This is a genomic window from Flavobacterium polysaccharolyticum, assembly GCF_038739875.1.
GTDB classification, from domain to species: Bacteria; Bacteroidota; Bacteroidia; order Flavobacteriales; family Flavobacteriaceae; genus Flavobacterium; species Flavobacterium polysaccharolyticum.
Genome location: NZ_JBCGDP010000005.1, coordinates 1 through 115343, shown reverse-complemented (window position 1 = coordinate 115343; position 115343 = coordinate 1). Strand labels below are relative to the sequence as shown.

98 protein-coding genes and 2 tRNA genes (1 of these 100 running past the window's edge) are annotated in these 115343 nt (G+C 35.6%); 49 read left to right on the top strand and 51 right to left on the bottom strand.

Annotation, left to right across the window (positions count from 1 at the left end):
- Positions 1 to 975, top strand: partial view of an amidophosphoribosyltransferase gene (locus WFZ86_RS06945; protein WP_342691265.1) — the 3' portion only. It extends 924 nt beyond the left edge of the window; 975 of the gene's 1899 nt are visible here — the last part of the coding sequence; its start codon lies off the left edge, out of view; the stop codon is at positions 973 to 975.
- Positions 976 to 1287: 312 nt separating this feature from the next.
- Here the strand turns inward: WFZ86_RS06945 and thiL are convergent, their stop codons facing one another.
- Positions 1288 to 2334, bottom strand: coding sequence for a thiamine-phosphate kinase (gene thiL / locus WFZ86_RS06940; protein WP_342691264.1), 1047 nt, complete (start codon positions 2332 to 2334; stop codon positions 1288 to 1290).
- A 105-nt stretch (positions 2335 to 2439) separates the two neighbouring features.
- Between thiL and WFZ86_RS06935 the strand changes: the two genes are divergently transcribed.
- Complete coding sequence (locus WFZ86_RS06935; protein ID WP_342691263.1) at positions 2440 to 3372, top strand: 1-phosphofructokinase family hexose kinase; 933 nt, start codon at positions 2440 to 2442, stop codon at positions 3370 to 3372.
- An 82-nt stretch (positions 3373 to 3454) separates the two neighbouring features.
- Here WFZ86_RS06935 and WFZ86_RS06930 read toward each other — a convergent pair whose 3' ends face one another.
- The 4 genes from WFZ86_RS06930 to lepA all read right to left on the bottom strand — a co-directional run bounded on the left by WFZ86_RS06930 (position 3455) and on the right by lepA (position 7297).
- Positions 3455 to 3676, bottom strand: coding sequence for an addiction module protein (locus WFZ86_RS06930; RefSeq protein WP_342691262.1), 222 nt, complete (start codon positions 3674 to 3676; stop codon positions 3455 to 3457).
- Between the two features lie 224 nt (positions 3677 to 3900).
- Positions 3901 to 4770 (bottom strand): YARHG domain-containing protein, encoded by an 870-nt coding sequence (locus WFZ86_RS06925; RefSeq protein ID WP_342691261.1) that lies wholly within the window; start codon positions 4768 to 4770, stop codon positions 3901 to 3903.
- The gene (locus WFZ86_RS06920; protein WP_342691260.1) at positions 4767 to 5396 is read right to left on the bottom strand and encodes a DUF2306 domain-containing protein; all 630 of its coding nucleotides are present in this window, start codon (positions 5394 to 5396) and stop codon (positions 4767 to 4769) included. Before WFZ86_RS06920 ends, WFZ86_RS06925 begins: the two co-directional genes overlap by 4 nt.
- A 104-nt stretch (positions 5397 to 5500) precedes the next feature.
- A complete protein-coding gene (gene lepA / locus WFZ86_RS06915) occupies positions 5501 to 7297 on the bottom strand; it encodes a translation elongation factor 4 (protein WP_342691259.1) in 1797 nt (598 codons plus the stop codon).
- Positions 7298 to 7747: 450 nt separating this feature from the next.
- Between lepA and dusB the strand changes: the two genes are divergently transcribed.
- Entirely contained in the window at positions 7748 to 8740 is a 993-nt protein-coding gene (gene dusB, locus WFZ86_RS06910) for a tRNA dihydrouridine synthase DusB (protein ID WP_342691258.1), read from the top strand.
- Positions 8741 to 8896: 156 nt separating this feature from the next.
- On the opposite strand, the gene WFZ86_RS06905 is transcribed toward dusB, so the two are convergent.
- From WFZ86_RS06905 to rbfA, 3 genes are all read right to left on the bottom strand, one after another.
- On the bottom strand, positions 8897 to 9949 hold the full coding sequence (locus WFZ86_RS06905; RefSeq protein WP_342691257.1) for a glycoside hydrolase family 53 protein: 1053 nt from the start codon (positions 9947 to 9949) through the stop codon (positions 8897 to 8899).
- Between the two features lie 530 nt (positions 9950 to 10479).
- A complete protein-coding gene (locus WFZ86_RS06900; protein WP_342691256.1) occupies positions 10480 to 11679 on the bottom strand; it encodes an ABC transporter permease in 1200 nt (399 codons plus the stop codon).
- Between the two features lies 1 nt (position 11680).
- On the bottom strand, positions 11681 to 12073 hold the full coding sequence (rbfA, locus tag WFZ86_RS06895) for a 30S ribosome-binding factor RbfA (RefSeq protein WP_064715752.1): 393 nt from the start codon (positions 12071 to 12073) through the stop codon (positions 11681 to 11683).
- Positions 12074 to 12332: 259 nt separating this feature from the next.
- Here rbfA and WFZ86_RS06890 point away from each other — a divergent pair, with 259 nt between their 5' ends.
- From WFZ86_RS06890 to WFZ86_RS06870, 5 genes are all read left to right on the top strand, one after another.
- On the top strand, positions 12333 to 15491 hold the full coding sequence (locus tag WFZ86_RS06890) for a UvrD-helicase domain-containing protein (protein WP_342691255.1): 3159 nt from the start codon (positions 12333 to 12335) through the stop codon (positions 15489 to 15491).
- Positions 15492 to 15523: 32 nt separating this feature from the next.
- The gene (kbl, locus tag WFZ86_RS06885; protein WP_342691254.1) at positions 15524 to 16714 is read left to right on the top strand and encodes a glycine C-acetyltransferase; all 1191 of its coding nucleotides are present in this window, start codon (positions 15524 to 15526) and stop codon (positions 16712 to 16714) included.
- A gap of 109 nt (positions 16715 to 16823) precedes the next feature.
- Positions 16824 to 18281, top strand: a complete 1458-nt coding sequence (locus WFZ86_RS06880) for an OmpA family protein (RefSeq protein ID WP_342691253.1) — start codon at positions 16824 to 16826, stop codon at positions 18279 to 18281.
- 68 nt (positions 18282 to 18349) lie between these two features.
- Positions 18350 to 21112 carry a PD-(D/E)XK nuclease family protein gene (locus WFZ86_RS06875; protein WP_342691252.1) on the top strand — a complete coding sequence of 921 codons (2763 nt, stop codon included), beginning with the start codon at positions 18350 to 18352 and terminating at the stop codon, positions 21110 to 21112.
- A gap of 304 nt (positions 21113 to 21416) precedes the next feature.
- A complete protein-coding gene (locus tag WFZ86_RS06870; protein WP_342691251.1) occupies positions 21417 to 22076 on the top strand; it encodes an ATP-binding cassette domain-containing protein in 660 nt (219 codons plus the stop codon).
- A gap of 5 nt (positions 22077 to 22081) precedes the next feature.
- Here WFZ86_RS06870 and WFZ86_RS06865 read toward each other — a convergent pair whose 3' ends face one another.
- Positions 22082 to 22864, bottom strand: a complete 783-nt coding sequence (locus WFZ86_RS06865) for an alpha/beta fold hydrolase (protein WP_342691250.1) — start codon at positions 22862 to 22864, stop codon at positions 22082 to 22084.
- 57 nt (positions 22865 to 22921) lie between these two features.
- On the opposite strand from WFZ86_RS06865, the gene WFZ86_RS06860 reads away from it, so the two are divergent.
- On the top strand, positions 22922 to 24142 hold the full coding sequence (locus WFZ86_RS06860) for an AbiH family protein (protein WP_342691249.1): 1221 nt from the start codon (positions 22922 to 22924) through the stop codon (positions 24140 to 24142).
- 259 nt (positions 24143 to 24401) lie between these two features.
- Here the strand turns inward: WFZ86_RS06860 and WFZ86_RS06855 are convergent, their stop codons facing one another.
- Entirely contained in the window at positions 24402 to 25202 is an 801-nt protein-coding gene (locus tag WFZ86_RS06855; RefSeq protein WP_315144450.1) for a TIGR00266 family protein, read from the bottom strand.
- A 156-nt stretch (positions 25203 to 25358) separates the two neighbouring features.
- Positions 25359 to 26651: an aminopeptidase P family protein gene (locus WFZ86_RS06850; protein WP_342691248.1), complete on the bottom strand. Its 1293-nt coding sequence runs from the start codon at positions 26649 to 26651 to the stop codon at positions 25359 to 25361.
- Between the two features lie 212 nt (positions 26652 to 26863).
- Here WFZ86_RS06850 and WFZ86_RS06845 point away from each other — a divergent pair, with 212 nt between their 5' ends.
- A complete protein-coding gene (locus WFZ86_RS06845; RefSeq protein ID WP_342691247.1) occupies positions 26864 to 29488 on the top strand; it encodes a VPS10 domain-containing protein in 2625 nt (874 codons plus the stop codon).
- A gap of 391 nt (positions 29489 to 29879) precedes the next feature.
- On the opposite strand, the gene aceA is transcribed toward WFZ86_RS06845, so the two are convergent.
- Entirely contained in the window at positions 29880 to 31160 is a 1281-nt protein-coding gene (aceA, locus tag WFZ86_RS06840) for an isocitrate lyase (protein WP_298294673.1), read from the bottom strand.
- Positions 31161 to 31534: 374 nt separating this feature from the next.
- On the bottom strand, positions 31535 to 33136 hold the full coding sequence (gene aceB, locus WFZ86_RS06835) for a malate synthase A (protein ID WP_342691246.1): 1602 nt from the start codon (positions 33134 to 33136) through the stop codon (positions 31535 to 31537).
- 208 nt (positions 33137 to 33344) lie between these two features.
- Between aceB and WFZ86_RS06830 the strand changes: the two genes are divergently transcribed.
- The gene (locus WFZ86_RS06830) at positions 33345 to 34826 is read left to right on the top strand and encodes a helix-turn-helix domain-containing protein (RefSeq protein ID WP_342691245.1); all 1482 of its coding nucleotides are present in this window, start codon (positions 33345 to 33347) and stop codon (positions 34824 to 34826) included.
- A 103-nt stretch (positions 34827 to 34929) separates the two neighbouring features.
- Here WFZ86_RS06830 and WFZ86_RS06825 read toward each other — a convergent pair whose 3' ends face one another.
- Positions 34930 to 36291: a hydroxymethylglutaryl-CoA synthase family protein gene (locus tag WFZ86_RS06825; protein WP_342691244.1), complete on the bottom strand. Its 1362-nt coding sequence runs from the start codon at positions 36289 to 36291 to the stop codon at positions 34930 to 34932.
- Positions 36292 to 36639: 348 nt separating this feature from the next.
- On the opposite strand from WFZ86_RS06825, the gene WFZ86_RS06820 reads away from it, so the two are divergent.
- From WFZ86_RS06820 to WFZ86_RS06805, 4 genes are all read left to right on the top strand, one after another.
- The gene (locus WFZ86_RS06820; protein ID WP_342691243.1) at positions 36640 to 37305 is read left to right on the top strand and encodes a succinate dehydrogenase cytochrome b subunit; all 666 of its coding nucleotides are present in this window, start codon (positions 36640 to 36642) and stop codon (positions 37303 to 37305) included.
- Between the two features lie 99 nt (positions 37306 to 37404).
- Positions 37405 to 39414, top strand: a complete 2010-nt coding sequence (locus WFZ86_RS06815) for a fumarate reductase/succinate dehydrogenase flavoprotein subunit (RefSeq protein WP_342691242.1) — start codon at positions 37405 to 37407, stop codon at positions 39412 to 39414.
- Between the two features lie 6 nt (positions 39415 to 39420).
- Positions 39421 to 40182, top strand: coding sequence for a succinate dehydrogenase/fumarate reductase iron-sulfur subunit (locus WFZ86_RS06810; protein ID WP_342691241.1), 762 nt, complete (start codon positions 39421 to 39423; stop codon positions 40180 to 40182).
- Positions 40183 to 40375: 193 nt separating this feature from the next.
- A complete protein-coding gene (locus tag WFZ86_RS06805; RefSeq protein WP_425402871.1) occupies positions 40376 to 42118 on the top strand; it encodes an alkaline phosphatase D family protein in 1743 nt (580 codons plus the stop codon).
- A gap of 95 nt (positions 42119 to 42213) precedes the next feature.
- Here the strand turns inward: WFZ86_RS06805 and WFZ86_RS06800 are convergent, their stop codons facing one another.
- Together WFZ86_RS06800 and WFZ86_RS06795 are read right to left on the bottom strand one after the other, a co-directional pair.
- Positions 42214 to 42846, bottom strand: a complete 633-nt coding sequence (locus tag WFZ86_RS06800; RefSeq protein WP_342691240.1) for a response regulator — start codon at positions 42844 to 42846, stop codon at positions 42214 to 42216.
- The gene (locus WFZ86_RS06795) at positions 42843 to 44198 is read right to left on the bottom strand and encodes a sensor histidine kinase (protein ID WP_342691239.1); all 1356 of its coding nucleotides are present in this window, start codon (positions 44196 to 44198) and stop codon (positions 42843 to 42845) included. The genes WFZ86_RS06800 and WFZ86_RS06795 overlap by 4 nt, the downstream gene beginning before the upstream one ends.
- A 183-nt stretch (positions 44199 to 44381) precedes the next feature.
- Here WFZ86_RS06795 and WFZ86_RS06790 point away from each other — a divergent pair, with 183 nt between their 5' ends.
- A complete protein-coding gene (locus tag WFZ86_RS06790) occupies positions 44382 to 44513 on the top strand; it encodes a hypothetical protein (protein WP_342691238.1) in 132 nt (43 codons plus the stop codon).
- Between the two features lie 156 nt (positions 44514 to 44669).
- Here WFZ86_RS06790 and WFZ86_RS06785 read toward each other — a convergent pair whose 3' ends face one another.
- The 3 genes from WFZ86_RS06785 to WFZ86_RS06775 all read right to left on the bottom strand — a co-directional run bounded on the left by WFZ86_RS06785 (position 44670) and on the right by WFZ86_RS06775 (position 48553).
- Positions 44670 to 46526, bottom strand: a complete 1857-nt coding sequence (locus WFZ86_RS06785) for a thiol-activated cytolysin family protein (RefSeq protein WP_342691237.1) — start codon at positions 46524 to 46526, stop codon at positions 44670 to 44672.
- A gap of 15 nt (positions 46527 to 46541) precedes the next feature.
- A complete protein-coding gene (locus WFZ86_RS06780) occupies positions 46542 to 47249 on the bottom strand; it encodes a hypothetical protein (protein WP_342691236.1) in 708 nt (235 codons plus the stop codon).
- Positions 47250 to 47407: 158 nt separating this feature from the next.
- Positions 47408 to 48553, bottom strand: coding sequence for a hypothetical protein (locus tag WFZ86_RS06775; protein ID WP_342691235.1), 1146 nt, complete (start codon positions 48551 to 48553; stop codon positions 47408 to 47410).
- Between the two features lie 215 nt (positions 48554 to 48768).
- On the opposite strand from WFZ86_RS06775, the gene WFZ86_RS06770 reads away from it, so the two are divergent.
- A complete protein-coding gene (locus tag WFZ86_RS06770; protein ID WP_342691234.1) occupies positions 48769 to 49533 on the top strand; it encodes an amidohydrolase in 765 nt (254 codons plus the stop codon).
- Between the two features lie 18 nt (positions 49534 to 49551).
- Here the strand turns inward: WFZ86_RS06770 and WFZ86_RS06765 are convergent, their stop codons facing one another.
- On the bottom strand, positions 49552 to 49983 hold the full coding sequence (locus WFZ86_RS06765) for a cytochrome c oxidase assembly factor Coa1 family protein (protein WP_342691233.1): 432 nt from the start codon (positions 49981 to 49983) through the stop codon (positions 49552 to 49554).
- A 5-nt stretch (positions 49984 to 49988) separates the two neighbouring features.
- A complete protein-coding gene (locus WFZ86_RS06760; RefSeq protein ID WP_342691232.1) occupies positions 49989 to 51653 on the bottom strand; it encodes an Ig-like domain-containing domain in 1665 nt (554 codons plus the stop codon).
- Between the two features lie 160 nt (positions 51654 to 51813).
- Between WFZ86_RS06760 and WFZ86_RS06755 the strand changes: the two genes are divergently transcribed.
- From WFZ86_RS06755 to WFZ86_RS06740, 4 genes are all read left to right on the top strand, one after another.
- Entirely contained in the window at positions 51814 to 52818 is a 1005-nt protein-coding gene (locus WFZ86_RS06755) for a hypothetical protein (RefSeq protein WP_342691231.1), read from the top strand.
- Entirely contained in the window at positions 52778 to 55084 is a 2307-nt protein-coding gene (locus tag WFZ86_RS06750; RefSeq protein WP_342691230.1) for a hypothetical protein, read from the top strand. Before WFZ86_RS06755 ends, WFZ86_RS06750 begins: the two co-directional genes overlap by 41 nt.
- 32 nt (positions 55085 to 55116) lie before the next feature.
- Positions 55117 to 55518: a methylmalonyl-CoA epimerase gene (gene mce / locus WFZ86_RS06745; protein WP_342691229.1), complete on the top strand. Its 402-nt coding sequence runs from the start codon at positions 55117 to 55119 to the stop codon at positions 55516 to 55518.
- Positions 55519 to 55655: 137 nt separating this feature from the next.
- Positions 55656 to 55729, top strand: a tRNA-Ile gene (locus tag WFZ86_RS06740).
- Between the two features lie 819 nt (positions 55730 to 56548).
- On the opposite strand, the gene WFZ86_RS06735 is transcribed toward WFZ86_RS06740, so the two are convergent.
- A complete protein-coding gene (locus tag WFZ86_RS06735; protein ID WP_342691228.1) occupies positions 56549 to 57136 on the bottom strand; it encodes a riboflavin synthase in 588 nt (195 codons plus the stop codon).
- Between the two features lie 57 nt (positions 57137 to 57193).
- Here WFZ86_RS06735 and pdxA point away from each other — a divergent pair, with 57 nt between their 5' ends.
- The 6 genes from pdxA (at position 57194) to accC (ending at position 62212) form a co-directional block, all read left to right on the top strand.
- The gene (gene pdxA, locus WFZ86_RS06730) at positions 57194 to 58243 is read left to right on the top strand and encodes a 4-hydroxythreonine-4-phosphate dehydrogenase PdxA (RefSeq protein WP_342691227.1); all 1050 of its coding nucleotides are present in this window, start codon (positions 57194 to 57196) and stop codon (positions 58241 to 58243) included.
- A gap of 95 nt (positions 58244 to 58338) precedes the next feature.
- Complete coding sequence (locus WFZ86_RS06725; RefSeq protein ID WP_342691226.1) at positions 58339 to 58902, top strand: YceD family protein; 564 nt, start codon at positions 58339 to 58341, stop codon at positions 58900 to 58902.
- Positions 58903 to 58911: 9 nt separating this feature from the next.
- On the top strand, positions 58912 to 59106 hold the full coding sequence (gene rpmF / locus WFZ86_RS06720) for a 50S ribosomal protein L32 (protein ID WP_159689777.1): 195 nt from the start codon (positions 58912 to 58914) through the stop codon (positions 59104 to 59106).
- Between the two features lie 173 nt (positions 59107 to 59279).
- Positions 59280 to 60278 carry a beta-ketoacyl-ACP synthase III gene (locus WFZ86_RS06715; RefSeq protein WP_064715721.1) on the top strand — a complete coding sequence of 333 codons (999 nt, stop codon included), beginning with the start codon at positions 59280 to 59282 and terminating at the stop codon, positions 60276 to 60278.
- Positions 60279 to 60301: 23 nt separating this feature from the next.
- Positions 60302 to 60781 carry an acetyl-CoA carboxylase biotin carboxyl carrier protein gene (accB, locus tag WFZ86_RS06710; protein WP_342691225.1) on the top strand — a complete coding sequence of 160 codons (480 nt, stop codon included), beginning with the start codon at positions 60302 to 60304 and terminating at the stop codon, positions 60779 to 60781.
- A gap of 84 nt (positions 60782 to 60865) precedes the next feature.
- Positions 60866 to 62212, top strand: a complete 1347-nt coding sequence (gene accC, locus WFZ86_RS06705) for an acetyl-CoA carboxylase biotin carboxylase subunit (RefSeq protein WP_315172836.1) — start codon at positions 60866 to 60868, stop codon at positions 62210 to 62212.
- A gap of 57 nt (positions 62213 to 62269) precedes the next feature.
- Here the strand turns inward: accC and WFZ86_RS06700 are convergent, their stop codons facing one another.
- Complete coding sequence (locus WFZ86_RS06700) at positions 62270 to 64171, bottom strand: S9 family peptidase (protein ID WP_342691224.1); 1902 nt, start codon at positions 64169 to 64171, stop codon at positions 62270 to 62272.
- Positions 64172 to 64696: 525 nt separating this feature from the next.
- On the opposite strand from WFZ86_RS06700, the gene WFZ86_RS06695 reads away from it, so the two are divergent.
- The 3 genes from WFZ86_RS06695 to WFZ86_RS06685 are packed head-to-tail and all read left to right on the top strand — an operon-like array spanning position 64697 to position 67499.
- On the top strand, positions 64697 to 65809 hold the full coding sequence (locus tag WFZ86_RS06695; protein ID WP_342691223.1) for an NAD(P)/FAD-dependent oxidoreductase: 1113 nt from the start codon (positions 64697 to 64699) through the stop codon (positions 65807 to 65809).
- Complete coding sequence (gene mtgA / locus WFZ86_RS06690; RefSeq protein WP_342691222.1) at positions 65809 to 66558, top strand: monofunctional biosynthetic peptidoglycan transglycosylase; 750 nt, start codon at positions 65809 to 65811, stop codon at positions 66556 to 66558. Before WFZ86_RS06695 ends, mtgA begins: the two co-directional genes overlap by 1 nt.
- On the top strand, positions 66555 to 67499 hold the full coding sequence (locus WFZ86_RS06685; protein WP_342691221.1) for a lipid A deacylase LpxR family protein: 945 nt from the start codon (positions 66555 to 66557) through the stop codon (positions 67497 to 67499). Before mtgA ends, WFZ86_RS06685 begins: the two co-directional genes overlap by 4 nt.
- Positions 67500 to 67764: 265 nt before the next feature.
- On the opposite strand, the gene WFZ86_RS06680 is transcribed toward WFZ86_RS06685, so the two are convergent.
- The gene (locus WFZ86_RS06680; protein WP_342691220.1) at positions 67765 to 68418 is read right to left on the bottom strand and encodes a carbonic anhydrase; all 654 of its coding nucleotides are present in this window, start codon (positions 68416 to 68418) and stop codon (positions 67765 to 67767) included.
- 512 nt (positions 68419 to 68930) lie between these two features.
- On the opposite strand from WFZ86_RS06680, the gene WFZ86_RS06675 reads away from it, so the two are divergent.
- The 4 genes from WFZ86_RS06675 to WFZ86_RS06660 all read left to right on the top strand — a co-directional run bounded on the left by WFZ86_RS06675 (position 68931) and on the right by WFZ86_RS06660 (position 72039).
- Complete coding sequence (locus WFZ86_RS06675; protein WP_342691219.1) at positions 68931 to 69965, top strand: Kelch repeat-containing protein; 1035 nt, start codon at positions 68931 to 68933, stop codon at positions 69963 to 69965.
- A gap of 84 nt (positions 69966 to 70049) precedes the next feature.
- The gene (locus tag WFZ86_RS06670; protein WP_342691218.1) at positions 70050 to 70601 is read left to right on the top strand and encodes an RNA polymerase sigma factor; all 552 of its coding nucleotides are present in this window, start codon (positions 70050 to 70052) and stop codon (positions 70599 to 70601) included.
- Positions 70591 to 71022, top strand: a complete 432-nt coding sequence (locus WFZ86_RS06665) for a hypothetical protein (protein ID WP_342691217.1) — start codon at positions 70591 to 70593, stop codon at positions 71020 to 71022. Before WFZ86_RS06670 ends, WFZ86_RS06665 begins: the two co-directional genes overlap by 11 nt.
- A gap of 102 nt (positions 71023 to 71124) precedes the next feature.
- Complete coding sequence (locus tag WFZ86_RS06660) at positions 71125 to 72039, top strand: porin family protein (RefSeq protein WP_342691216.1); 915 nt, start codon at positions 71125 to 71127, stop codon at positions 72037 to 72039.
- A gap of 137 nt (positions 72040 to 72176) precedes the next feature.
- Here WFZ86_RS06660 and WFZ86_RS06655 read toward each other — a convergent pair.
- A tRNA-Ala gene (locus WFZ86_RS06655) sits at positions 72177 to 72250 on the bottom strand.
- Positions 72251 to 72378: 128 nt separating this feature from the next.
- On the opposite strand from WFZ86_RS06655, the gene WFZ86_RS06650 reads away from it, so the two are divergent.
- From WFZ86_RS06650 to WFZ86_RS06630, 5 genes are read left to right on the top strand one after another with little or no spacing between them, the layout of a single operon-like run.
- Positions 72379 to 73146 carry an enoyl-CoA hydratase/isomerase family protein gene (locus WFZ86_RS06650; protein WP_342691215.1) on the top strand — a complete coding sequence of 256 codons (768 nt, stop codon included), beginning with the start codon at positions 72379 to 72381 and terminating at the stop codon, positions 73144 to 73146.
- A gap of 5 nt (positions 73147 to 73151) precedes the next feature.
- Positions 73152 to 73325, top strand: a complete 174-nt coding sequence (locus WFZ86_RS06645; protein ID WP_342691214.1) for a hypothetical protein — start codon at positions 73152 to 73154, stop codon at positions 73323 to 73325.
- A gap of 33 nt (positions 73326 to 73358) precedes the next feature.
- On the top strand, positions 73359 to 73811 hold the full coding sequence (locus tag WFZ86_RS06640; protein ID WP_315172855.1) for a 6-pyruvoyl trahydropterin synthase family protein: 453 nt from the start codon (positions 73359 to 73361) through the stop codon (positions 73809 to 73811).
- Between the two features lie 60 nt (positions 73812 to 73871).
- On the top strand, positions 73872 to 74624 hold the full coding sequence (locus tag WFZ86_RS06635) for a UDP-2,3-diacylglucosamine diphosphatase (RefSeq protein WP_342691213.1): 753 nt from the start codon (positions 73872 to 73874) through the stop codon (positions 74622 to 74624).
- Between the two features lie 10 nt (positions 74625 to 74634).
- Entirely contained in the window at positions 74635 to 75318 is a 684-nt protein-coding gene (locus WFZ86_RS06630; protein WP_342691212.1) for a GNAT family N-acetyltransferase, read from the top strand.
- 10 nt (positions 75319 to 75328) lie between these two features.
- Here WFZ86_RS06630 and WFZ86_RS06625 read toward each other — a convergent pair whose 3' ends face one another.
- The 6 genes from WFZ86_RS06625 to WFZ86_RS06600 all read right to left on the bottom strand — a co-directional run bounded on the left by WFZ86_RS06625 (position 75329) and on the right by WFZ86_RS06600 (position 81694).
- The gene (locus WFZ86_RS06625) at positions 75329 to 76597 is read right to left on the bottom strand and encodes an MFS transporter (RefSeq protein ID WP_342691211.1); all 1269 of its coding nucleotides are present in this window, start codon (positions 76595 to 76597) and stop codon (positions 75329 to 75331) included.
- Between the two features lie 2 nt (positions 76598 to 76599).
- On the bottom strand, positions 76600 to 78291 hold the full coding sequence (recJ, locus tag WFZ86_RS06620) for a single-stranded-DNA-specific exonuclease RecJ (protein ID WP_342691210.1): 1692 nt from the start codon (positions 78289 to 78291) through the stop codon (positions 76600 to 76602).
- A 273-nt stretch (positions 78292 to 78564) separates the two neighbouring features.
- The gene (locus WFZ86_RS06615) at positions 78565 to 78915 is read right to left on the bottom strand and encodes a HopJ type III effector protein (RefSeq protein WP_342691209.1); all 351 of its coding nucleotides are present in this window, start codon (positions 78913 to 78915) and stop codon (positions 78565 to 78567) included.
- 18 nt (positions 78916 to 78933) lie between these two features.
- Positions 78934 to 79986: a flavin monoamine oxidase family protein gene (locus WFZ86_RS06610; protein ID WP_342691208.1), complete on the bottom strand. Its 1053-nt coding sequence runs from the start codon at positions 79984 to 79986 to the stop codon at positions 78934 to 78936.
- Positions 79987 to 80706: a 16S rRNA (cytidine(1402)-2'-O)-methyltransferase gene (gene rsmI / locus WFZ86_RS06605; RefSeq protein ID WP_342691207.1), complete on the bottom strand. Its 720-nt coding sequence runs from the start codon at positions 80704 to 80706 to the stop codon at positions 79987 to 79989.
- A gap of 88 nt (positions 80707 to 80794) precedes the next feature.
- The gene (locus WFZ86_RS06600) at positions 80795 to 81694 is read right to left on the bottom strand and encodes a hypothetical protein (protein ID WP_342691206.1); all 900 of its coding nucleotides are present in this window, start codon (positions 81692 to 81694) and stop codon (positions 80795 to 80797) included.
- 102 nt (positions 81695 to 81796) lie between these two features.
- On the opposite strand from WFZ86_RS06600, the gene WFZ86_RS06595 reads away from it, so the two are divergent.
- Positions 81797 to 82390 carry a thymidine kinase gene (locus WFZ86_RS06595; protein WP_342691205.1) on the top strand — a complete coding sequence of 198 codons (594 nt, stop codon included), beginning with the start codon at positions 81797 to 81799 and terminating at the stop codon, positions 82388 to 82390.
- A gap of 44 nt (positions 82391 to 82434) precedes the next feature.
- On the opposite strand, the gene rpoN is transcribed toward WFZ86_RS06595, so the two are convergent.
- From rpoN to WFZ86_RS06575, 4 genes are all read right to left on the bottom strand, one after another.
- Positions 82435 to 83898 carry an RNA polymerase factor sigma-54 gene (gene rpoN, locus WFZ86_RS06590; RefSeq protein WP_315172878.1) on the bottom strand — a complete coding sequence of 488 codons (1464 nt, stop codon included), beginning with the start codon at positions 83896 to 83898 and terminating at the stop codon, positions 82435 to 82437.
- A 95-nt stretch (positions 83899 to 83993) separates the two neighbouring features.
- Positions 83994 to 85439, bottom strand: coding sequence for an asparagine--tRNA ligase (gene asnS / locus WFZ86_RS06585; protein ID WP_342691204.1), 1446 nt, complete (start codon positions 85437 to 85439; stop codon positions 83994 to 83996).
- Between the two features lie 269 nt (positions 85440 to 85708).
- Positions 85709 to 86191 (bottom strand): SixA phosphatase family protein, encoded by a 483-nt coding sequence (locus WFZ86_RS06580; RefSeq protein ID WP_342691203.1) that lies wholly within the window; start codon positions 86189 to 86191, stop codon positions 85709 to 85711.
- 10 nt (positions 86192 to 86201) lie between these two features.
- Positions 86202 to 88622 (bottom strand): efflux RND transporter permease subunit, encoded by a 2421-nt coding sequence (locus tag WFZ86_RS06575; protein WP_342691202.1) that lies wholly within the window; start codon positions 88620 to 88622, stop codon positions 86202 to 86204.
- 199 nt (positions 88623 to 88821) lie between these two features.
- Between WFZ86_RS06575 and WFZ86_RS06570 the strand changes: the two genes are divergently transcribed.
- The gene (locus WFZ86_RS06570; RefSeq protein WP_342691201.1) at positions 88822 to 91089 is read left to right on the top strand and encodes a cation:proton antiporter domain-containing protein; all 2268 of its coding nucleotides are present in this window, start codon (positions 88822 to 88824) and stop codon (positions 91087 to 91089) included.
- A gap of 1 nt (position 91090) precedes the next feature.
- A complete protein-coding gene (locus tag WFZ86_RS06565) occupies positions 91091 to 91420 on the top strand; it encodes a DMT family transporter (protein ID WP_342691200.1) in 330 nt (109 codons plus the stop codon).
- Between the two features lie 431 nt (positions 91421 to 91851).
- Here the strand turns inward: WFZ86_RS06565 and WFZ86_RS06560 are convergent, their stop codons facing one another.
- The 4 genes from WFZ86_RS06560 to WFZ86_RS06545 form a co-directional block, all read right to left on the bottom strand.
- Positions 91852 to 94350 carry a DUF5686 family protein gene (locus WFZ86_RS06560; RefSeq protein WP_342691199.1) on the bottom strand — a complete coding sequence of 833 codons (2499 nt, stop codon included), beginning with the start codon at positions 94348 to 94350 and terminating at the stop codon, positions 91852 to 91854.
- Between the two features lie 114 nt (positions 94351 to 94464).
- Complete coding sequence (gene frr, locus WFZ86_RS06555) at positions 94465 to 95028, bottom strand: ribosome recycling factor (RefSeq protein WP_064715693.1); 564 nt, start codon at positions 95026 to 95028, stop codon at positions 94465 to 94467.
- Between the two features lie 70 nt (positions 95029 to 95098).
- Positions 95099 to 95806 (bottom strand): UMP kinase, encoded by a 708-nt coding sequence (gene pyrH / locus WFZ86_RS06550; protein ID WP_342691198.1) that lies wholly within the window; start codon positions 95804 to 95806, stop codon positions 95099 to 95101.
- Positions 95807 to 95868: 62 nt separating this feature from the next.
- On the bottom strand, positions 95869 to 96654 hold the full coding sequence (locus tag WFZ86_RS06545) for a patatin-like phospholipase family protein (protein WP_342691197.1): 786 nt from the start codon (positions 96652 to 96654) through the stop codon (positions 95869 to 95871).
- Positions 96655 to 96743: 89 nt separating this feature from the next.
- Between WFZ86_RS06545 and WFZ86_RS06540 the strand changes: the two genes are divergently transcribed.
- Positions 96744 to 97358, top strand: coding sequence for a thioredoxin family protein (locus WFZ86_RS06540; RefSeq protein WP_342691196.1), 615 nt, complete (start codon positions 96744 to 96746; stop codon positions 97356 to 97358).
- Positions 97359 to 97713: 355 nt separating this feature from the next.
- Here the strand turns inward: WFZ86_RS06540 and truB are convergent, their stop codons facing one another.
- Genes truB through WFZ86_RS06520 form a run of 4 tightly spaced genes read right to left on the bottom strand, consistent with a single transcriptional unit; the run spans position 97714 to position 100424 of the window.
- Entirely contained in the window at positions 97714 to 98409 is a 696-nt protein-coding gene (gene truB / locus WFZ86_RS06535) for a tRNA pseudouridine(55) synthase TruB (RefSeq protein ID WP_342691195.1), read from the bottom strand.
- Positions 98409 to 99203: an undecaprenyl-diphosphate phosphatase gene (locus WFZ86_RS06530; RefSeq protein ID WP_342691194.1), complete on the bottom strand. Its 795-nt coding sequence runs from the start codon at positions 99201 to 99203 to the stop codon at positions 98409 to 98411. Before WFZ86_RS06530 ends, truB begins: the two co-directional genes overlap by 1 nt.
- A 53-nt stretch (positions 99204 to 99256) precedes the next feature.
- Entirely contained in the window at positions 99257 to 99496 is a 240-nt protein-coding gene (locus WFZ86_RS06525) for a DUF3098 domain-containing protein (RefSeq protein ID WP_342691193.1), read from the bottom strand.
- Positions 99497 to 99548: 52 nt separating this feature from the next.
- The gene (locus WFZ86_RS06520) at positions 99549 to 100424 is read right to left on the bottom strand and encodes a cell division protein FtsX (protein ID WP_064715686.1); all 876 of its coding nucleotides are present in this window, start codon (positions 100422 to 100424) and stop codon (positions 99549 to 99551) included.
- A gap of 162 nt (positions 100425 to 100586) precedes the next feature.
- Between WFZ86_RS06520 and leuS the strand changes: the two genes are divergently transcribed.
- Positions 100587 to 103496 (top strand): leucine--tRNA ligase, encoded by a 2910-nt coding sequence (leuS, locus tag WFZ86_RS06515; RefSeq protein ID WP_342691192.1) that lies wholly within the window; start codon positions 100587 to 100589, stop codon positions 103494 to 103496.
- Between the two features lie 165 nt (positions 103497 to 103661).
- Complete coding sequence (locus WFZ86_RS06510) at positions 103662 to 104348, top strand: zinc metallopeptidase (protein WP_342691191.1); 687 nt, start codon at positions 103662 to 103664, stop codon at positions 104346 to 104348.
- An 86-nt stretch (positions 104349 to 104434) separates the two neighbouring features.
- Here WFZ86_RS06510 and WFZ86_RS06505 read toward each other — a convergent pair whose 3' ends face one another.
- The 3 genes from WFZ86_RS06505 to WFZ86_RS06495 all read right to left on the bottom strand — a co-directional run bounded on the left by WFZ86_RS06505 (position 104435) and on the right by WFZ86_RS06495 (position 106469).
- Positions 104435 to 104905, bottom strand: a complete 471-nt coding sequence (locus tag WFZ86_RS06505) for an Lrp/AsnC family transcriptional regulator (RefSeq protein WP_300977672.1) — start codon at positions 104903 to 104905, stop codon at positions 104435 to 104437.
- 130 nt (positions 104906 to 105035) lie between these two features.
- Complete coding sequence (locus WFZ86_RS06500) at positions 105036 to 105785, bottom strand: uroporphyrinogen-III synthase (protein ID WP_342691190.1); 750 nt, start codon at positions 105783 to 105785, stop codon at positions 105036 to 105038.
- A gap of 12 nt (positions 105786 to 105797) precedes the next feature.
- Positions 105798 to 106469, bottom strand: a complete 672-nt coding sequence (locus WFZ86_RS06495) for a DUF4271 domain-containing protein (protein WP_425402869.1) — start codon at positions 106467 to 106469, stop codon at positions 105798 to 105800.
- A gap of 103 nt (positions 106470 to 106572) precedes the next feature.
- Here WFZ86_RS06495 and WFZ86_RS06490 point away from each other — a divergent pair, with 103 nt between their 5' ends.
- Genes WFZ86_RS06490 through WFZ86_RS06480 form a run of 3 tightly spaced genes read left to right on the top strand, consistent with a single transcriptional unit; the run spans position 106573 to position 109071 of the window.
- A complete protein-coding gene (locus tag WFZ86_RS06490; protein WP_342691189.1) occupies positions 106573 to 107298 on the top strand; it encodes a polyprenol monophosphomannose synthase in 726 nt (241 codons plus the stop codon).
- Positions 107299 to 107309: 11 nt separating this feature from the next.
- The gene (locus WFZ86_RS06485) at positions 107310 to 108650 is read left to right on the top strand and encodes a dihydroorotase (protein WP_342691188.1); all 1341 of its coding nucleotides are present in this window, start codon (positions 107310 to 107312) and stop codon (positions 108648 to 108650) included.
- 4 nt (positions 108651 to 108654) lie between these two features.
- Entirely contained in the window at positions 108655 to 109071 is a 417-nt protein-coding gene (locus WFZ86_RS06480; protein WP_342691187.1) for a DUF4296 domain-containing protein, read from the top strand.
- Position 109072: 1 nt separating this feature from the next.
- Here WFZ86_RS06480 and WFZ86_RS06475 read toward each other — a convergent pair whose 3' ends face one another.
- Positions 109073 to 110065: an NAD-dependent epimerase/dehydratase family protein gene (locus WFZ86_RS06475; RefSeq protein WP_342691186.1), complete on the bottom strand. Its 993-nt coding sequence runs from the start codon at positions 110063 to 110065 to the stop codon at positions 109073 to 109075.
- A gap of 174 nt (positions 110066 to 110239) precedes the next feature.
- Here WFZ86_RS06475 and tyrS point away from each other — a divergent pair, with 174 nt between their 5' ends.
- Complete coding sequence (tyrS, locus tag WFZ86_RS06470) at positions 110240 to 111535, top strand: tyrosine--tRNA ligase (RefSeq protein WP_342691185.1); 1296 nt, start codon at positions 110240 to 110242, stop codon at positions 111533 to 111535.
- 50 nt (positions 111536 to 111585) lie between these two features.
- Here the strand turns inward: tyrS and WFZ86_RS06465 are convergent, their stop codons facing one another.
- The 4 genes from WFZ86_RS06465 to WFZ86_RS06450 all read right to left on the bottom strand — a co-directional run bounded on the left by WFZ86_RS06465 (position 111586) and on the right by WFZ86_RS06450 (position 115038).
- Positions 111586 to 112305 carry a hypothetical protein gene (locus WFZ86_RS06465; protein ID WP_342691184.1) on the bottom strand — a complete coding sequence of 240 codons (720 nt, stop codon included), beginning with the start codon at positions 112303 to 112305 and terminating at the stop codon, positions 111586 to 111588.
- A gap of 10 nt (positions 112306 to 112315) precedes the next feature.
- Positions 112316 to 113296 carry a LuxE/PaaK family acyltransferase gene (locus WFZ86_RS06460; protein WP_342691365.1) on the bottom strand — a complete coding sequence of 327 codons (981 nt, stop codon included), beginning with the start codon at positions 113294 to 113296 and terminating at the stop codon, positions 112316 to 112318.
- A 121-nt stretch (positions 113297 to 113417) separates the two neighbouring features.
- On the bottom strand, positions 113418 to 113756 hold the full coding sequence (locus WFZ86_RS06455; RefSeq protein WP_342691183.1) for a T9SS type A sorting domain-containing protein: 339 nt from the start codon (positions 113754 to 113756) through the stop codon (positions 113418 to 113420).
- A 100-nt stretch (positions 113757 to 113856) separates the two neighbouring features.
- Positions 113857 to 115038 carry a hypothetical protein gene (locus WFZ86_RS06450; protein WP_342691182.1) on the bottom strand — a complete coding sequence of 394 codons (1182 nt, stop codon included), beginning with the start codon at positions 115036 to 115038 and terminating at the stop codon, positions 113857 to 113859.
- Positions 115039 to 115343 lie beyond the last annotated feature (305 nt).

Below are 115343 nucleotides of genomic sequence, written 5' to 3'. Positions count from 1 at the left end.
CAAGAAATTCTTCCTGCAATTACAAAAAAGGCGTGTTCTTTTGAGCGAATTTATTTTTCAAGAGGTAGTGATGCTGAGATTTATAAAGAGCGCAAAATGTTAGGTAAACTGGTATTGCCAGCTGTTTTGGAAACAATAGATTATGATACTGATAACTCTGTGTTTTCTTATATACCTAATACAGCAGAGACCTCTTTCTTTGGAATGGTTGAGGCTGCTCAGGATTTTTTAAACCAACGTAAAAACAATTACATTTTAGCCAATAGAAATACTTTAACTACTGAGAGTTTACAAGAGTTGTTGGCTGTTAAAATTCGAACCGAAAAAGTAGCCATTAAGGATGCTAAATTGCGAACATTTATAACAGAAGACAGCAGTCGAGATGATTTGGTGGCTCACGTGTATGATGTAACTTATGGAGTGGTTCAGCCTAACGATAATTTAGTGATTATTGACGATAGTATTGTTCGTGGAACTACACTAAAGAAAAGTATCATCAAAATGATGGATCGTTTGAATCCTAAACGTATAGTTGTGGTTTCTTCGGCACCTCAGATTCGTTATCCAGATTGTTACGGAATTGACATGGCTAAGTTGGAGGGTTTAATTGCTTTTAGAGCGGCTTTGGAATTACTTAAAGAAAAAAATCTGTATCATATAGTCGATGAAGTATATGCTAAGTGTAAGGCACAGGAAAACTTTAAAGATGTTGAAGTGGTAAATTATGTGACTGCGATTTATGATCCATTTACCCCACAAGAGATTTCAGATAAGATTGCTGAAATGTTAAGCTCTTCTGAAATTAATGCAGAAGTAAAAATTATTTTTCAAACAGTTGAAAATTTGCATATAGCTTGTCCTAAAAATTTAGGTGATTGGTATTTTACGGGTGATTATCCTACCCCAGGAGGCAACCGTGTTGTTAATCGAGCTTTCATGAATTTTTACGAAGGGAAAGACGCTAGGGCTTATTAAAGAAATCATAAAATATGTATTTAATCGGATTTTTATGCATTTCATCGGAAAAGATTGTTAGTAATATAGCTTTGCAGTAAGTTTACTACACCATAATATTAGTAGGTTAAGTTTATGGTAGATTTGGGGCAAAAAGGGTGGAAGAAATTCCACCTTTTTTATTTTAATTGTTAAATTATTTTACTTCTTATAATTATGTTATTCTTGTTTTAATTTTTTGTAATTATTTTAAGAATATTTTTTTAAATATGTTATATAAAAAAGAGTCGTTTTCAATTGAGAAAACGACTCTTTTTTTTTTGGTCAATATGGTTACTCACTCAATGCATTCCAGCCTCTGGCTTTTAATGGAATTTTAGTATTCGCTCGAGTGATTAAATGTGTTCCTTCACTTGGTTCGGTCATATGTCCAATAACTGTAAAGTTGGGATTTCCTTTTATTTTATCAAAATCAGTAATGGCTATTGTAAATAATAATTCATAGTCTTCTCCGCCATTGATCGCAATAGTGGTGCTGTCGATATTAAATTCTTCACAAACCGAAATGAATTGAGGGTCTAATGGCAATTTGTCTTCATATAAATTACACCCCGTATTAGATTGTTTGCACAAATGCATGATTTCAGAAGAGATACCGTCAGAAACATCAATCATAGCAGTTGGTTGTATCTCTAAGGCATGTAATAAGGTACGAATATCTGTTCTTGCTTCTGGTTTTAGCTGTCTTTCAATTAAATAGGTGTAGGTGTCTAAATCAGGCTGTGAATTAGGATTTACTTGAAAGACTTGTTTTTCTCTTTCTAAAACTTGAAGCCCCATGTAAGCAGCACCAATATCACCTGTTACAACTAATAAATCAGTGGCTTTTGCTCCGTTTCGATAGACGATTTCGTTTTCATCTGCTTCACCTAAAGCGGTAATGCTAATAATCATTCCTTTTTGAGAAGAAGTGGTATCGCCACCTATTACATCAACTTTGTATGCTTTGGCAGCTCGAGTAATTCCTTCATACAATTCTTCTAAAGCCTCTAACGGGAATCGATTAGAAACGGCTATTGAAACAGTGATTTGTGTAGGTTTTGCATTCATAGCACAAATATCTGAAAGGTTAACCACAACTGCTTTGTAGCCCAAATGTTTCAGAGGCATATAGGCCAAATCAAAATGTACCCCTTCAATTAGTAAATCGGTTGAAACTACTGTTTTTCTTGTGCCAAAATCCAAAACAGCTGCATCGTCTCCAATTCCTTTTAATGTTGACTCTTGATTAATTTCAAAGTTTTTTGTCAAATGGTCGATTAACCCAAATTCACCTAATTGAGCAATACTAGTACGTTGAGGGTTTTTATCTTCAATCATGTTTTTTTATGGTTTTAAAAAAGCAAAGGTACAAAGAATTAATTGCCAAGAATGCTTCGATTTTCATCGAAAATATGCATCTTTATGTAATTAAAAATTGAAACTATGGAAGCATTCGATATAGTGACCCTAACGGTCAACCCAGCAGTTGATAAAAGTACTAGTTTTAAAGGATTAGTAGCGGAACAAAAAATTCGTTGCGAAGTGCCAAGATACGATGCTGGTGGCGGTGGAATCAATGTCTCTAAAGCTATCGCTCGTTTGGGAGGTAATTCTATGGCGGTATTTACTTCAGGTGGAGCAATGGGACAATTGTTAGAAGAATTAGTAGCTAAAGAAAATATTGCCAGTGAGGCTGTTGCTGTGGAGAGTTGGACAAGAGAAAGTTTTGTGGCGGTAGATACGAATACCAACTCCCAATACCGATTTGGATTTACGGGAGGTTCGTTAAGGGAAGAAGAAAGTAAGCTATTTTTAGCTAAAATTGGGGAGTTCAAACCTAATTTTTTGGTTGCTAGCGGTAGTTTAAATGAAGGTTTAAATTCCGATTTTTATCAAAAAGTAGCGCATATTGCTAAAGAGAACAACTCAAAATTAATTATAGATACCTCAGGAGAAGCTTTAGAAAAAGTCCTTGAAGTTGGCGCTTATTTAATCAAGCCGAATGTTGGTGAACTAGCCAAATTAATTGGAGAAGAGCGACTAGAAATGGAAGAAGTAAACGAAGCAGCCAAGAAAATTATAGCTAAAGGAGGTGCAGAAATAGTAGTGGTATCTCTTGGTCCACAAGGCGCTATTTTGGTTACCAAAGACCATTATGAGTTTGTTCCTGCTCCCAATGTCGCCAAAAAGAGTACGGTAGGTGCTGGTGATAGTATGGTAGGAGGAATGGTTTGGGCGCTATCTCAAAATAAACCGTTAAAAGAAGTTATTCGATGGGGAGTGGCTTGCGGTTCAGCCGCCACGATGAACGAAGGCACACAATTATTCAAAGGCTCCGATGCACAGCGATTGTTTGATTGGTTGAAGGATAAATAAGCCCCCTAGCCCCCAGAAGGGGGAATAAAAAAAAGCCTGACAATTTTAAAATCGTCAGGTTGTTTAATACTATTTTCTGAGTTTATAGACTGTTAGATACTTTGTTCCAATCCAAAAGGCGTTCAGGATTAGTTTTAGCTTTAGCGATTCGATCTAAAACAATTTTTTGATGTTCTATAGGAATTTCAACATCTTCATTCCAAAGCGCATCATTGATTTTCAATCGATCTTTTGGGGATAATTGTTTAACCGCTTCAAGTAATTGACTTACACTTAAATCAATGTTTAATTTTATTGTTTCCATAAAAACAAAGTTAATGAAAAAAGGTTTTGTTACCTGTTAGCCTTATACTATTTTCTAAGTATAAATAGTCTTAATTATTAGTTTGAAAATAAATATGATTTTTAATCTAAACAAAAAAACCTGACAGTTTTTACATCGTCAGGTTTTTTGTTGCATATTTTAGTATTTTGGTGCAGAAGTATTTTAATATAAACTGTTTTTCTGCGCAAAAAATATCTTATTTTTCACCTTCCAAAACTGTCGTAATTGTCTTCGGCATATTGTTCAAAACGCTCTAATAATTTAATATTAGCTTTTTCTAGAGCGGTTAATTTTGCATCTACATTTTCTGAAACAGGAATGTACCATTCAACAGAGTCAAAAAATTGACGATAACTTTTTTTCTTAAAAGTATATCCGTGTCGAGCATAAATAGTATTTCGTAAAATTTCTAATTCTAATTTTTTAAGATTTTTGAGATCGTTTTCTGTTAGTTTTTTAGTAGAAGAATTTATTTTTGTGATGACGTCGCCTGCTGAACGATAGGTTTCTTGATAATAGGTTTCGGGCACTGTAGTACTATCTGTTTGAGTTTCTACTATAGTGTCGATTTTTTCGCTATAATAATCGATATAAGCTTCATCTTCAGGAAGCATAAGATTTGGATTGTATTCAAAGCTTTGTTTTTTTAGTTTAAATGTTCTTTGTGTAACGGCTTGTTTTTTGTTGTTTGAAAACCAGGTTCCATTTAATACATTGTTTTTAATAGAAAATTCGAATTTTCCATCATCTTTTTTGTCGCCAGGTTCTTTCATAGTAAATATTAAACTATCAGCTACTTGCTTGAATTCGCCTGCAATAGGTCTACTATTACCTGCAACGATACTTTGCCCGAATACTTTGTTCCCTTCTATTTTCTTGATTACTATATTTATTTTGTTAACATAGACAAAATTAGATGTGGTATCATAAACTTTGGCCACAAAATCGCCGACCCAGTTGCCATATAACTCTGTATTTAAATCTTCATTGGTATTTAGAGTCGCGATTTCAGATTTTTCCTTTTTACAAGAAATAACTAGAATAACCAGTACAAGAGCAAGTGCTTTTTTCATTCGTTTCTATGTTTAAAAATATAATATTCGATAATTAAAAGATTTGGTATCCAGCCTAGCCAAGCTATAATTTGATAAACGTCCATAGGAGATGGATGGAATAAATATACAATAATTACTTTCCAAAGGCGTAAAGTAACTGCTGAAAAGGCTAAAGCAAAACTCCTCAGCATATTCGTACGATGATCTTTCTTGTTCTTTCTTTTTATTGCCAAAAGGCCTTTTAGTGTGAACCAAAACCATAGTATAGCTAAAGTCACAAATGAAATTTTAGAATACAAACCTCCATTTGCAAAGCATCCGATAAAAAGCCCAGAAGGAGAGGCCAGAAGTAAAACTACATATACATATAGTTTGCCAAACCAGCGATGGATTCTAGGATGTGATTTTAATAGGGAAGTATTGAATTGAGTAAAACCAGCAATTAATGTAAAAATAGAAGCACAAACGTGAATGTAGAAAATAAAGAAATATGGTTTTATTTCTAGAATTTCAGTTTGCTTTATTTGCAGAAATCCAGCATTAGAATTTACAGGAAAATATTTTAATGTTATTTGCAGCATTAAAATGAAAAAATAGAGAAGTCCAGCCAACCCAATTGATTTTAGAATAGTCTTTTGCATCATTTATAATTATAATACAAGTGTCAAATCTAAACAAAAAAACCTGACAATTTTTACATCATCAGGTTTCTCAATATTGTAATTCCCCCTTCGGGGGTTAGGGGGCTCTAGTCGTTCAACTTCAAAACAGCCATAAACGCTTCTTGCGGAATCTCTACATTTCCTACTTGGCGCATACGTTTTTTACCTTTTTTCTGTTTTTCCAATAGTTTACGTTTACGAGAAATATCTCCACCGTAACATTTGGCGGTAACGTCTTTACGCAAGGCTTTTATGGTTTCACGAGCAATGATTTTAGCTCCAATTGCGGCTTGAATTGGAATATCAAATTGTTGTCTCGGAATCAACTCGCGCAATTTTTCGGTCATTTTTTTACCAATTGTATAAGCGTTGCTTTCGTGAATCAACGCAGAAAGCGCATCCACTTGATTAGCATTTAATAATACATCCAATTTAACCAATTTTGAAGCACGCATTCCAATAGGAGAGTAGTCAAACGATGCATAACCTTTAGAAACTGTTTTTAATCGGTCGTAAAAGTCGAATACTATTTCAGCCAATGGCATATCAAAATTTAATTCCACACGTTCAGTGGTCAAATAGGTTTGATTCGTGATAATACCACGTTTTTCAATACACAAACTCATTACGTTACCCACGAAATCAGACTTGGTAATGATAGTCGCTTTGATATAAGGTTCCTCTACACGATCCAATTTTGATGGTTCCGGCAAATCTGATGGATTGTTAACGATAATAGCTGTTTCAGGCTCTTTTTTGGTATACGCTAAATACGAAACGTTCGGAACCGTAGTAATTACAGTCATATCGAACTCGCGCTCTAATCGCTCCTGAATAATCTCCATATGTAGCATTCCTAAGAATCCACAACGGAAACCAAATCCTAAAGCCGCCGAACTTTCAGCCGTAAATACAAGAGAAGCATCGTTCAATTGCAGTTTTTCCATCGAAGCTCTTAGTTCTTCAAAATCTTCTGTATCGACAGGGTAAATTCCAGCAAAAACCATCGGTTTTACGTCCTCAAAACCTGTAATCATATTGGTGGTAGGAGTTTTGGCGTCTGTGATAGTATCACCTACTTTTACTTCTTTGGCTTCTTTAATTCCAGAAATCAAATACCCAACATCCCCAGTTGAGATGATGCTTTTTGGAACTTGATTCAGTTTTAAAGTACCTACTTCATCGGCAAAATATTCATTGCCAGTAGCCATAAATTTTATCTTTTGACCTTTTTTGATTTCTCCATTTACCACACGGAAAATAACTTCAATCCCGCGGAATGGGTTATAATGTGAATCAAAAATTAAAGCTTGTAACGGTTCTTCTTTGTTACCTTTTGGAGGTGGAATTTTTTCAATAATGGCTGCCAAAATATTTTCGACACCAAAACCTGTTTTTCCTGACGCGTGAATAATATCTTCTAATTCACAGCCCAATAAATCGATAATGTCATCGCTTACCTCTTCAGGATTAGCACTTGGCAAATCGACTTTGTTTAAAACTGGAATGATTTCTAAGTCATTTTCTAAAGCCAAGTATAAGTTAGAAATCGTTTGTGCTTGTATACTTTGAGCCGCATCTACAATCAAAAGTGCGCCTTCGCAAGCGGCGATTGAACGAGAAACTTCATAGGAGAAATCCACGTGACCCGGAGTGTCAATCAAGTTTAAGATATAATCCTCACCTTTGTATTTGTACTCCATTTGTATGGCGTGACTCTTAATGGTGATGCCACGTTCGCGCTCCAAGTCCATATTGTCCAACAATTGGGCTTTTTCTTCGCGAGCGGTAACCGTCTGCGTAGCGCCTAATAATCGGTCGGCAAGGGTGCTTTTTCCGTGGTCAATGTGTGCAATAATGCAAAAATTTCTTATATGTTTCATTTTCAATAAATATCAAATTTTATGTCATGCTGAGCGCAGTCGAAGTAGGGCGTGACCACAAGGGTCGGGCTATCTGTTCCCGCTTTTTTTGTTTTCTCTAGTCAAGGACTTGAACCCTTGGCTAGAGAAAACAAAAAAGAGCTCCACTACTATCCCTCACGCACAATGTCATTAAGTTAAGGGGAAAAAGAAAAAATAGGACGCAGATTCATCAGATTTTCACTCATTTTTCTGCATAAATCTGCGAAATCTGCGTGAAAACAAAAAGAGCAATTCCTTAACTTAATGACATTGCCCTCACGCAAACCCTGCTAAACGACAAATAATCTGCAAATATACGCTAAATTCAATAGCTTCAAAGCCAACAACAACCATATCTAAAAAGTCTTTCAAAATAACCTTTTTATCCTTTCGCTTAAAAACCGTAATTTTGCAAAAAATTACCTCAAGATGGTCAAAATTGGCAACATAGAACTTCCAGATTTTCCTTTACTTCTTGCACCTATGGAAGATGTGAGCGATCCGCCTTTTCGCAGATTGTGCAAAATGCACGGTGCCGACTTAATGTATTCCGAGTTTATTTCTTCTGAAGGATTGATTCGCGATGCCATCAAGAGCCGAATGAAGTTGGATATTTTCGATTACGAACGTCCCGTTGGAATACAAATCTTTGGTGGCGATGAAGAAGCGATGGCTTTGTCTTCAAAAATCGTTTCTACCGTAAATCCAGATTTAATTGATATTAATTTTGGTTGTCCCGTAAAGAAAGTCGTTTGTAAAGGCGCTGGAGCAGGAGTTCTAAAAGACGTCGATTTGATGATTCGTTTGACCAAAGCAGTAATTGATAGCACCCATTTGCCCGTAACCGTAAAAACCCGTTTGGGTTGGGACGATAATTCTATCAACATCGATGAGGTGGCCGAGCGTTTGCAAGATATTGGTGTTGCGGCATTGAGCATTCACGCTAGGACTCGTGCTCAAATGTACAAAGGCCACTCCGATTGGTCTCACATTGCTCGTGTCAAAAACAATCCAAGAATCACCATGCCGATTTTTGGAAACGGCGATATCGATTCACCTGAAAAGGCTTTGGAATATAAAAACAAGTATGGTATCGACGGTATTATGATTGGTCGTGCCGCTATTGGTTATCCTTGGATTTTTAACGAAATCAAACATTTCTTTAAGACGGGAGAACATCTGGCTAAACCCACGGTGGCTGATAGAGTAGAAGCGGTTCGCAACCATTTGACTTGGGCTATGGATTGGAAAGGCGAACGTCACGGAATTGTAGAAACAAGACCACATTATACCAATTATTTCAAAGGAATTCATTCGTTTAAAACCTACAAACAACAATTGGTTACACTTGATAAGCCTGAAGAATTATTTGCTGTACTAGATGAGATTATGCTTAATTATTCTGATTATCAGTTGATTTAGTTTGGGATCTTAATAACGCAAAGGGTTATTACTTTTCATTTCTGCTAGAAACGACTTGGTTATTCTTAATTGATTGCTTCCGATTGTTAATTAAAATTCCCTAAACCAGTTTATGAAAGTTGGTTTAGGGAATTGAAGTACTACGAAAATTACTTCTTAATTTAATAAAAATCCATCTAAGGCTATGGTTGGTCTGCCATTACTACCCCATGCGCCTTTAGTATAATTCTGGAAATTATGGCATTGAGGCTCCCAGTAAAAAACACCTAATCCTTTGCCTCCTGTTACTGAACTGGTTTTGTTGAGGATATCTTCAATAAATAATTTACTAGTTTCAGGTGAGCCAACAGACATTCCAATCTCACAAAGCATAACTAATTTTCCATATCGGGAAGCCATATCATTCATGTTGCTTAAACATTGATTGTTTAGGGATTGCCAATTTGTTGTTTCTGGATAAAGTGACATACCAATTACATCATAGCTTGCGCCATTTGCTTTTAGACCATCAAACATCCAACGGAATAGTGCATTATCATAGCCATTTGATAAATGCACAATTGTTTTTGCATTTGGAAAAACAGATTTTACACCATTGTGACCACTAGTTATTAATTGAGCAAAATTTTTCATATTAACAGAAGCCTTTCCTTCATTCCATAACATTCCATTATTGGTCTCATTACCCACTTGAACCCACTCTGGAGTAATTCCTGCTGATTTTATGGCTGTCAATACTGTAACAGTATGATTCCAAACGTCTGTGTACAACTGACTAATGTTGTGAGATGACCATGCGGCCGGCTTAGTTTGATTTGCTGGGTCTGCCCAAGTATCACTATAATGGAAATCAATCATAATTCGCATTCCGGCAGCTTTAGCTCTTTTTGCTTTTGCTATTACATCTGCTTGATTGTTCCATCCGCCAGATGGATTTACCCATACTCTTAATCTAATGGAGTTCATGCCTTTTCCTTTTAATATGGTAAAAAGATCTTGCTGTGTGCCAGCTGAATTGTAAAACTTGCTGCCAGCTTTTTCCATTTGCGTTAGCCAACTTACATCAGCGCCTTTAGCAAAACCTGAAATTAATTTACTGCTAATTGTTGTTTTAGGTGCTGTTGATTGAATAGCGATGTCCTCTTGTTTGTCACAGCTGATTATAAATAATGACAAAAGTAGTAAGCTGCTGTGTATTATTTTTTTCATAAAAAAAGATGTTATAAATTAAAGAATGTGTTTTTTTAGACAAAAATAATTGCACAATACATATATTTATGGTTTTGTATACCAGTTTTTAATTTCTAAGTTTAATTGTTTTCAATAAACCATTGAAAAATCTCTCCAAACGTTCATTGTAAAAAAAAGTTATAGGATTACAAATCATAACTGGTAGGTAGTGGTGGCTATTTTTATCATAACAGCAAACTGCACTTCTATTAGGTAGTCGATAATTTTGATAAAAATTTTAAACCCAGAATCCGCATTAGACTTCGTAGCCAAACTGAATTATTCAATAAAAGCAAGTGCTCACGTACTATTTTTGAAGAAGCAATACCTTTGTGTTTTGAATTTAAAAATGGGATTAAGTTCTTGGTTTTGAAGAAGACATCGAAGATTACATTTGACCAAAACAACAATATTAAAAACAAATGAAATTCATTCACTGTACTCCGCTAAAAAATATAAAAATGATGAAGTAATTTAGTTGTAGTAGATTTATAATGTGGAATCTGGGTTTAATCCAATAACTTTTTACTCACACGACTACTTGCAATTAACGAAGCCAAAAAGCCAAGCGTGATAATGGTAGCCATTACGATTGCGATGTTTTCAAAACTAAAAACGACTGGATAAGCCAATGTTGGGGTAATCATAATCCACTCGAATTGTTGTTGCAATAACACAATTACGATACCCAAAACCAATCCGATGATTCCTCCATAAACACTCAATAAAGTGCCTTGTAGCAAGAAAATGTTGCGAAGACTCTTGATTTCTGTTCCAAGATTGAACAAGGTTTTTAGATTGCCTTTTTTGTCCAAAATCATCATAATCAAAGCGCCAATCAAGTTAAAAAGTGCAACAACAATAACCAAGGTGAAAATTAAATACACCGCGATGTTTTCGGTGTTTAACATTTTATAAAGCGACTCGTTCAACTGTGCTCTATTTTTTAGCGTGATTTTATTTTTGAAAATCGTTTGTAGTTGCTCAATTATAGCCGCTTCATCGGCATTTGGGCGGAGTTTAAATTCTATCCCAGAAATTTGATTGGGTTGGTATTCTAGTAATTCTTGTGCCAATCCTAAGTCGGTAAAAACGTATTTTGAGTCCAAATCTTCGCTAATCGAATAAATCCCAATCGGAATCAAATCGGTTTGATTAAAGGCTTCTGATGGAATGGTAATCGTTCCTTTACCCACCCTTGGAACCATAACTTCTAGCGCCGTATTGTAATCAAACAAACCCATCGAGAATTTTTGCGCCATTCCGTATCCTACCACAACTTGATAGGTGTTGGGTTGCAGCCATTGTCCGTTGTATAGTTTTTTTTCAATGGCGTTTACTTTGGTGAATTGCGTGTCCACTCCTTTCAAATAAGTCACTTCTTGCTTATCTGCAAAAGTAAAAAGTACCCGTTCTTCAATAATCTTGGAGAACGAAGCAATTCCAGCTATTTTTTTGATTGCTTGACCTTGTTGGGGAGTAACAAAAAACGATTTGCCAAGGGTAGGAGACGCTTTTAAATCGGGGTCAATTTCGTTGGTAAACGAAAGACTAAATTCTTTCAAACCGCTAAATACCGAAAGCACCACAAAAAGAGCCATAGCCCCCACAATGATGCCCAAACTAGCAATACGATTAATGATGTTAATAGCGCTGTTTTTGCTATTACTTCTTAGGTATCTGTGCGCGATGTAAAGCGGAAAATTCAATTTAAAACTGTCTGCGTTTTTCTAATAAATCTCTGTTTTCAATAGGATTTTCTTGATTTTTCAAGGCATTGTCAATTTTCTCGATATAATCCAACGAGTCATCAATAAAGAAAACCAAATTAGGAACTCTACGCAATTGCAAACGAACACGTTGCGACAAATCGTGTTTAATCAAGTTGGTATTCGTTTTTATGGCTTCTAATGTTTCTTTTGCCTTCTCTTGAGGAAAAATACTTAAATGCACCGTAGCTACCGATAAATCAGAGGTTACCACTACTTTGGATACTGAAATTACTAAATTAGTAACGCCATTTTTTCTCACTTCACCTTGCAAAATGTCCACCAAATCTTTTTGGATGACACCGCCTATTTTTTTCTGTCTATTTGTTTCCATACTGCAAAAATACTACTTTTAAGCTTTATTCGAACAAATTTTCAACGGAACAATCCTGATTCTAAAATATTCCGATCGGTAATCAGGAGCTATTTCCTGCTGTACGCTATATCTTTGCTGCCGAATCCCGGCAGCAAAGGATGCCGCTTCCATCAGGGCTAGGGTTTAGGATAATCGAGAGATTTTATTTTTATTGTTCACTATTATCCTTTCAGGGTTTTGACAGGATAAGACGAAAGGTTTACAAACAATCACAACTATGCAAAGTACTTCCTTTTCAATATATGACGCATCTGCTGGCTCGGGGAAGACCTATGCATTGGTTAAAGAGTATCTTAAAATTATTTTGGTTGCCCCAAAAAACGATGCCTATCGTCATATTCTAGCCATCACTTTTACCAACAAAGCGGTGCAAGAAATGAAAAGCAGGATTGTAGGTAGTCTATCTGAATTTGCCAAAGACGAACCCAATGCCAAAGCGCTTGAATTAATGCAGGATTTGGCTATTGATACTCAGTTGTCTTTGATTCAAATCAAAACCAAAGCGCAACAAATCATCAAGCATATTATTCATAATTATGCGGCTTTTGATATATCTACCATCGATAAATTTACGCATAAAGTTATTCGTGCTTTTGCGCTTGATTTGAATCTCCCAATGACTTTTGAAGTGACCTTGGATACCGAAAATTTATTAGTCGAAACCGTAGATGCCATTATTGCTCAAGCTGGCGAAGATGCAACCCTAACGCAACTACTCATCGATTTCACTATGGAGAAAACCGATGATGATAAATCTTGGGATATTTCAAGGGAAATTTTAGAAACCGGTCGACTAGTGCTTAATGAGAATAATCGCAATGAAATTGCTCAATTTCAAGACACTACGATTGGTGAATTTGTAAAAATAAAAGAGAAATTGCTGCAACTTAATCGCGATTTAGAACAAGAGACGATGACTGCGGCAGCTGTAATTTTAGAACAAATAGACTCAAATGGCATTGATCCAAAATCTTTTTCTGGGGCTTATTTTCCAAAGCATCTTTTAAGTATTCAGGAAGGAAAATTTAACCCTAAGAACAAAACCTATCACGAATTTGACGATATAAAAATCAACAAAACAGCCAAAGACAGAGCGATTATTGAGGCCTTAATTCCTGAATTTTTGAGTCAGTTAGCTGCTATTTATAAAGTTTTTGAAAAGATTAATTTTTATAAAGCTTTTCTAAAAAACATTACACCTTTGTCCTTATTGAATACGGTCAGCAACGAGTTGGCCAAAATTCAAGCAGAACAAAATGTACTTTCAATTGCGGAGTTCAATGCTATTATTCATCGAGAGATTCAAAATCAACCTGCACCTTTTATTTATGAGCGCTTAGGAGAGCGGTACCGCCATTTTTTTATCGATGAGTTTCAAGATACTTCCGAAATGCAATGGCAAAATCTCATTCCGTTAATTGATAATGCCTTGGCGGGTCAAGATGATTATGGCGTAAAAGGAACTTTGATGATTGTGGGTGACCCAAAACAATCGATTTATCGTTGGAGAGGCGGGAAAGCAGAGCAATTTATAGCCTTGAGCAAAGACCATAATCCGTTTAGCAATCCAGATAAAAAACTGATTCATTTGGATAAAAATTACCGAAGTTATTCAGAAGTAATTGACTTTAATAATGCTTTTTTCAAGATGTTATCGTCTGAATTTACCAATGAAGATTACAAAGATTTATACGAAAATCACAGCCACCAAAAAGCGAATGATAAAACAGGCGGTTATGTAAATATCTCTTTTATTCCTCAGTCAGCCACTAATGAGGAAGATGAGGAAACACTTGATAAAACAGAATTGTATGTTTTGGCGACATTGCAAACAATTCAAAAAGTAACTGCTCAAGGATTTGAATACAAAGACATCGTTATTCTTACCCGAAAACGAGAACAAGGAATTGCTATAGCAAATTATTTAACGGAGCAAAATATTCCTTTGTTGTCTTCAGAAACTTTGATGATTCAAAATGCCACCGAAGTCCGTTTTTTGATTCATTTGTTGAGATATTTAAATAATAGTAATGACTTAGAAGCCAAGGTGAATTTTTTGTATTTCATTGCCAAAAACAAACAAAATCTATTAGCTGTCCCTGATTGTATTGCGCAAGGAATGGCATTGTCAAACGAAGCTGATTTTGAGACTTGGTTGCAACAGCAATTTGGGGTGCAATTCTCATTTCAGGACATCCGAAAAAAAGCTTTGTATGAGGCGGTTGAGATTAGTATTGCTAAGTTTTTGACTGCAGAAAATAGCAATTCTTATGTGCAATATTTTTTAGATATTGTTTTAGAGCGAGACATTCGCAATCAAGCTGGAATAGCAGATTTTTTATTTTTTTGGGAGAAAAGTGGTTCCAAATTCAGTATTCCTTCTCCAGAAGGTAGCAATGCAGTTCGAATAATGACCATTCATAAATCCAAAGGATTGGAGTTTCCAGTAGTAATCATGCCTTTTGCAGAGGAAGATTATTCACGCAAACCCAAAGATAAATTATGGCTTGATGCTGAAAAGGAAGAACTTGGATTAGATAAAGTATTGATCGACAATAGTAGTGCCGTTGAGGGTTTCGGAGCAGAAGCATCAGAAGTTTACCATCAAAAAAAGCAAGAAGAATTGTTGGATAATATTAACGTTTTGTATGTAGCATTGACTAGGGCAGAGGAACAATTGTATATTATTTCTAATATGAACTTGTCCAGTAAAGGTGATGTTCCAAAGAACAATATGTGCACTTTCTTTATCCAATATCTAGAGAGTCAAAATCAATTTGATAGCGAAAAATTAACCTATGATTTTGGTCTAGCTACTAAGCTTTCAAAGTCAGTTAAGTACATTGATGCTACCAAGCCAATTCCTGTGATGGATGCTTTTTTAGATCCTAAAAATATAAAAATTGCTCAAAAAGAAGCCTTAATGTGGGGTACACAACAGCAAGAGGCCATTGCTTACGGAAACGTCGTACACGAAATCTTATCACTGGTAAAATATAAAACGGATATTACAAAGGCAATTGAGGTGGCTTTGGAGAATGGATGGATTCATTTCGAACAAACAGAAACGGTGACTCAAACGATTCAAGCCATTGTTTCACATCCTGAGTTGGTGGGCTATTTTGAGGAAGAAAATCAGGTTTTTAATGAGCAAGCCATTATTCAAAACGAAGGAACAACAATGAAACCAGATCGAATGGTTTTGAAAGACGCTAATGAAATGCTGTTGTTGGATTATAAAACAGGAGTTCATAATGTTAAATATCAGCAGCAATTGGAGAATTATCAAGAAGCTATTGAGAAAATGGGATATAAAGTAGTTAAAAAGGTATTGGTATATATCGGATTAGCAATCGATATAGTAAATTTGTCATAAAAACTAAATTTAGAATATAAAAAACACATACTATGTACGGTAAGATACAAGAATACTTGCAAAACGAATTGCAAACCATCGAAGCTAATGGCCTTTTTAAAAAAGAAAGAATCATAACTTCAGCTCAAGGGGCTGAAATTACAGTGAATGGTGAAACGGTACTTAATTTTTGTGCCAATAATTATTTGGGGCTTTCTTCGCATCCAGAAGTTATACAAGCCGCAAAAGACACCTTAGATTCTCACGGCTTCGGGATGTCATCCGTTCGTTTTATATGTGGGACACAGGATATTCACAAAACTTTAGAAAAAAAGATTGCAGATTTTTATGGTACAGAAGACACTATATTGTATGCAGCAGCTTTTGATGCTAACGGAGGTGTTTTTGAACCTTTATTAGGAGAGCAGGACTGTATCATTTCAGATAGTTTGAACCATGCTTCTATAATAGATGGAGTGCGTTTGTGTAAAGCGGCTCGTTATCGCTATGAAAATAGCAATATGGAAGATTTGGAGCAGCAACTAATCAAAGCGACAGAAGTAGGTACACGTTTTAAGTTAATTGTTACTGATGGTGTTTTCTCAATGGATGGACTTGTAGCGCCTTTAGATAAGATTTGCGACTTAGCGGATAAATACGATGCAATGGTGATGGTAGATGAATGTCACGCGGCAGGTTTTATTGGAGCCACAGGAAAAGGAACATTGGAAGCTAAAGGAGTAATGGGACGTGTTGATATAATTACAGGTACCCTTGGGAAAGCTTTAGGAGGGGCTATGGGTGGCTATACTACAGCCAAAAAAGAGATTATTGAAATTTTACGTCAACGTTCAAGACCTTATTTGTTTTCAAATTCATTGGCTCCAGCTATTGTTGGGGCATCAATTAAGGTATTCGAGTTGTTAGAAAAAGACACGTCTCTTAGAGACCAATTAGAGTGGAATACCAACTATTTCAAACAAGGGATGCTTAAAGCTGGTTTTGATATTATTGATGGAGATTCAGCTATTGTGCCTGTTATGTTATATGATGCTAAATTAGCTCAAACAATGGCCAACGAGTTGTTAAAAAATGGGGTGTATGTTATTGGTTTCTTTTTTCCAGTAGTTCCAAAAGAAAAAGCAAGAATCAGAGTTCAGTTGTCTGCCAGTCATACTAAAGCACATTTAGATAAGGCTTTAGCTGCGTTTGAAAAGGTAGGTAAATCGCTAGAAGTGATTTAATATAAGTGTTTTGACTTTTTTTTGTAGGTTTTTTTTATCTTTTAATTTTGTCACTAAAAAATAAGTTGCTACTTTTGTTTATAATTAACTAAATTTTAATAGAATCATTATGAAACATCTTAACAAACTTTTAGTTGCTGTATTGATGGCTGCGGGTTTATCGACCCAAGCTCAGGATAGTAACAATCCGTGGGCAATTACCATTGGTGTAAATGCTATTGACTCAAGGCCTAGTGTGAAACAAGATCACGTAAATTGGTTTCCACAACACTTTTCTCAGCCAGTTGCTGTAAAAGACAATTGGAACATTCTTCCATCAGTATCTTATATTAGCGTGTCTAGACACATTAATGGAGGATTCTCTTTTGGATTGTCTGGTTCTGTAAATAAGATTGATAAATTCGTTTCATTTGATCCTACAAATGCAGCTGCTGATAGTAGAGGAATGGTAGTTGTAAATCCTGGAGATTTGATGTACTACGGAATCGATGGTACTGTTAAATACAGTTTCATGGAAATGATCGGTACAAAATGGTTTGATCCAAGTTTACAAGCAGGTGGAGGATATACTTTCTTAGGAAAAGATAGTTTCGGAACTGTTAATGTAGGATTAGGATTGACTTTCTGGTTTACTGAAAATGTAGGTTTAGCATTGTCATCTACATACAAAAAATCTTTTGGAGATAGAAATGATGGTTTAAATCCTGAATCTCCATCTTTAGCTCAACACACTGCTGGTATCGTATTTAAATTTGGAGGTAAAGATACTGATGGTGACGGAATCTACGATAAAGATGACGCTTGTCCAGAAGTTGCTGGTTTAAAACAATTCAACGGTTGTCCTGATACTGACGGTGACGGAATCGTTGACGGAAGCGATGCTTGTCCAGATGTTGCTGGTTTAGCAGCTTTCAACGGATGTCCTGATACTGATGGAGACGGAATCGCTGACAAAGATGATTCTTGTCCAGATGTAGCTGGTCCTGCTTCAACTAAAGGTTGTCCTGATACTGACGGTGATGGTCTTGCTGATAAAGATGACAAATGTCCTAAAGAAGTTGGCCCAAGAGATAACAAAGGTTGTCCAGTTCCTGTAGTATTAGACGCTGATAAAGATGGTGTGCCAGATGGAGAAGATGCTTGTCCACTCGTAGCTGGTCCTGCTAGTAACAAAGGTTGTCCTGAAGTAACTGAAGAAGTAGTTAAACAGTTAAAAGTAGAAGCTAGATCTATTTTCTTCCTAAGTGGTAAATCTACTTTAGATACTGCTAAACCTGCAACTGCAACTAGTTTAGACGCTATTAAAGAAATTATGAAAAACTATCCATTTGCTAAATTTGAAGTTAATGGTCATACTGACAACGTTGGTAAGCCAGAATTGAACAAAAAACTTTCTTTAGCTAGAGCTAAAGCTGTAGTTGATGCATTAGTAGCAAGAGGTGTTAATGCAGACAACTTAACAGCTCAAGGATTTGGAGATACCAAACCAGTTGCTTCTAACAAAACTCCTAAAGGTAAAGCAGAAAACAGAAGAACTGAAATCATTTATGTTGGTTCAGGTAAGTAAACAAATAATATAAATAGTATTTTTTTAAAAGCCGTTCTTAACTGAACGGCTTTTTTTATATTTATAAAATGATAAATCACTCTTTTTTAGATCAAATTGCGACTCAATTAATCACTAATTATTCGGGAAATTTTTCGAATATTGTTGTGGTGCTACCTAATAAGAGAGCTAAAATTTTTTTAATAGAAGCCTTAAAGAAACAAATTACAGGAACTGTTTTTTGTCCAGAAATAACTAGTATTGAAGATTTTGTACAGGAGGTTTCTGGAATTCGCGCTATAGATTCTATAGCCTTGTTATTTGAATTTTATGAAGTGTATTTGTCAATCACTTCCAAACAAAACCAGCAATCCTTTGAATTATTTGCTAATTGGGCGAAAATGTTATTGCAGGATTTTAATGAAATCGATCGCTATTTGTTGGATCCTAATTACGTTTTGTCTTATTTAAAAGATATAGAAGACATTAAAAAATGGGGAATAGCTGTTGAAGACAAAACACAATTACTTGAAAATTATATTGATTTTTGGAAATTGCTACCTCATTATTACCAATCATTATATCACTATTTGTTAGAAAAAAAAATAGGGTATCAAGGTTTAATTTACAGAGAAGCGGTAAATAACTTGCCAGAATTTTCAAAAACGATTCGGAGTAAATATCATGTATTTGCTGGCTTTAACGCCTTAAATGCTGCAGAAGAAAAAATCATTCAGCATTTAATAGCTAATGATAATGCTACTATTTTTTGGGATGCTGATCAAACATTTTTGAATGATCCTTATCACGATGCTGGATTATTTCTTAGAAGATTTAAAGAAAGTTGGAAGCACTACAAATCCCACCCTTTTGAATGGATACAGGATGATTTCTCTAAGTCTAAAAACATTCATATAATTGGTACTCCAAAAACCATTGGGCAAGCCAAAATTGTAGGTAGTCTTATTGAAAAGACCATTTCAGAACAAGAAGCACAAAATCTCGATAAAGTAGCAGTAGTTTTAGGTGAGGAAAACCTTTTGATACCGTTGTTGTATTCTCTTCCTGCTTCCGTTGGTGCGTTAAATATTACTATGGGGTATTCTAGTAAAAATAACCCAGCGCAATTGTTAGTGGCGAAATTGTTTAAAATGCATACCAATGCTTTAAAAAGGAATCCTTCTCAATATGTGTTTTATTATAAAGATGTACTCGATATTCTTACGCATCCGTTAGTAGAATCTTTTGCTAATGCGAACCACTTGGTTCGGATTATAAAAGAGAATAATTACACTTTTATTACACTTAAGAAAATATTAGAACTCCAAAACCAAACGAATTCATTATTCGATTTGTTGTTTCAAAAATGGGACAGCGGTTCTATGGCAGTTTTAGATGTTATTTCTAGTTTGTTGTTGCTCTTACGCAACAATTTGAGTAACGATAATGAAGAAGAGAAATTAACCAAAGCTTTTGTGTTTTCAATCTTTACGGTGATTAACAAGTTGAAGAGTTATTATGCTCAACACTTGCATATTGATCAAATACCGACTCTTTTTGCCATTTACAAACAGATAATTGATTTGGCTGAGGTTTCCTTCGAAGGAGAGCCGTTGAATGGTTTACAAATTATGGGAGTTTTGGAAAGCAGGGTGTTGGATTTTGATACCGTCATAGTGACTTCAATGAATGAAGGAAAATTTCCTGCGGGTAAATCAATGAATTCTTTTATTCCTTATGATGTCAAGAGAGAATTAGGATTGCCCACTTTTAAAGAAAAAGATGCGATTTATACCTATCATTTTTATCATTTATTGCAACGTGCCAAAAATGTGTATTTGATTTACAATACCGAAAATGAAGGATTAGATGGTGGTGAAAAAAGTCGTTTCATCACACAACTCGAAGTGGAGCAACGTCCGAATCATACACTTACTCACGAAATTTATAATGCCACTGTTCCTGATTCGGCTTACTTGCCGATGAGTGTTGAAAAATCGCCATTGGTTATGGAGCGTTTGAAAGAGATTGCAGAGAAAGGATTTTCACCTTCGGCGTTGACTAGTTATATTCGTAATCCTATCGATTTTTATTTCAAGAAAATAGTGCGTATTCGCGATACAGAAGAAGTTGAAGAGAATATAGCTTTGAATACTTTAGGTACAATTATTCACAAAACTTTGGAGGAATTGTACACGCCTTTTATCGATAATTTTATTTCGGAACAAGATATCGAGCAGGCTATTCAAAAAATTGATTCCGAGGTGTTGAAACAATTTAAATTGGTGTATAAAGAAGGCGAAATTTCCAAAGGGCGAAATTTATTAGCTTTTGAAGTAGCGAAACGCAACGTCTTTAACTTCTTGAAATCCGAATTGCAATCCATAAAAGGCGGTGATGCTGTTAAAATTTTGGCTTTGGAAGCGACTTTTGAGCGTGCTTTGGAACATCCGAGTTTGCCTTTTCCAGTAAAAATTGCGGGGAACGTTGACCGAATTGAAATCCGAAACGGTACCATCCGAATTATTGATTATAAAACAGGTAAAGTTGAAAAAAGCAATGTTACCTTAAAAGCTTGGAATGGATTAGTGGATGACATTAAAAATGACAAAATCATTCAAATTTTGGCGTATGCCTTTATGTATGAAACCCTAGCGAAAGAACAACCGATGCAAGCGGGTATTATCTCCTTTAAAAATAGTAAAGCTGGATTTTTACCTTTTACTTTAAAAGAAGAAAAAGTAGAAGAATCTACTATCAATGCAGCTATTTTGACAGCTTACTTGGAGCAATTAGTTGGCTTGTTGCAAGAAATTTTAGATCCAGCAATTCCATTTAAGGAGAAAGTATAATTGGATATGAGTTGGGTAAAAATCATCACTATTTTTCAGTTTTTTAAATCTACAATTTTGCTTAATTGTACGGTTTGTTTATTGCCTTTATTGTTTGGAGGGACTGAGTTTTTTAATAGTTGTTTTTTGAGCATAGGTTTTTTTTGTAGTCTTTTGTTTAAAGAGATTAATCGTAAAAATGAGTATTTGTTTTACTATAATAATCAAATTTCTAAGTCTGTTTTGTTTTTGATTTCTTGGATGATGACCTTTGTATTGCTTGTATTACTGAATTTAGTGTATCATTTTATTATAAAATTTTAAGATGAAACACGTTTTAGAAATAGATAGTATCCAGAAGAAATTTGATTTAAAAACAATTCTTTCCGATGTTTATTTGAAATGTGAAACGGGAGAAATCGTAGGACTTTTAGGGAGAAATGGTTCTGGTAAATCCACTTTATTGCAGATTGTTTTTGGTGTTTTAAAAGCTGATTTTAAATTTATTCGAGTGGACGGTGTGGTAAAGTCCAAAACAAGTGAGTTGTTTAATGAAATAAGTTATTTATCACAAGATAATTTTCTGCCCAAAAATTTTAGTGTAGCCAAAGTAATAGATTTATCCATAAAGAAGGATAAAATCAATGACTTTTATAGTGATGAAACGATAACAACTCTAAAGAATAAAAGTATTGGTGAATTGTCTTCGGGAGAGTTAAGGTATTTAGAGATTAAGTTGGTGCTAAACAATCCTTCTAAGTTTGTTCTGCTTGATGAACCCTACAATGGATTGTCGCCCTTATTAATTGAAAAAATTAATGATTTAATTCTTAAAAGTTATGCTCAAAAAGGAATAATTATAACGGATCATAATTATGAAAGTATAATTGGTATATCCACACGATTGACCTTATTAAAAGAAGGTAAATTACACCACATCAAAAATAAAGGAGAGTTGGTTGAAAAAGGATATTTATCCCGATGAATATTTTAAATCTTCTTCAAAAACTGTACTAATTCTTTAGTCAAGTCGGATTCATTTTCGATGTGGCTCATATGCCCGTCTGGAAAAGTTACCAACTCAACGGTAGTTCCTTGAATTTGAGAGACGGTTTCTTCGTAGTTTAAAACGGGGTCTTTTTTTCCTAGAATTAGTACTTTAGGAAAAGCAGTAGTGTGGAGCAAGACTTCTCGGTCTTTGCGGATTTTCATCCCTTCGAGAGAGGCGACGATGCCTTGAAGGGGCGTTTGTAAAGCTTCTTTTTTTACTTTTTCGATGCGGTCGTTCAAACGGTCGCGGTTGTCTTCGCTGAATAAATTGGCGATAGAAAGACGAATAAAGGTTTCGTAATCTTTTTTTACTGCTATAATGGCGCGTTCTCGGTTGGTTTTGCGTTCGGGACTGTCTTCTTTGGCGGTGGAGTTGAGTAACACTAATCCTTTTACGCTTTCAGGATACAACTCGGCGAAGGCTAAAGCTACGTAACCGCCCATTGAATGCCCGATGAAAACCGCTTTTCGCAGACGCAAATTAGAAAGTACTTCGTGTACTGCATCGGCATTGTCTTCCATAGTTTGGATGTAACCCATAGGTTCGGTTTGGCCGTGGCCTAACAAATCGATGGTGATGACGCGGTATTTTTGACTCAAAACGGGTACTAAAGCATTCCACATCGATTGGTTTTCAAGGAAGCCATGCAATAAAACAATAGCGGTTCCTTTTCCCGTGTCGGTGAATGCGATAGTGGTGTTTTTGTAGTGAAGGGTTTTCAAAGTTTACGGATATAAATGAAGGTCAAAATTAAAGTTTAAAAATCAAAAACCCTATATTTGAGAAACGCATTTTTTTTTATGAGTAAAATTTTGATCATTGGTAACGGTTTTGACTTGTATAATGGATTGCCTACTAAGTATGGGCATTTTATGTCAGTTATGAAAACAATAGAAACTTCTAAATTTTCTTCAGAAGTTCAATTTGACAACTTATTTGGTTCATATTTCCAAAATAATTTTAAGGCAGATTTTGAATCAATTGAAAGGAGTTACAATATCGAATTAATTAAATTTAATTCAGATAGAATCAATGAGTTAAATGTTCTTTTGGAAAATAGTTTATGGTATAAATATTTCAAAAATGTTTTAGAAATTGATACTTGGATTGATTTTGAATGTGAAGTTGAAAACGTTTTAAAACAATTGTCAATATTGTTTGAGGCTGAAACTGAACAGTCAAAAAAAGTAAATTACTTTCGCGATATTTCAATTAATTATTCTGACTTTAATTTGTTTGAGATAATTGAACACCCAATAGATGATAAAGAATTGTTTAGTGTTTCAAAAAAATATATAAATGTAAGAAATGGTTCTATTGATGTAAAGAGAATACTTTCAGATTTGATTTTATCATTTGAAGAATTCATCATAATTTTTAACCGTTATCTTAAAGATGTTGTGATGAGTTTTTATGATGCTACAAATAGTAAAAGAAAACTTCCTTTTCATTTATTGGATCATATTTATACTTTTAATTATACTCCTTCTTTAGAGAGATTATTCAATATAGCCACCTCAAAAATTACTTATCTGCACGGTAAATTAGGAGATGACACTACTCAAAACCTTGTACTAGGAGTAAGCGACTTGCCAGAAAGGATGAAAAATAGTAGAATGTTTGATTTTACTAAATATTATCAAAAAGTAATTAAAAGTTCAAATTTAAAATTCATTGATTTATCAAAAGTTTCTAAAAGCCATTTTAGTGAAAAGGTTTTCTATATTATAGGGCATTCTTTAGATGAATCGGATAAGGAATATATATTTGATTTATTTGAGTATTTGAAACTTGATAAGCAACAATGGTCAAAGATTTGTGTTTTTTGTTATAATGAACAAGATGAAGAGAGTAAACTGAGAAATTTATTCAATATAATAGACAAGGATATTATTCTTGAAATGAATAAAACAGGTAGATTATATTTTAGTTCGCTGACAGATGATAATATATCTAAAGAATTTGAAAAAGAACTTAGAGTCAATAATTTTACTTTTTAAGGAAACAATTCTCATTCAGGAATTTTTGTTAAGTCGTTTTTTTTACACTTTTTAAATTCAAAATGTAACCTAAAAAAGCCAAATGTTATTTTTTAGCCCCGATAGTAGCGAAAATCCTCTAGTGCCGGGGTTCGGTACTAGAGATTGCAGCGGATAGCGGGACGGTGCATACAAAAAATTCCTGTGTTTACTGCTCCTAAAAAAAAATACCCCAAAATTTGTTGTTTTGGGGTAGGGTGTTTTTGAAACTTTTCTGTTGTTAAAAGCGGTTATCGCCGTCTAAAAGATTGCCGAGTCCGCCCAAAAGGCTGCCTTCTTCACGGCTACTTCCGCCAGCTCTTGGGGCTGAAGCAATGATACGGTCGGCCAATCTAGAGAACGGAAGCGACTGAATGTATACTGTTCCAGGGCCACGCAAAGTCGCGTAAAACAAGCCTTCGCCACCGAAAAGAGAGTTTTTGATGCCGCCAATGAACTCGATATCATAATCGACATCTTGAGTGAAACCTACGATACAGCCGGTGTCAACTTTTAGGATTTCGCCAGGTTGTAATTCTTTTTTGGCTAAAGTTCCGCCTGAATGTACAAAAGCCATACCATCGCCTTCTAGTTTTTGCATGATGAAACCTTCTCCACCAAAAAGTCCTGTGCCTAATTTTTTGGAGAATTCAATACCCACGGCTACGCCTTTGGCAGCGCAAAGGAAAGCGTTCTTTTGACAAATGAATTTTCCGCGAAATTGTCTCAAATCAATTGGAATGATTTTTCCGGGATAGGGCGAGGCAAAGGAGACTTTGCTTTTGTTGTAATTTTGATTGATAAAGGCCGTCATGAACAGACTTTCTCCTGTTAGAACTCTTTTTCCAGCGCTCAATAATTTACCGAACAAACCCGTTTGTTGTTGGGAACCGTCTCCGAAAATGGTTTCCATTTGGATGCCATTGTCCATCATCATAAAACTTCCCGCCTCGGCAATAACAATTTCTTGTGGGTCGAGTTCTATTTCTACATATTGCATTTCTTCGCCATAAATATGGTAGTCTATTTCGTGTGCTATCATGATTTTGTGTTTTAAGGTTTAAGAAATTAGTAAGTGGTTAAATGGAAATGTTACATTATTTAGGCATAAAAAAACGGCATCCAAAATAGATGCCGTTTGTTGTTTAGGTTTTTTGATGTACAATTTCGCTTCAATTTGCGAATTTGCGGTTGAACTTTATGCGTTCATTAAACTCTCAATTTCATCCGCTTCAATCGGAATGTTGCGCATTAAATTGAACGGTTCTCCTGATTTTTGAATTACCACATCGTCTTCAATTCGGATACCAAAACCTTCGGCAGGAATATAAATTCCAGGTTCTACGGTGAAAACCATATTGGCTTCCATTGGTTCGTGGAGCAATCCATAATCGTGCGTGTCGAGTCCCATATGGTGCGAAGTGCCGTGCATAAAATATTTTTTGTACGCAGGCCAATCAGGATTTTCGTTTTGAACGTCCGCTTTGTCAATCAGACCTAAACCTAATAATTCGGAAGTCATAATTTTACCAACTTCTACGTGGTATTGTTTCCAAAGTGTCCCTGTAGTAAGCATTTTGGTAGCTTCGTTTTTCACACGAAGTACTGCGTTGTACACGGCTTTTTGTCTTTCAGAATAGCGACCAGAAACTGGAATAGTACGGGTTAAATCGCTTGAATAATTGGCGTACTCTGCCGCTACATCAAGCAACAATAAATCGCCTGCTTTGCATTGTTGGTTGTTTTCGATGTAGTGCAATACATTGGCATTATTTCCAGATGCGATAATGGGCGTGTAGGCAAACCCTTTGGAGCGGTTGCGAACGAACTCGTGAATCAATTCGGCTTCTACTTCATATTCCATTACGTTGGGTTTCACAAACGAAAGCAAACGACGGAACCCTTTTTCGGTGATGTTACACGCTTGTTGGATCAAATCGATTTCTTCGGTTTCTTTTATAGAGCGAATGTGTTGTAAAATTGGGTTGCTTTTGGCTACGGTATGCGCTGGATATTGTGCTTTCCATTTTTTGATAAAACGGTCTTCACGGGTTTCGGTTTCTACTGCTGAACGATAGTGTTCGTTGGTGTTGATGTACATTACTTCGGCATACATCATAATTTCTTTCAAGGTTTTGTCAAAATCTTGTAGCCAGAAAACTGTTTTGATTCCTGATACCTGAAACGCACGTTCTTTGGTTAGTTTTTCGCCTTCCCAAATCGCAATGTGCTCATTGGTTTCTCTCAAGAAAAGGATTTCTTTCAAGTGTTCGTATGGCGCATCTGGGAATAACAACAAAATGCTTTCTTCTTGATCTACACCGGATAAATAGAAAATATCTCTATGTTGTGCAAAAGGTAAAGTGCTATCGGCAGAAACAGGATATATGTCGTTTGAATTAAAAACCGCAACGCTTTTCGGTTTCATTTGAGCAGTGAATTTTTCTCTGTTTTTTACAAAAAGCCCACTGTTTATTTGATGATATTTCATAACAACCAATTATTTATTAGTAATACTCAAAAATAGTAACTTTAGTAGAAACGGGTGTTAATTTGGGTATAAAATTTTTGAGTCTCTATTTTAATGCTTAATTTTCGTTCAAAATTGATGCAAATGAAAGTCGCAAGGCCTAAAATTAGTTCAAAGAGAGATTAATTTTTGTGCGACTTCCTTATTCCTCTAAAAACAAATAGTTTTTACATATGAAAAAAATTGCCTTCTTAATCAGTGCCTTGACCTTTAGTGTTTCCTGGGGCCAAAATGGTACTACTACCACAACGCCAACTTTGTTTCAAGAGTTGACTTTGCAAAATGTTGGACCCACAGTAATGAGTGGACGCGTAGTAGATGTAGCTGTAAATCCTGAGAATCCTATCGAATTTTATGTAGCTTATGCCTCAGGTGGGTTGTGGTATTCGAATACGAATGGTTTGCGAATGGAACCTGTTATGGATACAGCGCCTACACTAAATTGTGGTTCTGTCTTTGTGGACTGGAAATCAGGAATGATTCTGGTAGGTACAGGAGAAATCAATTCTTCGAGATCTTCTTATGCAGGGATAGGTTTGTTGCAATCATTTGACAAAGGAAAAACCTGGAAAAATATTGGATTGACCGACAGTCATCACATCAGTAAAATTTTGGTGAACCCAAAAAACAGCAATGAAATTGTTGTTGGAGTGGCGGGACATTTGTATACCAAAAACAAGGAAAGAGGTGTTTTTAAAACGACCGATGGTGGAAAATCGTGGCAACAAGTGTTGTTTGTAAATGATGAAACCGGAGTGATTGATATGGCTGTGGCCGAAAATAATTTTGAAGTACTATACGCCAGTGCCTGGCAGAAAGATAGAAAAGCACACAATTTCAATGGAAACGGAAAAGCTTCTGGTATTTATAAAAGCACTGATGCGGGATCGACTTGGCAGTTGATTTCTACTCCAGAAAGTGGCTTTCCTTCGGATGAATTCGTCGGGCGTATTGGATTATCAGCTTTTACTTCAGATAGTATTTATGCGGTGATGGACAATCAAAAAATGCGTCCATCGGCTAAAAAAGAAAAAGATCCCAACGATGAAGATCCAGAGGTAATTGGTGCCGAAGTTTTCAAATCCATCAACGGAGGGAAAACGTGGGTAAAAACCAATACGAGTTTTATTGACGATTTTTATTCAAGCTATGGGTATTATTTTGGCGATATCACGGTAGACCCAAAAAATCAAGAACGAATTTATATTACAGGGGTTCCGTTGTTGTTTTCTGATAATGGAGGTAAAACATTTCAATCTATTGATGGTGACAATGTGCACTCCGATCATCACGTAGTTTGGATCAATCCTAATAATCCGAATCATTTGGTTAACGGAAATGACGGTGGTTTGAATATTACCTATGATAATGGAAAATCGTGGCAGTTATGCAACAGTATTCCAGTGGGACAGTTTTATGCCGTGAATGTCGACGAACAAGAACCGTATAATATTTATGGTGGTTTGCAGGATAATGGCGTTTGGGTTGGTGCGAGTAATTACAATGCTTCTATTGGCTGGCAACAAGAAGGAAAATATCCTTATGCGAGATTAATGGGTGGCGATGGGATGCAAATCCAAATCGATAAGCGCAATCCAAATATCGTTTTTACAGGCTACCAATACGGAAGTTACTACCGCATCAATCGCGCGGATGAATCTAAAAGTAAATTCATCGCTCCAAAAGCCAAAAAAGGAGATAAACCTTATCGATACAATTGGCAATCGCCTATTTTATTGTCTTCTCACAATCAAGACATTTTGTATTTAGGGTCTAATTTTTTACACCGTTCTATGAATCAAGGTGATACTTGGACGGCTATTTCACTGGATTTGACTCAAGGAGGTAAACAGGGAAATGTGGCTTTTGGAACGTTGACCACCATCAGTGAAAGTCCTTTCGAGTTTGGAGTGTTGTATACGGGTAGCGATGATGGTTTAGTGCAATTCAGTAATAACGGTGGAGCGAATTGGAAAGTCATTTCTACTACTTTACCACAAAACCTTTGGGTAAGTAGAGTAGTGGCTTCTGCGCACAAAAAAGAGCGTGTTTATGTAACGCTCAATGGGTACCGAAATGACGATTTTACAAGTTATGTATATGTTTCAGAAGATGCAGGGCAAACTTGGAAAAGTATAGCGAACAATCTTCCTGCAAGTCCTGTAAATGTGATTTTAGAAGACAGTATTTTGGATAGTGTGTTGTATGTAGGAACTGATAATGGTTTGTACATTTCTGTAGATGGCGGAGCTTCTTGGCAAGATTTTTCAAACGGAATGCCTCCTGTAGCAGTGCACGATTTGGTGATTCAAAAGAAAGCCAAAGATTTAATTGTGGGCACACACGGTCGTTCTGTGTATAAAGTGAGTTTGAAACAAGTACAAGAATTGAAAAAGGAGGTTTTAGACAAAACTCTTTATGTGTATGAAGTCAAAAGCACAACCAAATCCGAAAGATGGGGTTCGAAACGTGGCGCTTGGGGTGACGAATTTATTCCAAAAAATGAGCTTTGGTTTTATTCAAATTCCGCTGGAAATGTAAGTGTTCAATTAGAAAATCTTTCCAAAGAAATCGTGTATACAACTACTGTTGCCGCTCAAAAAGGATTGAACAAAGTGGTTTATGATTTAGTCATCGACAAAGCTGCAGCCGACAAATGGATGGCAAAAGATAAAAAGCTAAAAATTACTCCTGCTAAAAACGGAAAGTATTATCTGCCTGCGGCCAAATATACTTGGAGTGTTGCTAAAGACAAAGATAAAGCGACAACACCTTTCGAAATTGTTGCGCCTAAATAAAGAGGTCTGTTTGAAAAATCAACCATAATTTCCGATGGTTTTACGTTGAAAGGTTATGATAACTAACTTGTTTTTGAACCATATAAGGCATTTAAGGTCATTGAAGTTAGGTAAAAAGTAGTAACTCTAATTTGTGTATACTTTTTATCCTTTTACTAAAACCAAAAGAGGGCTTTTGAGTCATATTTACAACTCTTATATGGCCTTAAATGCCTTATATGGTTAAAAATTTTGCGAACCTAGCGTAAACCTTTGCGAACCTTGCGGTTAAATTTCAACAAAGATTTTTCGCATTGACACGATTAAGAACAAAAACAAAAGGCACGATTCCAAGTTGGTTTCGTGCCTTTTTTTGGCAAACATCTTTAACAATTAAACTTCTAAAATATTTTTAAAATTGTGCCACTTCTGTTGAGTCTTTCATTGCTGTTGTAGAGGCTTTTCCAGTAGTAACCGTATTTTGAACAGCATCAAAATAGCTAGTCCCCACAAAACCTTGGTGTTTTACGGCTCTAAAACCGTGTTGTTGCAAAGCAAATTCTCTTTCTTGTAATTCAGAGTAGCCCGCCATACCTCTTTCTTTGTAAGCTTTAGATAATTCAAACATACTCGTGTTCAAAGCGTGGAATCCAGCCAAAGTAATGAATTGGAATTTATACCCCATAGCCGCCAAGTCTTCTCTAAAAGTTTCCATTTCAGCAACTGAAAGTTTCGCCGCCCAGTTGAACGAAGGCGAACAGTTGTAAGCTAACATTTTTCCTGGGTATTTCGCGTGAATCGCATCAGCAAATTGTTTTGCGTAAGCCAAATCAGGATTACTCGTTTCCATCCAAATCAAGTCCGCATACGGTGCATAACTCAGCCCACGGTCAATACCTTGCTCCACGCCACAGTTTACGTAAAAGAAGCCTTCGTCTGTTTTTTCTCCTGTGATGAATTTTGCATCCCTTGGGTCTATATCGCTAGTTAATAAGTTCGCCGCATCTGCATCCGTTCTTGCTACAATCAGGGTTGGCGTTCCCATCACGTCGGCAGCCAAACGTGCAGCGATTAATTTATTGATGGCTTCTTGCGTAGGAACCAAAACTTTTCCCCCCAAGTGTCCGCATTTTTTAGCAGAACTCAATTGGTCCTCAAAGTGTACACCCGCTGCTCCCGCTTCAATCATCGATTTCATCAATTCAAAAGCGTTCAAGTTTCCTCCAAAACCTGCTTCAGCATCGGCTACAATCGGAACCAAATAGTCTTTTTTATCTGCAGTTTTGTTCACCACTTGAATTTGGTCAGCGCGCAACAAAGCGTTGTTGATTCTTTTTACAACCAACGGAACACTGTTGGCAGGATACAACGATTGGTCAGGATACATTTCGCCCGCCACATTCGCATCGGCTGCTACTTGCCAGCCGCTTAAGTAAATCGCTTCTAGTCCAGCCTCCACTTCTTGAATGGCTTGATTACCGGTCAATGCGCCTAATCCGGCAACAAAATCCTGCGATTTCAATCTGTTCCAAAGTTTCGTAGCGCCCATTCTAGCGATACTGTGTTCAATTTGGTAGGAACCTTGCAATTGCACCACTTCTTCTGCGGTATAAGGACGTTCGATGCCTTCCCATCTTGGGTTCGTTAACCAATCAGTTACTAATTCTTGAATGCGTGTTTCGGTGGTTTTCATAATTTTTGATTTAAGTTTTTTGGTTTTTTATTTTGGTTTGTTTTGATTTCAATAATTGAAAAAGGTATTTTCAGGAGCGGCAATCAAAGGGCTTTTTCAGTGAATATGGGTCCCGCTCTCCGTTATATCTCTGTCCTCGCTCGTTCGCGAGTCCAGAGGATGCCACTGCTATCGGGGCTAAAAGCCAGCATAGTGAATTCTTGTTAGTAATAGCCAATCACGAAGTACTAGAAACGTACACCCAACGGCTAAGAACGATGCACTAAGTTCTAAGGACTATTGACTAATCACTAGAAACAAAAAGCTAACGACTAAGGACTATCCACTAATTACTAATGACTAATCACTAAGTACTACTCACTAAGTACTACTCACTACAAATACTTATACCCCGGTATCGTCAAGAACTCTACAAATTTTTTGTTCACTACCAGTTGGTCTAGTAATTTTTCTGCCAAGATGTAGTTTTCCTCCTCGTGTGCTTGGTCACCCACTTGCTTTCTGATTTTTTCATATTCTTCCAAAGCAATGCGGTGGTACAATTTGGTCGTTAATTTTTCTCCCGAATCCAACGTCACCTCATTTTGAAGCCATTGCCACAATTGCGACCTTGAGATTTCGGCAGTGGCAGCATCTTCCATCAAGTGGTGAATCGCTGCAGCGCCTTGTCCGTTTAGCCAAGAAGTGATGTACAGCACGGCCACATTTACGTTTTTGCGAATCCCTTCTTCGGTAATGGTACCCACTGGAATTTGCAACAAATCCGCTTCGGTAATGTGCAAATCCGCTCTCTTGATGTGAATATGATTTTTGGTCATCATATTTTCATTAAACACTTTCATCGCTATCGGAACCAAATCAGGATGCGCTACCCAAGTTCCGTCGTGTCCGTTTCTGGCTTCTCTTTCTTTGTCTGCAATCACTTTTTTGAAGGCAATTTCGTTGGCTTCAGGGTCATTCTTAATCGGAATTTGTGCTGCCATTCCGCCCATAGCGTGGATGTTGCGTTTATGACAACGCTGAATCACCAATTTAGAATACGCGTCCATAAAAGGCGATGTCATTGTTACTTGGTCGCGGTTCGGAACGATAAAGGCAGGATTATTTCTGAATTTTTTGATGTATGAAAAAATGTAATCCCAACGCCCGCAATTCAAGCCTACAATATGGTCTCTTAATTCGTAGATGATTTCGTCCAACTGAAAACTAGCGGTTATGGTCTCAATCAAAACCGTTGCTTTAAACGTACCGTGTTGTTCTCCAAGGTATTCTTGTGCAAATTCAAACACTTCGTTCCACCATCGGGCTTCCAAATAATGCTCTAGTTTGGGTAAGTAAAAATAAGGAGCCGAACCGTTTCTGGCCAATTGGTCGTGATTATGAAAAGCATACAGCCCAAAGTCAATCAAAGAGCCAGAAGCTTCTTCGTCTTCTATCAAGATGTGCTTTTCGTTCAAGTGCAATCCTCTTGGACGTACAATCAAAACGGCTGTTTTTTCTTTTAGTTCATATTTTTTATTCCGTAAAGGGTCGTCAAGTGTTATGGTTTTATTTACGGCATCTTTTAGGTTTCGTTGCCCTTCCATTATGTTGTCCCAAGTAGGCGAAGTGCTGTCTTCAAAATCGGCCATAAAAGTTTTGGCACCCGAGTTCAACGCGTTAATTACCATTTTTCTATCTACTGGTCCAGTGATTTCCACTCGTCTATCGATTAAATCTTTTGGGATAGGAGCCGCTTGCCAGTTGCTTTCTCTGATGCTTTTGGTCTCCAAAGGAAAGATGGGTAACACACCATTATCAAATTGGACTTGTTGTGCTTTACGGGCTTCTAAAAGTTCCAATCGTTTAGCATTGAAATTTTCGTGCAAAGCCGTCAAAAAATCGATGGCTTCCTCAGTTAAAATGTTCTCGTGTTGTGCAATTTCTTCATTCAAAAATTGCCATTTTTTTTCGGTGGTTTCGGTTAGTGTTTTCATATGTTGATATTTCATTTTTTATCGGTCATATGTAATTCGCATATTGTTTTTGGTGGTTATTAGCCATTTAGTGCTATGCTCATTTCATAACTAGTTCATTTTGATATTGCAATACTACAAAAAGTTTTTTACAAAACAAGCGAACGTTCGCAAAAAATCAAAAAAATGTTTTTTGCGTATTTTGGTTTTTTAATTTATCTTTGATTTTATGAACATAGAGAAAGATTATATTAAGTTGATTTTTGGGCTTAAACTCAAGCAGGCTCGAATGAATAAGGATTTGTCTTTATTCGGTTTGGCAAAGATTACGGAGTTGTCCAAATCGTATTTGAACGAAATCGAAAAAGGAAAAAAATATCCCAAAACGGATAAAATTATTCTGTTGGCCGAAAAACTAGAGGTTTCTTATGACCAAATGGTGTCTTTGAAACTCGATAATAATCTGGCTCCCATTGGCGAAATTTTAAAATCGGGAGTGTTGAAAGAAATTCCGTTGGAATTGTTTGGCATCCAAGAAGCCGATTTGATTGATATTATCGCCAATGCCCCCGCAAAAGTCACGGCCTTTATTAGTACGATTATCGAAATCGCACAACATTATAACCTTACACGTGAAAGTTTCTTTTTGGCGTCTTTGCGTTCTTATCAAGAAGCACACAATAACTATTTTGAAGATTTAGAAGAAAAGGTGTTGATGTTTTGCAAAGCCTTTCACGTAGATGTAACCACAAATATTTCTATCGAGGAGTTAAAGGCGATTCTAAAAGAGGAATACGGCTACATCATCAAAGAATTGGTGTTTTCTGAGCAAGAAGAAATGGGAGATTTACGCTCAATTTATGTGCCTACGAGCAAAACCTTATTGCTTTCGGACGAAATTGATGAAGGGCAAAAGGCTTTTGTGTTGGCCAAAGAAATCGCTTATAATTTTATGGAAATCAAAGAGCGTTTGTATACGTTCAGTTGGATTAAATTCGACAATTTTGACCAAGTCTTGAATAATTTTTATGCGTCTTATTTTGCGGGTGCATTATTGTTGCCGAGACAAAATCTGATTGATGAATTGAATTTGTTTTTGGCTAAAGAAAATCCAAAACCACAAGAGATGGTGCAATTGATGACGCAATTCAACGTCTCGCCAGAGTCCTTCTATCAGCGATTGACGAATATTTTACCAAAGGATTTCAATTTGAAAAACTTATTTTTCTTGCGTTTGTCTCACAAAATAGGCGCTGATACCTACCAAATCAAAAAGGAACTACATATTACCAATCAGCAAGAGCCACACGCCAACGAAATGAACGAGCACTACTGTCGCAGATGGGTGTCGATTAAAACTATTGAACAATTGTTAGAACAAGGCAAGACGCATTTTTTTGATGCGCAAGTATCGCGTTATGAAAACAGCAGCAATGAATATTTAGTATTTTCCTCGGCTACTCCCGATCCGTTTAAGAAAGATTGTTTGCGAAGTATTTCGGTGGGGATTTTAATCACGCCATCGGTAAAGAAAAAGTTCAAATTTTTAGAAGGCGATGTGGTGCCCAAGCAATTGGTAGGCGTAACCTGCGAAACTTGTGCGGTGAAAGATTGCCAAGAGCGCGCCTCCGAGCCCATTCATCTCAATCAAAAAATACGCAACGAAAACACCGAAGCCATCGTTCAGAAGTATATGGCGAAGTTTAGTTAAAGCTTAGTCTATCTGTTTGTTGTAAGTTGAATGGGCGTTTTATAAGACAGATTTCATTGATTATATTAGAAATCAATGAAATCTGTTTTTTATAATTTAGTTTCTACTCCACCCATTTGTAATAACGAGCGCCCAGTAAGTTGGGATTTTCGTTTTCAATACGATCCAAAATCCATTCGTTTTGTGGGGTGCGAATGGGTTGTTTTTGTTCTTTTTTGTGGAGTTTCTCGTAGGTTTCAAAATCAATAGCGACACTTTTTTCTAAAGTTTCAAATAGTGCTACAGGTTGTAATGCTTTTTTCCAATCCGCTTGAATCGTTCCCTCGAAAACTTTCGATTTTGAACCGCTTCCGTAGGCTAAAAAGCCCATTTTTTCGTTAGCAATTTCAGTATTGTTTTCTGAAAAATGTGCCAAAGTCGATAACAATCCCATGAAAATGGAACCAGTATATAAGTTTCCAATTAAAGAGGAAGCGATTTCTGCAGGCTGTAATTTTTGACTCACAAAATCTTGATAAGCGGGTGTCTTGCTGATTTCTTTGAGTTTGTTTTGGTATTCTTCTGGGGTTTCGTTTCCAGTAATAACTGCTTCGGTTGCATCTAAGGCATAAATTTCCGTCAACATACGTCGTCCTTGAAAGGCATACGGTAAATGCATCACAATGCTTTTCCAGTTGTTGTAAATCGTTTCAGAAGTGTTTTTTTCTTTTTTGAAAGCAAAGTAGGCGTCTTTGGTACGATCCATATAACATTGGTTCGAATATTGTCCGTCAAACACTGGTTGGTCTTTGTGAATTTCAATTTCACCTTCTAAGTTATCAAACCAAGCCTCGTTGTTGTTATTGCCTGTGATTTCTTGTTTTGAGATAGTTCTGTAAGGTTTAAAAAAGTCAAATACACCTTTCGTGCTTACACCCCAATGATTCTCAAAAGCAATAATTCTTGGATTAGCAGAGATGAGTATGGCTACAGCTCCTGCGCCTTGGGTATATTCTCCGGTGGAGTTTAGGTCGTATTTGGCAAAATCTGTAGTGATAACAATGGCTTTTTTGGTGGGATTTAATTTTATAAAATCCAAACAGTTTTGCATCGCATCCACTCCGCCAATGCAGGCAAAAGTAAAATCAACTGCATCGCAATGCGTTAAACAGTTTTCTCCAAATTTTTGTTCCATCAAGGCTACCAAAAACGAAGCGATGGGCTTGGAGCTGTCGATTGCGCTTTCGGTTCCAATGTAAATTCTAGAAATATCGTCTAAAGCTATATTTTGATCTTGGATGAGTTTTGTTAAAGCATTGGCTCCAAAAACTACAGTGTCTTGATGGGCATCGGCGAGTGTCATATTCGTCAATCCTAGTCCTTTTTGCAATTTTGCGGGTTCTATATTTCGAGCTTCGGCTAAGGTTTGTATGGGTAAGTGTATTTTGGCTACGTCAAAGGATAGGGCGTCAATTCCGATTTTCATGGTATAAATTTTTGAACTGCAAAGGTAAAATGACAGCGGGCAAATACAAGGTTTTTGGGGGATTATTGTGTTTTTGGATTGCATTTTTTTTGATTAAAAGCAAAACAAAAAGCTTTGTTAGCAAATCTGTAATTTTAGTTTCTTTTTGGTCGAAAATACTGTAGATATGGTAATTGTATTTTTTTTCTTTTTTTAAGTTTTGTTTAGACTATAACGTCATAAAACACCTGAAAAACAGTAGGATATTAAACACTTTAAAATCATTATAAATAATGCAAAAAAGGTTGTGGTTCATGAGTAATTCGCTTATTTTTGTGTGAAATTTTTAATAATCTATATAAAAAAATTATGGCACAAACTGCATTGTTAAAGTCTTCCATAGCCAGAAAAGTGGCGATGGCACTTTCGGGACTTTTCTTAATTACTTTCTTGTCATTGCATTTTTTCATTAATATGATATCGGTTTTTAGTGCGGATACTTTTAATGCAATGTCTCACTTTATGGGCTATAACCCAGTAATCCAATTTGTTATGCAACCTATTCTAATTGCTGGAGTGATTTTTCACTTTGTTATGGGGATAGTTTTAGAGCTACAAAATAAAAAAGCGCGACCTATAGGGTATGCTAAATATGATGGAGCAGCAAATGCTTCATGGGCGTCTAGAAACATGATTATTTCTGGATTGGTGGTTTTAGCATTTTTAGGATTGCACTTTTATGATTTTTGGGTTCACGAAATCACTTACAAATATGTAGAAGTAGGTGCAATTAACGAAACTCGTTATTTTGAAGAATTGGTTCATAAATTCGAGAGCCCAGTACGTACAGGTATTTACGTAGGTGCTTTTGTTTTGTTGGCCCTGCATTTGTGGCATGGTTTCAGTTCTTCTTTTCAATCAGTAGGATTCAATAATAAGTTTTCTTCTACTATTCAAAAATTAGGATATGCGTTCGCAATTGTGGTTCCTTTCGGATTCATTTTTATTGCTTTATTTCATCATTTTAATCATTAATATCAATCGATAATGAAATGAGCATAGTTGTTAATTGATTGGTTTAAATTAATAATGATTGCGAATTACATAAGACCGATAAAAAAATAAATGTCACATATGAAACTAGATTCTAAAATACCAGAAGGTCACATTTCTCAAAAATGGACGGATTATAAAGATCACTTAAAATTAGTTGCTCCCAACAATCGCCCTAAGATTGATATTATTGTTGTTGGAACAGGACTTGCAGGAGCTTCTGCTGCGGCTTCATTTGCAGAAATGGGGTACAATGTAAAAGCATTTTGTTATCAAGATTCTCCTCGTCGTGCACACTCTATTGCTGCACAAGGAGGAATTAATGCTGCCAAAAACTACCAAAATGACGGAGATAGTACATTCCGATTGTTTTACGATACCATTAAAGGAGGAGATTATAGAGCACGTGAAGCTAACGTTCACCGTTTAGCAGAAGTGTCAAGCAATATTATTGATCAATGTGTGGCTCAAGGAGTTCCTTTTGCACGTGATTATGGAGGATTGCTTGATAACCGTTCTTTTGGAGGAACTCAAGTACAACGTACGTTTTACGCAGCAGGACAAACTGGGCAACAATTGTTATTGGGCGCTTATTCGGCATTATCAAGACAAATTGGTTTAGGACGTGTTGACATGTACAACCGTCACGAAATGTTGGAATTAGTAAAAGTAAATGGTAAAGCTCGTGGAATTATAGCTAGAAATTTGGTTACAGGTGAGATCGAAAGACATTCTGCTCATGCGGTAATTATTGCAACTGGAGGATACGGAAATGTGTATTTCCTTTCTACCAATGCAATGGGGTCTAACGTAAGTGCAGGTTGGAAAGTACACAAACAAGGCGCCTTGTTTGCGAATCCTTGCTATGTACAAATTCACCCAACTTGTATTCCAGTACACGGAACTAATCAATCGAAATTAACGTTGATGTCTGAGTCATTAAGAAACTCAGGACGTATTTGGGTACCAAAGAAAAAAGAAGATGCTGAAGCGATTCGTGCAGGTAAAATGAAACCTACACAAATTGCCGAAGAAGATAGAGATTATTACTTAGAAAGAAAATACCCTGCATTTGGTAACTTAGTTCCTCGCGACGTAGCTTCTAGAGCAGCCAAAGAAGTTTGTGATGCTGGTCATGGAATTGAAGCTAATGATACTAATGAAGGGGTTTATTTGGATTTCTCTTCTGAAATTCAATCCAAAGGAAAGCAAGTAGCTTACGCCAAAGGAAATCACAATCCATCTCAAGAAGAAATTACTACCTTAGGGAAAAAATGGTTAGAGGAGAAATATGGTAACTTGTTTACTATGTATCAAAAAATCACCGACGAAAATCCATATGAAACGCCAATGAAGATTTATCCAGCGGTTCACTACACGATGGGTGGTGTATGGGTAGATTATAACTTACAATCTACTATCCCTGGTTGTTTCGTAGCTGGAGAGGCTAATTTCTCTGATCACGGAGCGAATCGTTTAGGAGCTTCTGCTTTGATGCAAGGTTTGGCAGATGGTTATTTTGTATTGCCTTACACGGTTTCGGATTATTTAGCTGATGATATTCGTACTGGAAAAATCTCTACTGATTTACCAGAATTCGTAGAAGCGGAGAAAAATGTAAAAGAAAGCATCGAAAAATTCTTAAGCAATAACGGAACAAAAACCGTAGACCACTTTCACAAACGTTTAGGCTTAATTATGTGGAATAAGGTTGGAATGGGACGTAACGAAAAAGGATTGCAAGAGGCTATTAAAGATCTAGCAACTTTAAAAGAAGAGTTCTACAAAGATGTTTTTGTACCTGGAAGTGCAGATGAATTGAATCCTGAGTTAGAAAAAGCATTACGTGTTGCTGATTTTATAGAATTAGGACAATTGATGGCAATTGATGCTTTACAACGTAAAGAATCTTGTGGAGGTCACTTCCGTGAGGAGTATCAAGATGCTGAAGGTGAAACTCTTCGTGATGACGAAAACTTTAAGTTTGTTGGCGCATGGGAATATATGGGCTATGACATTAATCAAGAGGTACTTCACAAAGAAGAATTGAAATACGAGTTTATTAAAATAGCAGCTAGAAATTACAAATAGAAAATCATGAGCGCAGCAAAAAATATCAATATAAACCTTAAAATTTGGCGTCAAAAGAATGCTAAATCAAAAGGAAGCATGGAAAGTTATAAATTAGATAACGTTTCTACTGCCAGTTCGTTTTTGGAAATGTTAGACCAATTAAACGAGCAATTAGTTAGCGAAAGAAAAGAACCTATTGCTTTTGACCATGACTGTCGTGAGGGAATTTGCGGAATGTGTTCTTTGTACATTAACGGACGTGCTCACGGACCAGATACAGGAATCACTACTTGTCAATTACACATGAGAATGTTCAACGATGGAGATACAATTTTCATTGAACCATGGAGAAGTGCTGCTTTTCCAGTGATCAAAGATTTAGTTGTAGATCGTTCTTCATTTGATAGAATACAACAAGCGGGAGGTTTCGTTTCTGTAAATACTTCTGGTAGAACAATGGATGCGAATGCTATTCCAATCCCAAAACACGATGCAGATAGAGCTTTTGAAGCAGCAGCTTGTATTGGTTGTGGAGCTTGTGTAGCTACTTGTAAAAATGGTTCAGCGATGTTGTTCGTTGGAGCCAAAGTTTCACAGTACGCACTTTTACCACAAGGAAAAGTAGAGGCTACAAATCGTGTATTGAATATGGTTCGTCAGATGGATGAAGAAGGATTCGGAAACTGTACCAACACTGGAGCTTGCGAAATAGAATGTCCAAAAGGAATTTCTTTAGAGAATATTGCTCGTATGAACAGAGAATATTTGACAGCAAGTTTGAAATAATTGCCTTAAGCAAATACAAAAAGTAAAAAACGCATCCAAATAAATGGATGCGTTTTTTTTGATATATAAACTTAAGCTTTAGTTAATATTGATAACGTTCCCTGTACAAAACAGTAATGAATTGTTAAATATTTGCAAATACTATGCACGCACAGCAATTGTATATTTGTTAAAATTATACAATTTTTGAATTATGAAATCCAATTTTAGCCGCCGTTCCTTTCTTAAAAACTCTTTGTTGTTTTCAGGAGGAGTTTTATTAGCTCCCAATTTTATTAGTTGTTCCAAAGATGATGAGCCAATCAATCAAGCACCGACTGATTTAAAACTATCTAATTTTAATGAGGGGGTGGCCAGTTTTGATCCAACAGCTACAAGTATTATTCTTTGGACTCGTTATGCTGCTTCCAAAAATGGTAGTGTAAATTTGTCTTGGGAAATAAGTGCTGATGCTAAATTTAGTCAAGTTTTGCGTCAAGGGAAAGTTGTAACCGATGAATCAAGAGATTTTACAATTGCTGTTGATGTCCAAGGATTACCTTCTAATAAAGCTTTTTATTATAGATTTTATAATGTAGCAACCAAGGAAGTTTCTGTAATTGGAGAGACTATTACTTTACCCTCTATTTCAGATAGTATATCTCAAGTAAAAATGGCGGTTTGTTCGTGTGCTAACTTTGCTGCAGGATTATTTACGGTTTATGAGGCCATGGCAAAATCTGATGTTGATGTAATCGTTCATTTAGGAGATTATATTTATGAATATGGTGCTGGTGAATACGGAACCAATGCCTATACAGCAAGTTTGGGAAGAACGCATGTTCCAGCTAATGAAATAGTTACGTTAGAAGATTATAGAGCTCGATATAAACAATATAGAAGAGATGAAAAATTAAAATTAGCACATCAAAAAAAGCCATTTATAGCAGTTTGGGATGATCATGAAATTACCAATGATACTTATAAAGATGGCGCAGAAAACCATCAGCCCAAAGAAGGCGATTTTTCAGTTAGAAAGTTAGCTGCATTAAAAGCGTATAGCGAATACATTCCTCTTAAAACCGGAAATGATAGTAGAATTTACAGAGATTTTCATTTTGGAAATTTACTGTCTTTGTATATGTTAGATACGCGAGTAATTGCTAGGGATAAACAATTAGAATATGCTACATACTTTTCTTCTAATGGTTCTTTTAATGCAACTGCATTCCAAGCAGATTTATTGAACCCTAACCGTCAGCTTTTAGGTTCCGAACAAATGAGTTGGTTGGGTTCAAAAATAGCTTCAAGTACCTCAACCTGGCAAGTACTTGGGCAACAGGTTTTGATGACCAAAATGATGCTACCCTCAGAGCTATTACTGTTAATGGCTCAAATTAATGGAGAAATAGATGCTTTAGGAAGTGCGCAACCAGCAACTTTACAGGCTTTTCAGACCTCGGTAAGTGGATTAGTTACCATAAAATCTAGAATATTAGCTAATGATCCTACGGTAACTGCTGCTGATAAATTAAGATTGTCTACTGTTTTGCCTTATAATTTGGATGCTTGGGATGGTTATCCGATAGAGAGAGAGAAATTGTATGCATTGTTGAATGGTAAAAAAGTAGTTACCCTAGCCGGAGATACACACAATGCTTGGCAAGGTGAATTAAAATCATCTTCTAATAAAGTGGTTGGTATTGAAATAGCTACTTCTTCTGTTTCTTCTCCGGGTTTAGAAACTTATTTAGGAATTGGTGGTACCCAGCTGGTACAATTTGAGCAAGCTTTGAATTTGTTGATTGATGATTTAGAATATTCTAATTTATCCAAAAGAGGATATTTAAAAGCTACTTTCTCAGCAACAGATGTAAAAGCCGAATGGTTTTTTGCAACTACTGTTTTTGAAGCTGGAGCTGCTGTAAACCTTGAAAAAACAATTACTAAGAGCTAATATTTTTTTAATATAGTGCAAAGCTAGGAACAATTTATAATGGAATTGTTCCTGGCTTTTGGTTTCTTCGATTTGTGTTTTAAAAGTCGTGTTTTTTACCTATTTAATCCTTTTTCAAAAGCAACTCGAACCAGACCAGCAGTGTTTTTTACCCCTAATTTTTGAATCAAATTACTTCGGTGGGACTCCACTGTTTTAGCACTTACAAAAAGTTTTGTTGCCATCTCTTCTGTAGTGAATTCTTGGATAATGAGATTTAAAATCTCTTTTTCTCTTGCGGTGAGTTTTGGGATAAAATAACTAGAGGTTTCTAAGCCTATCGAATCATTTAATAAAATTTCACTTATTCGTTTAGGGAGATATCTTTTACCATCCATCGCTTCTTTAATCGCTTCTATTACTTCTGTTTTACTGGTGTTTTTCAACAAATAACCGGAAGCACCATTTTTTAAAATCTGTTTGATAAGCAAACTGTCTTCAAAATTTGTGAGGGCTATAATTTTTAGATTTGGATGTTTTGTTAATAGCTCTTTGCAGGCATTGATTCCATTTCCGTCAGGAAGATTTATGTCTAAAAGTAAAACAGCAATGGAGTCGTCTAGTTGCTCAAAGGTATCTTTTAGGTTTTCAAAAGATTGTACAATTTCAACTTCTTTATTGGATTTTAGCATTGTTTTGATGCCTTCGATTACAATCGTGTGGTCGTCTGTGATGGCTACTGGGATCATTTCGTTTTGTTTAAGTCGATTGAAAGCGTATAGGAAGTTCCTAAATTCGAACTGTTACTGTCTAATTGTGCATTCAAAAAGGCAACTCTAGTTTTGATGTTTTTATGGCCAATTCCTTCTGTAATTGAACTTTTGTCAAAACCAATACCGTTATCTTCAACGGTGATAAAAAGTTCCTCTTCTCTATAATTGAATTGGATCATCGCTTCAGTTGCTTTGGAATGTTTTAAAATATTAGTAACCAATTCTTGAATAATCCTGTAAATAACAGTTTCTGATTTCTTTGAGAGTTCGATGTAGTTTCCAAAACACTGAAAATCTATTTTGAAAGTATCAGAAGTATTTATTTTTATACAATATTCCCTAGCAGTTTCGATTAACCCATAATCTAAAATGGATGAAGGCATCAAATTATGTGAAATGCTTCTTACATGTGCACACGATTCGTCAACCATATCTATGATTTTGGTTAGATTTTCAGAGTCAGTAGTACTTAAATTCGATTCTTCAAGTGTTGATAATCTATATTTAATTGCTGATAAATCACCATTTAAACCATCGTGCAATTCTTGTGCAATTCTTCGTCTTTCCTTTTCTTCACCATCAATCAAGGCTTCTAATTTTGAAAGTTCTTGTTGTTGTTTTTCTAACAAAATAGCTGCTTTATTTTGTTGATTTTCTTCATTAACTAATTTTATTTTATAGGCTAAACCAAATGCAAAACAAAAATTTTCTATAATAATTCCAATTAAAAAAACCTTTATCCCACCAAGTTTCATATAAACAGACATATAGAAACTAACTAATGCAAAAAAAATATAAAAGAACAAACCTGTTAAAAAAAAATATTTGTGTTTTCCTGAGTGCTTTATCGCTTTTGGCACTAAATAGAGAAATAAAATTAAAACAGTAGGCAGATATAAAAATTGAAAAAAATTAAAAAAAATGTGGAAGGTCTTGAGTTTAAAAGAGACTAAAAAAATAATTGAAAAAAAAGCCCATAAAAAAGACAGAATTTTAATAACCTTTATTGATATGATATTGAATAGTCTATCCAAATCAAGAAAATATATTGAAAAAATAAAATAAAAATTATAAAATACTACTTGGACATACCAGTTTAGATGATTAAAAAAAAGATTTGCATCTGAAGAGTTGAAAACATTTTGCAAAACATCTAATAAATAATAATAAATAGGTTCTTTTTTTGTTAAAAGATAAAATAGAATTGTAATGTTGTAATAGGCATAATATTTAAAACTTTTTTCTTTCGTATATATATGTAAGCAAATACTTAGCACTAAAAAAAGCACTAAATAAGAGATTGCAATATTCCAAATAAAATCAGCCATAGTTAAATATAATAAAGGTATTTTCACTTTCAAAAGAAAACAAATACTAAGCTATTTTTTGTGTGTTAAAATAAAAAACATATAGTTTCTTGTAATGATTTAATCGAATAAATCGGAAAATAAGATTGAAATTTTTCCTTTCATTATTATTTGTATTTTTGAAAAACTTTAAAACTTTTAATTATGAAAACATTAGACCAATTTAAAAAATCTTCTGAAACTATTGTTTTAGAAAAAAAACAATTAAACAAAATTGTTGGAGGAACACAAGTTATGGATGAAACCGCAAAAAAATCTATTAATGCTATTCGTTAATTTCTAAATAAATCCCATTATCAATATGGTTTTTGGGTTTTTTGTTCCCCTTGCATTTTTAATTTCCCCCTTAAAATTATAAATATAAAGTAGTTGCAAATTACCATTAAAAAGTAATTTGCAACTATTTTAATTTTTGAACTAACAATTCAATAATTATTTTGCAGTAACCTCAATTGACCAATAGGTTTTAATATGGGAACTATTTTTATCTCCATTTTCAAAAAAATTCAATTCAAAAAAGGAATCATCACCTATTTTTAACTTTTTGGTTTCATTTGGAAGTAATGCATTTATTTGGTTGGCATATGCACTAAGATTAATTTCTCTTGGCCCTCCGTTGCATTCTTTGCAAACATATTTTGGGCTCATTAGGTCTTTGTCGTATAACTGTCCTTCCACGAAAATACTGCTTGCTAACATATCGTCATTAGTACAATTTGAAAGCAATACCTTTGATGAATTTATTTTAGTATCAGTTCCATTATATGCAGATGTTACTCCTTTTGCTGAATTGGTGTCATAGGTTTCTCCTTTTCTTTCCCAAAACGTATAATTCGTAATTTTTGTAACGCCATTGGTTTTGAAAGAATTTAATTTTAAATTCCCATATAAATCTTCGGTATTGTCATTGTCAACCACTTTTTTTGCGTTTAATTTTTCTAAAACAAGCTTTACATCATAAAGTCTATTAGCCAAGCTGATTCCACAATTTGTTGTAGCGTAACTCAAATCCGTATTGATCCATGTTGGTGTATGGTCTTTTACAAAACAAAGGGTATAGCTCAAAGGAGCTCCAATATTTGTTTTGCTAAATTTAAGGTCAAGTTTACTTTTCAAACTATTTAGTACGTCTTCCAGTCTTTGACCCAAATCAATAGGTGCACCACCATATTGAAAGGTCTTTACGGTTGTGGACCCTGAACTTAAAATACTTTCTGTACTACTATTTGTTTCATTTGATGTTCCGACACTCACACTCCCAGATACAGGAATCCCTGTTACTGAAGCTCCTAATTCTGATTTGGTCGATACTTTATCCATAACCGCATTCAAAATACTTTCTTTAGAATAATTAGATGTTACAACGATATAAAATTCCTGACCATAATCCACACTCTTTATGTAGACTAAATCTTCTTCTAATTCTGCGGGATTCACGCCAGGAAATACGCTAATGTCTTCTGAATCAATATAAGATATAGAGGAGGAATAAAATACTTGTTTGATTTTAATAATCACGCTGTTTTTTTCAAATGTCGAAGAATTATTTTGCGTTGTAGTATTTTGAACCGAAACGGAATTAGAAGCACTTACCGATACTGGAATATTGGGTAAAGGAACTTGTAATTTTGCCCCAACATCTACACTAGAAGCTGTATTTAGCAAACTGTTTAATTGTTTACTAGACTCTATTAGTGAAATTTCTGTGACGACATTGGCAGGAGTGATACCATTAATATACTTAGCCAACATATTTTTCCATTTGTTGCTGATGGTTCCATAATCAAATTGACTTATTGTTTCACTAGAATTACTTTCAATTATATCGGGGTCAAAGATGTCTGTATTTAAGTTCATTGCGCTCCTTTTTGTGAAACGTGTGTATGGAGTTGGAGCAAGATTTTTTAGTGTGCTAAATCGATATATAGCACCCGGATAAATAGACTGCGAATAGCCAGTAGGAGGAAAAAACAATCCTATTTCTTGCTGGGATGATTTGTAATTTACAGGCAAAGCATTGCAATTACCGTTTATTAGTTTAGGAGAGAATACCTGTTTTTTTTCTTCTGGAAATTTAGCAAAATTAGATAAATCAACTACTTCAGTCGAGTTATTAGATAAACTAATTGATTTGTTAATTAGCGGTTTTGCTAATTTGAATTTATTGAGTTGTTTTTTTTTAAAAGTTAAATATTTTTGATTTTTTGGTGATACTGGTTGAGCTATACAAATTGGAATTCCAATTATTGCAAATAAAATAGCGATTGAGAGTTGGTTTAAATTTTTCATAATGTTTTTTTTAAATTAATTTACGCGTTGGTATATTTTTGTACTTCCTCCTTTGAGTAAGAACCTGTTTTCGTCTGCTAGGAAAGGGATGCTGACTTCTTCATTGGTATTTAGGTCATAAAAAATCACATTCTTGCCCTCTGTATACCATCCTTCTTTGGTCACATTACCAGTGCCTCTGCTTTCTATAGTAACATCGCTTGAACCTCCTGCGCTACTTCCAGTCCAAGATAAACATTCGCCATTGGGTTTGAATTGTATAAAGTAATCTGTTGCTAAAGAAGCATAATTACTGCCATAGCCACCACTGCTTAGCACTTCGGTATGGCGCCAAGTACCAATAAGTCGTCTGTCTTTTGTTTTTGAATTGATTGAAGCATTTGGTTTGGAATTAGAGATTGGTGCATTTTCTGTGCTGGTTAAACTACCTTGTTTAGTCAAAAAAAGTGCAATAACTTGATTGTTTAATTCTGGAAAAGTGATGGAAAAATGAAGTACATTATCTTTTAATATTGCCGAAAAATCATAATGAATGTTTTTACTTTTATCCTTCAGTTTTCCTTTCATAGTATTACGATCACTTATGGCAATCATTTCATTTTTTACGCCATCCATATAAAAAAAGCCTCGTACAACATTTTGATTTTCTGTCATTTCTGCCGAGATGGTTGCGTTTTCATAGGAGGCTACATAGTTCCCAGTAAATAAACCGTTGGTTACCATTGTTTTTTTTGTCTGGGGAAGTGGTTTTGACTTCTTGTTTTGCGAATTTGTTTCATTGCACGCTGAGAAAAACAAGAGTACAACGCTGAGAAAAATGGGTTTTATATTTGTAGTTTTCATAAGTTACTATTTAATGTATTTACAGTTTTGTTATACTTTTAATTCACTACGAAAACATCAAAGGCTTCAGGATTTGTGCCAGGCAAGATTGTTGGTGTGTTATTCAAAAAGTATTTGTTTTTGCCTGTGATATGCACATCACCATTTTTAGAAATTGCCATAGCAGGATTGAAGATATTGCCATCAGCATCGGATGTTAAAACGGTTTCCTGACTATTTTTCCAGTACTTTAAAACTGATCTTCCATTTGTGCCAGGATTTCTTTCGATACCAATAATGTGAACATCATTTCCTATGACTTCCATACCAAAGGGTGAGGAAGAGGTAATTCCAGAAGTTAAATTTGTTTTTAGACCATTTTTCCAAAAGCCAATTTTACTGTTTTCATTATTAATGGCTAAATGTGCGGTAGCAAAAATGGTATTTGTTGTAGCTACTATTTTTCCTCGTCCAATACTAAAATCATTATGTATTCCAGATTCAAGAGTAGTAATGGTTCCATTTTTCCAAACTTTTAGTGTGTATGTATTTTCAGCGGTTAATTCGCGAAACAGAACGGTAACATCGTTTCCATCGACATCAATGCCATTTGCAAATGCTCTAAAATTAGGATTGGAAACAGTAGTTGCGGCTCCATTTTTCCAATATTTCACGACGTTTTTGGCTCCGTTATTTTCAGAGCCTGTAATATGGACATCTCCATTGCTGACTACCATATCGCTAACAAAGTTGTTGCTCAGTCCATTGGTAAGTATGGTCTCTACTCCGTTTTTCCAATATCTAAAAGAATTACCGATTCTGCCTAAAATATATACATTACCGTTTTCTACTATTAAATCTTCAGCAATGGCATTTTCTGCCACAACACTTGAGATTCCATTTTTCCATAGTAGAATAGCATCTGCTTCGTCAAAGTTTCCGTTTATGGCATAGACATCATTACCGCTTACCGCGATTTTAAAGCCAGTAGTATTAATGTTTGTATCTGAAGGTAAGATTGTTGGAACACCATTTTTCCAAATAGTTGGTATAGCTTTATTCGCACTATTTCGAGTAATGCCTACGATATAAACATCTGTTGATTTTGAATTCGAAGGAGTTGAATCCTCATCACTTGAGCAAGAGAATAGTGTAAAAGGTAAAGCTATTAGAATAAAGAACAATGTTTTAAAAGTTGTTTTCATTGTGTACGATTTTTAATGTTGATACTGTTTTGAAAAAGAGAATTAATAAATTCTGATTTACCATTGCAAGCTAGTTTTGTCTAATGATTTAATTATCAGGGTTTTTGTTAGTTTTTTTATCTAAGGGTTTTCCCTGATAATTGGACTGAACAAAAAATGTTTTGGGTGAGAGATAATGAGAAGTGTTTTTTTATCTTTGAATAAAACCCTAGCAATTGAAAATAGCCATCCTACAAACTGCTTTAGTCTGGGAAAATCCAGCAGCGAATCGAATTCATTTTGAAGAAAAAATCAATGCGATTGATGAACCAGTTGACCTAATTGTATTGCCTGAAATGTTTACTTCAGGTTTTACGATGCATCCTAATTTGGTAGCAGACCCTATGCAAGGTGAAACGATGGTGTGGTTGCAACAGTTGGCTAAAGAAAAAAATGCAGCCATCGCTGGGAGTTTGGTTATTACCGATAAAGGAAATTTCTATAACCGATTGGTATTTGTTTTTCCTTCTGGAGAAGTGCAATTTTATGACAAAAGGCACTTGTTTACCTTAGCAGGAGAGGATAAAAAGTATACTGCAGGCAAAGAAAAAGTAATCATAGATTATTTGGGTTGGAAAATTTGTCCACTGATTTGCTATGATTTGCGTTTTCCTGTTTTTGCACGAAATATTGAAGAGTACGATGTGTTACTTTATGTAGCGAACTGGCCCAATACTCGAATTAACGCTTGGGACGCCTTACTCAAAGCTCGGTCAATTGAAAATATGTGTTATACTATTGGGGTGAATAGAATAGGAGTAGATGTCAATTACCATATATACAACGGACACTCACAAGTGCAAGATTATTTGGGTCGGGATATTATAGCACCACAAGAATCTGATGGCGTTTTTATAGCTACTTTAGAAAAAAGTCCATTATTGGAAACCAGACAAAAACTAGGTTTCTTGAACGATAAAGATGATTTTGAAATCAAGTAAATTGATTATGAATTCGTTTTATTCAATCACACTGATTGCTTTTTCTGGGTTTTTACAGCGTATGGTTATCTTTTGAAAAGTCCATTCGTTTCCTTTTTTGTTGGCTGTAAAATCCATTTTTCCTTGGTTATGATTTCCTTTGATTCTAATAGTCGATTCAATAGAGGTATCGTTATTAGAATAAATAATATTGCCCTCCAAAATAGTTAATTTGTCGATGGCTTCAATAGTTCCGATTGTAGTTTTAACTTTCGAATTCGCATTGGCTATGGCAATTGCTTTTTCAAAAACTTTAGTATCAGAATAGGCTTTAATAAACTGAGGAGCTTCGTTATTTAAAACTGGAATAATGGTATAAAAAGTCAAAAATAGGATTGTAATTGTAGTTGGAATTAGCCATTTCCAATTTCGTTTCGTCCAAGAATCACTGTCAATTATATCATTGTTCATCGCTTCTATTTTTTCTTCTTCTTATCTTTATCCTCTTTCTTTTTAGGTTCAGGAGTGTAAGGAATACTTAGGTCAAAGGACTGTTCTACTTCCCAGTTGGCTCGAACATCTACTTCTTTGGAGAAATAGATAACTTCTTCAGACTGTCTTTTTTCTAAGAAATTACCCGAATCGTATTTTTGATTTTTATTGTCATCATAAATAGCTCTTAGGGTGTAATTCGCAGGTTCTAAAAATGTGAAGACAACTTTGTTTTTTTTCTCAGTAAATTCAGAGGCTAAAACTTCTCCTTTGGTATTGGTGAGTTCTATAATAATTGGGAATCGTTTCGCATTGTTCAAAACAACCGTTAAGTTTCCATAATCCGTTTCGCTTCGGGTGTTGAGTTTATAGGTTAACGTGTCATTCGATTTTTCAAAAAAGTCAGTCAAAGCACCAGGAAGCAATTTAAATTCATATTTTTCAGAAGGTACTTTTTTGAAATCAAAAACCAATTTTTGGTGAAAATCATCATATTGATGGGTAAATGCTACTGCTTTGGCAGCGCCATCGGTTAGTTTGATTTTGGCAGGATCAATTTTAATCAAAGGTGTAGAGGTTTCTAAAGTGAATTGATCTCTCAAATTCAAAATTCCAGTCTGAACAGCACTGATGCTCAGGGTATCTTTTTTTTGATTTTTGATTTTTACACTAAAATCATTCACATAACCTTCTTTCTTGATATTCATCAAAAGTGAATCTACTTTTATAGGTTTATACCAAACCTGAAGCGAGTCTTTTTTTGGAAATTGAGTAACAATACTTTCAATAGTTTGGGTATTGTTTTTCAAGATGATTTTAGGTTTTGACTTCGAAAAATCTTGTTTGCCATCATATGCCACTACCAGTCGGTTTCCTGAGGCTTGGTATGGTTTTAAAGCTTTAAAAGGAAGTACTTCTTTGAATAATTCAATTTCATACACCGTATCATTTGGGATGGTTACGAACTGTTTGTGAAACCCAATTTTGTCTGTTCTTGGATTGAATTTATTGTTGTTATTGCGGTCTTTCATGGCTACCAAAAGGTATTTTCCCGCTTTTAGGTTTTCTAAACGGAACGTCTTTAAACTATCCAACGTATTGGTAATGTATCTTGGAGGGTTAGTATATACCACCGAATCTTTGAATTTTTCATTCACTTCGTACAGCATCACAGAAACAAACGATTCTACTTCTTTCTCAAGAGCATCTTTCACCCTTCCGCCAAGCGCAAGCGAATCGATATAAGGTCCTGTAGAGAAAACATACTTGAATTGGTTCAAAGGATTGCCTTCGTTGTTGTCGGTAATACTTTGTCCAAAATTAAAACTATAGGTTGTATTGGGTTGTAAAGTATCTTTGATTTGAATAGTGAGGTATTTCGTTACAGTAGACGGAATAATCAATGGCTCATTTTTCATTGGTGGCGAAACGATGAGTTGTTTTTCTACTCCTTTTAGTTTTACATATTCATCAAAAGTGAGTTTGATTTGATTGCCTTTAAAATTGGTACTAAAATTTTCTGGGAAACTAATCTTAAGTGTTGGGGCTATGGTATCTTTCAAACCGCCTGTGATACTTCCTTTTTTGGCACAGCCAATACAAACGAAAAGAAGAAGGAACAAAATAGAGCGGTAGTTGGTTTGCGACATATCAGTTTAACATTAGAAAGTACAAAATAACAATTATATTTACTGTAATCGAAATTATTTAGCGATTTATTGGCATTTCTCTTGTAGTAAAATTTAGGTTTTTTATGTTTTACTTATTGCTTATTCTTACATTTGTTGTGACTTTTAATAGCTGTTTCTTTTGAAAAATAGATTGGGTTTTGCGCTTCTATTGCTTTTGCTTTTGGCCTGCCAACCAAGCAAAAAACCAGTTATATCCTTTTATTATTGGAAAACAGTTTTTGATTTAACCCCAAAAGAACAAACAGTATTGACTCAGAACAACGTCCAAAAACTTTATGTGCGTTATTTTGATCTTACTATAGATAACATTTCTCATGATGTTTATCCCGCAAGTCCAATTCATTTTACAACATCTATTCAGCAATTTACCGTAGTTCCTGTGGTGTATATTAAGAACCAGATTTTTTTAGACACTACAGTTGGGATACAAGAATTAGCGCAAAAAACTGTGAATTTAATCACAAGAATTAATACGTCTAATGGGATAAGTTGTCAAGAGATTCACCTCGATTGCGATTGGACATTGAGTACCAAAGAACGCTACTTGGAGTTTGTTGAGGTTTTTAAAAGAATTTCACAAAAAAGAATTTCAGCAACCATCCGATTGCATCAAGTAAAATATTTCAAAAAAACTAAAATTCCTAATGTAGATTCGGGGGTTTTGATGTATTACAATATGGGCAAAATTGCTCCTGATTCGCTCAATTCTATTTATGATCGAAAAATAGCCGAGAAGTATTTGGAAAGTTTAAAGAAGTATCCGCTGCAACTCAATTTTGCATTACCTATTTATTCTTGGTTTATTCATATTCAAAACCAAAAAGTAATTGGGGTGCGGACTAAAATTAGCGTGGCTGATTTAGTAAAGGATAAAAATTTTAAACGAGAAGATGAAAAACATTTTAGAGTGATACAATCTAATTACAAAAATGGAGTTTTTTATCAAGAAAATGATGTCTTGAAATTAGAAGCGATTGCTGCTTCGGATTTGTTAGAAATGGCCTCAGATTTGAAAGAAAACACCAAAGAGTCTCCTAACGAAATACTATTTTACGACTTAGATCAATTCAATTTTAATAGCTATGAAAAATCAATTTTTGAGCAAGTTATTGCTGTTTTTTAGTGCCATTTTTCTCATGGTGTATGGTATAATTTACGCCTGTGCTGATGGCGATTATGGCGATTTTTCATTTGATTCTAATTTTACTCCCGAAACCTTTGTTGATGCTTCCTACGAACCGCTGTTTTTATCTGGGGATGTTTTTTATTCTATTCGCTTTGAAGATAATTATAACACTAGGTTCAACGAATCGATCAGAACCGATTGGGAAACGTATCTAAAAGGGAAAGCGGATTCGGCCACGGTTCATTACTTTTTGTTTGATAGTAGTGCTGTAGCGGTTCAAGATATTTATGCTTTTTATAAAACCAAAAAAAGCACTAAAAACGTTGTGAAATGGGAATCCAAATTAAAGTTAAAAGACTCAAAAATTAAAAACTTTATCGACTTTTTGTTTCTCGCAAAACAAGTAGAAACGGTTTCCGTAAATGCTGATTATTGGAGCTATGATCCTGTTGCTGTTAAAACGTTTGAAGATGTAGGAACGGTAAAAGCAATCGAAAATAATTATAAAAATTCTAAAGATGCTTTTCTTAAAAACAGGTATTGGTTTCAAACGATGAAGGCTTATTTTTATAGTGATGATCGTAAACAAGCTTTTGATTTTTTTCAAAAAACAGAAGCAACTGTTCCTAAAAATGTATTGTATTACCGTGCACTTTCTTACTTGGCTGGATTTTATTATAAAGAAAAAGAATATGCCAAGTCTAATTATTTCTATGCGATAGTTTTTGATAAGTGCCCAGAAATGAGAGTTGTTTCAGCTTATAATTTTCATCCCCAAGAGGAAAAAGATTGGAACGCTTCTTTGGCTATGGCCAAAGATAATAAGGAGAAAGCAGCGCTTTGGGCGATTCAAGGATATTACAAAGACGAGGTTCGTGCTATGGAGAAAATTTTTGAATTGGATCCAAAATCTACGCATTTGGATTACCTCTTGACGCGTTTGATTAATAAAACCGAGCAAAATATAAATCATTCTTTCTCTAAAACAGATGAAAGTAATGATGTGAAAAAACAAACCGTTTCTGAAAACAAATCCGATAATAAAAAGAAGATTGACACCAAAGTTTTAGGTTTAGTGACCAAAATCTCGGCGGCTGGAACCACGGCTCAACCGTATTTATGGGACATGGCTTTGGGGTACTTGTATACCTTAAGAGAAGATTTCTCTAAAGCAGAGGCTTTTTACACGAAAGTGGAACAAAAAATGCCTCCGAAAAAACTAGCCAATTATCAGCTGTGTTTGCTTCGTTTTGTGAATAATTTGAGTAAAATAGAAAAGTTAACTGCTCAAAATGAAAAAACGATTATCAAAGATTTAAAATGGTTATACCACGAACTGCCCAAAGAAAAAGGAATTCCAGAATTCAGATACCAAAATGCTACCAATTGGAGTAAAAAATATTTAGCAGCGCTATACAGAGCTAGCGGGAACAGAGTGATGGCTGAATTGTTTGATGATGCCAATAATTACTGGTGGTATGGAAATAATTTTTATGATGCCACTGCCGATTTGCAAGCCATGAAAGCCTTTTTGATCAAAACAAACAAAACCGAGTTAGAACAAGTAGGACAAAGTGTGTATGGCGTAAAATTGGCCGAGATAAATAATTTTCAAGCGGTCAAAGCCACTTTCAAAAATGATATTCCTGCAGCTATCGAGTTCATTAAGCAATCCGATTCGCTTCAAAATACCGTTTTTTATGGGAATCCTTTTAATGGAGGCGTCAAAGATTGTCACGATTGTGATCATGTGGCGTATCAAAAAAAGAAATATTCGCAATTAGATTTTCTCACCACTATCAAAACGATGCAGGATAAGGTTGTGGCTAAGGAAGAGGTGTATACCAATAGTTTGTTGTTAGGCAATGCCTTTTATAACATCACTCATTTTGGGAATGCTCGAATTTTTTATGAGTCCAAAATTGCGGGATATGGTTCTAGTCCCTATAGTTTTAGAGAGCCAATCAAAAAAATGATTACGGATTGTAGCCTAGCCAAAATGTATTATCAAAAAGCGTTTGAGGCAGCAAAAAATAAAGAGCAGAAAGCCAAATGCTTATACATGATGGCCAAATGTGAGCGAAACGAATACTACAACAAGAAGTATAGCGCGATTGCGAATGTTTGGGAGATTCCAGAAGAAGAAGTAAATTTTATCGCGTTTGATGGTTTTGTAAAATTGAAAACAACTTATTCAGACACTAAATACTATCAAGAGGTGATTGGAGAATGCGGATATTTCAGAACGTATGTCAATCAATAGTTGATATATTTGCTGTTTTAAAAGTGAAACAAATGAATAAAATAGAACACATAGGAATTGCAGTCAAAGATTTACAAGCATCCAATTTACTTTTCGAAAAATTATTCGGTGCTCCCGCTTACAAAGAAGAAGAAGTAGCTTCTGAAGGAGTGAAAACCTCTTTTTTTCAAAATGGGCCTAATAAAATAGAATTATTAGAAGCTACTAATCCTGAAAGTCCAATTGCTAAATTCATTGAAAAAAAAGGAGAAGGCATTCATCACATAGCCTTTGATGTGACTGATATTGTAGCCGAAATAGCTAGATTAGAAAAAGAAGGATTTGTGGTGCTTAATTCAGTGCCAAAGAAAGGTGCTGACAATAAATGGGTTGCTTTTTTACATCCTAAATCTACCAATGGGGTTTTGATTGAGTTGTGTCAGGAAATTATATAGTTTTTTTAATACTTTATAATGCTTCATTTTCAGTAGATTCCATTCAGAAGGCTACTATTTAATGATAAAATTCAAAATCCACGATCAAAATATTTGGTCTGAACAAAAAATAGTAGTAATATTGCAAACTCTAAACCGGTCCTATAGCTCAGCTGGTTAGAGCACCTGACTCATAATCAGGTGGTCCCTGGTTCGAGCCCAGGTGGGACCACGCTTTAAGTTGAAAAGCCTTATAAACATTGTGTTTGTAGGGCTTTTTTGTTTATAGGGGGTGAATGAGGGGGCGATTTGGGATCAAGTTCAAAAGTTGGGGATTATGCAAAAAGATTGGATAATCTGAATAAGAAGAAATCTATTTTTCTTACCCCTCTAAACTGACTTCTAAAGGTTTTTATTTTTGCATTAAAGATTCTGCAGCTGCATTTGTACTTTTATTCTCAAAGTAGTTTAGTGTTGATAATTAGTTGTTATTGTATTTAGAACAATGTTGAAGTTTTTAAATCCTGATTCTTCTACTTTTCTATACCAATGGGCTAATTTTAGCATTGCAATATTTTTATATGAAAATTTTCTTAGTAGGTATTCTTTAAATAATATTCACATTCTTAAGACATTTATGTTTAGTGGCGGAACCACAAGTAAGAAAACCCTTCTTGAAAACTTTCAGGAAGGGTTTTTTGATAAAAAAAAGCGATTTTAATTTTTTTATGAATTAAAATATTGGTTATTTTGCCGAACAAATAGAGCATTAGTTAGTTAATGTGTAGATAATTATGAAAAACAAATTAAAAAGAGTAGTGGGGTTATTGATGCTTCTGGTTAGCAGCACTTCATTGTATGCAGCGGGCCCGCCAAGTCCTAGAAGACCACCACCACCACCAAAATTACCTATTGATGACTATATTGGTATACTAGTTCTCCTTTCGATTCTTTATGGCTTTTATGTCGTTAACTATACCTTAAAAACAAAAACTCCAAGATAACTTGGAGTTTTTTGTTTTTAAGACCTTTTGATTTTTTTTAAACTTTTTTAGTTCAAAGAATGCAAGCGAGCAACATATTTTCCTATTACATCAAATTCAAGATTCACAATGGTGCCTATTTTGAAATTATGAAAATTAGTGTGTTCATAGGTGTAAGGAATGATGGCGACACTGAATTTGTTTTTGTCTGAATTGACTACGGTTAAACTTACACCGTTAACAGTTATAGAACCTTTTTCAATAGTGATATTACTGCGGTTAGGGTCGTATTCAAAAGTATAGTGCCAACTTCCATTGGTTTCATAGGCTTCGGTACAAGTGGCAGTTTGGTCTACGTGTCCCTGAACAATATGGCCGTCTAATCTATCACCCAATTTCATGGCTCTTTCTAGATTAATTTCATCATTTATATTCCAGCTACCAATATTAGTTTTGTTAATAGTTTCGGCGATGGCGGTAACCGTATATTGGGTTTTGTTTATAGCTACTACTGTAAGGCAAATGCCATTGTGAGCTACACTTTGGTCTATTTTTAGCTCGGGTGTAATGCTGGAGGAAAGTGTAAGGTGCAAGTTGTTTTGCTCTTTATTTATTTCTGTTACAATACCAAGGGTTTCTATAATTCCTGTAAACATTCTTATTTTATTTTACTAAATTTGCAGCTCAAAATTAGCAATAAAAAACGGGAGCTCATGAATAAAACAGCAGAAAATATAATAGTTGGAATTTCGATAGGAGATTTAAACGGTATTGGAAGCGAAGTAATCTTAAAAACTTTTGAGGATGCTAGAATGTTAGAGTTTTGTACTCCAGTGATTTTTGCTAATGTAAAAATTGTTTCTTTTTTGAAGAAGGGCTTTGGGTCTACTTCGAGCATTCATGGGATCGATAAATTGGATCAAATAGTTGTAGGTAAAATCAATGTCTATAATTTATGGAGAGAAGGAGTTGATTTGAATTTAGGAACCAACGATGATAAAGTTGGGGAATATGCCATCAAATCATTTGTGGCGGCTACTAAAGCTTTAAAAGAGGGAATTGTAGATGTTTTGGTTACAGCTCCCATCAATAAATACAATATTCAATCAGAAAGTTTTAAATTTCCAGGTCATACAGATTATTTAGCTCAAGAGTTAGAAGGCGATGCTTTAATGCTTATGGTGAGCGATAATTTACGTGTGGGTTTGCTTACGGATCATGTACCATTGAATGAAGTAGCAGGCCATTTGACTGAGGAATTGATCAAAAAGAAAATAGAGACCGTAAAGCAAACTTTAATCAGGGACTTTAGTGTCAATAAACCTAAAATTGCTGTGCTTGGCTTGAATCCACATTGTGGCGATGGCGGCGTGATTGGCACAGAAGACGACGCGGTGCTAAAACCAACCTTAAAAAAAATATTTGACAAAGGAACTCTGGTTTTTGGTCCTTTTCCTGCGGATAGTTTTTTTGGTAGCAATCATTACGAGAAATACGATGCCATTATTGCGACTTATCATGACCAAGGCTTAATCCCTTTTAAAACATTGTCTTTTGGTCGAGGAGTGAACTATACGGCAGGATTAAATAAAGTGAGAACCTCGCCAGACCATGGCACGGCTTACGATATTGCTGGAAAAAATCAAGCGGATTTTACCTCTTTCAAAGAAGCAGTTTATTTGGCTATAGATGTCTATAAATCAAGAATACAGTACCAAGAATTGAGCTCAAATCCACTAAAATCGAAAGAAAAACAGTTATAAACAAAAAAAGGTGAATAACATTATTAGATTTATAATAATTTTATATCTTTGCACCCCGATTCAGACAATTCAGAATAGGGAAAATTGTTGATGAAATGAACAAGAGAAAAGAATTCATAATTCCATTCGTGGGATTGAAGCTAGGGAAACATCAATTTGAATACCAAATCAATAATTCGTTCTTTGAGATCTTTGACTTTAGTGAGTTTGAAAAATCAGACATCAAAGTAAATGTAGTTTTAGAAAAAAAAGCGAATTTATTAGAATTAGATTTTAAACACAAAGGAACCGTTCAAGTACCTTGTGACCTTACAGGGGAAGAATTTGATTTACCTATAAAAGGTAAAATCAAATTAATTGTACGTTTCGGAGAAACGTTTAATAATGACAACGAAGAGTTATTAATTTTGCCATTTGGAGAATTCGAGGTAGACATTGCACAGTACATCTATGAAATGATTGTATTGTCAATTCCCTTAAAAAGAGTTCATCCGGGGGTAAAAGATGGTACATTGCAATCAGAAGCTTTAGAAAAGCTCAAGACAATGACTGTAAAGAAAGAAGTAAAAGAGAAGAATAAAAAGAATACACAACAAGAGAATCAAGAAAATATTGACCCTAGATGGGACAAATTAAAGCAACTATTAACGGATAAATAATATAGTAAAATGGCACATCCTAAAAGAAAAGTCTCGAAAACAAGAAGAGATAAGAGAAGAACACATTACAAAGCAACTGTAGCTCAGATCGCTACTTGTCCTATCACTGGAGAAGCACATTTATACCACAGAGCTTACTGGCATGAAGGTAAAATGTACTACAGAGGGCAAGTTGTTATAGATAAATCTGTAGCTGTTGCTTAATACGTTTTAGCAAAAAATAGTAGAACTCTCACTTTGTGGGAGTTTTTTTTATTGTTTATAATTTTCTCAAATAAGAAAAGCTAAAACAGTACTTTTAGAATAAATTTTGTAATTTTCAGGTCTTTTAAATTAAAAAATCAAGTAGCAATATTTGATAGTAATAGTCGTACACAATGAATGCAATTACCGCAGCAATTACCGCAGTAGGTGGGTATGTTCCTGACTTTGTGCTTTCTAATAAAGTATTGGAAACCATGGTTGATACTAATGATGAATGGATCACTACTCGTACAGGAATTAAAGAAAGAAGAATATTAAAGGAAGAAGGAAAAGGAACTTCATTTTTGGCTATAAAAGCCGCTCAAGATTTAATAGCAAAAGCCAATATCGATCCACTAGAAATTGATATGGTGATTATGGCAACAGCGACACCTGATATGCCCGTAGCTTCAACAGGAGTTTATGTGGCTACAGAGATAGGTGCAACCAATGCTTTTGCGTATGATTTACAAGCTGCTTGTTCTAGTTTTTTATACGGAATGTCTACAGCTGCAGCCTACATTCAATCAGGAAGATATAAAAAGGTATTATTAATAGGAGCAGATAAAATGTCTTCTATTATTGATTATACAGATAGAGCAACATGTATCATTTTTGGAGATGGTGCTGGAGCCGTTTTATTCGAGCCTAATTATGAAGGGTATGGTTTGAAAGATGAATATTTAAGAAGCGACGGCGTAGGTCGTGATTTCTTAAAAATTCCTGCAGGTGGTTCTATACTTAGAACATCGGCTCAAACGGTAGAAGAAAACATGCACAACATCATTCAAGACGGTAAAACAGTGTTTAAATATGCTGTAACCAATATGGCCGATGCAAGCGATTTGATTTTGCAAAGAAATAATTTAACTAATGAAAATGTTGATTGGTTAGTGCCTCATCAAGCGAATAGAAGAATTATTGATGCTACGGCGAATCGAATGAATCTTGAAGAAGAAAAAGTATTAGTAAACATTGAACGTTACGGAAATACTACATCAGCAACTTTGCCATTAGTACTTCATGATTTTGAAAAGAAACTTAAAAAAGGAGATAATATTATATTTGCTGCTTTCGGAGGAGGATTTACTTGGGGATCTATTTATTTAAAATGGGCCTACGACACAAAATAAATTAAAACTAAAAACAAACAATTATGGATTTAAAAGAAATTCAAAACCTAATCAAATTTGTAGCAAATTCTGGAGTTGCTGAGGTTAAATTAGAGATGGATGATGTGAAAATCACTATTAGAACAACTTTAGAAGGTAATGTAACAGAAACTACTTATGTGCAGCAATTACCAACTCAAGCAGCGATTCAACCAGCAGTTATACCACAAATTGCACCAGTTGTTGCTACACCAGAAGTAGCTGCCAAAGAAGAAAATTCAAACTATATCACTATCAAGTCTCCAATTATTGGAACTTTCTATAGAAAACCTGCTCCAGACAAACCTGTTTTTGCCGAAGTAGGAAGTACAATTGCTAAAGGTGATGTTCTTTGCGTAATTGAAGCAATGAAACTTTTCAACGAAATTGAATCGGAAGTTTCAGGAAAAATTGTAAAAATCTTAGTAGACGATATGTCTCCTGTAGAGTTTGACCAACCTTTATTTTTAGTAGATCCATCATAATTTTTAAAAATTCCAATAGACAAATCACAAAATCCAATACGTTGGAATTTGAAGATTGGAATTTGTAATTTTAAAAAAAACAAGATGTTTAAAAAAATATTAATAGCAAATAGAGGAGAGATTGCTCTTAGGGTTATTAGAACGTGTAGAGAAATGGGAATCAAAACAGTAGCGGTTTACTCTACTGCAGATGCTGAAAGTTTACACGTAAAATTTGCTGATGAAGCCGTTTGTATCGGGCCTCCACCAAGTAATTTGTCATACCTTAAAATGTCAAATATTATTGCTGCAGCAGAAATTACTAATGCCGATGCCATACATCCAGGATATGGTTTTCTTTCTGAAAACGCTAAGTTTTCAAAAATATGCCAAGAACACGGCATCAAATTTATTGGGGCTGCTCCTGAAATGATTGATCGTATGGGTGATAAAGCTTCAGCAAAATCAACCATGATCGAAGCAGGAGTACCTTGTGTACCAGGTTCTGTTGGAATTTTAGAATCTTACGAACAAGCCGCTGAATTGGCCAATCAATTTGGATATCCAGTTATGTTGAAAGCAACTGCTGGTGGTGGTGGAAAAGGGATGCGTGCCGTTTGGAAAGAAGAAGATTTATTAAAAGCTTGGGAAGGCGCACGACAAGAATCGGCAGCTGCTTTCGGTAATGACGGAATGTATTTAGAGAAATTAATCGAAGAGCCACGTCATATTGAAATTCAAGTAGTGGGAGATGCTTACGGTAAAGCTTGTCACCTTTCGGAAAGAGATTGTTCGGTACAACGTCGTCACCAAAAATTAACTGAAGAGACTCCATCTCCGTTTATGACTGATGAGTTGCGTGCTAAAATGGGTGAAGCTGCTGTAAAAGCTGCAGAATACATTAAATACGAAGGCGCTGGAACAGTTGAATTTTTAGTAGACAAACACCGTAATTTCTACTTTATGGAAATGAATACTCGTATCCAAGTAGAACACCCAATCACTGAACAAGTAGTAGATTATGACTTGATTCGTGAGCAAATATTAGTAGCGGCAGGAGTGCCAATTTCAGGAAAAAATTATTTTCCAAATTTACACGCTATCGAATGTCGTATCAATGCGGAAGATCCTTACAATGATTTCCGTCCTTCTCCAGGAAAAATCACCACCTTACATATGCCAGGCGGACACGGAGTTCGTTTAGATACTCACGTTTATTCTGGATATACTATTCCACCAAATTACGATTCGATGATTGCAAAGTTGATTACTACTGCGCAAACTCGTGAAGAAGCCATCAGCAAAATGCGTAGAGCTTTGGATGAATTCGTAATTGAAGGAATTAAAACTACTATTCCTTTTCACAGACAGTTAATGGATGATCCTCGTTATATAGCAGGAGATTACACTACTGCCTTTATGGATTCTTTTAAAATGAATGATCCAGAATAGATGGAAAAAAATTACTATAAAAAAACCTCGCAATTTGCGAGGTTTTTTTGTGGGTTACTATAAGGTTTCTTTCAACCATTTGTAGAATTCTCTTTGCCAAACTTGGGCATTTTGTGGTTTCAATACCCAGTGGTTTTCTTCAGGGAAGTACAAAAAGCGACTTTTGACACCTCTTAATTGTGCCGCTTGAAAGGCTTCTTGCGATTGGCCAATTGGTACTCTAAAATCAATACCTCCTTGTATAATCAAAATAGGGGTATTCCATTTGTCTACCAATGTTATTGGGTTAAAAGTAGTGTAGGCTTTTTGCGCCACTTTATTATCTTTTTCCCAATACGCTCCTCCAAAATCCCAGTTGTTAAAGAAGACTTCTTCGGTGGTGCCAAACATACTCTGCGTATTGAAAACACCATCATGAGCTATAAAAGTCTTGAAACGATTGTTGTGAATTCCAGCCAAATAAAACACAGAATAGCCACCGTAACTAGCGCCTACACAACCCAGACGTGATTTGTCTACATACGATTCTTTGGCTACGTCATCAATGGCTGATAAATAATCGTCCATCACTTGTCCTCCCCAATCTCCAGATATTTTTTCGTTCCATTCTTGTCCGTGGCCGTACATTCCTCTACGGTTTGGAGCTACCACTACATAGCCTTGAGCCGCCATCAGAGAGAAATTCCAACGGAAAGAATAGCTTTGTGTTAAGGGAGATTGTGGTCCACCTTGGCAGTATAATAACGTTGGATATTTTTTAGTTGCATCGAAATTTGGAGGTAAAATCACCCAAACCAACATTTTTTTGCCATCGGTTGTGGTAACATAGCGACGTTCGGTTTTGCTTAAAGTCAAAGTGTTGTACGTTGCTGTATTGACATTAGACAATTGTTTCCAAATGTTTTTCTTTAGATTATAAGAAAAAATTTCAGCAGCGTGATTCATATCGGTTCTAGTGACCAAGACTTGGTCGCCAGAAAAGCCAATAATATCACTTACATCAAAATCACCATTGGTAATTTGGCGTACCGTTACTGCAATTCTAGTCATTCCGGGGAAGTTCACTACAAACAATTGTTTGGTACCGTCTACGGCAGCTACAAAGTAGACATTTTTTCCGTCTGGACTCCACATAAATTGGTCTACACTTCCGTCCCAATTGGCGGTAAGATTCATTTTGAGGTCTTTGAAATCTACAATGATGTCGTTTTTATCGGCTTCATAGCCATCACGTTTCATTTGCAACCAAGTCAAGTGACCCGCTTGAGAGAATTGTGGTGCTGTGTCGTACCCTAAATTGCCTTCAGTTCGGTTGATGGTTTTGCCGGATTCGAGTTGGTATTCATAAATATCTGTATTCGTAGAAATGGCATATTGAGTGCCTGATTTTTTCTTGCATACGTACAAAATGCTTTTGCTGTCTGGTGACCAAATATAATCTTCGTCGCCACCAAAAGGTTTTTGTGGGCTATCGAAATTTTCTCCTTTTAGGATATCTATTCCAGTGGCACCTTCTTTATTTTCTTTGTAAAAAACGTGGTTGAATTTACCTTCATTCCAAGTGTCCCAATGGCGGTAATCGAGTCCGTTGTAGATTTGTACATTTGATTTTTCTAGTTCAGGATAGAAATCTTTTCCGTGTACTTTGTCGATTTTTACTTCTTCGTTATAAACAAGATATTTTCCGTCTGGCGAGGTGTTTTTGTCGTTTAGCAGACCTTTGGTGTCTTTAATTTCAGTGGCATTTCCGCCTTCGATGGAAAGTGAATACAACTTAGAGCTGGATTTGTTCTCGGCTACTGAGGGTGTACTAACTTTATAAATAACGTTTTTTCCGTCTTTTGAAAGGCCTAGAGGTGTTACGCGACCTAGTTTCCAGAGCAGCTCGGGAGTCAGTGTGTTTTGAGCCATTGTTGTCAAACTCATCAGGGATAGGGTTAATAAAAGAATCTTTTTCATTACTTTATTTTTTAATACCGTAAAAATAATCATTTAAATCGACTTGTTTTGGATTGCTGAGCGTTCGCTTTAAAAAAGAAGGTAGGTATGAATGACACTAATCGAAGTACATATAGTATTAATAGATTCGTGAAAATGTAACTATTCAGGTGTTTTTTTGGACATTAATTGCCTCCAACTTTAGTTGGAGGGGTGAAATTTGAAAATTTTAAAGGCTTTAGCCAAAATTAGGTGCTTTTATTTGGCAAAAGCCAATACAATTAATCCCTATAACTCCAGCTAAAGCTGGAGCCAATTGAAAGCAAGACAAGCTGAGTAGTTATTTGAAATTAAGAATAAAATCAAATTTGTATTTATTCGTGCATACGTGGCTAAAACTTTCAAAAGCAAATATCTTGTGGTGCACTTAGTTTTAGCCCAGATGGGAACGGCATCCTTTTCTATTTTTCTTTAAAATAGAAAAGATACAGTGGACAGCTGGAAATAGCTCCAAAAAATACCTATTTTTATAAAAATTTTCGAAATATGCATTTGAGTTATTGGGAAATAAAAAACTGGTTTACTGATGTAGATTATACGATTGTGGGCAGTGGGATTGTGGGTTTGCACGCTGCATTGCGATTGAGAGAGCGATTTCCTGCTGCCAAGATATTGGTGCTAGAGAAAGGAATGTTGCCGCAAGGTGCGAGTACAAAAAACGCTGGGTTTGCTTGTTTTGGAAGTCTTTCGGAGATTGTAGAAGATTTAAAAACACATACCGAAGAAGAGGTAATTGCTTTGGTGCAAAAGCGTTGGTCGGGTTTGCAATTGTTGCGCAAACGGATTCCTGATGCGGTTTTGGATTACAAGCCTTTTGGCGGCTATGAATTGTTTTTGGAAGACGAAGAAAGTTTGTATGTTGAGTGTGTCAATAAAATGGCGTTTGTCAATGAAATTCTGAATCCTATTTTTAGAGGTGGTGTTTTTACCAAGGAAGTGGACCGTTTTGGATTTAAAGGGACAAAAGAATACTTGATTTTTAATCCTTTTGAAGGACAAATTGATACCGGAAATATGATGCAAGAGTTGTTGCGTCAAGCCGTAGCGGCCAATATTTTGATTCTGAATCAGCAAACGGTTACGGGGTTTGAGGATAAGGGTTCAGGTGTTGAAGTAGCTTTGGGTGATTTTAGTTTTGCAACCCAAAAGTTATTGTTTGCGACCAACGGTTTTGCAGCAGAATTGACACAAGGTCAAGTAAAACCCGCACGAGCTCAGGTGCTGATTACAGAACCTATTCCGAATCTGGACATCAAAGGGACTTTTCATTTGGATCGCGGGTATTATTATTTTAGAAATATCGGTGACCGAATTTTATTAGGTGGAGGACGAAACTTAGCTTTTGAAGAAGAAACCACCACCGAAATGGGGCAAACCGAAATTATTCAAAAAAAATTGGAACAATTATTAAAAGAAGTAATTTTGCCAAATCAAGATATTGAAATTGCACACCGTTGGAGCGGTATTATGGGCATAGGCGCAAGCAAGAATCCCATAGTAACGAATCTGTCCCAAAATGTTTATTGTGGGGTTCGTATGGGCGGAATGGGTGTGGCAATTGGCAGTTTAATAGGAACCGAATTAGCAGATTTAGTATAATGGCAACCAAGATTACTTCAAAAAAAGCAACTCCAAAAAAACCGGTCAAGAAACAAGAATCTAGTTTTGGAAGTAAAGTGAAACGCTTTCTTTTCAAAGCCATGCTTTGGTTTTTTGGGCTTTCTATCTTTAGTGTGGTAGTGTTTAAATTCGTTCCCATTCCTTTTACACCGCTTATGGTGATTCGTTATTTTGAAAATGTAGCCGACGGAAAAGAGAATCATTTTAGTCACGACTGGGAACCCATCGAAAACATTTCTATGAATTTGCAAAAAGCCGTAATCGCTAGTGAAGATGGTACCTTTTTGATCCACAATGGATTTGATTTTTTGGCGATGCAAAAAGCCTATAAAAGCAACGAGAGAGGACGAAAAATAAAAGGCGGAAGCACCATTTCGCAGCAAACCGCCAAAAATGTCTTTTTATGGCAAGGTAGAAGTTACTTGCGCAAAGGATTAGAAGCTTATTTTACCGTACTAATCGAAATGATTTGGGGTAAAAAACGCATCATGGAAGTCTATTTGAACAGCATCGAAATGGGCGATGGAGTGTATGGAGCGCATGCAGCCACCCAATATTGGTACCGAAAAGACGCTTCGAGTTTGACCAAAATGCAAGCCGCAGGAATTGCTGCTATTTTACCCAACCCACGCAAATACAAAGCCACAAGTTCCTCTTCTTACATCAACAATCGAAAGGCCAAAATCGTTCGCGTAATGGCACATGTTGGCACTATAAACTACAAATGAGAACAGTAAAATTCTTGTTTTTGCTGCTGTTAGGGACTCATTTTTTGGGATCTGCTCAAACTTTCGATAGGAAGCAAGTGGGAGTAGAGCTCGACAATGATTTGTATGCTTCGGTAAAAAATGATCGCTATTATACTAATGGAATTACACTGTTTTATAGTTGTTTAAATGCTAAATCGTCGGTTAGTTTGCTCAAAAAAACCACCGAATTCCGATTAGCACAATACATTTACACTCCCAGGACTCGATTGGCCAACGCCATTAAAGTCAACGATCGCCCTTTTGCGGGTTATTTGTTTGGCGAAGCCAATCAAACGTTTTTTATGGCAAACAATCGCGTTTATCAAGGTGCGGTGCAAATAGGTTATGTAGGTCCCAATTCGTATGCTGAAGAAATGCAAAACGGGTTGCACGATGCTTTTTCGTTGCGCCATGTGGAAGGTTGGCAAAATCAAATCAAAAACACCTTCGCGCTGCAAACCCAATTTCGTTTTTCCCAAAAGCTTTTTCCAAGCGCAATCACACCTCATTTTGATGTTCATTTTCAAGGGCAAGCGACTTTAGGGACCGTGCAAACGGCTCTTAATTCAGGTTTTTTTGCTAGAATAGGTTTGAAAAATTTGCAGCCCATAGCCCATTCTAATTTTTATAGTGGCGGCGTTTTAGGCACTCCCAAAACAGAGGAGTTGTACTTTTTTATCCACCCCAGTTTGCAGTATCAAGCCTATGATGCAACGGTTCAAGGTAGCCTTTTTGGGACGCAAAGCCCCGTAGAATTAGACCTGATTCGTTGGCGCTGGCACACGGCCGTGGGCATCAAATACCGTTACAACCATTTCAATTGTCAGTACACTTTTTTTTACCGTTCCAAAGAGGTCAATCACCCCGTCAATACTTCTTATTATTATGGCTCAATTGGGCTTACTTACAGCTTTAGATAATTGGTCAGGAGCAACATCGTTTCCTTTTCATCATAACGCCTCGTCCTGCTCTACGCTATATCTTTGCTTTTTGAAAGAAAAAAGCAAAGGATGCCGCTGCGATCAGGGCTAGATAGTACTTTTAGTTTTTCAGAAGAAGGATGTCCAATATTGATGTGCTATCCAATACAGCTTTGGTTAGTTCACAAATCAAAAATCCACCAGTGTATAAGGCAAAATGGCTTTATAAATGGTGGAAATATAAGTTGTAGCTGAAAGAATTGGGTTAATCAATACGATTTACTTTTCCGTTGTGAATATCGTAAATCATTGAGACCACTTCAATTTTCTTTTGATTGATAAATTCATTCATCACAATTTTATTTGTCGAATGTTTGATGTTTGCCTTAATGCATTCTTCTATATTGTTTTTAGAAGGGTTCAAAATTTGTTTTTCCTCCTCTTCATTTTTGATGGTATTAATAATAGTTTCAATATGATCGTGTTTCATATTTGTTTTTTCTGAACCTATATTCTCAATATAAGCTTTTATAGCACCACATTCAGTATGTCCTAAAACAATGATAAGCTTGGTTTGTAAATGTTCAACAGCATATTCTACACTCCCCATAGCATAATCAGATATTAGGTTTCCTGCATTTCGAATCACAAATAAATCACCAATCCCTTGGTCAAAAATAATCTCAGGACTTACTCGGCTATCTGCGCAAGTAATCACTACGGCAAAGGGATGTTGTGAATTTTCAGTAGCTAAAATTGCTTTTTTATTTTGTCTGGGATGCAGCGTTTGATTATTTAAAAAACGTTGGTTACCTAATAAAAGTTTATCCATTTTGGAAATGGAAGTAGTAGTTTTTAACGTCTCATTACAACTTGTTGCCATAAAAAGCAGTAATAGACCGACTAGTATATTTTTCATTTGATATAAAATTTAATTACGCTTTAATTTACAAATTTTGATTGTGATTCGCTATTTTGTAAGTGCATAATTAAGTATGTAAAATTCTGTAAATTAAATAGTTGAAAAATATTTTTAACGCTTTTTTTTCGAAAACGATTCCGTATTCTGTAAAAAACGTCTAAATGGAAATGAGGACTTAATTTTTTTACTTGTTGCTGTGTCTTTTTGGTAATTGATAGTCGTTTCGAGTCCTTTTTTTATAGTAAAAAAGCAAGGGATGCCGCTGCGATTAGGGCTTGAGAGCGATTTTTAATTAGGAACCAATTCAAAAGTTTTTATTATAAAATTTTGTTTACTTGTATCTATTAAATCTTCTTAGAATTTTATAAAGTTGGAATTCTTATTTTGTGAGGTAAAAGATTTTTCTGATTTTTTTTAACTCGCGATTTATATTAAATTTTTCTCTTTCAAGCGCAACCTTTTCATTTTTCATAGACTACTATTTATAACCGTCTAAAAAAACAAAAATTATGAACTATTTAAAGGTTGTGTTTCCGTTCTTTTTTTTAATTATTACTTCTTGTCAAAATGAGCCAATAGACAATAATGCTGCTTTGGATCCAACTTCAGTTTTTCAATCTGGACTTGTATTTAAAAAAGTAATTGATATTCCAGACAATTACTTTGTTGATCAGATGCCTGGTTTTACAGCCCATCCCAAAGAAAATGTTTTGTATTTGAGTTGTAGGGATAAGTTTATTTCTAATACAGAAACCATTTATAAAATAAATGTATCCAATCAAAAACTTACTATAAAAAATAGTGCTGTTTCAGATTTTGCAACTAAGAGGAATCATATATTTGAGGATAAATTATATGTTTTAGGTGGAGAAAAATTCAATAGATATGGACTTGATTTAACAGAAGAAACAAAAGGGAGTCGTTATGGTTCATTTATCACACCCAAAATTTTCTCTCGCTTTGGGACATGTATTTCAGATAGTGATGTTTATATTATCGGGGGATTTTTAGGTGGTGAAACCACTTCTGAACCCAATTATGATAGAAAAATCTGGAAACTTAATTTGATAAAAAACACATTTGATTTTGTAGATAATATGCCAAAAAATAGAAATGGTGGAAGTTCAGAATATATTAAAGGTACTATTTATACCTTTTTTGGATATGAGAATGTTAAGAGTATGAATTCAAGTCCAGCTATAAAATTACTTAATGACATACAAGTTTATGATTTGAGTTCGAAATCTTTTCTAAGCATTCCATACGATCGTCAAGTAAGAGTGTCTTTTACAGCAAAGTATAATCATTATATTTTTGTTGCAGGGAATACTACAGCAGATTCTTATGAATCGCCTGTAAATGGTTCTTTTATGGGTTATTTCGATACAAAAACGAATAAAATGACAGAGATTAAAACGATAATTGAAGGGAATACTTATGATTTCTCATTTATTTGTGAAATAGAAATCATGAATGACAAAGTCTATGCTTTGGTAAGAAATTCTGAAAACAGTTTTTCAATTCAGGTTGCTAATTTGAAATAAGTCTACTCTGGATGGTATTTTTAAGAAAGCAAAGTAACAGCAGATAAACCTAATTAATGAATTAGTCAAAAACATCTTAAATTATTGGATTTAGAAAATTGCATAGAATCTTGTATCCGACAGAATAGAAAAGCTCAAGAACAGCTATATCAGTTGTACAAAAAAACGCTTTTTACTCTGAGTTTAAAATATTGTGCAAATGTTTCAGATGCTGAGGATAATTTGCATAATACTTTTATTGAAATTTTCACAAGTATTCATAAGTATGATAAGAGAGGCTCGTTTGAAGGTTGGATCAAACGAATAACTATCAATAAAGCAATTGATAGTTATAAGAAAAAGCTATTTGATGTTCCTGTGCCAGAATATGGTTTATGTGATACTACTCTAGAAGAAGATGAATTAGATATTTCTGCAGATTATCTTTTAACTATTATACAAGAATTGCCACATCAGTATCGTCTAGTTTTTAACTTATATGAATTAGATGACTATTCTCACCAAGAAATTGCAGAAATGCTTTCGATTTCTGTAAATACCTCAAAATCGAATTTACATCGAGCAAAATTAATTTTGAAACAAAAGATTAAGGAAAAACAAAAAAATATAATTTCAATTCACTGTAATGGAAAATAGAAAAGATATTGGATTAACAGTTCGAGAAAAACTTGAAAATCTTAACGAAGCTCCTAGTGACAGCGTTTGGTTGGCTATTGATAAAGAGTTGACGCACAGAAAAAAAAGAAAAAGGAAGTTTCTTTATTTTCTTTTGACATCTGTTTTGGGGTTATTGACATCTACTGTGTATCTTAATAAAGAGAAATTTTATGATTTAAATCCTCAACAAACTCAGAAAAAAAACATTGTTAATTCACAACTAAGAAAAACTAGTACAGTAAGGAATTCTGAGCAAAGATTTCAAGATGATAAGAGAAGAAGTCAAATGGAATTGCCAAAAAAAATAAGTACTATAAATAAAAAGTTGACACATAAATCTATTCGTTTAGTTTATTCTAACAGTGATTATGATGAATATGAAATAATTGAAAAACATTGATTCATAATAAAAAAGAAAAAACAATTAAAAAAAACATCTAATACTTTAGTTAGTAGATTCAAATCAATACCAATTTCGAAGCATCCAATAAAAAGAAAAAAGATGTCTACAAGAAAAACAACTGTTGTGCAACATCCTAAAACAGGTTTAAAAGATGCAATCGAAAAAACAGTAGATTCAACTAAAGAGAAAACTGCTTATGATAATTGGGTTTCTAATAACAAAGCACCAATTGAAAAAGACACTTCTAAATTGGACGCTATTGTAAAAGTAATTGATGGTTCAAAATCTAAGGATAACAAGAATATACAGTTAACAGATTCTACAAATACAAAGAAAGGAGTTTATTCTAATTTATATATTACCCCATATGTTGGAATAAATCAATTTTACAGTTCAGGAAACGGCACTTCCAACACCTCTGAATTTGGAAAGTATACTCAAAAGAGTCTTTCTAATTTGAACTATGGTGTATACATTCGTTTTATGTTTAATTCAAGAATGGGAATTCGCTTTGGAGTAGGAAAAAAACAATTAGAGACCCAAACTATGATAACGAAACAAGTGGGGCAATCTATTAATCTTCAAAACATTCTATTTGTGAAGGATTTATTTCCATTTAATATTGATCAAAAGTTTTTTAATGAAACCGAAGTTGAACTTAATAAAAGGGTTACTTATACTGAAATTCCAATTGAATTTTATTATATATTGAAAGAAGGAAAAATTGGCATAGCCTCAGCATTAGGATTTAGCTATGCTACACGAAATGATAATAAAGTATCACTAAAATCTAAAGAGATACCTAGTTATTTTATAGGTTCTTCTAGAGATTATCTGAGAGCAAGTGGTAGTGCAAACATGACTTTATATTTTACATATAAGTTAACGAATAGATTAAATTTTGAAATAAATCCAATGATTAAATATCATTATTTGGGAATAATAAGTAATCAATCACTTAGACCTATTGATATCTCTTTGAACACAGGTTTTAGTTATAGACTGAGTCATTGAAATTATAATAAAAATTATTCGTAATTTTTATTATTGCTAGCAATTTTATATTGCAAATGGATTGTGTCTTATAAAGTAAGAAAACGAGCAGAAAAATAAAAAAGCCTTAAAAACATTCGTTTCTAAGGCTTTTTTTGTGGAGAAGATGGGGCTCGAACCCACGACCTCTTGACTGCCAGTCAAGCACTCTAGCCAACTGAGCTACATCCCCATGACTATGTCGCAAATATAGTATTTTAATTATTCAATACACAAATTTATGCTACACAAAAATGCTTTCACCGTTAAAAAAGAAGTGGGTTATAGAAATAATTTTAACTTTACGCTAAAATAAAAAGTATGTCACAAATGATTGCCTCAGGCACACTTACCACAACGATTTCCAATGGTATTGCTACGCTTACTTTTGGCCACCCCGCCAGCAATTCTTTTCCTAAAGCCCTTTTGCAGCAACTCACAACCGCGATTCAGGAAGTAAGTTCTAATGATGCGGTTCAGGTGGTGGTGCTACAGAGTGAAGGTACAGGCGTTTTCTGTGCAGGTGCCTCTTTTGATGAGCTTTTAGCGGTGAGTACAGAAGCCGAAGGAGCGATTTTCTTTTCGGGATTTGCGCATGTTATCAATGCGATGCGTGTATGCCCGAAAGTGATCATTGGTCGCATTCAAGGAAAAGCCATTGGTGGTGGTGTAGGCATTGCAGCTGCTTGTGATTATACCTTGGCTACTCGTCAGGCTAGTATCAAATTATCAGAACTCGCCGTCGGAATTGGTCCTTTCGTGATTGAGCCAGCAGTGAGTCGTAAAATAGGAAAAATGGCAATGTCCCAAATGACTTTGGAGGCTCAAGAATGGAAATCGGCCGAGTGGGCACAGCAACAAGGTTTGTATGCCGCTATTTTTGAAACCCTTCCAGATTTGGACACAGCCGTGCAACAAATGGCCACACAACTAGCCAGCTACAATCCGCAAGCTTTACTCGAAATCAAGAAAGTATTTTGGGAAGGCACCGATCATTGGGCAACTTTATTGCTAGAACGTGCCGCGATTTCTGGACAATTGGTGCTTTCTGATTTTACTAAAAACGCTTTACTTCAATTCAAAAAATAAAGACAATGACCCCTTTTTCTTTACTTCAAAAAGTAGATGTAGCTAAAAAAATAGCCCAAGCTCCTGACAAGAATTACGAAATAGGAGTGGTAATTGGCTCGTATTTGCCTTTCGTTGTTTTGGTTGGATTTGCCTATTGGATGTATTACCGAGCAAAAAAAAGAGACAAAAACCGCTAAAATTCCTTAAATTTGCTGCCAAATTCAATACAGATGAGTAATATCAGAATCACCAAAAAATTTAGTTTCGAAACCGGTCATGCTTTGTATGGTTATGATGGGAAATGCAAAAATGTACACGGACACAGTTACAAGTTATCAGTAACCGTAATTGGCTCTCCTATAACCGATCGATCGAACGTAAAATTAGGAATGGTGATTGATTTTACCGATTTGAAAAAGATTGTCAAAGAAGAAGTAGTCGATCAATTTGATCATGCTACCGTTTTCAACCAAACGACTCCTCATGTTGAATTGGCTAAAGAATTAAAAGACCGTGGACATCATGTGATTTTGGTTGATTATCAGCCTACCAGCGAGAACATGATTGTTGATTTTGCGGCAAGAATTAAAAGCAGATTGCCAGAAGGAATTAACCTATTCTCTTTGAAATTGCAAGAAACCGAATCTTCTTTTGCAGAATGGTTTGCCAGCGATAATGTCTAGGAATAGATACATTACAAGTTTTATCCCAAAGTTTTTGGACCAAATTCCAAATTAAATTGCATGAATTCAATTTCCAAAAAAATATATTTTGCTTCTGATCAGCATTTTGGTGCGCCTACGCCTGAGTTGAGTTTTCCAAGAGAACAAAAATTTGTGGCTTGGCTAGACGAAGTAAAGAAAGATGCAGAAGCTATTTTTTTACTGGGTGATTTATTCGATTTTTGGTTCGAATACAAAACCGTGGTACCCAAAGGATTTGTTCGCGTTTTAGGTAAATTGGCCGAGATTCGCGATAGTGGTATTCCAATTTATTTTTTCGTTGGAAACCATGATTTATGGATGAACGATTACTTTGAAAAAGAACTGAATATTCCCGTTTTTCACGACAATCAAGAATATACTTTTCATGGAAAAACCTTTTTGATTGGACATGGAGACGGAAAAGGACCTGGAGATTTGGGCTACAAACGCATGAAAAAAGTGTTTACCAATCCGTTCTCTAAATGGTTGTTTCGTTGGTTGCATCCTGATCTTGGAGTTGGACTAGCGCAATATCTTTCGGTAAAAAATAAATTAATTTCTGGCGCCGAAGATGTTACTTTTTTAGGCGAAGACAACGAATGGTTGATTCAATATGCCAAACGAAAACTAGAAACCAAGCATTACAATTATTTAGTTTTTGGACACCGCCATTTGCCCATGAAATATACCGTTGGTGAAAACGCTGAATATGTCAATCTAGGTGATTGGATTACTTATTTCACCTATGGTGTTTTTGATGGTGAAACTTTTGAAATCAAAACATTCAACTAAATTAAAGGATATGGAGCCAATAGATTTTGATACATTAGATTATCCTGTTGGGAATTCCGTCAAAGAATGCCATAGTCAGTATGGATTAGATTTTCAAAATGGGCATTTTTATCTTCCTGACTATTGTCCTTTTGGGGACTTTTCTTCTTTTGAAAATGCAGTTTCTATTTTAGAGCAGTATGCACAACTAACACCTTCGTTTTATTTATTTGGAGCTTTACCAGAAATTCCCAATACCATCGAGAATAAAGGGGTACTACTTTGCCGTCAGATGATTTTGACTTCAAAAATTCAGTATCCAATAATTGAAAACATCGTCAAATTGGAAGCAGCGCATTTAGAGGATTTACTTGGTTTAGTTCGTTTGGTTTATCCGGAGTATTTTAAACCTCAAACCGCAGCTATGGGAAATTATTATGGTATTTATAGACAAAATCAATTAGTAGCAGTAACTGGTGAGCGTATGCAAATGAACCATTTTATAGAAGTTAGTGCTGTAATTACACATCCAGAACACATAGGCAAAGGCTATGCTAAACAGTTAGTAACACATACTGCCAACGCTATTTTTGACCAACATAAAATTCCTTTTTTGCATGTTGCTGATCAAAACGTTGGCGCTATTCACGTATACGAATCCTTGGGGTTTTCTACTCGAAAAAAGATAAATATTTGGCATTTAGTCAAAAAATAGGTTTTCTATTTTATGCCTTTTCTATTTCTTCTAAATCTTTTTGTAAATCCAGTTTCCTAAAGGTAGGTGAGGCTATTCCAGTTACTAAAACGGTGAGCAGCGTCATACTTCCCCCAAAAACCACGGCCGTTACAGTTCCCATTAGTTTTGCCGTAACACCACTTTCAAAAGCACCCAATTCATTAGAAGAACCTACAAAAATGGAGTTCACTGCCGAAACGCGTCCGCGCATATCATCGGGTGTTTTGAGTTGTAAAATCGTTTGGCGAATCACCACTGAGATACCATCAAAAATACCACTAAAGAACAAAGCAACTACCGAAAGCCAATACAAAGTAGAAAGTCCAAAGACGATAATACATACACCAAATCCAAAAATAGCAATCAAGAGTTTCATCCCCGCGTTTTTATTCATAGGCACATAAGCCGATACAAACATTGTTATGAAGGCACCAACAGCTGGCGCAGCTCTCAAAACGCCAAATCCTTCAGGACCGACTTTCAAAATATCTTGCGCAAAAATAGGCAACAAGGCTACCGCTCCGCCAAACAAAACCGCAAACATATCGAGCGAAAGTGAAGATAAAATGGCGGGATTGGTGAATACAAATCGCACACCCGCTTTCAAACTTTCTTTAACGGGTTCTCCAATTTTCTTATTCAAAATAGGTTTCGATTCAATTTGTGTCAAAGCGATTATTGAAAAAATTGAAAAAGCAATTACAATGCATAACGACCAATGCACACCAATCCAATGAATAGAAAAACCCGCTACAGCTGGACCTACTACTGAACCAACTTGCCAAACAGAAGAACTCCAAGTGGCAGCGTTAGAATAGACTTTTTTTGGAACAATTAGCGACAAAAGCGAAAAGATGGTTGGTCCCAAAAAAGAACGTACAATTCCTCCTAGAAAAACCATAAAGTAAATCGCATATAGAATAGTATCCATTTTCCAATCTGAAACAACAGGAGGCCAAGTCAATAAAAACAAACCAATACTAATTACTGAAAAACCAGCAATACATTTAAAGAGCAAACTTTTTTTCTCCTTTTGATCTACAATATGACCCGCAAATAATGCCATAGCTACTGCTGGAATAATTTCCATTAGGCCAATAATTCCCAGCGATAAAGGATTTTTGGTTAAGCTATATACTTGCCATTCAATAATGATAAATTGCATGGACCAAGCAAAAACCATAGCAAAACGTAACAGTAAAAAAGTATTGAATTCTTTATAACGCAAAGCAGCGTATGGGTCGTTTTTTGTTTTCATTTTTAGTTTCTAATGTCTTTCAATCGCAATTGTAATTCTATTTTGTCGTTCCATTCGTTTTCGTCTATGCAATAGGCAGCTTCGAACGGTTGTTTGTTTTTTACTATTTCATGTTTGTTTCCTAATCCAAAACCAATTGCTGGAATTCCTTCCGAATTATTTTGACGCACAAATAGTTTCAGATGTTCTTCTTCTTTTCCCATAGGTTTCCCGTATCCAGTATCAAAGACATTGTTGGAAACAAAAACGGGCGTCATATTTTGAGGACCACAAGGCTCAAATTGTTTTAAAATGCGTGTAAATTTAGGGGTAATTTCTTCAAAACGGACAACAGCGTCGATAGAAAGTTCGGGTTGTAGTAATTCGGGAGCAATGGTTTCTTTAACAACTTTTTCAAAAGCTTCCTTAAAAGCGGCATAATTTTCTGGTTTTAAAGTCATTCCTGCAGCATACATGTGTCCTCCAAATTGTTCCAAATGTTCTGCGCAAGCTTCGAGCGCATTGTACACATCAAATCCTTTTACCGAACGGGCAGATGCGGCATATTTATCGCCACTTTTGGTAAACACCAAGGTAGGACGATAGTAAGTTTCTATCAGTCTAGAAGCGACAATTCCAATCACGCCTTTGTGCCAAGTTTCTTGAAAAACTACCGAAGTAAATCGGTTTTGTTCGCCATTTTCTTTAATTTGGTTCAGCGCTTCTTTCGTAATTTGTTGGTCCAAATCTTTGCGTTCGGCATTATAGGCTTCAATTTCAGAGGCAAATTGCTGGGCTTGTTCAAAATCAAATTCGGTCAACAATTCTACGGCATGATTCCCATGTTTGATGCGACCCGCAGCGTTGATTCTCGGCGCAATAATAAAAACCACATCCGTAATATCGAGTGTTTTTTTCTTGAGTTGATGTGTCATGGCTTTGATTCCAGGACGCGGATCGCTATTAATTACTTGCAATCCAAAATGTGCCAAAACCCTATTCTCTCCAGTCATTGGAACAATATCAGCAGCAATGGCTGTTGCAACCAAGTCAAGATATGGAATCAAATCATCAATGGTTTGGTCGCGGTTTGCTGCCAACGCTTGAATGAGTTTAAAACCAATGCCACAACCACACAATTCGTCATAAGGATAGTCACAATCTTCTCGTTTTGGGTCTAAAATTGCTACAGCATCAGGTAATTGATCTCCAGGACGGTGGTGGTCGCCAATTATAAAATCGATATTCTTTTCTTTGGCATACGCCACGTGATTAATAGATTTTATCCCACAATCTAGCGCTATAATTAGCGAAAAACCGTTGTCATCTGCAAAATCAATACCTTTAAACGACACGCCATAGCCTTCATCATAACGATCCGGAATATAAGTCGCAACATTGGGGTAAAAACTTTTCAAATAGCCAGAAACCAAAGAAACAGCCGTTGTGCCATCCACATCATAATCTCCAAAAACCAAAATATTTTCCTCTTTTTCTATTGCTTTTTCAAGTCTTGCCACCGCTTTGTCCATATCTTTCATCAAATACGGGTCGTGCAAATCGTTTAATGAGGGGCGAAAAAATTGTCGGGCTTCCTCAAATGAAGAGATGCCTCTTTGCAGTAATAATGAGGCAATCGTTCCAGAAACTTGTAAGGCAGCCGCTAATTCATTTATTTTTTCTTCTTTGGGTTTGGGTTTGAGTGTCCAACGCATTGTATTTTAGGTTTTATAACTTGTTAATTAGGCGTATAATTTTTTTTTAGGAACCAAAGCAAAAGGCTTTTTCAGGAAACAATAGTCCCGCTATCCACTATATCTTTGTTTTTTTAAAGGAAAAAAAACAAAGGATACCGCTGCTATCGGGGTTAAAGAGCCACAAATTGCCTTTTTGTTGGCATTTTAAAATGGTCTTTAGACTATATTTAGAACTAGTTTTGTTATCTATAAATAACATTTTTTTCTAAAATCGTTATCTGTAAATAAGAATTATTGTTGTTTTAATGTCAAAGACTCTCCATAAAAAGCAATGCCATTCCAACCCGTTTTCATAAAATTACGAATGTTTTGATGGTCTGTGCCTTCTGGATTTTTTAATACATCTTCAGTGTAATAAGCCCCAAAACAAGCTAATGTTGCTTCTTGAGACAACTGCTGTAATTCAGCAAAAGCAAACAATTTGCAAGAGCCGTTGTTCTCGTTGGCAGCATTATGTTGTAAGCCGTTTTCGAAAGCGGTTGGTTCAAAAGTATAATGCGCTTCAATAACTGCGATAGTTTCTTGAAATGTAATCGAGTTTGGGGTGTTTTTTAATTTTTCTAAAAAAGCTGGTATAGTCATGATTAAATTGATTTTTAATTAAAAAAAAGTACTACAAAAATGTGCCGCTTGAATGGCTCCTTCCATATAACCAGGATGTTCGCGGGCGGTTTCTGAGCCAGAAATAAAAAAGCGGTTGTCAAAAAGTGGGGTTGTATAAATAGGGTGCCCGTTGTTTTGGTGCGCCATAATCAAAGAAGCGTAAGGTGCAAAAGTATAGGGATCCTCTCTCCAAACTTTTTCGAAATAATGGGTGGCATTTTTTACTTCGTCTCCCAAAATACGTTGCAATTGGTCTTCTATTTTTTGTCTTCGTTCTTCAGGGGTTAATGTTGAAGCACCTCCATTTAGGAAACCTTTTAATGCATAAAAAGTGCTGTCGTTTGTACTGTGGTCGTACATTTCTTGTACCCAATTCACGTGGCTAAATACCGTCCCCGAATATCCTTTTTCTTTCCAGAACGGATGTTCGTAGACTAAGCCAAATTTTATAGATTCACCCATCCAAGTGTGCGTTTTTTGGGCGGTTGTTGTCAAATCAATCGGTAAGTCTGGTTCAAATTGCACGGTACTCACCAATAAATTGGGCGGTAAAGTACTCACTACATAACCTGCTTCAATTTGTTTACCACTAGTTGTCTCGATGATAATTTTTGATTGGTCATATTTGATTTGACACACCTTTTCATTGAGCTGTATCGAACCCGAATCAAGATTATTCTCTAAAGCTGCAATTAGTTGGAAGGTTCCGCCATCAATTCTGTAGGAAGGCGCTTCGTTATCAGGAATAGAAAAACGTTGAGGTTCATTGGCATTTGATGTTTCAAAAAAAGAAACTCCCGTGGTATATTGCTTGGTATACGAAATATTAAGTTCTTGTAATAAATGCAAGAGCTGATGATGGGTATCGTTGCACCAAGTGGCTCCCATTTCAATGCTTCCAACTTTGTCTGCATAGCGCGTATCTATTCTTCCACCAATACGGTTATTGGCCTCAAGTACTACAGACTTTATGCCTTTTTTCTTGAGCAAATAAGCTAGAGTAAGACCACACAAACCAGCTCCAATGATATGAACTGTAGTTTGTTTCATTTAGTCGACAGTGTTATCTGAAAATTTACTTTTTTTGGTTTCTTTGGTTATGGGCTTTCCGCCAACTACTACTACAATTTCGCCTCTAGGGGCGGTTTTTTCAAAGTGAGTTAGCACTTCTTTTACCGTTCCGCGTACGTTTTCCTCATGCATTTTAGATAATTCTCTCGATACACAAACGGGACGGTCTTCACCAAAATAAGTGACAAATTCACTTAAAGTCTTTACTAATTTGTGTGGAGAAACATAAAGAATCATGGTTCTCGTTTCTTCGGCCAAAGTCAAATAACGGGTTTGTCTTCCTTTTTTGTCAGGCAAAAAACCCTCAAATACAAATTTGTCATTCGGTAAACCACTATTGACTAAAGCGGGGACAAATGCGGTTGCGCCTGGCAGACATTCTACCGCAATGCCGTTTTCAATACAAGCTCTAGTAATCAAAAAACCTGGATCCGAGATAGCGGGCGTTCCTGCATCCGAAATCAAAGCGATGGTTTCACCTCCTTGCAATCGACTAATTATGTTTTCGATGGTTTTGTGTTCATTATGCATGTGATGGCTGTGCATGTGCGTGCTAATCTCAAAATGCTTGAGCAATTTGCCACTGGTTCGGGTGTCCTCGGCCAAAATCAAATCGGCTTCTTTAAGAATACGTATTGCTCGAAACGTCATGTCTTCGAGGTTGCCAATTGGAGTGGGTACGATATATAGTTTAGACATTTTTTAAAAAGTTAAAACACGAAATCCGCAAGAATACGAAGTTCGTGTTTGATGATTGGGTATTGATTTATACAGTGAAAAGAACCAATTACAAGAATTTTTTCTCTACAATTTCCATGAATCGATTGGCATAATCGTCTTTTCCTTCCCAGTTGTTATAATCTGGTTTTACCATTTCGTCAATAAACGTTTTAGTTTCATAGAAATTATTAAAACTATTCAGTTGACTCAATACACGATTATAATCTTCATTACTATTGCCAAAAAGATGTTTTACAAAACCGATACGATCATTTAAGTCAATGGCAATACTTTTACTTAACTTATCGTTCAATGATTTGGGCTTATTCTCTTTTTCTTCGGTTAATGTTTCAACTTTATCAAAAGTCAAATCAAAAGCTGAGGTCACATTGGCTTTACTAGTTTCGGAACTGTCTACTTTTACGAATTGGGCTTCGGTGTAGTTTCCTCCTAATAAATCTTCAAAAGAAATTTGAACCACTTCTTTTTTAGGTGCTATTTCTTCAACTGTTGTTGTAAAATTTTCTGAAGAAGTTGAGGTTTTATCAAAAATAGGAACAAAGGTAGTAGCGATTTTTTCTTCTTTTACTAGGAGTTCTGGTTCACTTGTCAGCGCTTCCAAAATACTGTCTTCGGGAGCAATATTGTCTAGCAATTGGTCTACAATTGAAACCGTTTCAATGGCAGCTTCTTGCTTTTGAATTTCAATTGCTGCAACGGCTTCAGAAGTTGGGATTTCAGTTTTGATTTCAGCTAAATCAAAGGCTTTTTCTATTTCATCTTCAATTGCAACTTGTCCAATAGTAGGTTTGATATCTCCTAGGTTTTCTTCGACAAACTTTAAAATCGCCAGTTTTTCGTAAAGTTTTTGGGTTTCTAAGAAGAGCACATTCACATCCGATTTGTTTTTAAGTTGTAGAATTCTATGCGCAATGCTAACTAAATCAGCCTCCAATCTTTTTTTCATAACTTTTGGTATTATAGTGAGTAGGGTGTGTCTTTTTTAATAAATTTGTTCCCATTACAAAGTAATAAAAACTATTCATTTTTAAAGGTAGAAAAATACAAAATGTTTCTCGAAAATACAGTAAATCATAAAGAACAATTTGGTTGGATCGAAGTCATATGTGGCTCCATGTTTTCGGGTAAAACAGAAGAACTCATTCGCAGGCTGAAACGAGCTCAGTTTGCCAAACAACGAATTGAAATTTTCAAACCTACTATAGATACGCGTTATCACGAGGAAATGGTGGTGTCGCATGATGAGAACGAAATCCGTTCTACACCAGTTCCTGCAGCAGCTAATATTGCACTTTTGGCGCAAGGATGTGACGTTATTGGCATTGACGAAGCTCAATTTTTTGATGATGAAATTGTTACGGTCTGTAATGATTTAGCCAATCAAGGGATTCGAGTAATTGTGGCAGGGTTGGATATGGATTTTAAAGGGAATCCTTTTGGTCCGATGCCGGCATTGATGGCTACGGCCGAGTATGTGACCAAAGTACATGCAGTGTGCACTCGAACAGGAAATTTAGCAAATTACAGTTTCAGAAAAACAGACAATGATAAACTCGTTATGTTAGGGGAAACAGAGGAATATGAGCCCTTAAGCCGAGCTGCTTTTTATCATGCGATGCACGACGATAAAGACAAAAAATAATATAGCACTATAAAAAATCCCAACAACTCGTTGGGATTTTTTTATTACATTTTCTTCCGCATTCTTGCCACCGGAATATCGAGTTGTTCTCGGTATTTGGCTATGGTTCTTCTGGCAATTGGATAGCCTTTTTCTTTTAATATTTCGGCCAATTGGTCATCTGGAAGTGGTTTGTGTTTGTCTTCTTCTTCGATGGTGTTTTTTAGAATTTTCTTGATTTCTAAAGTTGAAACTTCTTCACCTTGGTCGTTCATCATCGCTTCTGAGAAAAATTCTTTAATCAATTTGGTACCGTAGGGTGTTTCTACATATTTGCTATTGGCTACCCTAGAAATTGTCGAAATATCAAGACCAACCAAGTCTGCGATGTCTTTCAAAATCATTGGTTTTAACTTGGTTTCATCGCCATCTAGGAAAAATTCTTCTTGGTAATGCATAATGGCATTCATCGTCACAAAAAGTGTTTCTTGACGTTGACGAATAGCATCAATAAACCATTTCGCCGAATCTAATTTTTGTTTGATAAACTGAACAGCCTCTTTTTGTTGTGTCGATTTGTCTCTAGAATCTTTATACGTTTGCATCATTTCTTGGTAGTCTTTAGACACGTGCAATGATGGAGCATTTCGCCCATTCAACGTTAATTCCAATTCACCATCCACAATTCTGATGGCAAAATCCGGAACAATATTTTCGGTAATTTTACTATTGCCTGCAAAAGAACCTCCTGGTTTTGGGTTCAATCGCTCAATTTCGTATATCGCTTTTTTTAGTTGTTCGTTAGAGACACTGTATTTTTGCATCAATTTATCGTAATGCTTTTTGGTAAAAGCATCAAACTGATTTTCGATAATATCAATGGCTAATTCAATATATTCTGTAGGTGTTTTGTGTTTGAGTTGTAGTAGCAAACATTCTTGCAAATCTCTTGCGCCAACTCCTGTGGGTTCCAATTCGTGAATAACGTGAAGTAATCTATCTACATTTTTTTCATCGGTGTAGATTCCTTGTGTAAAGGCTAAATCATCTACAATATCAGGAATGCTTCTTCGAATGTAACCCATATCATCAATACTTCCCACTAAGAATTCTGCAATTTCTCGGTCTTCTTCGTTGAGAATAAAAGTATTGAGTTGGTTGATTAAGTCTTGGTGAAAACTAATAGGAGCAGCATAGGGACTTTCGCGGTCTTCATCATCGTCGCTATAATTATTGACTTGGGTTTTGTAATCAGGGATGTCGTCACTGCCTAAATAGTCATCAATATTGATGTCATCAGCTTCTATTCTATCGGCTTCTGCATCATCATAATCGTCGTAGTCTTCGGATTCAAACTCGTCTTGCTCGTAGTCGTCTTCTTTACCTGCTTCTAGAGCTGGATTTTCGTTCATTTCTTCTAACAAACGTTGTTCAAATGCTTGCGTAGGCAATTGAATTAACTTCATCAACTGAATTTGTTGAGGAGATAATTTCTGAGATAATTTTAAATTTAAAAATTGCTTTAGCATTTTTTTTAATAGTTTAAAGGTATAAGGTTTAAGTGTTTAAAGTTGTTGTGTTGTAGGCAACAACTTTAAACCATTTTAAACAACAGTAAACTTTTTTAGAATTCCGCATTCATTGGTGTTCTTGGGAAAGGAATTACGTCACGAATATTGGTCATTCCAGTTACAAACAATACCAATCTTTCGAAACCAAGACCAAAACCAGAGTGTACGGCAGAACCAAAACGTCTGGTGTCTAAGTACCACCACAATTCTTCTTCGTCTATACCTAAGGTTTTCATTTTTTCTACCAAAACATCGTAGCGTTCTTCTCTTTGTGAACCTCCTACGATTTCTCCAATACCAGGGAAAAGAATATCCATTGCACGAACCGTTTCTTTTCCAGGTTCTGTATTATCATTCAAACGCATATAAAATGCTTTGATGTTGGCTGGATAATCAAATAAAATCACTGGACACTTAAAGTGTTTTTCCACCAAGTAACGTTCGTGTTCTGATTGTAAATCAGCGCCCCATTCGTTAATGATGTATTGGAATTTTTTCTTCTTGTTCGGAGTTGAATTTCTCAAAATATCAATTGCTTCTGTATAGGAAACGCGTTTGAAATTGTTTTCCAATACAAAGTTCAATTTCTCCAACAAAGCCATTTCGCTTCTTTCAGCTTGTGGTTTTGATTTTTCTTCTTCTAACAAACGTCCTTCTAGGAATTTCAAATCCTCTGGACATTTATCCATTACATATTTAATCACAAATTGAATGAAATCCTCAGCCAAATCCATATTGTCTTCCAAATCATTGAAAGCTACTTCTGGCTCAATCATCCAAAATTCTGCTAGGTGGCGAGAAGTATTTGAGTTTTCAGCTCTAAATGTAGGACCAAAAGTATAAATCTGACCCAACGCCATGGCAAACGTTTCACCTTCTAATTGTCCAGAAACCGTCAAGTTGGTCTCTTTACCAAAGAAATCTTTTTTGTAATCTACTTTACCTTCCTCAGTTCTTGGTGTGTTGTCAAAAGGCAAAGCGGTCACTTTAAACATTTCACCCGCACCTTCTGCATCTGAGCCAGTAATGATTGGCGTATTCACATACACAAAACCTTTCTCCTGAAAATACGTGTGTACGGCGTGAGCCAAAACCGAACGCACGCGCATAATCGCGCCAAAAGCATTCGTTCTTACTCTCAAATGCGCATTCTCACGCAAGAATTCCAAAGAGTGTTTCTTAGGCTGCATTGGGAATTTCTCCGCATCTGAGTCACCCAAAATTTCCAATTGCTTTACCTGAATTTCATATTTCTGACCAGCACCTTGACTTTCTACTAACGAGCCAATAACCGAAATAGCAGCGCCAGTCGTAATGCGTTTTAATGTCTCATCTGGTGTATTTTCAAAATCAACCACACACTGAATATTATTAATAGTAGAACCGTCATTCAGCGCAATAAACTGATTATTTCTAAACGTTCTCACCCATCCTTTTGCATTCACTTCCTGAAGCGTCGTTGTACTGTTTAATAAGTCTTTAACTTTTGTGTGTTTCATCTTAATTTTAGATTTTTAGATTTAAATACGCGCTCAAAACAAAAATCGGTGCTTTAAGCGTTATGCAAATATAATTGTTTTGTGTTTATTTTTTAGGAGCTATTTCCCGCTTTTCGTTACAATCTTGTTCAATAAATACTATTTTTCTACCCCAAAAAAGGAGCTTCCGCTGGTCGCTCTTTTTTGTCAAGAAAAATTAGTCTTTATTTTCACAAGGATTTCCACTACAATCGGGGCTAGGGCAGTAGGGAAACCAGTCGTTTCTTGGTTTACAACCCTTGCAGCAATTGGTGACTTACCTCATTTCCGCTAATGGTAATGATGTATAAATTTCCAAAAACAGTATCATCAATTGGCGCATACACCTTTTGATTGATGATTTTATTTGCCAAATCAGGCGTCGTATTGCTATGGCCTACAATCAAAATAGCTTGACCTTTGTGTTCTTTTTTGAGTTGTTCAAGGTCGAGAGTTTTTGGGTCATATTTTATGATTTCCAAATTTTTACTAGTAGCAGTTGGAGTAGCGGTTTGTACCGTTCTCAAAAAATCTGTACTGTACACCACCCTTAGCGGAACTTGTGCTAGAATCGTTTTCCAATGTTCGGCGCGTTCCAAACCCGCTTTAGATAAATCAGGATTTTTAGAATTGTCTACTTTTTCGGCGTGACGAATCAAGTAAATTGTCGTCGTTTGACCAAAAGCACCAAGCATTAAGAACATTAAAACAAAAACGTATAGTATCTTTCTCATAAACAGCTATTTATTTTTTATCGTTAGTGAGTGAGTCAATCTCTTCATCAGAACGCTCGATGATGTCAATCTTGGGCTCAATAAATTCTTGTTCATTGGCCAAAGTTTTGTTCAAAGTCAACACCAAAGCGGGGAGTAACATCAAATTCGACAACATACCAAATAATAAAGTTAATGAAATCAATCCGCCTAAAGCAATCGTACCGCCAAAGCTAGACAACATAAACACCGAAAATCCAAAAAACAACACTATAGACGTATAAAACATACTCAATCCCGATTCGTTAAACGTAGCATACACTGATTTTTTGATTTTCCAATTGTTCTTTTTTAATTCCTCGCGGTATTGCGACAAGAATCGGAGGGTATCATCTACGGATAGTCCAAAGGCAATTCCAAACACTAAAATAGTCGAAGGTTTTAATGGGATATCCAAAAAGCCCATTAAACCAGCCGTTAAGAATAAAGGCAATAAATTAGGGATGATAGAAACCAATATCATTTTGAACGAACGGAACATAAATCCAATCAAAAGTGCCGTTAAGAAAAAGGCAAAAATCAGCGACGAGAGCAAGTTGTCAAGCAAGTAGCCCGTACCTTTTTGAAACACCAATGCTTTCCCAGTTATGATAACATTGTAGCGTTCTTTAGGAAACAATTTATCGGCTTTCTTTCTAATTTCGGCCTCGATTTTAGCAATTTGGTCACCGCTTTCATCACGCATAAAGGTGGTGATTCGGGCATATTGACCAGTGCTATCTACATAGCTTTTCATTAAATTTTCTTTGCTATTGGCTGTAGCATTTTTGGCATACGAGAGGATGAATGCTTGTTCTTGCGACGTTGGCAATTCATAATAATCAGGATTGCCATTGTAGTAAGCTTGTTTGGAATATTTCACCAAATTCACAATCGAAATAGGTTTAGATAATTCGGGAATTTCCTCAATCGCAGTTTCTAGTTCTTCCATACGTTTTAGAGTAGATAATTTCATTACTCCTTTTTTACGTTTGGTGTCAATCATTATTTCTAGAGGCATCACACCATCAAATTCTTTTTCGAAGAAAACAATATCTTGAAAGAATGCTTCTTTTTTAGGCATATCTTCAATCAAACTTCCCGAAATGCGCATTTCATAAATACCGATAATACTAAATACAAGCAATGAGATAGAAGCGACATAAATCGAGAAACGATTGGTTTTGATTGTTCTAAGAATCCAATCCATAAATTTCTTCACAGAGCCCCTATCCAAATGTTCAAGATGTCTTTCTTTGGGAGGATTCAAGTAACTGTGAAAAATTGGAATCAATACCAAACTCAAGAAAAACAAAGCCATAATATTGATTGAGGTTACCACACCAAATTCCAACAATAAATTATTGTTCGAAGCTACAAAAGTGGCAAAACCAATGGCCGTTGTTAAATTGGTCATCAAAGTAGCCATTCCAATTTTGGTGGTAACTCTTTGAAGGGCTTTGGCTTTGTTGCGGTGTACTTTAAATTCTTGATGGTATTTATTGGTCAAGAAAATACAATTCGGAATCCCAATCACAATAATCAATGAAGGAACTAGGGCCGTCAAAATAGTAATTTCATAATTGAATAAGCCCAGAAAACCAAACGACCACATTACACCAATCACCACAATAATAATGGAAATTAAAGTCGCTTTGAAGCTTCTAAAAAAGAAGAAAAACAATAAAGAAGTAATCAATAACGAAGCGCCAATAAAAATACTAATCTCGTCGGTAATCGTTTTGGCATTCAACGTTCGAATGTAAGGCATCCCCGAAACGCGAAGGTCAATTTTGGTTTCTTTTTCAAAAGTGGTTATCGCCGGGATTAATTTTTCTAAAACAAAGGTTTTACGAGCCTTAGTATTTACGATTTTTTTGTCCATATAAATCGCCGAGCGAACACTTCCAGATCGTTTGTTGAATAGTAAACCTTCATAAAAAGGAAGGTCATTGAACAACTCTTTTTTAATAGTTTTCAGGTATTTCGGATCGAGAGTTTTCGATTCGTCTACAAAAGGAACCAATTCGAATTTTTCTAAGGTTTCATTTTTTTGCAGTTTTTTCAAATCATTGAGCGAAACCACCAAGTCTACTTCCTGATTTTTTTTGATGGTATTCATCAATTTACTCCAAGCAGCATAGGCTTTTGGTGTAAAAAAAGTGGAGTCTTTAACTCCTATAATTATCAAATTGCCTTCTTCTCCAAATTTGTCCAAAAAGGCATTGTATTCTACATTCGCAATGTTGTCATCGGGTAACATATTTGCTTCGGTAAACGTAAAATGAATATTTTTCCATTGTAGCGCCAAGAAGACGGTAATTGCTGCAATGATAGAGAGTATTAAAATTCTATTTCTAAGGACAATACGAGCGATGAGCTCCCAAAATCCCAAACTAAACCATTTAATCATTTTCTGTAGTTAAAAGGGTGCAAAGGTAACGAAACCTCGATTAAAAAAGGCAGGAAATCCTTGGTTAGATGGTAGTTTTTTTTTAAGCTTTCGGAAAATCTTTAAATTTTGGTTAATATTCTTATTCCTGATATAATTGTTATATTTGATTTTCTCATCTTTGTTAAATGAGCATTTCATTACAGCCTAAAATAAATAAATGAAGAATTATAAAAATACCCTGTTTTATCTTTCTGTTACTGGAGGTTTTTCCGCCTTAATGTATTGGATTATACAAAATGGGAAATTACTTGAAGGAACGGATGTCAAAAAAACAACCATAGGACCAAAAGATGCTTGGCTGGATTTTATTGCATCTATGCAGCATAGTTTTCAAGAACCTTTGGCCATACTTTTGGCTCAAATCATCACCATAATTATTGTGGCCAGAGTTTTTGGTTGGATTTTTAAGAAAATAGGACAGCCTTCTGTAATTGGTGAAATTATTGCAGGTATTGCTTTAGGCCCATCTTTGTTAGGGACTTATTTCCATGAGTTTTCGGGAGTTTTGTTTCCTGTAGAATCTCTCGGAAATCTAAAATTCTTAAGCCAAATCGGTTTGATACTTTTTATGTATGTGATTGGTATGGAGTTAGATTTGAAGGTGCTAAAAAACAAAGCTAATGATGCCGTTGTGATTAGTCACGCAAGCATCGTGATTCCGTTTACACTCGGAATTGGTTTGGCGTATTTTGTATATGACCAATTTGCACCTAGCGGGGTAAAATTTCTCTCGTTTAGTTTGTTTATGGGAATTGCAATGAGTATAACTGCATTTCCTGTTTTGGCCCGAATCGTACAAGAACGCGGCATTCATAAAACCAAATTGGGAGCCATCGTAATCACTTGTGCTGCCGCTGATGATATTACAGCTTGGTGTTTATTGGCTGCCGTAATTGCTATTGTAAAAGCGGGTTCTTTTGTGAGTTCTTTATATGTGATTTCTTTGGCTGTCGGATTTGTGTTGATTATGCTTTTGATTGTTAAGCCATTCCTTAAAAGAATTGGAGATTTATACGGAGCCAAAGAGGCGATAAGCAAACCTGTAGTAGCCATCTTTTTTGTCACACTTATTATTGCTTCTTATGCAACAGAAGTAATCGGAATACATGCGCTTTTTGGGGCTTTTATGACAGGTGTGATTATGCCAGATGTGGCTAAATTCAGAATTGTTTTTATAGAAAAAGTAGAAGATGTATCTGTTATTTTACTTTTGCCTTTGTTCTTTGTATTCACAGGTTTACGAACCGAAATTGGTCTAATCAACGACCCTTATTTATGGCAAGTAACGGGTTTCATCATCTTGGTAGCTGTAGTAGGTAAGTTTTTTGGTAGTGCTTTAGCAGCCAAATTTGTAGGGCAAAATTGGAGAGATAGTTTAACCATCGGTGCATTGATGAACACGCGCGGCTTGATGGAATTAATCGTGCTAAACATTGGTTTAGAGTTGGGAGTGTTGACTCCAGCGGTATTTACTATGATGGTAATTATGGCATTGGTCACTACTTTTATGACAGGACCAGCCCTTAACTTAATCAATTTCATTTTCAAGACCAAAGACGATGTTGAGGTAGAAGAATTGGAACAATCCAAAGTATATCGCGTTTTGATTTCTTTTGGCAATAACGAAAAAGGAAGGTCACTCCTGCGTTTGGCTAATGGTCTAGTACGTAAACAAAAAGACGCTTCGGTTACTGCTATGCATTTGTCTATTAGTAACGAAATGCATCCTTTTGCTTTAGAAGACAAAGAAACTGCGGCATTTTTACCGATTCAAGAGGAATCAAAAATCTTAAAACAAGAAGTAACTACCATCTTCAAAGCGACAGTCGACATCGAAACAGAAATCACCGATATTGCTAATCAAGGCGAATATGACCTATTATTAGTAGGACTCGGGAAATCTATTTTTGAAGGTACTTTGCTCGGAAAAGTAATTGGTTTTACCACTAGAATCATCAATCCAGAGCGATTAATGGATAAATTCACAGGAAAAGAAGGCTTGTTTGCTAATTCTCCTTTTGATGAAAGAACCCGTCAAATTTTGCTCAAAGCCAAAATGCCTGTGGGAATCTTAATTGACAAAGATTTACAAAAAGTAAACACCATTTTTATCCCTATCTTCAGCTCCGAAGATGCCTTCTTGATTGATTACGCTCAAAAACTCATCCATAACAACAAGTCCAAAGTAGTAGTTTTGGATGTCAACGGACACATCAAATCAAATTTTGTAATCGGAAGCGCCATAAGTTCATTGGAGCATAAATTCCCAAACAACATCACCTTGTATGGCGAAAAAATCATCAAAAAAGAATTCCTAGCCGAGCAAGATTTGATGATGATTAGCCTTGAAAGCTGGAAAGCACTTGTGGATTCCAGAAGCGTTTGGCTGAGCGGAGTCCCTTCGGTATTAATCATAAAACCATAGTATGAACTGGATTTTATTACTAATTGCTGGCCTTTTCGAAGTAGGATTTACCACTTGTTTGGGCAAAGCCAAAGAAACTCAAGGCACCGAATCCACCTACTGGTTTCTCGGTTTTCTGGCCTGTCTCACCATCAGTATGTCCTTAGTTTACAAAGTCACACAAACCCTCCCCATCGGAACCGCTTATGCCGTTTGGACAGGAATAGGCGCTGCAGGAACCGTTCTCGTCGGACTCTTAGTCTTCAAAGAACCTGCTACTTTTTGGCGTATTTTCTTCCTGCTTACCCTCATCGCTTCCATTATCGGATTAAAAATGGTTTCCGAACATTAAGTTAAACCCAGAATCCGCATTAGACTTTGTAGCGAAACTAAATTATTCAATAAAAGCAAGAGCTCACGGACTATTTTTGAAGAAGGAATACTTTCGTATTTTGAATTTAAAAATGGGAGTAAGTTCTTGGTTTTGAAGAAGAATTTAGTTGTAGTAAATTTCTAATGCGGAATCTGGGTTAAATTAGGACGTGTCACCATAAAACAAAGAGAGCCATTCAACTAACTATTGAGTGGCTCTCTTTGTTTTATGCTGTCGGGCTCTACGCTATATCTCTTGGGTCGAACCCCGCCCCAAGAGGATGCCGCTTCTATCCCTCACGCAAAACTTGCGAACCTTGCGTTTTTCCCTTTGCGAACCTTGCGGTTAAAACTAATAGCAAAGTATAAGTAGATGTGAATTGTCAAAGCACCACTTTCTTGAAATCTGAGTTAGAATCCCAAATTCAAAATAAAGCTAATTTTCACCGCAATATTATCTTGGAATTTTGCCAATTGGTTCGGTCCATAACGGTAAAAACCACCTAGCCCGATGCCGTTATAAATTTGGTTCAACTCAATTCCCGATTCAAAATAGCCATCGCGTAGGGTTTTGTAGTTAATGCCAACGTGCTGTTCTGGTTTTTCCATATCGCCTAATCCCATTCGGCTCACAAATACCAAGTTGGGTTTCACTTTTTTCAACAAATGAATGCGATTAAAACTGTGCTTGAACTGAAAATAAGCAAACTTACTCGAGAAAAATTCATTAAAAAACATCGTTTCAAAACTGTTTTTACCCGCAAAAGTCACACGCTGAATAATCGTTTCTTTATTCAAATTATTCGGCGAGGTATTGTACAAATGTGTCAACGGTAAGTTGCCAATAGTATAACCTGCTTCAAAGAGCAAACTCGTTTTTTGTCCGTTCAAGTAATTCTTTTGATATTCGGTTCTAAAGTCGATTTTACTAAACTCAAAATCATTGTTGCCCACATTAGGTAACGATTTGGTAAACTGAAACGTAAATTTTGGGTATCTTTTTTCGGTTTCAATTCTTCCCGTAGGCGTTTGCATATAATCACTAAACGGATTCCAACGCAACGAAACCATAGCTGTAGTCAAATTGTATTTCGTAAAAAGTTTGCCGTCTAGATTGTAGGCATAATTAAACTTTGGCTCCACAAAAGTGTTCGAGAGTTCCCAAATACTTTCCGTTTTTGGAATAAACTTGGTTTCTACGCCCGTTTTCCACGTTTGATAATGGTAAAAAGTACTAATGTTGATAGGTCTTGGGTCGTAAATTTTGAACGCTCTTCGGTCAACTGTCCAAGTGGTACTTGCTATTTCTCGCACATCATCCGTAAACGAAACGCCCCACCAAGTATTCGAAAACTTATTGATTCGGGTGCCAATCCCTAAACTATATTTAAAAGTCCCGTCTTTTGTGCCATAAGCGCTATAGCCTTCTATTTTCCATTTTTTAGAAAAAGAATCATTGGTGATGCCGCCAACTCCTAATCGAAAACCTTCGTAGTTGTTGAAACTCACAAACTTTCTTAAATCAAAATCAATGACACTAATGGGCACATACCCATTGATAATCTTTCTACCAAACAGCAGTTTGCTTTCAATGCCATTTTTTATCGAAATGCTATCTACAGCAGCATAGGTTTTTTGACTGCGCAAATCCAACTTTTCTTTTCTATACGCTTCCCAAAAGGCATCAGTTTGATTGATAGCGTCTTCTTGAATGTCAATGACTATTGTTGGCTGTTTGATTTTGACAGCTTTGTTGTATTCTATATCGAAATTGTAGCTTTTGGAAATCAAATAACTAATATCGGTAGCTTCCTTTTTTCGCGGTTTGAATCCTTGTTCAATGTCACCATCAAACTGTATGGTTCCACCAAGAATTTTAATGTCATCATCGCTTTTTCCTTTCACAATTTGGAACGTTTTGGCCGAGGGGAACCAAATTTTTTCCTTAGGTAGATACACAAATTCATGAGTCCCGCTGATGTCCAACACGCCTTTTATTCGCATAATAGCTTTGGCAATCGCATAGGAATTCGTGTCTATATACAAAACGCCTTCTAGTCCTGCGGCATTTTTCTTTTTCTTGTTTTTGAAATAAATCATATAGGTAGTCCTGCCGTCAATGGCTACCGAATCCAGTAGCTTGTAGTTGTAATGCGCTGGCGCGTCATCGGCTATGGGACTATTGTATTTGGTTTCAAACAACTCATATTTGGGTTCATAAATTGAGAAAGATTGCAAATTGAACGCGATGACTTCATAAATTGGTTGCTTGAAGCCAGCCATTTTGGTTCCTAAAATGACTTCTTTTAAGTGGGTATTTTGGTACTGAAAAAGCGATACTTTCTCCGTTTGAAACAAATGCTGCTTGCTGATGATTTCTTTAAACTTGTAGTTAGAAGAATCTACTTTTACCAGTTCTCTACCATACGTTTTGTCTACAAAAACCGAATCAATTTTGCCGTTAATCGAGTCAGGATTGGCGGTAACTAGGAGTTTATTATAGGATTTAAACGAAAAGCTATTATTTTTTTGCTGCGGATTATTGACTGATTTGACTGCTATAGCTTTTCGAATAATTTGTAAAGCCTGATTTTCTTTAGAAATAAGCACTTCATTCAAATCATTGGACTTTTCTTGTAATGCTACTACATAAAACGTTTTGTTGGGCGTAATGATTTGTTGGAAGGGTGTGTAACCCAAATAAGAAACCGTAAAATCCAAAATAGGATTCGGACTTAAGAGATGGAATTTCCCGTCTACATCCGAGATGGTTTGAAAACCCGTGTTGCTGCTAATGCTCGCAAAAGGCAAGGGGTGATTGGTCTTCGCGTCTTTCACCAAACCATTCCATTGGAATTGCGCCTGCAGGGAGAACGTAAAAAGTAGCAATAACCAACTCAATTGCTTCATAAGCGTGTATTTTGAACCCAAGCGATTTTTTGTATTAGATTGACAAAAATAGCACAAAAAAACCGTCTCCAAGATACTTTTGGAGACGGTTTCGTTATATGTTTGTTGTGAAAGTTATACTTTCATAATTTCGGCTTCCTTAACGGCTAGCAATTCATCGATTTTTTTGATGAAAGTGTTGGTTAAGTTTTGTACTTGCTCTTCGGCACTTTTACAAATGTCTTCGGAGGTACCGTCTTTTTCTAATTTTTTGATATCAGTATTGGCATCTTTACGAGCGTTACGAATTCCAATTTTGGCGTCTTCGGCTTCGGCTTTGGCTTGTTTGGCCAATTCTCTACGACGATCTTCGGTCAAAGGTGGAACGCTAATGATGATTACGTCTCCATTGTTCATCGGGTTAAACCCTAAATTAGCAATCATAATTGCTTTTTCTATGGGGTGCAACATGCTTTTTTCAAATGGTTGCAAAGTAATAGTTCTCGCATCCGGCACACTAATTTTAGACACTTGAGAAAGCGGTGAAGCAGATCCGTAATAATCTACAAAAACACTTCCTAGCATTGCTGGAGAGGCTTTCCCTGCGCGGATATTCAAAAATGATTTTTCTAAATGCGCAATAGAACCATTCATAGATTCTTCTGTACTATCTAATATAAATTCAATTTCTTCAGTCATAATCTTATGTTTGTTGTTTGTTGTTGGTGGTTCGCAGTCAACTATAAACTACAAACCTTTAACCATAAACTTATATATTAACTACTGTTCCTATGTTTTCGCCTTCACAGATTTTCAATAAATTACCTTCTTTGTTCATATCAAAAACTACAATTGGCAATTTATTTTCTTGACTCAAAGTAAATGCTGTGGTGTCCATAACATTCAACCCCTTGCTTAATACATCTTCAAATGAAATATAGTCAAATTTTACAGCAGAAGCATTTTTTTCTGGATCAGAATCATATACCCCATCTACGCGTGTTCCTTTTAAAATTACATCTGCACTTACTTCAATTCCTCTCAAAACGGCTGCAGTATCTGTTGTAAAATATGGATTTCCTGTTCCAGCTCCAAAGATCACAATACGCCCTTTTTCTAAATGACGATCAGCTCTTCTTTTGATATAAGGTTCTGCAATAGATTCCATTTTTAAAGCGGTCATCAAACGGGTTTTCATTCCGTTATCTTCTAATGCTCCTTGGAGTGCCATCCCGTTTATTACTGTGGCTAGCATTCCCATATAATCACCTTGTACACGATCCATTCCAGAACTTGCACCAGCAACACCTCTAAAAATGTTTCCTCCACCAATTACAATGGCAATTTCTACTCCTTTAGCATGCACTTTCTTAATTTCATGGGCATATTCAGCTAATCTTTTAGGGTCAATTCCGTAGTTTAAATCGCCCATTAGCGCTTCACCACTTAATTTGAGAAGGATTCTTTTGTATTTCATGTGTCTGTTGAATTGTTTGGTGCAAATATAGCGATATTCTATTTTTTGTGAAATAGCGAGCCTTAAATATATAAATTAAGTTTTTCGTAACTTTTTTTAGCCGATTCGTAACCAATTTTAAAAATAGCGTCCATCTTACTTTTGCTCGTTTCAAAGGTGCTATAAGCACATAATTCTTCGGGTTCGATTAACCAATGACAGGTGCTGAATTTATTTAAACTAGAATTAGCGGTAAGTAAATCAAAGGCTCGGCTTGTTACCGATTTTATCGATTTTAAATCTTTGGCTTGAATTTTTTGCATTGGACTTACGTAGACTCCAATTAAAATATCGCAGGACTCTTGGATTAATTCCGTCGGAAAATGGTTCAAGATTCCGCCATCGCTATATAATTCACCATTGATCTCGTACGGAGAAATGACTCCTGGAAAAGCACTTGAAGCTAAAATGGCATCTATTGTTTTGGTATTGGCATCAAAAACAGTCAAATTCCCTTTGACCATATTGGTTGCGGTTATGTGAATGGGGATTTTCAAGTCGCCTAAAACGGAATCTTCGAAAATGTCTAAAAAATATTCTTTAAAGGATTCGGGATCTATTAATCCAGCCTTCGAAAAAGTAAAATGTTTCCAATGGAAAAAATAAATTGACTTAAAAAAGGCCAAAATTTCCTTAGGTGATTTTCCACTTCCATAAAGTGCGGCAACAATAGAACCAGCACTTGAGCCCGAAATATGAGAGGGATAAATGTTTTGTTCTTCTAAAAATTGTAAAACCCCGGCATGTGCAATACCTTTAGAACCTCCTCCGGATAAGACTAAACCTGTAGATTTTGAATTATTTATCATCAAATAGTGTTGTTAGTTTCTGTATAGGTGATTTTTATCACAATAGTATAGAGAGGATATGTTTAATTTTGCCTAAAAATAGTAATAAAATGAAAACATCAATTGCAAAAGCATTATTTCATAGTCATCCTTACACCAATTATAGAAAAATAGTTTCTGATTTATTGAAAGAAGGAAAATCATCAGGTAAGGAACAATCAGAAGATTTGACTCATTACAGTGCACTTAACGAGACCAGAATGAATCGTTTGGATAAGACGATAAAAATTGACACCACTGTAGCCGAACAATTGAAGGCGTTGCAAAACGAATATATTTGGTTGGTTTTGGCCGAGGGCTGGTGTGGCGATGCTGCTCAAATAGTACCCGTTATAAACAAAATGGCTGTAGAATCCGATAAAATTGAGCTGCGAATGGTTTTCAGAGACGAAAATGAGGAGTTAATGCAACATTTTTTAACCAATGGGGGAAGGGCAATTCCTAAATTGATTATTATCGATAAAGCAACTTCGGAGGTCGTTAGTGATTGGGGACCAAGACCGAAAGGAGCGGCCGAATTTATTATAAATTACAAAAAAGAACATGGTGTTGTGGATCAAACGGCTAAGTCTGAACTACAATTATGGTACTTGCACGACAAAGGATTGAGTATTCAAAATGAGGTTTTAGCACTGATTCCTGAATGTGTTGAGGATTTGATGTAGCGGGTAAGTTTCTTTATTTCAAATGATTATGTGATTTTTTTTGTGTTTTATGCTTTTTTTATAAAATTAAAATAGTATATTAGCACCAGCTAACCAAGTCTATATAATTTGATTTACTTTTTTATTGGTGTTTAAAATAGTGTTACACAATTTAAAAAAACATCATTATGAAAAAGCTATTTGAAAAGTTTTATGATTTTTTTTCCTCAGCTTTATTTGGAGGAAAGACAACCGTTCATTATTAACTTTGGTGTAGCCCCAGCCTGTTAAAAACAAAAAGTATGATTCGAAAGTACTTTGATTTTCTAAAGAAACACATCGCAAGTTCTAGAAAAAGAAATTGCTTTGTGTTTTTTTATTTATTTCCTAAACGTTCTTCAAAAACTGCAGGGGTCGTAGCGTTAGTAACGTCATAATTGCCTATTTTCGTCCGACGTAAAGCAGTTAAGTGTGCTCCAGATGCTAAAGCTTGGCCAAAATCAAATGCTAAAGAACGAATGTAAGTCCCTTTGCTGCACACCACTCTAAAATCGATTTCTGGAAGTTCAATTCTGGTAATTTCAAATTCGTGAATCGTGGTTTTCCTACTAGCAATTTCAATGGTTTCTCCAGCTCTAGCATGTTCGTATAAGCGAACGCCATCTTTTTTTATAGCTGAAAAAATAGGTGGCTTTTGATCGATTTCGCCTAAAAATTGCTTAACAGTTTCGTGAATCAACGACTCGGTGATATGTGTAGTAGGGAAGTGTTGATCAATTTCTGTTTCTAAATCGTAGGATGGAGTAGTGGCTCCGATATGAAAAGTGCCAGTATATTCTTTGGCTTGTCCTTGTAATTCCGTGATGCGTTTGGTGAATTTGCCAGTGCAGATTAATAATAAACCTGATGCCAATGGGTCTAAAGTTCCCGCATGACCAATCTTGAATTTTTTAGGCAAGCCAACTTTGTTAATCAACAAATATTTTAACTTATTTACTGCTTGAAAAGAAGTAAAATGCAAAGGTTTGTCGATTAAAAGAACTTGTCCTTCTAAATAGTCTTCGGGTGTCATTAAATGATGGTCAGGGGATGAATAAAAAAATGGATGATAAGCAAGACAATCCCTGCCAATATGCGATAGTAACCAAATACTTTGAAACCGTTTTTAGTCAAAAAACCAATGAAAGTTTTAATTGCTAACAAGGCTACTATAAAAGCTACGATATTACCAATAATCAAATAATTGATTTGATCGTCGCTCAAAACAAACCCGTCTTTATAATAATCGTAACATTTTTTGACTGTAGCACCCAACATCGTTGGTACCGCCAAGAAAAATGAAAATTCTGCCGCAGAAGTACGGGATAATTTTTGAGACATTCCACCCACAATACTCGCTCCGCTTCTAGAAACTCCTGGAATCATAGCTAAACATTGAAACAAACCAATTTTAAAGGCTTGTCCGTAGGTGATTTCTTTTTCGTTTTCTCTGGTGGTGTGATTGAACCACTGATCCACTTTTAATAAAATAAAGCCGCCAATTAGTAATGACACTGCTACAGTAACTGGATTTTCAAGCAATCCGTCTATAAAGTCGCTCAATAGCAACCCCAATACAACAGCTGGTATAAAAGCCACCAATAGCTTAAAATAAAAATCTAAGGATTGAAAAAACCGTTTGAAATACAAAATTACTACTGATAAAATCGCTCCCAATTGAATCACAATAGTGAATAGTTTGGTGAAATCGTCATGTGCGATTCCAAAAAAAGACGAAGCAATAATCATATGCCCAGTCGAAGAAACAGGCAAAAATTCAGTAATTCCTTCAATAATTGCAAGGATGATTGCTTGTAGTGTATTCATTTTTATGTTTGTAAAATGGAGAAAACTAGTAACTATGCACTAATGACTAACTACTATTTTTTAGGATTTTTAAGAATAGCATAAATGGTGATGCCAAAGCCAATCAAAACGGTTGTTGGGGCCAAACGAATTCTTCTAAAGTCAAAAATAGCTTCACTAAAAACGGCAGGATCATTGCTTCCTCCACCAGACATTAAGATGAATCCAAGCGTAATCACGGCAATACCAATCAACAAAACAATGTAGTTGGTTTTTTCAAAAAGGAATTCTTTTTTTATTTCGTTGTTTTTCATTTTTATTTCAACTTAATGAATTATCGAATAGTTGTAACTGAATATTGAAATACTAATATAAATCGTCTGTTCTTAGATTTAAGAAACGTTGCGTTGCAAAATAAGTGCTCAACCAAGTGATTAAAACGCCAAGCCCAAATACGCCCAAAAGAATCACAGCAATAATTAATTTGTCTTCTAAAATTCCTAAATCAGGGAAGTTAGTTTCGATATAAATTAATAAAGAAATCAAGGCAACAATAGCTAAGCCAGCTCCAATCATTCCTAATTTTATACTCTTAATGACAAACGGTTTACGGATAAAAGATTTGGTAGCGCCCACCATTTGCATGGTTTTGATGATAAAACGATTAGAGTGGATGGATAAACGCAAGGAGCTGTTAATCAATAAAACAGCAATTACCGTTAGGAAACCACTGATGATTAAAATCCACATACTCACTTTTTTGATGTTATCGTTTACTAGATTTACCAATTGTTTGTCATAAACAATATCTGAAATCATTGGGTTTTTACGAAAATGACTTTCAATTCTTGCAATGCTATCACGAACCACATAATCCGCTTTTAGGTTGATGTCGTAGGAATTTTGAAGTGGATTTTCTCCCAAAAAGGTAAGGAAATCTTCTCCAATGATATCTGTGTGTTCTTTAGCTGCTTTTTCCTTAGAAACGTATACAAATTGTTTCGGAAATTTAGCCGCTTTTAATTCTTTTTCAAAGGCCTGAAAAGTACTGTCAGTAGCTTCTTTTTTGAAGAAAACAGTCATCGCAATTTTTTCTCTAAAATCATCGGCTAATTTTTTAGAATTCACGATGAATAGTCCTAATGTTCCCAATAGGAATAACACCAAAAAAACACTCAATACTACCGAAAAATAAGAGGAAATTAACCTGCGTTTTTGAAATTTGTCGAAGTTAGAACTCATAGCATACTTTAATTATGGCGTAAAAATAACAAACAAATTCTTTATTTAAAGTTAATAACGCCCAAACTTTCAACTTTCGTACAATAAATGTAAATTTGCGCTTTAAAATTTTTATTATTAAAACTTAGAAACTCAGCTACTTTTTAGCTTTGCAACTCGAAAATGAAATACAATCCGAACGAAATCGAAGCCAAATGGCAAAAATATTGGGCTGACAACAAGACTTTTGCAGCGCAAAATAACTCTGAAACCCGAGGCAATACCGAACAGAGTGTAGCTAAACCAAAATATTATGTTTTGGATATGTTTCCTTATCCTTCTGGAGCGGGATTACACGTTGGGCATCCTCTGGGGTACATCGCATCAGATGTGTATTCGCGTTTCAAAAGACATCAAGGGTTTAATGTTTTGCATCCAATGGGCTATGATAGTTTTGGATTACCAGCTGAACAATATGCCATTCAAACAGGACAACGTCCTGAAGATACTACACGCGTTAATATTGACGGAGGTTTAGATAAAGAGGGAAATGCAATTGCGGGTTACCGAAAACAGTTAGACAAAATAGGTTTTTCATTCGATTGGGACAGAGAAGTGAGAACTTCCAATCCTGATTATTATAAGCATACGCAATGGATTTTTATCCAATTGTTCAATTCTTGGTACAATAAAGACACCGATAAAGCCGAAGATATTTCGACTTTGACAGCTATTTTCGAAAAAGAAGGAAATGCTACCGTAAATGCTGTTTGTGACGATAACATTGCTCTTTTTTCAGCTAATGAATGGAACGCATTTTCTTCCGATGCGCAACAAAAAATCTTATTGCAATACCGATTAACCTATTTAGCAGAAACCGAAGTAAACTGGTGTCCTGGATTGGGAACGGTTTTGGCAAATGACGAAATTGTGAATGGCGTTTCAGAACGTGGTGGTTATCCTGTGATTCGCAAGAAAATGACCCAATGGAGTATGCGAATTTCTGCCTATGCCGAGCGTTTGTTGCAAGGATTAAACGATATTGATTGGAGCGAAAGTATCAAAGAAAGCCAACGCAACTGGATTGGAAAATCGGTTGGGGCGATGGTGGATTTCAGAATTCAGAATTCAGAAAGCAGTATTTCGGTCTTTACAACTCGTCCTGATACTATTTTTGGAGTAACGTTTATGACCTTGGCTCCAGAGCACGAATTAGTGGCTCAAATTACAACTCCAGAACAAAAAGAAGCGGTAGACGCTTATATTGAAAAAACAGCGAAACGTTCCGAAAGAGAGCGTATGGCTGATGTGAAAACTATCTCGGGAGTGTTCACTGGTGCTTATGCGGAACATCCGTTTACCAAAGAACCCATTCCAGTTTGGATTGGCGATTATGTGTTGGCAGGTTATGGAACTGGAGCAGTAATGGCGGTACCTTGTGGAGACGAAAGAGATTATGCTTTTGCGAATTTCTTCAAAGGCCAAAAGGGAATGCCAACCATCAAAAATATCTTTGACCAAGACATTTCAGAAGCGGCTTATGGTGCCAAAGAAGGGTTTCAATTAATCGATTCTGATTTCTTGAACGGCTTAGGTTACAAAGAAGCAACTCAGAAAGTAATTGCAGAACTTGAAGCAATAGGTCAAGGTAAAGGGAAAATCAATTACCGTTTGCGTGATGCGGTTTTCTCGCGTCAACGCTATTGGGGTGAGCCTTTTCCAGTATATTATGTGAATGGTTTGCCACAAATGATTGATGCCAAACATTTGCCAATCGTTTTACCAGAAGTAGAGAAGTATTTACCAACCGAAGACGGATTACCTCCGTTAGGAAATGCAACGACTTGGGCTTGGGATAGTGTAAATCACAAAGTGGTTGCAAACGAGCTTATCTCCCCTCTTTCGGAGGGGTCGGGGGAGGCCACCATTTTTCCTTTAGAATTGAATACGATGCCAGGATGGGCAGGAAGTTCTTGGTATTGGATGCGTTATATGGATGCGCAAAACGAAACCGAATTCGCTTCTGCCGAAGCCTTAAAATACTGGGAAAGTGTAGATTTATACATTGGTGGAAGCGAACACGCAACGGGTCACTTGTTGTATTCTCGTTTTTGGAACAAGTTCTTAAAAGACAAAGGTTTTGCTCCAACCGAAGAACCCTTCAAGAAATTGATTAATCAAGGGATGATTTTGGGAACTAGTGCTTTAGTTTACAGAGTTTCTGGAACTAATAAATATGTTTCTAAAAACCTAAAGAATGATTATGAAACTGAAGCTTTACATATTGATGTGAATATGGTAAATGCAGCAGATGAAATTGATGTTGAAAGATTAAAAAGTTGGCAACCTCAATTTAGTAATGCTGAATTTGTGCATGAAAATGGAAAATTCATCGTTGGTCGAGAAGTAGAGAAAATGTCTAAGCGTTGGTATAATGTAGTAAATCCAGATGATATTTGTAATGAATATGGTGCAGATACTTTGCGTTTGTATGAAATGTTCTTAGGGCCATTGGAACAAGCCAAACCTTGGAATACGGCTGGGATTTCGGGAGTTTTTGGTTTCTTGAAAAAACTATGGCGTTTGTATTTTGATGAGAATGGTTTGATTGTAAACAACGATGAACCTACAAAAGACAACTTAAAATCATTACACAAAACCATCAAAAAAGTGGCAGAAGACATTGAAGGGTTCTCTTTCAATACTTCGGTGTCACAATTTATGATTTGTGTGAATGAATTATCATCGCGAAACTGTCATTCTCGTGCCATTTTAGAACCTTTGGCGGTTGTGATTTCGCCTTATGCGCCTCATATTGCCGAGGAATTATGGTCGTTGTTAGGACACGAAGGGTCTATTGCAACTGTTCCTTTTCCAGTTTTTGACCCGCAACATTTGGTTGAAAGCGAGAAAGAATATCCGGTTTCTTTCAACGGAAAAATGCGTTTCACCATCAAATTGCCTTTGGATTTAACCAAAGAACAAATTGAGGAAATCGTAATGCAAGACGAAAGAACCCAAAAACAATTAGACGGCAGAACCCCAAATAAAGTGATTATTGTGCCAGGGAAAATCATCAACTTGGTAGGGTAAATTATTAAATTCTAACTTTAAAAAATCCAAATTCCAATTTCGCGATTGGAGTTTGGATTTTTTTTATAGAATATTTAACTCGTGTCAAAATGACATTTTTGGAGTTTGGTTCGTAAATTGTTGTCAACAAATGAGATAAAAAATTTAAACTAAAAAAACAAAAATATGGGAAGTGGTTATTTAATTTTGGCTGGAGCCATTATGCTTTTCAGCTGGTTAGTAAGTTCAAGATTGAAGAGTAAATTTGCGCACTATTCTAAATTGCAATTGCAAAACGGTATGTCGGGTGCAGAGATTGCTCAAAAAATGCTCGCAGATAATGGAATTTATGATGTTCGTGTCATTTCGACTCCAGGACAATTAACGGACCATTATAATCCAGCAGATAAAACAGTCAATTTGAGTGAGGCGGTGTACAACCAGCGTAATGCGGCAGCGGCAGCAGTGGCGGCGCACGAATGTGGTCATGCTGTACAGCATGCTGTGGGGTACGAATGGTTGCAAATGCGTTCTAAGTTGGTACCTATTGTAAGTGTTGCTTCTGGATTTGTGCAATGGATTTTGTTAGCAGGAATTCTAATGATTAAAACCTTTCCGAGCTTGTTGTTGATTGGGATTGTGATTTTTGCAGCGACCACTTTATTCTCTATTGTTACCTTACCCGTAGAATATGATGCGAGTAATCGTGCCTTAGCTTGGTTGAAAAACAAAAATATGCTCAATCGTGCCGAGTATGATGGAGCCGAAGATTCTTTAAAATGGGCAGCTAGAACCTATGTAGTAGCGGCTTTGGGATCAATTGCGACTTTGTTGTACTATGTTTCTATCTATTTGGGCGGTAGAAGGGAGTAAAAGAAAAATTCCAAAACAGAACATTCAAATTCCAATCTCGAAGTTTTGAGATTGGAATTTTTTATTTTACTTGGAATTTGAAATTTTTAGAGTTGTATTTGTCGTTCTATTTGCTGTTCTAGCGAAATAAACGTTTCGGTTCTGGAAACGCCTTCTATCGTCTGGATTTTTGAATTCAAAAGTTGCATTAAATGCTCGTTATCTCGGCAAATGATTTTAATTAAAATAGACCAATTGCCAGTTGTATAATGACATTCGAGTACTTCTGGAATTTTTTTTAAATCTTTTACAGCTTCTGAATTTCGGGCGGCTTTATCGAGATACACTCCAACGAAAGCCATAGTATTGTAGCCTAATACCTTATGGCTTACTGTGAATTTAGATCCGGAAATTACCCCAGATTGTTCCAGCTTTCGTAGTCGTTGATGAATCGCAGCACCCGAAATTCCAATTTTGTTGGCGATTTGCAAAATGGGTTTTCTGGCATCTTCCATTAGGTAGCGCAAAATTTCTTTGTCGATTCCGTCAATTTCAACTATAAGAGAATTGATTTTCATGTTATAATTTTTAACTAAAATAATGATTTTAGTTTAGATTTGAAATTAAAATCAAATTTGAGGATATAAAAAAATCCAAATTCCGTTTTTTAATTGGAATTTGGATTTTATATTTTGGAAGTTGAATGTATTATTTTCCTTTGTTAACCTCGGCAACGTATTTTTCTAAAGCCATGGTCATTGAGGGCGTTCCCGGAGTTGGAGCCATAATGTCTACACGCAATCCATGGTCTAAAGCTTCTTTTTGTGTAGTGCTTCCGAAAACAGCAATTCGAGTGTTGTTTTGCTCGAAATCTGGGAAGTTTTTATATAATGATTTGATTCCAGTTGGACTGAAAAAAGCTAAAACATCATAATAAACATCAGCCAAATCAGATAAGTCACTCATTACTGTTTTGTAAAAAGTGGCAGGTGTCCAATCTACTTTCAAAGCATTTAAAGTAACTGGTATATCTGCATTCAATTGATCTGAAGCGGGCAATAAGAATTTTTCGTCTTTGTACTTTTTGATTAGCGGAGATAAATCGGCGAAATCTTTTGGTCCAACGTAGATTTTACGTTTTCTGTATACTACATATTTTTGAAGGTAAAAAGCAATGGCTTCTGATTGACAAAAATATTTTAAATCTTCGGGAACTTTGTATCGCATTTCTTCGGCCACTCTAAAAAAGTGATCTACCGCATTACGACTGGTTAAAATAATAGCGCTGTAATTGTGTAGGTCGATTTTTTGCAATCGAATTTCTTTTGCGCTGACTCCTTCTACATGAATAAAAGGTCTGAAATCAATTTTTACTTTATGCTTTTGTTGCAACTCAAAGTAAGGAGAGTTCTCTACTTTAGGTTCTGGTTGTGACACCAAAATTGTTTTCACTTTCATAGTTGATATTGTCTAAGTATTCCCTTTTGTAAACCAATAATACATAAAATAATAGGGGGCTATTTCAAGTGCGCAAAGATATAAAATAAAATAAAACAATTTACCCATAATTAAACTTTGGTAGTTTTTTATTGTGAGTAAATAAGTGAAGAGGTTTATTATCAGTGCGATAGTGAAAATTGGTAAAAAAATGTTTTTTGAAAAGGAGTCAAAATAATAAAGAATCAAATCTATGGGTAAGATAATTAGCCCAATATAAGTACGGTAGGTCACTTTCTTGAGATTGAATTGCTCCATAAATTCTTCGATTTTGAAGGCAGTAGCAATGATCTTCTCAATCAAGAATTTAGCCAAAATAAAATAGGTAATAAAGGTGAATAATTGAATGAAGAGCATCCAATCGGATTTTGAGGCTCGACCATAATAGCTTAAAAAGAGTTGTATAAAAAAGGCAAAGGATATGATTTGAACTACAAGTAAGCCAATGGTAAAACCACTCATCAAATGGCTACTATCGCGATACATTTTGATGTATTTGTCAGAATAAATTAATTTGGTGAAATCACTGAAGCGATTTTCGAAGACCGATTTGGTCAAAGCGATTAGTATTAGGGAAAGGACAAAAAGTGCCGTTGCCCAGTCTTTGTTCTCTATTATTCTCAGGTGAAGTACGGGATCCATCATAGCCAACAAAATTACTAATTTTTTGTTTCAATCTTTTTATTATAGATTTATTATGAATCAAATGCTATAAAAAGTTTACTTTTGCCGTGAAATTGCTACAAATATGAACGATAGTATTGTTATAATTCCAACCTATAACGAAATTGAGAATGTCGAAAAAATCATTCGAGCTACACTTTCTCAGCACAAATCTTTTCATATTCTAATTATAGATGATAACTCACCCGATCACACTGCTGATAAGGTGGCTTTGCTTCAAGAAGAATATCCAGGAAGATTATTTTTAGAAAAAAGAAAAGAAAAATCAGGTCTTGGAACGGCATATGTTCATGGATTTAAGTGGGCATTACAGCACAAGTATCAGTTCATTTTTGAAATGGATGCCGATTTTTCACACAATCCTAACGATTTAGAAAAATTATACGATGCTTGTCATTTTGGCGGCGCAGATTTAGCCATAGGTTCTCGATACGTGACAGGAGTAAATGTGGTCAACTGGCCTTTAAGCCGCGTTTTGATGTCTTACTTTGCTTCGGTTTATGTAAGATTGATTACAGGAATGAAGATTCATGATGCAACCGCAGGATTTGTTTGTTACAAAAGAGAAGTTCTAGAGTGCATCAATATTGATAGAATAAAGTTTGTGGGCTATGCTTTTCAAATCGAAATGAAGTATAGAACGTACTGCAAAAAATTTGATATTACCGAGGTTCCAATTATTTTTACAGATCGAACCAAAGGGGTTTCCAAAATGAGTAACTCCATTATTATTGAAGCTGTTTTTGGAGTTATTTCACTCCGATTCAGACAATTAATTAGAAGACTTTAAAAGCCAGAAAAATGAATAAGATTTTAATAAAGAATGCAAAGATTGTAAATGAAGGGACCGTTTTTGAAGGTGATTTATTAATTGAAAATGATTTAATTGTTGAAATTGCTGAAACGATTAGTCCCAAGTCATCCGATTGTAAGATTATTGATGCCGAAGGAAATTATTTGATTCCGGGTGCAATAGATGACCAAGTGCATTTTAGAGAACCAGGGTTAACCCACAAAGGAGATATTGAATCTGAATCTAGAGCAGCTGTAGCTGGAGGGATAACTTCATTCATTGAGCAACCTAACACGGTTCCTAATGCAGTAACTCAAGAATTATTAGAACAAAAGTACCAAATAGCTGCGGAGTCTTCTTTTGCCAACTACTCATTTATGATGGGGGGTACCAATGATAATTTGGAGGAAATCTTAAAGACAAATCCGCGAAATGTTGCTGGACTTAAGCTCTTTTTGGGTTCGTCAACAGGAGATATGTTGGTAGATAGTACGGATTCATTAGAGAAAATCTTCTCAAGTACCAAATTGTTAATTGCTGTGCATTGTGAAGATGAAAGTACTGTTAAGTCAAATTTAGCCAAATACAAAGAGCAATATGGTGATGATATTCCCGTAGAGTACCATCCTTTGATTCGTACAGAAGAAGCTTGTTATCTTTCTTCATCAAGAACAGTTGAATTGGCCAAAAAAACCGGAGCAAGATTACATGTTTTTCACATATCTACAGCCAAGGAGTTGAATTTGTTTACCAATAAAATTCCATTGTCTGAGAAAATGATTACTGCTGAAGTATGTATTCACCACTTATGGTTTTCAGACGAAGATTATAAAACCAAAGGGAACTTTATCAAATGGAATCCAGCGGTTAAAACAGCCAAGGACCGAGACGCTTTATGGAAAGCAGTAAATGATGGTAGAATTGATGTAATTGCTACAGATCATGCTCCTCATACATTAGAGGAAAAAAGTCAAGTGTATACCAAAGCTCCTTCTGGTGGACCATTGGTGCAACACGCAGTAGTGGCGATGTTTGAAGCCTATCATCAAGGAAAAATCACTATCGAAAAAATTGTGGAGAAAATGTGCCACAATCCTGCATCGCTTTTCAAAATCGAGAAACGAGGTTTTATTAAAGTGGGGTATTATGCCGATTTAGCCATTGTGAATGCAGGCTTGCCTTGGAGTGTAAAAAAAGAAAATATTTTAGCCAAATGTGGTTGGTCTCCTTTTGAAGGGTATACCTTCAAATCTAGAATTACCCACACTTTTGTAAATGGTCAATTGGTGTACCAAGGATTCAAAGTAAGTCCAAAGAAAGCAGGTAAACGATTATTATTTGATAGATAAAGAGATGAGAAAAGGAATCCTATTTTTTGCACTCTTAGTTTCATTCGTTGGATGTCGAAAAGAAGAAACAGTCAAAACTCCAAAAAAGTTGATTGACAAAGCGGTTATGGTTAATGTTTTTTATGATTTGGCCTTACTAGAAGCTTCAAAATACCAAATGATGTCTAAAACGGAGTACCAAAAAATTTCGCCTAAAGAATTCATTTTAAAAAAATACAAAATTGATAGTGCTCAGTTTTCGCAGAGTAATATTTATTATGCGTTTTCTATTGAGGAGTATAAAGCTATGTTTGAGCAAGTGCAGAAACGACTACAAACCAATAGTGATAAAATGGATACCATTATAAAACGTAAGCAAGAAAAATTAAAGCTGAATTCAAAAACTCATTCAAAAAGTAGAGTAGAAAAATTAGCACAATAACTTAAAACGTAGGTGCAATCTCTTGAATGTAAGCTTTTATGTTCGTAAAAGTAGACTCTAATTGGGAAACGATTTTCTGGTTACTGTAAGGTGTTGTAGAATGCGAAGCTTTAGCAGTCACGCGACTAAAAGTACGTTTTTTAAGGTTTAAAAATGCTAAAAACGCATCTATTTTCCAAGCAATAGTAGTAAGTAAAGGACTGGCATAACGTGTCGGTCTTTTTACTTTTAAGGCATCAGCGATAGTAAAAAAAACATCTTTAAAGACTAAGTTTTCGGCAATCAAAGTGAATCTTTCGTTGCAACAATCGCTTTTCATTAAGCAGTACATACTGCTTATTACATCTGGAATGGCGATAAAAGCAGTGGTTCCCAAAGTGTAGTAAGACAAGCCTTTTTTTATAGTAGTGAACAAAGTCCCACTTCCTTGCGATGGAAAACCTGGGCCTAAAATTACACCCGGATTTACAATTAATACTTTTAAGCCTTCTTGCTGACCGCGCCAAACTTCCATTTCGGCACCATATTTTGAAATAGCATAATCGCTATGGGGTTTCTCAGGGTTCCACTCGGTGGTTTCGTTGATTTCTGTTTCGTGAGGAGCTAAATCGCCCAATGCGGCAATCGAACTTACAAAACATAGCTTTTCAGTTTTTTTTGCCAAACAAAAATTGACAATATTGGCGGTTCCTTCGATATTCGTTTTTCGGATGGCATCTTCGTCTTTGGGGTCAAACGAAATCAAAGCAGCACAATGATAGACTTGCTTAATGTCTTGGAATGCCATCTCAAGAGAGGGAATGTCTAAAATATCTCCCGGTATCCATTCAATTGCGCCAAACAAATGTTCTTTTTGGTAATAGCTAAATAGCGCTTTGGTTTTAGAACAATTTACTTCTGTTCGATACATTGCTCGAACTTGTTCTCCATTTTCTATCAAATGAAGTAATAAATGTGCGCCAACTAAGCCAGTTCCTCCTGTTACTAATATCATTTTGTAAAGATAACTTTTTGTAAGTAAGAGGCAAAATTACAAAGTATCAGAGTTACTTTGGCTCTAATTTTTAAAATTACATTTTATGATTGCCATTGAAATTCTTACCAGCATTGCTTTTTGATTTTGATGTTGATGTTGACATTGATTATATTTGTGCAAATTATTTAAAAAATGAAGAATCTAGTTGAAGAATTAAAGTGGCGAGGGCTATATCATGACAGCATGCCAGGAACGGAAGAACAATTGCTAAAAGAAGTAACGGCGGCATATATTGGTTTTGATCCAACAGCAGATTCACTACATATTGGTAGTATGGTTCAGATTATATTATTGGTTCATTTAAAGAATTTTGGTCATAGGCCTATCGCTTTGGTGGGTGGTGCAACCGGAATGATTGGCGATCCATCTGGAAAGTCTGATGAAAGAAATTTGTTAAATGAAGAGACTTTGGCTAAAAACGTTGCTGGAATTAAAAGTGTTCTGTCACGTTTCTTAGACTTTAATTCATCTGATAAAAATGCTCCCGTTATGGTGAACAACTATGATTGGATGAAAGAATTCTCGTTTATTGATTTTGCCCGTGAAGTTGGAAAACGTATCACGGTTAATTATATGATGGCGAAAGATTCTGTTAAAAAGAGGATTAACGGAGAAGGTGAGGGAATGTCTTTCACTGAATTCACTTACCAATTAATTCAGGGTTACGATTTTTATCATTTATATAAAAACAATAACTGTCTTTTGCAGATGGGAGGTTCTGACCAATGGGGAAATATTACCACAGGTACAGAATTAGTGCGCAGGATGGGAGGAGAAAATGCAAAAGCCTTTGCTTTAACAACGCCTTTGATTACAAAAGCTGACGGTTCAAAATTCGGGAAATCAGAAGGAGGAAATATCTGGTTGGATGCTGATAAAACTTCGGTTTATAAATTTTATCAATTTTGGGTAAATACAACTGATGTTGATGCTGAAAAATATATCAAAATTTTCACTTTTTTAGATAAAGAAACGATTGATGCTCTAATTGAGGAACACAAAACCGCTCCGCATTTAAGAGTTTTACAAAAGAAATTAGCTGAAGAGATTACGATTTTTGTTCATAGTAAAGAGGATTTAGATAAAGCAATTCAGGCTTCGAATATCTTATTTGGAAATGCCACAGCCGATGATTTGAAGCAATTAGATGAAGCTACATTCTTAGAGGTTTTTGATGGCGTTCCTCAGGCAGAAATTGCCAAAAGTGAAGTGGAAGCTGGTTTGGATATCATTACAGTTTTAAATGAAAAAACAGGTTTTTTTAAATCGAATGGTGAAGCGAGAAGGGCCTTGACGGCCAATTCTATTTCTGTTAATAGAGAAAAAGTAAAAGAAGATTTTATGTTGACGACCAATGATTTAATCAACGATCGATTTGTCTTGTTACAAAGTGGTAAGAAAAATTATTTTGTAATTAGAGTGGTGTAACACCCGAAATTTATACATTTAAAAGTCTGCAATTTTATTGCGGACTTTTTTTATTTTGACAAATCGATAAGGGCTTTGTTGGATGTAAAATAGCCTTTAATAAAAGAAGCGTCATTTTTTATGGTTTTGAAGTCTTCTGAACTTAATTTAAAACTCAATTCTTCTTTAAGAGTAACTAAGGAAAGTTCAATAAAAAATGGACTAGTTTCGCCTAAATAATACTCGTTATCATCGGTTTTAAAGTATCTTTTTTTGTTCCAATAAAGATCTTGATGATAGGTTTTACTTGATTTTGAAGGTAACCTAATTATATTACTCATTAATTTTTTGCTAGATTCTTTTTGAAAAAAATCAGGATCACTAGTTATTCTTTTTCGATAGGAACGAAGTGAGTCAAGAGTGATGTTTAGTTCTTCTGCTTTCATTTTATCCAAAACTTTACCTCTTTCCTCAAAATCTAATACATTCGAAAGTTTGGAATAATCATTTTTTGAATTCGAAAGAATTCCATCGGCAGGAATTAATGTGTCATTTTCAAATATTTTAAATAACATTGCTGTTTGTAATGATCCACGGTGTGCAGGATTAAAATAATTTGCAGTGAAGAAAAAAGCAATTTCTTTATCAGTAGTGTTTTCTAGTGTATATTCAATGTTGAATTTTCTATGGTTTTTATCACTGTTATCCGTCGTAATTGTATTGATTTTTATTTGTAATTGAGCAGCAACCAATAGTGGAAAGCAAAAAAATAGTATCAATATTCTTCTCATAAAAAAAGAATTAAACCACCATCAAATTACACCCACGAATATCCGAATTGTCAAAACGACCTAATACTTCAAAAGTACCATTAGTGTATTTTTTTCCCAAATCTTGAGTGGCAATAAAAGAGCAGGAATTACGATTGGCCAAATCAATCACGTTGATTCCTCCAGTCTTTCCGTTGGTTATATAACTTAAAGCATCTTCGGTATCACGAATTAGGATTTGCATCCAAGAGGGGCATTCAAATATGCCTTCTCCAAGCGAATACGCCTGTGAGAGCAATTCGGTCATACCGTATTCTGAATGAATGCTAGAAACACCAAAACCGGCGCATAATTGTTCGTGCAATTCTTCACGTATCATTTCTTTGCGTTTGCCTTTCATGCCTCCTGTTTCCATAATGATAGTGTTTTGGAGCTGAAATTTCCTTTTTTCAATCAAATCTAACAAAGCGTAGGTGACACCAATCAAAATTACATTTTGCCCTGAGTTATCTAGTGCGATTAACTTTTCTATTAATTCCTCGTGATTGTTGAGGTAAAAACCACTTTCAGGTTGATTGGATAACTGAATTAAATCTTCGACCATATAAATCAAGGAGGAGCCTTCGCGCTCTAAATAAGAAGGTAAAAGAGCCAAAACGACATAATTCTCAATGTTGCCATAAAACTGAGAGAACCCTCGACGATAACTTTCTTCATAAAGAGTGACATCAGTAACTAGGTGTTTACTTGTGGTCATACCTGTAGTTCCGCTGCTCGTAAAAATAGCTTGAGGCGTCTCATTATTACTCACAACTGTATGGCTTTTGTAAAACTGAATGGGTAAAAACGGAATTTGTTGTAGTGTTTTTACTTTTTGTACATCGGTGTGTAATAAATTACAAAATTCTTGATAAACCAAGTTGTTTTCGTATTGGTAACGAAACGTTTTTAAAGCAATTTTTTCAAATTGCTTTTGGTTGGAAATCGAAAAAAGATCAGAATTAGAGACCAATGCAGTATTTTTTTTTGACAAAGGTATACTTTTTTGCCCTTTTATGAGTTTATAATCAAAATGGAGTAGACAAAAAAAAGCTCCAATTTTGTTGGAGCTTTTTTTGGGTGGTTAATTATAGTTATCTGATGATTAGTTTGCGTGTTGCTGTGGCTTGATTTTCATTGATTTTTATGATGTACACTCCAGGAGAAAGCGAGGAAACATTAAGTTCTCTTGAACTCAATTGCGTTTGAAGCACTTTTTTTCCTAAAACATCAAAAATGGTGATTTCTTTTTCTGAATCCTCTTTGGTAGAAATGTATACTTTACCATTACTCACAGGATTAGGATACAAGCTCAACCCTTCGATAGAAGTGTTTTCTTGAGTCTTTGGTTGTTGTTTGGTTTCCTGAGCTGAAACCCTCACAGAGAAAAACAAAACCAATAAGAGTATAATATAAGAGTAGTTTTTTACCATTAGCTTAGATTTAATAGTAAAGATATAAAATTCATTTTAAATAAATAAAAAAATGCCTTTCAAATTTGAAAGGCATTTTTGAAGATTAAAAAATCTTAAATTATTTGATCAAGCTAGCTCCATCAACAATTGCCCATGCACCAGCTGTTAATGTAGCTCCTGTAGCTGTAGTACTTGTAGTGTAGTTTCCTGTTGGGAAAGCTACTGTAAAAGTAGTTCCAACACCAGCAAATTGAGAAGTACCATCATTGATTTTTACATTCAACATTTTGATTTTACCACCAGTTACTTGGTTGTCATTTGTTGATTTGTCTTGAATTCTAACAGCTGTAGCAGGAAGAGCTGTAGTACCAGTAGTATATCCAGAGATCACTACGTTTGTATATTCACCATTTCCTTCTTTTTTGAATTGGATAGCATCGTATTCAGCAGCAGAAGAACCTCCCTCAGTTACAGTACCAGCTGCTCTTGTTAATGTAATGTTACTAATTTTAGGACCGAAAGCATTGTTTACAGATTTTGCTTCAATTTCCATTCCGTAGTTTCCTGTAGCAACTTGGTAAGCTAACCAGTTTGTATTAGCATCACCTCTCCAACCATCTTGCCAGTCGAAAGAATCATCAAAATTACCGTAAGAAATTAAGTTTTTAGCACTAACAGTTCCACCATAAAATTCAAAACCGTCATCAGCTCCTTTGTAAGCTACTAAGTTTTCTAGCACCGTTCCTGATCCTACAGAATAGAATGAGAATCCGTTCATTTCACTAGTGTTATCAGTCAATTTTTTTCCAGCGTATTCAACTCTTACATATTTTAAAGAACCACCATTGTGTGCTGCGTTTGTCCCGCCGTAAGGTAAGTTGTTTCCGTCTTCTGATGTTGCAGTTGTAACTCCATTTGCACCAACTATTGGAGCATCTCCGAACATGATGATTCCTCCCCAAGACCCTGGAGTTTTAGATGCTTCTGTAAATACAACTGGTAATGCAGCAGTTCCATTTAGGAATAATTTACCTCCGTTTTCTACTAAAAGAGCATCAGCAGTTCCGTCAGCCAAAGTAGCAGTAATTGTTGAACCTGCTTCGATTGTTAAAGATCCTCCGCTTTTGATTTTTACAGTCCCTTGTATAGTGTAGTTTCCTAATGGATATGTTTTTGCAGTAGTAATGTCTCCTGTAATAGTTCCAGTAGGTATTGGTTGTGTAGTGATGTCTTCGTTATCAGATGAACAACTACCTAAAAACAAAGCTACGATTGATAAGCTTAAAACTAATTTTTTCATTTTTTTACTATTTGTTTGTTGTGATTATTTGATACAAATGTAACTACGACTTCTAAGAAGAAAGTTAACCTAACATTATAATACCATTGCTAAAATTTGAACTTTAGGTAAATTTTATGTAAAGTCTTTTTTTCTTTTCGGTTTTCGGTTTTCAAAAAAAAAGCTACCCGTTTTAGGTAGAGCCACTGAAAAACCACGTCAATTTTGATAGACCTCGTTTTTAGATAAAAAAAACGCTTATAATTGGATTTTAATCTTCCTTTTATAAGCGTTTTTCCTTTGTGATTAATTTTTTAATGGGATTT

Coding starts and splice junctions, on each gene's coding strand:
- thiL (WP_342691264.1), bottom strand. CDS start 2,334: ATGATTGAAGATAAAAACCCTCAACGTACTAGTATTGCTCAATTAGGT.
- WFZ86_RS06935 (WP_342691263.1), top strand. CDS start 2,440: ATGGAAGCATTCGATATAGTGACCCTAACGGTCAACCCAGCAGTTGAT.
- WFZ86_RS06930 (WP_342691262.1), bottom strand. CDS start 3,676: ATGGAAACAATAAAATTAAACATTGATTTAAGTGTAAGTCAATTACTT.
- WFZ86_RS06925 (WP_342691261.1), bottom strand. CDS start 4,770: ATGAAAAAAGCACTTGCTCTTGTACTGGTTATTCTAGTTATTTCTTGT.
- WFZ86_RS06920 (WP_342691260.1), bottom strand. CDS start 5,396: ATGATGCAAAAGACTATTCTAAAATCAATTGGGTTGGCTGGACTTCTC.
- lepA (WP_342691259.1), bottom strand. CDS start 7,297: ATGAAACATATAAGAAATTTTTGCATTATTGCACACATTGACCACGGA.
- dusB (WP_342691258.1), top strand. CDS start 7,748: ATGGTCAAAATTGGCAACATAGAACTTCCAGATTTTCCTTTACTTCTT.
- WFZ86_RS06905 (WP_342691257.1), bottom strand. CDS start 9,949: ATGAAAAAAATAATACACAGCAGCTTACTACTTTTGTCATTATTTATA.
- rbfA (WP_064715752.1), bottom strand. CDS start 12,073: ATGGAAACAAATAGACAGAAAAAAATAGGCGGTGTCATCCAAAAAGAT.
- WFZ86_RS06890 (WP_342691255.1), top strand. CDS start 12,333: ATGCAAAGTACTTCCTTTTCAATATATGACGCATCTGCTGGCTCGGGG.
- kbl (WP_342691254.1), top strand. CDS start 15,524: ATGTACGGTAAGATACAAGAATACTTGCAAAACGAATTGCAAACCATC.
- WFZ86_RS06880 (WP_342691253.1), top strand. CDS start 16,824: ATGAAACATCTTAACAAACTTTTAGTTGCTGTATTGATGGCTGCGGGT.
- WFZ86_RS06875 (WP_342691252.1), top strand. CDS start 18,350: ATGATAAATCACTCTTTTTTAGATCAAATTGCGACTCAATTAATCACT.
- WFZ86_RS06870 (WP_342691251.1), top strand. CDS start 21,417: ATGAAACACGTTTTAGAAATAGATAGTATCCAGAAGAAATTTGATTTA.
- WFZ86_RS06855 (WP_315144450.1), bottom strand. CDS start 25,202: ATGATAGCACACGAAATAGACTACCATATTTATGGCGAAGAAATGCAA.
- WFZ86_RS06850 (WP_342691248.1), bottom strand. CDS start 26,651: ATGAAATATCATCAAATAAACAGTGGGCTTTTTGTAAAAAACAGAGAA.
- WFZ86_RS06845 (WP_342691247.1), top strand. CDS start 26,864: ATGAAAAAAATTGCCTTCTTAATCAGTGCCTTGACCTTTAGTGTTTCC.
- aceA (WP_298294673.1), bottom strand. CDS start 31,160: ATGAAAACCACCGAAACACGCATTCAAGAATTAGTAACTGATTGGTTA.
- aceB (WP_342691246.1), bottom strand. CDS start 33,136: ATGAAAACACTAACCGAAACCACCGAAAAAAAATGGCAATTTTTGAAT.
- WFZ86_RS06830 (WP_342691245.1), top strand. CDS start 33,345: ATGAACATAGAGAAAGATTATATTAAGTTGATTTTTGGGCTTAAACTC.
- WFZ86_RS06825 (WP_342691244.1), bottom strand. CDS start 36,291: ATGAAAATCGGAATTGACGCCCTATCCTTTGACGTAGCCAAAATACAC.
- WFZ86_RS06820 (WP_342691243.1), top strand. CDS start 36,640: ATGGCACAAACTGCATTGTTAAAGTCTTCCATAGCCAGAAAAGTGGCG.
- WFZ86_RS06815 (WP_342691242.1), top strand. CDS start 37,405: ATGAAACTAGATTCTAAAATACCAGAAGGTCACATTTCTCAAAAATGG.
- WFZ86_RS06810 (WP_342691241.1), top strand. CDS start 39,421: ATGAGCGCAGCAAAAAATATCAATATAAACCTTAAAATTTGGCGTCAA.
- WFZ86_RS06805 (WP_425402871.1), top strand. CDS start 40,376: ATGAAATCCAATTTTAGCCGCCGTTCCTTTCTTAAAAACTCTTTGTTG.
- WFZ86_RS06800 (WP_342691240.1), bottom strand. CDS start 42,846: ATGATCCCAGTAGCCATCACAGACGACCACACGATTGTAATCGAAGGC.
- WFZ86_RS06795 (WP_342691239.1), bottom strand. CDS start 44,198: ATGGCTGATTTTATTTGGAATATTGCAATCTCTTATTTAGTGCTTTTT.
- WFZ86_RS06790 (WP_342691238.1), top strand. CDS start 44,382: ATGAAAACATTAGACCAATTTAAAAAATCTTCTGAAACTATTGTTTTA.
- WFZ86_RS06785 (WP_342691237.1), bottom strand. CDS start 46,526: ATGAAAAATTTAAACCAACTCTCAATCGCTATTTTATTTGCAATAATT.
- WFZ86_RS06780 (WP_342691236.1), bottom strand. CDS start 47,249: ATGGTAACCAACGGTTTATTTACTGGGAACTATGTAGCCTCCTATGAA.
- WFZ86_RS06775 (WP_342691235.1), bottom strand. CDS start 48,553: ATGAAAACAACTTTTAAAACATTGTTCTTTATTCTAATAGCTTTACCT.
- WFZ86_RS06765 (WP_342691233.1), bottom strand. CDS start 49,983: ATGAACAATGATATAATTGACAGTGATTCTTGGACGAAACGAAATTGG.
- WFZ86_RS06760 (WP_342691232.1), bottom strand. CDS start 51,653: ATGTCGCAAACCAACTACCGCTCTATTTTGTTCCTTCTTCTTTTCGTT.
- WFZ86_RS06750 (WP_342691230.1), top strand. CDS start 52,778: ATGAAAAATCAATTTTTGAGCAAGTTATTGCTGTTTTTTAGTGCCATT.
- mce (WP_342691229.1), top strand. CDS start 55,117: ATGAATAAAATAGAACACATAGGAATTGCAGTCAAAGATTTACAAGCA.
- WFZ86_RS06735 (WP_342691228.1), bottom strand. CDS start 57,136: ATGTTTACAGGAATTATAGAAACCCTTGGTATTGTAACAGAAATAAAT.
- pdxA (WP_342691227.1), top strand. CDS start 57,194: ATGAATAAAACAGCAGAAAATATAATAGTTGGAATTTCGATAGGAGAT.
- WFZ86_RS06725 (WP_342691226.1), top strand. CDS start 58,339: ATGAACAAGAGAAAAGAATTCATAATTCCATTCGTGGGATTGAAGCTA.
- rpmF (WP_159689777.1), top strand. CDS start 58,912: ATGGCACATCCTAAAAGAAAAGTCTCGAAAACAAGAAGAGATAAGAGA.
- WFZ86_RS06715 (WP_064715721.1), top strand. CDS start 59,280: ATGAATGCAATTACCGCAGCAATTACCGCAGTAGGTGGGTATGTTCCT.
- accB (WP_342691225.1), top strand. CDS start 60,302: ATGGATTTAAAAGAAATTCAAAACCTAATCAAATTTGTAGCAAATTCT.
- accC (WP_315172836.1), top strand. CDS start 60,866: ATGTTTAAAAAAATATTAATAGCAAATAGAGGAGAGATTGCTCTTAGG.
- WFZ86_RS06700 (WP_342691224.1), bottom strand. CDS start 64,171: ATGAAAAAGATTCTTTTATTAACCCTATCCCTGATGAGTTTGACAACA.
- WFZ86_RS06695 (WP_342691223.1), top strand. CDS start 64,697: ATGCATTTGAGTTATTGGGAAATAAAAAACTGGTTTACTGATGTAGAT.
- mtgA (WP_342691222.1), top strand. CDS start 65,809: ATGGCAACCAAGATTACTTCAAAAAAAGCAACTCCAAAAAAACCGGTC.
- WFZ86_RS06685 (WP_342691221.1), top strand. CDS start 66,555: ATGAGAACAGTAAAATTCTTGTTTTTGCTGCTGTTAGGGACTCATTTT.
- WFZ86_RS06680 (WP_342691220.1), bottom strand. CDS start 68,418: ATGAAAAATATACTAGTCGGTCTATTACTGCTTTTTATGGCAACAAGT.
- WFZ86_RS06675 (WP_342691219.1), top strand. CDS start 68,931: ATGAACTATTTAAAGGTTGTGTTTCCGTTCTTTTTTTTAATTATTACT.
- WFZ86_RS06665 (WP_342691217.1), top strand. CDS start 70,591: ATGGAAAATAGAAAAGATATTGGATTAACAGTTCGAGAAAAACTTGAA.
- WFZ86_RS06660 (WP_342691216.1), top strand. CDS start 71,125: ATGTCTACAAGAAAAACAACTGTTGTGCAACATCCTAAAACAGGTTTA.
- WFZ86_RS06650 (WP_342691215.1), top strand. CDS start 72,379: ATGTCACAAATGATTGCCTCAGGCACACTTACCACAACGATTTCCAAT.
- WFZ86_RS06645 (WP_342691214.1), top strand. CDS start 73,152: ATGACCCCTTTTTCTTTACTTCAAAAAGTAGATGTAGCTAAAAAAATA.
- WFZ86_RS06640 (WP_315172855.1), top strand. CDS start 73,359: ATGAGTAATATCAGAATCACCAAAAAATTTAGTTTCGAAACCGGTCAT.
- WFZ86_RS06635 (WP_342691213.1), top strand. CDS start 73,872: ATGAATTCAATTTCCAAAAAAATATATTTTGCTTCTGATCAGCATTTT.
- WFZ86_RS06630 (WP_342691212.1), top strand. CDS start 74,635: ATGGAGCCAATAGATTTTGATACATTAGATTATCCTGTTGGGAATTCC.
- WFZ86_RS06625 (WP_342691211.1), bottom strand. CDS start 76,597: ATGAAAACAAAAAACGACCCATACGCTGCTTTGCGTTATAAAGAATTC.
- recJ (WP_342691210.1), bottom strand. CDS start 78,291: ATGCGTTGGACACTCAAACCCAAACCCAAAGAAGAAAAAATAAATGAA.
- WFZ86_RS06615 (WP_342691209.1), bottom strand. CDS start 78,915: ATGACTATACCAGCTTTTTTAGAAAAATTAAAAAACACCCCAAACTCG.
- WFZ86_RS06610 (WP_342691208.1), bottom strand. CDS start 79,986: ATGAAACAAACTACAGTTCATATCATTGGAGCTGGTTTGTGTGGTCTT.
- rsmI (WP_342691207.1), bottom strand. CDS start 80,706: ATGTCTAAACTATATATCGTACCCACTCCAATTGGCAACCTCGAAGAC.
- WFZ86_RS06600 (WP_342691206.1), bottom strand. CDS start 81,694: ATGAAAAAAAGATTGGAGGCTGATTTAGTTAGCATTGCGCATAGAATT.
- WFZ86_RS06595 (WP_342691205.1), top strand. CDS start 81,797: ATGTTTCTCGAAAATACAGTAAATCATAAAGAACAATTTGGTTGGATC.
- rpoN (WP_315172878.1), bottom strand. CDS start 83,898: ATGCTAAAGCAATTTTTAAATTTAAAATTATCTCAGAAATTATCTCCT.
- asnS (WP_342691204.1), bottom strand. CDS start 85,439: ATGAAACACACAAAAGTTAAAGACTTATTAAACAGTACAACGACGCTT.
- WFZ86_RS06580 (WP_342691203.1), bottom strand. CDS start 86,191: ATGAGAAAGATACTATACGTTTTTGTTTTAATGTTCTTAATGCTTGGT.
- WFZ86_RS06575 (WP_342691202.1), bottom strand. CDS start 88,622: ATGATTAAATGGTTTAGTTTGGGATTTTGGGAGCTCATCGCTCGTATT.
- WFZ86_RS06570 (WP_342691201.1), top strand. CDS start 88,822: ATGAAGAATTATAAAAATACCCTGTTTTATCTTTCTGTTACTGGAGGT.
- WFZ86_RS06565 (WP_342691200.1), top strand. CDS start 91,091: ATGAACTGGATTTTATTACTAATTGCTGGCCTTTTCGAAGTAGGATTT.
- WFZ86_RS06560 (WP_342691199.1), bottom strand. CDS start 94,350: ATGAAGCAATTGAGTTGGTTATTGCTACTTTTTACGTTCTCCCTGCAG.
- frr (WP_064715693.1), bottom strand. CDS start 95,028: ATGACTGAAGAAATTGAATTTATATTAGATAGTACAGAAGAATCTATG.
- pyrH (WP_342691198.1), bottom strand. CDS start 95,806: ATGAAATACAAAAGAATCCTTCTCAAATTAAGTGGTGAAGCGCTAATG.
- WFZ86_RS06545 (WP_342691197.1), bottom strand. CDS start 96,654: ATGATAAATAATTCAAAATCTACAGGTTTAGTCTTATCCGGAGGAGGT.
- WFZ86_RS06540 (WP_342691196.1), top strand. CDS start 96,744: ATGAAAACATCAATTGCAAAAGCATTATTTCATAGTCATCCTTACACC.
- truB (WP_342691195.1), bottom strand. CDS start 98,409: ATGACACCCGAAGACTATTTAGAAGGACAAGTTCTTTTAATCGACAAA.
- WFZ86_RS06530 (WP_342691194.1), bottom strand. CDS start 99,203: ATGAATACACTACAAGCAATCATCCTTGCAATTATTGAAGGAATTACT.
- WFZ86_RS06525 (WP_342691193.1), bottom strand. CDS start 99,496: ATGAAAAACAACGAAATAAAAAAAGAATTCCTTTTTGAAAAAACCAAC.
- WFZ86_RS06520 (WP_064715686.1), bottom strand. CDS start 100,424: ATGAGTTCTAACTTCGACAAATTTCAAAAACGCAGGTTAATTTCCTCT.
- leuS (WP_342691192.1), top strand. CDS start 100,587: ATGAAATACAATCCGAACGAAATCGAAGCCAAATGGCAAAAATATTGG.
- WFZ86_RS06510 (WP_342691191.1), top strand. CDS start 103,662: ATGGGAAGTGGTTATTTAATTTTGGCTGGAGCCATTATGCTTTTCAGC.
- WFZ86_RS06505 (WP_300977672.1), bottom strand. CDS start 104,905: ATGAAAATCAATTCTCTTATAGTTGAAATTGACGGAATCGACAAAGAA.
- WFZ86_RS06500 (WP_342691190.1), bottom strand. CDS start 105,785: ATGAAAGTGAAAACAATTTTGGTGTCACAACCAGAACCTAAAGTAGAG.
- WFZ86_RS06495 (WP_425402869.1), bottom strand. CDS start 106,469: ATGATGGATCCCGTACTTCACCTGAGAATAATAGAGAACAAAGACTGG.
- WFZ86_RS06490 (WP_342691189.1), top strand. CDS start 106,573: ATGAACGATAGTATTGTTATAATTCCAACCTATAACGAAATTGAGAAT.
- WFZ86_RS06485 (WP_342691188.1), top strand. CDS start 107,310: ATGAATAAGATTTTAATAAAGAATGCAAAGATTGTAAATGAAGGGACC.
- WFZ86_RS06480 (WP_342691187.1), top strand. CDS start 108,655: ATGAGAAAAGGAATCCTATTTTTTGCACTCTTAGTTTCATTCGTTGGA.
- WFZ86_RS06475 (WP_342691186.1), bottom strand. CDS start 110,065: ATGATATTAGTAACAGGAGGAACTGGCTTAGTTGGCGCACATTTATTA.
- tyrS (WP_342691185.1), top strand. CDS start 110,240: ATGAAGAATCTAGTTGAAGAATTAAAGTGGCGAGGGCTATATCATGAC.
- WFZ86_RS06465 (WP_342691184.1), bottom strand. CDS start 112,305: ATGAGAAGAATATTGATACTATTTTTTTGCTTTCCACTATTGGTTGCT.
- WFZ86_RS06455 (WP_342691183.1), bottom strand. CDS start 113,756: ATGGTAAAAAACTACTCTTATATTATACTCTTATTGGTTTTGTTTTTC.
- WFZ86_RS06450 (WP_342691182.1), bottom strand. CDS start 115,038: ATGAAAAAATTAGTTTTAAGCTTATCAATCGTAGCTTTGTTTTTAGGT.